The sequence below is a fragment of the Roseibium sp. QJM3NY_11 genome (genome assembly GCF_056173175.1).
The window spans coordinates 3,855,938-3,970,423 of the sequence record NZ_CM149660.1 but is presented as its reverse complement, the minus strand read 5'-3'; the positions used below and the strand labels follow the sequence as shown (position 1 = coordinate 3,970,423).

General features: G+C 61.8%; 101 protein-coding genes, 2 tRNA genes and 1 pseudogene (1 of these 104 running past the window's edge). 56 read left to right on the top strand and 48 right to left on the bottom strand.

The genetic code is table 11. The features are described 5' to 3' along the window. The first annotated feature begins 150 nt into the window (after nt 1–150). Together AC0VX3_RS18205 and AC0VX3_RS18200 are read left to right on the top strand one after the other, a co-directional pair. Nucleotides 151–339, top strand: coding sequence for a hypothetical protein (locus tag AC0VX3_RS18205; protein WP_348148363.1), 189 nt, complete (start codon nt 151–153; stop codon nt 337–339). 194 nt (nt 340–533) lie between these two features. Further along, entirely contained in the window at nt 534–707 is a 174-nt protein-coding gene (locus AC0VX3_RS18200; protein ID WP_475521693.1) for a hypothetical protein, read from the top strand. A gap of 163 nt (nt 708–870) precedes the next feature. Here AC0VX3_RS18200 and AC0VX3_RS18195 read toward each other — a convergent pair whose 3' ends face one another. Further along, entirely contained in the window at nt 871–1,713 is an 843-nt protein-coding gene (locus tag AC0VX3_RS18195; RefSeq protein ID WP_475521692.1) for a universal stress protein, read from the bottom strand. A gap of 288 nt (nt 1,714–2,001) precedes the next feature. On the opposite strand from AC0VX3_RS18195, the gene AC0VX3_RS18190 reads away from it, so the two are divergent. The 6 genes and pseudogenes from AC0VX3_RS18190 to AC0VX3_RS18165 all read left to right on the top strand — a co-directional run bounded on the left by AC0VX3_RS18190 (nt 2,002) and on the right by AC0VX3_RS18165 (nt 12,196). After that, entirely contained in the window at nt 2,002–4,722 is a 2,721-nt protein-coding gene (locus AC0VX3_RS18190; protein WP_475521691.1) for a cation-translocating P-type ATPase, read from the top strand. A 286-nt stretch (nt 4,723–5,008) separates the two neighbouring features. Beyond that, entirely contained in the window at nt 5,009–5,497 is a 489-nt protein-coding gene (locus AC0VX3_RS18185; protein ID WP_475521690.1) for a universal stress protein, read from the top strand. Between the two features lie 414 nt (nt 5,498–5,911). After that, nucleotides 5,912–6,766, top strand: a complete 855-nt coding sequence (locus AC0VX3_RS18180; protein ID WP_475525201.1) for an ABC transporter substrate-binding protein — start codon at nt 5,912–5,914, stop codon at nt 6,764–6,766. Nucleotides 6,767–6,846: 80 nt separating this feature from the next. Next, on the top strand, nt 6,847–8,448 hold the full coding sequence (locus AC0VX3_RS18175) for an amino acid ABC transporter permease/ATP-binding protein (RefSeq protein WP_475521689.1): 1,602 nt from the start codon (nt 6,847–6,849) through the stop codon (nt 8,446–8,448). Nucleotides 8,449–8,545: 97 nt separating this feature from the next. Continuing rightward, nucleotides 8,546–9,787 (top strand): acetamidase/formamidase family protein, encoded by a 1,242-nt coding sequence (locus AC0VX3_RS18170; protein WP_475521688.1) that lies wholly within the window; start codon nt 8,546–8,548, stop codon nt 9,785–9,787. An 86-nt stretch (nt 9,788–9,873) separates the two neighbouring features. Beyond that, nucleotides 9,874–12,196 (top strand): annotated as a pseudogene (locus tag AC0VX3_RS18165) (acetamidase/formamidase family protein). Nucleotides 12,197–12,697: 501 nt separating this feature from the next. On the opposite strand, the gene AC0VX3_RS18160 reads toward AC0VX3_RS18165, so the two are convergent. The 7 genes from AC0VX3_RS18160 to AC0VX3_RS18130 form a co-directional block, all read right to left on the bottom strand. After that, entirely contained in the window at nt 12,698–12,886 is a 189-nt protein-coding gene (locus AC0VX3_RS18160) for a hypothetical protein (protein ID WP_475521687.1), read from the bottom strand. 16 nt (nt 12,887–12,902) lie between these two features. Then, nucleotides 12,903–14,171 (bottom strand): hypothetical protein, encoded by a 1,269-nt coding sequence (locus tag AC0VX3_RS18155; RefSeq protein ID WP_475521686.1) that lies wholly within the window; start codon nt 14,169–14,171, stop codon nt 12,903–12,905. A 364-nt stretch (nt 14,172–14,535) separates the two neighbouring features. After that, nucleotides 14,536–14,612 (bottom strand) — tRNA-Pro (locus AC0VX3_RS18150). Between the two features lie 79 nt (nt 14,613–14,691). Then, on the bottom strand, nt 14,692–15,975 hold the full coding sequence (locus tag AC0VX3_RS18145; protein ID WP_475521685.1) for an O-antigen ligase family protein: 1,284 nt from the start codon (nt 15,973–15,975) through the stop codon (nt 14,692–14,694). After that, nucleotides 15,972–17,576 carry an undecaprenyl-phosphate glucose phosphotransferase gene (locus AC0VX3_RS18140; RefSeq protein ID WP_475521684.1) on the bottom strand — a complete coding sequence of 535 codons (1,605 nt, stop codon included), beginning with the start codon at nt 17,574–17,576 and terminating at the stop codon, nt 15,972–15,974. Before AC0VX3_RS18140 ends, AC0VX3_RS18145 begins: the two co-directional genes overlap by 4 nt. Further along, on the bottom strand, nt 17,576–18,805 hold the full coding sequence (locus tag AC0VX3_RS18135; protein ID WP_475521683.1) for a glycosyltransferase family 4 protein: 1,230 nt from the start codon (nt 18,803–18,805) through the stop codon (nt 17,576–17,578). Before AC0VX3_RS18135 ends, AC0VX3_RS18140 begins: the two co-directional genes overlap by 1 nt. Nucleotides 18,806–18,912: 107 nt before the next feature. Beyond that, nucleotides 18,913–19,470: a polysaccharide biosynthesis/export family protein gene (locus tag AC0VX3_RS18130; protein ID WP_342894104.1), complete on the bottom strand. Its 558-nt coding sequence runs from the start codon at nt 19,468–19,470 to the stop codon at nt 18,913–18,915. A gap of 197 nt (nt 19,471–19,667) precedes the next feature. Here AC0VX3_RS18130 and AC0VX3_RS18125 point away from each other — a divergent pair, with 197 nt between their 5' ends. Beyond that, entirely contained in the window at nt 19,668–22,025 is a 2,358-nt protein-coding gene (locus tag AC0VX3_RS18125) for an exopolysaccharide transport family protein (protein WP_475521682.1), read from the top strand. On the opposite strand, the gene AC0VX3_RS18120 is transcribed toward AC0VX3_RS18125, so the two are convergent. Then, nucleotides 22,022–23,281, bottom strand: coding sequence for a GNAT family N-acetyltransferase (locus tag AC0VX3_RS18120; RefSeq protein ID WP_475521681.1), 1,260 nt, complete (start codon nt 23,279–23,281; stop codon nt 22,022–22,024). The two genes, AC0VX3_RS18125 and AC0VX3_RS18120, sit on opposite strands and share 4 nt — an antisense overlap. Before the next feature lie 328 nt (nt 23,282–23,609). Between AC0VX3_RS18120 and AC0VX3_RS18115 the strand changes: the two genes are divergently transcribed. Then, nucleotides 23,610–24,608 carry a polysaccharide deacetylase family protein gene (locus AC0VX3_RS18115; protein WP_475521680.1) on the top strand — a complete coding sequence of 333 codons (999 nt, stop codon included), beginning with the start codon at nt 23,610–23,612 and terminating at the stop codon, nt 24,606–24,608. Here AC0VX3_RS18115 and AC0VX3_RS18110 read toward each other — a convergent pair. Continuing rightward, nucleotides 24,568–24,783, bottom strand: a complete 216-nt coding sequence (locus tag AC0VX3_RS18110; protein WP_348148324.1) for a DUF2842 domain-containing protein — start codon at nt 24,781–24,783, stop codon at nt 24,568–24,570. The genes AC0VX3_RS18115 and AC0VX3_RS18110 overlap by 41 nt on opposite strands. A gap of 53 nt (nt 24,784–24,836) precedes the next feature. Then, on the bottom strand, nt 24,837–25,127 hold the full coding sequence (locus AC0VX3_RS18105; RefSeq protein WP_475521679.1) for a hypothetical protein: 291 nt from the start codon (nt 25,125–25,127) through the stop codon (nt 24,837–24,839). Between the two features lie 46 nt (nt 25,128–25,173). Here AC0VX3_RS18105 and AC0VX3_RS18100 point away from each other — a divergent pair, with 46 nt between their 5' ends. Both AC0VX3_RS18100 and AC0VX3_RS18095 read left to right on the top strand, forming a co-directional pair. Continuing rightward, nucleotides 25,174–26,520, top strand: coding sequence for a peptidoglycan-binding domain-containing protein (locus AC0VX3_RS18100; protein WP_475521678.1), 1,347 nt, complete (start codon nt 25,174–25,176; stop codon nt 26,518–26,520). Between the two features lie 229 nt (nt 26,521–26,749). Then, nucleotides 26,750–27,847 carry a COX15/CtaA family protein gene (locus AC0VX3_RS18095; RefSeq protein ID WP_475521677.1) on the top strand — a complete coding sequence of 366 codons (1,098 nt, stop codon included), beginning with the start codon at nt 26,750–26,752 and terminating at the stop codon, nt 27,845–27,847. Between the two features lie 51 nt (nt 27,848–27,898). Here AC0VX3_RS18095 and AC0VX3_RS18090 read toward each other — a convergent pair whose 3' ends face one another. The 6 genes from AC0VX3_RS18090 to AC0VX3_RS18065 form a co-directional block, all read right to left on the bottom strand. Next, nucleotides 27,899–29,179 carry an O-acetylhomoserine aminocarboxypropyltransferase gene (locus tag AC0VX3_RS18090; RefSeq protein WP_342894111.1) on the bottom strand — a complete coding sequence of 427 codons (1,281 nt, stop codon included), beginning with the start codon at nt 29,177–29,179 and terminating at the stop codon, nt 27,899–27,901. A gap of 92 nt (nt 29,180–29,271) precedes the next feature. Beyond that, the gene (locus AC0VX3_RS18085) at nt 29,272–29,463 is read right to left on the bottom strand and encodes a hypothetical protein (RefSeq protein WP_475521676.1); all 192 of its coding nucleotides are present in this window, start codon (nt 29,461–29,463) and stop codon (nt 29,272–29,274) included. Nucleotides 29,464–29,598: 135 nt separating this feature from the next. After that, nucleotides 29,599–29,832: a hypothetical protein gene (locus tag AC0VX3_RS18080; RefSeq protein WP_475521675.1), complete on the bottom strand. Its 234-nt coding sequence runs from the start codon at nt 29,830–29,832 to the stop codon at nt 29,599–29,601. A gap of 102 nt (nt 29,833–29,934) precedes the next feature. Beyond that, nucleotides 29,935–30,456, bottom strand: coding sequence for a CoA-binding protein (locus AC0VX3_RS18075; RefSeq protein WP_475521674.1), 522 nt, complete (start codon nt 30,454–30,456; stop codon nt 29,935–29,937). A gap of 142 nt (nt 30,457–30,598) precedes the next feature. After that, entirely contained in the window at nt 30,599–31,042 is a 444-nt protein-coding gene (locus tag AC0VX3_RS18070; protein WP_475521673.1) for a hypothetical protein, read from the bottom strand. 58 nt (nt 31,043–31,100) lie between these two features. Then, nucleotides 31,101–31,922: an enoyl-CoA hydratase gene (locus tag AC0VX3_RS18065; protein ID WP_475521672.1), complete on the bottom strand. Its 822-nt coding sequence runs from the start codon at nt 31,920–31,922 to the stop codon at nt 31,101–31,103. Nucleotides 31,923–32,080: 158 nt separating this feature from the next. Here AC0VX3_RS18065 and AC0VX3_RS18060 point away from each other — a divergent pair, with 158 nt between their 5' ends. Next, complete coding sequence (locus tag AC0VX3_RS18060; RefSeq protein WP_475521671.1) at nt 32,081–32,908, top strand: DUF1194 domain-containing protein; 828 nt, start codon at nt 32,081–32,083, stop codon at nt 32,906–32,908. 13 nt (nt 32,909–32,921) lie between these two features. On the opposite strand, the gene AC0VX3_RS18055 is transcribed toward AC0VX3_RS18060, so the two are convergent. The 6 genes from AC0VX3_RS18055 to AC0VX3_RS18030 all read right to left on the bottom strand — a co-directional run bounded on the left by AC0VX3_RS18055 (nt 32,922) and on the right by AC0VX3_RS18030 (nt 38,849). Continuing rightward, nucleotides 32,922–34,952 carry an ASKHA domain-containing protein gene (locus tag AC0VX3_RS18055; protein WP_475521670.1) on the bottom strand — a complete coding sequence of 677 codons (2,031 nt, stop codon included), beginning with the start codon at nt 34,950–34,952 and terminating at the stop codon, nt 32,922–32,924. A gap of 236 nt (nt 34,953–35,188) precedes the next feature. Continuing rightward, nucleotides 35,189–36,142, bottom strand: coding sequence for a methyltetrahydrofolate cobalamin methyltransferase (locus tag AC0VX3_RS18050; protein WP_475521669.1), 954 nt, complete (start codon nt 36,140–36,142; stop codon nt 35,189–35,191). Further along, nucleotides 36,143–37,033 carry a methylenetetrahydrofolate reductase gene (locus AC0VX3_RS18045; protein WP_475521668.1) on the bottom strand — a complete coding sequence of 297 codons (891 nt, stop codon included), beginning with the start codon at nt 37,031–37,033 and terminating at the stop codon, nt 36,143–36,145. Then, nucleotides 37,026–37,328, bottom strand: a complete 303-nt coding sequence (locus AC0VX3_RS18040) for a virulence factor (protein ID WP_342894121.1) — start codon at nt 37,326–37,328, stop codon at nt 37,026–37,028. The genes AC0VX3_RS18045 and AC0VX3_RS18040 overlap by 8 nt, the downstream gene beginning before the upstream one ends. A 125-nt stretch (nt 37,329–37,453) precedes the next feature. After that, nucleotides 37,454–38,116: a DUF1638 domain-containing protein gene (locus tag AC0VX3_RS18035; protein ID WP_475521667.1), complete on the bottom strand. Its 663-nt coding sequence runs from the start codon at nt 38,114–38,116 to the stop codon at nt 37,454–37,456. 28 nt (nt 38,117–38,144) lie between these two features. Next, complete coding sequence (locus tag AC0VX3_RS18030) at nt 38,145–38,849, bottom strand: corrinoid protein (RefSeq protein WP_475521666.1); 705 nt, start codon at nt 38,847–38,849, stop codon at nt 38,145–38,147. A gap of 267 nt (nt 38,850–39,116) precedes the next feature. Between AC0VX3_RS18030 and AC0VX3_RS18025 the strand changes: the two genes are divergently transcribed. Further along, entirely contained in the window at nt 39,117–40,475 is a 1,359-nt protein-coding gene (locus AC0VX3_RS18025; RefSeq protein ID WP_475521665.1) for a hypothetical protein, read from the top strand. Between the two features lie 88 nt (nt 40,476–40,563). Here the strand turns inward: AC0VX3_RS18025 and AC0VX3_RS18020 are convergent, their stop codons facing one another. Continuing rightward, on the bottom strand, nt 40,564–42,234 hold the full coding sequence (locus AC0VX3_RS18020) for a formate--tetrahydrofolate ligase (protein WP_475521664.1): 1,671 nt from the start codon (nt 42,232–42,234) through the stop codon (nt 40,564–40,566). A gap of 301 nt (nt 42,235–42,535) precedes the next feature. Here AC0VX3_RS18020 and AC0VX3_RS18015 point away from each other — a divergent pair, with 301 nt between their 5' ends. From AC0VX3_RS18015 to tdh, 3 genes are all read left to right on the top strand, one after another. Next, on the top strand, nt 42,536–43,096 hold the full coding sequence (locus AC0VX3_RS18015) for a helix-turn-helix domain-containing protein (RefSeq protein ID WP_348148285.1): 561 nt from the start codon (nt 42,536–42,538) through the stop codon (nt 43,094–43,096). Between the two features lie 107 nt (nt 43,097–43,203). Beyond that, a complete protein-coding gene (locus AC0VX3_RS18010) occupies nt 43,204–44,391 on the top strand; it encodes a glycine C-acetyltransferase (protein ID WP_475521663.1) in 1,188 nt (395 codons plus the stop codon). After that, on the top strand, nt 44,388–45,428 hold the full coding sequence (gene tdh / locus AC0VX3_RS18005) for an L-threonine 3-dehydrogenase (RefSeq protein ID WP_475521662.1): 1,041 nt from the start codon (nt 44,388–44,390) through the stop codon (nt 45,426–45,428). The genes AC0VX3_RS18010 and tdh overlap by 4 nt, the downstream gene beginning before the upstream one ends. A 125-nt stretch (nt 45,429–45,553) precedes the next feature. Here the strand turns inward: tdh and AC0VX3_RS18000 are convergent, their stop codons facing one another. Both AC0VX3_RS18000 and AC0VX3_RS17995 read right to left on the bottom strand, forming a co-directional pair. Next, nucleotides 45,554–45,757, bottom strand: coding sequence for a YgaP family membrane protein (locus tag AC0VX3_RS18000; protein WP_342894128.1), 204 nt, complete (start codon nt 45,755–45,757; stop codon nt 45,554–45,556). 189 nt (nt 45,758–45,946) lie between these two features. After that, nucleotides 45,947–47,158, bottom strand: coding sequence for a winged helix-turn-helix domain-containing protein (locus tag AC0VX3_RS17995; RefSeq protein WP_475521661.1), 1,212 nt, complete (start codon nt 47,156–47,158; stop codon nt 45,947–45,949). Nucleotides 47,159–47,536: 378 nt separating this feature from the next. Here AC0VX3_RS17995 and AC0VX3_RS17990 point away from each other — a divergent pair, with 378 nt between their 5' ends. Together AC0VX3_RS17990 and AC0VX3_RS17985 are read left to right on the top strand one after the other, a co-directional pair. Then, complete coding sequence (locus AC0VX3_RS17990) at nt 47,537–48,205, top strand: substrate-binding periplasmic protein (protein ID WP_475521660.1); 669 nt, start codon at nt 47,537–47,539, stop codon at nt 48,203–48,205. Nucleotides 48,206–48,232: 27 nt separating this feature from the next. Continuing rightward, nucleotides 48,233–49,003: a sulfite exporter TauE/SafE family protein gene (locus AC0VX3_RS17985; protein WP_475521659.1), complete on the top strand. Its 771-nt coding sequence runs from the start codon at nt 48,233–48,235 to the stop codon at nt 49,001–49,003. Nucleotides 49,004–49,096: 93 nt separating this feature from the next. Here the strand turns inward: AC0VX3_RS17985 and AC0VX3_RS17980 are convergent, their stop codons facing one another. After that, entirely contained in the window at nt 49,097–50,131 is a 1,035-nt protein-coding gene (locus tag AC0VX3_RS17980) for a GlxA family transcriptional regulator (protein ID WP_342894131.1), read from the bottom strand. Between the two features lie 403 nt (nt 50,132–50,534). On the opposite strand from AC0VX3_RS17980, the gene AC0VX3_RS17975 reads away from it, so the two are divergent. From AC0VX3_RS17975 to AC0VX3_RS17950, 6 genes are all read left to right on the top strand, one after another. Next, a complete protein-coding gene (locus AC0VX3_RS17975; RefSeq protein ID WP_342894132.1) occupies nt 50,535–51,347 on the top strand; it encodes a ferredoxin--NADP reductase in 813 nt (270 codons plus the stop codon). Nucleotides 51,348–52,045: 698 nt separating this feature from the next. Further along, nucleotides 52,046–52,573 (top strand): hypothetical protein, encoded by a 528-nt coding sequence (locus tag AC0VX3_RS17970; RefSeq protein ID WP_475521658.1) that lies wholly within the window; start codon nt 52,046–52,048, stop codon nt 52,571–52,573. 492 nt (nt 52,574–53,065) lie between these two features. Beyond that, nucleotides 53,066–54,889, top strand: a complete 1,824-nt coding sequence (locus AC0VX3_RS17965) for an N-acetylneuraminate synthase family protein (RefSeq protein ID WP_475521657.1) — start codon at nt 53,066–53,068, stop codon at nt 54,887–54,889. Further along, entirely contained in the window at nt 54,882–55,913 is a 1,032-nt protein-coding gene (locus AC0VX3_RS17960; protein ID WP_475521656.1) for a GDP-mannose 4,6-dehydratase, read from the top strand. The genes AC0VX3_RS17965 and AC0VX3_RS17960 overlap by 8 nt, the downstream gene beginning before the upstream one ends. Before the next feature lies 1 nt (nt 55,914). Beyond that, nucleotides 55,915–56,610 carry an acylneuraminate cytidylyltransferase family protein gene (locus AC0VX3_RS17955; protein ID WP_475521655.1) on the top strand — a complete coding sequence of 232 codons (696 nt, stop codon included), beginning with the start codon at nt 55,915–55,917 and terminating at the stop codon, nt 56,608–56,610. Between the two features lie 35 nt (nt 56,611–56,645). Beyond that, entirely contained in the window at nt 56,646–57,524 is an 879-nt protein-coding gene (locus AC0VX3_RS17950) for a class I SAM-dependent methyltransferase (RefSeq protein WP_475521654.1), read from the top strand. Between the two features lie 193 nt (nt 57,525–57,717). On the opposite strand, the gene AC0VX3_RS17945 is transcribed toward AC0VX3_RS17950, so the two are convergent. After that, nucleotides 57,718–59,574 carry a tetratricopeptide repeat protein gene (locus AC0VX3_RS17945; RefSeq protein WP_475521653.1) on the bottom strand — a complete coding sequence of 619 codons (1,857 nt, stop codon included), beginning with the start codon at nt 59,572–59,574 and terminating at the stop codon, nt 57,718–57,720. 157 nt (nt 59,575–59,731) lie between these two features. On the opposite strand from AC0VX3_RS17945, the gene AC0VX3_RS17940 reads away from it, so the two are divergent. Next, nucleotides 59,732–60,040 carry a hypothetical protein gene (locus tag AC0VX3_RS17940; RefSeq protein WP_475521652.1) on the top strand — a complete coding sequence of 103 codons (309 nt, stop codon included), beginning with the start codon at nt 59,732–59,734 and terminating at the stop codon, nt 60,038–60,040. 344 nt (nt 60,041–60,384) lie between these two features. On the opposite strand, the gene AC0VX3_RS17935 is transcribed toward AC0VX3_RS17940, so the two are convergent. Beyond that, nucleotides 60,385–60,459 (bottom strand) — tRNA-Val (locus tag AC0VX3_RS17935). Between the two features lie 144 nt (nt 60,460–60,603). Between AC0VX3_RS17935 and AC0VX3_RS17930 the strand changes: the two genes are divergently transcribed. Beyond that, entirely contained in the window at nt 60,604–62,574 is a 1,971-nt protein-coding gene (locus AC0VX3_RS17930) for a DUF4139 domain-containing protein (RefSeq protein WP_475521651.1), read from the top strand. Here AC0VX3_RS17930 and gph read toward each other — a convergent pair. Continuing rightward, the gene (gene gph / locus AC0VX3_RS17925; protein ID WP_475521650.1) at nt 62,561–63,241 is read right to left on the bottom strand and encodes a phosphoglycolate phosphatase; all 681 of its coding nucleotides are present in this window, start codon (nt 63,239–63,241) and stop codon (nt 62,561–62,563) included. The genes AC0VX3_RS17930 and gph overlap by 14 nt on opposite strands. A gap of 140 nt (nt 63,242–63,381) precedes the next feature. After that, entirely contained in the window at nt 63,382–65,025 is a 1,644-nt protein-coding gene (locus AC0VX3_RS17920; RefSeq protein WP_475521649.1) for a methyl-accepting chemotaxis protein, read from the bottom strand. Nucleotides 65,026–65,376: 351 nt separating this feature from the next. Here AC0VX3_RS17920 and rpiA point away from each other — a divergent pair, with 351 nt between their 5' ends. The 3 genes from rpiA (at nt 65,377) to gor (ending at nt 68,297) form a co-directional block, all read left to right on the top strand. After that, the gene (gene rpiA, locus AC0VX3_RS17915; protein WP_475521648.1) at nt 65,377–66,069 is read left to right on the top strand and encodes a ribose-5-phosphate isomerase RpiA; all 693 of its coding nucleotides are present in this window, start codon (nt 65,377–65,379) and stop codon (nt 66,067–66,069) included. A 51-nt stretch (nt 66,070–66,120) separates the two neighbouring features. Next, the gene (locus AC0VX3_RS17910; RefSeq protein ID WP_342894144.1) at nt 66,121–66,639 is read left to right on the top strand and encodes a DUF2059 domain-containing protein; all 519 of its coding nucleotides are present in this window, start codon (nt 66,121–66,123) and stop codon (nt 66,637–66,639) included. A gap of 281 nt (nt 66,640–66,920) precedes the next feature. Next, on the top strand, nt 66,921–68,297 hold the full coding sequence (gor, locus tag AC0VX3_RS17905; protein WP_475521647.1) for a glutathione-disulfide reductase: 1,377 nt from the start codon (nt 66,921–66,923) through the stop codon (nt 68,295–68,297). Nucleotides 68,298–68,379: 82 nt separating this feature from the next. Here the strand turns inward: gor and AC0VX3_RS17900 are convergent, their stop codons facing one another. Together AC0VX3_RS17900 and AC0VX3_RS17895 are read right to left on the bottom strand one after the other, a co-directional pair. Then, nucleotides 68,380–69,906 carry a sensor domain-containing diguanylate cyclase gene (locus AC0VX3_RS17900; protein ID WP_475521646.1) on the bottom strand — a complete coding sequence of 509 codons (1,527 nt, stop codon included), beginning with the start codon at nt 69,904–69,906 and terminating at the stop codon, nt 68,380–68,382. Nucleotides 69,907–70,283: 377 nt separating this feature from the next. Beyond that, nucleotides 70,284–71,495 (bottom strand): aminotransferase class V-fold PLP-dependent enzyme, encoded by a 1,212-nt coding sequence (locus AC0VX3_RS17895; protein WP_475521645.1) that lies wholly within the window; start codon nt 71,493–71,495, stop codon nt 70,284–70,286. 53 nt (nt 71,496–71,548) lie between these two features. Here AC0VX3_RS17895 and AC0VX3_RS17890 point away from each other — a divergent pair, with 53 nt between their 5' ends. Continuing rightward, a complete protein-coding gene (locus AC0VX3_RS17890; RefSeq protein WP_475521644.1) occupies nt 71,549–72,148 on the top strand; it encodes a gamma-glutamylcyclotransferase family protein in 600 nt (199 codons plus the stop codon). Between the two features lie 21 nt (nt 72,149–72,169). Here the strand turns inward: AC0VX3_RS17890 and AC0VX3_RS17885 are convergent, their stop codons facing one another. Continuing rightward, nucleotides 72,170–72,901 carry a VIT1/CCC1 transporter family protein gene (locus AC0VX3_RS17885; RefSeq protein WP_348143533.1) on the bottom strand — a complete coding sequence of 244 codons (732 nt, stop codon included), beginning with the start codon at nt 72,899–72,901 and terminating at the stop codon, nt 72,170–72,172. Between the two features lie 288 nt (nt 72,902–73,189). Between AC0VX3_RS17885 and AC0VX3_RS17880 the strand changes: the two genes are divergently transcribed. From AC0VX3_RS17880 to gltX, 6 genes are all read left to right on the top strand, one after another. Beyond that, on the top strand, nt 73,190–74,572 hold the full coding sequence (locus AC0VX3_RS17880) for a class II 3-deoxy-7-phosphoheptulonate synthase (protein WP_475521643.1): 1,383 nt from the start codon (nt 73,190–73,192) through the stop codon (nt 74,570–74,572). Between the two features lie 177 nt (nt 74,573–74,749). After that, the gene (locus AC0VX3_RS17875) at nt 74,750–75,277 is read left to right on the top strand and encodes a response regulator (RefSeq protein ID WP_475521642.1); all 528 of its coding nucleotides are present in this window, start codon (nt 74,750–74,752) and stop codon (nt 75,275–75,277) included. Between the two features lie 111 nt (nt 75,278–75,388). Further along, complete coding sequence (locus AC0VX3_RS17870) at nt 75,389–77,056, top strand: NAD+ synthase (protein ID WP_475521641.1); 1,668 nt, start codon at nt 75,389–75,391, stop codon at nt 77,054–77,056. Nucleotides 77,057–77,430: 374 nt separating this feature from the next. After that, on the top strand, nt 77,431–78,426 hold the full coding sequence (locus AC0VX3_RS17865; protein WP_475521640.1) for an MFS transporter: 996 nt from the start codon (nt 77,431–77,433) through the stop codon (nt 78,424–78,426). Nucleotides 78,427–78,450: 24 nt separating this feature from the next. Then, nucleotides 78,451–78,645 (top strand): hypothetical protein, encoded by a 195-nt coding sequence (locus tag AC0VX3_RS17860; protein WP_475521639.1) that lies wholly within the window; start codon nt 78,451–78,453, stop codon nt 78,643–78,645. Nucleotides 78,646–78,700: 55 nt separating this feature from the next. Then, on the top strand, nt 78,701–80,062 hold the full coding sequence (gltX, locus tag AC0VX3_RS17855; RefSeq protein WP_475521638.1) for a glutamate--tRNA ligase: 1,362 nt from the start codon (nt 78,701–78,703) through the stop codon (nt 80,060–80,062). Here the strand turns inward: gltX and AC0VX3_RS17850 are convergent. Further along, complete coding sequence (locus AC0VX3_RS17850) at nt 80,025–81,344, bottom strand: DUF2865 domain-containing protein (protein WP_475521637.1); 1,320 nt, start codon at nt 81,342–81,344, stop codon at nt 80,025–80,027. The two genes, gltX and AC0VX3_RS17850, sit on opposite strands and share 38 nt — an antisense overlap. Before the next feature lie 253 nt (nt 81,345–81,597). After that, complete coding sequence (locus AC0VX3_RS17845) at nt 81,598–82,104, bottom strand: MarR family winged helix-turn-helix transcriptional regulator (RefSeq protein WP_475521636.1); 507 nt, start codon at nt 82,102–82,104, stop codon at nt 81,598–81,600. Between the two features lie 369 nt (nt 82,105–82,473). Here AC0VX3_RS17845 and AC0VX3_RS17840 point away from each other — a divergent pair, with 369 nt between their 5' ends. Together AC0VX3_RS17840 and AC0VX3_RS17835 are read left to right on the top strand one after the other, a co-directional pair. After that, nucleotides 82,474–83,760, top strand: a complete 1,287-nt coding sequence (locus AC0VX3_RS17840) for an MBL fold metallo-hydrolase (RefSeq protein ID WP_475521635.1) — start codon at nt 82,474–82,476, stop codon at nt 83,758–83,760. 97 nt (nt 83,761–83,857) lie between these two features. Beyond that, nucleotides 83,858–84,391: a CreA family protein gene (locus AC0VX3_RS17835; RefSeq protein ID WP_475521634.1), complete on the top strand. Its 534-nt coding sequence runs from the start codon at nt 83,858–83,860 to the stop codon at nt 84,389–84,391. 27 nt (nt 84,392–84,418) lie between these two features. On the opposite strand, the gene AC0VX3_RS17830 is transcribed toward AC0VX3_RS17835, so the two are convergent. The 3 genes from AC0VX3_RS17830 to AC0VX3_RS17820 all read right to left on the bottom strand — a co-directional run bounded on the left by AC0VX3_RS17830 (nt 84,419) and on the right by AC0VX3_RS17820 (nt 86,816). Next, nucleotides 84,419–84,760 (bottom strand): ArsR/SmtB family transcription factor, encoded by a 342-nt coding sequence (locus AC0VX3_RS17830; protein WP_342894159.1) that lies wholly within the window; start codon nt 84,758–84,760, stop codon nt 84,419–84,421. 68 nt (nt 84,761–84,828) lie between these two features. Next, nucleotides 84,829–85,017: a sugar transporter gene (locus tag AC0VX3_RS17825; RefSeq protein WP_342894160.1), complete on the bottom strand. Its 189-nt coding sequence runs from the start codon at nt 85,015–85,017 to the stop codon at nt 84,829–84,831. A gap of 137 nt (nt 85,018–85,154) precedes the next feature. Beyond that, nucleotides 85,155–86,816, bottom strand: a complete 1,662-nt coding sequence (locus AC0VX3_RS17820) for a L,D-transpeptidase family protein (protein WP_475521633.1) — start codon at nt 86,814–86,816, stop codon at nt 85,155–85,157. A gap of 303 nt (nt 86,817–87,119) precedes the next feature. On the opposite strand from AC0VX3_RS17820, the gene cysS reads away from it, so the two are divergent. The 5 genes from cysS (at nt 87,120) to rarD (ending at nt 92,334) form a co-directional block, all read left to right on the top strand. After that, nucleotides 87,120–88,535: a cysteine--tRNA ligase gene (gene cysS, locus AC0VX3_RS17815; RefSeq protein ID WP_475521632.1), complete on the top strand. Its 1,416-nt coding sequence runs from the start codon at nt 87,120–87,122 to the stop codon at nt 88,533–88,535. A gap of 296 nt (nt 88,536–88,831) precedes the next feature. Next, nucleotides 88,832–89,200 carry an endonuclease domain-containing protein gene (locus AC0VX3_RS17810; protein ID WP_475521631.1) on the top strand — a complete coding sequence of 123 codons (369 nt, stop codon included), beginning with the start codon at nt 88,832–88,834 and terminating at the stop codon, nt 89,198–89,200. Continuing rightward, entirely contained in the window at nt 89,200–89,706 is a 507-nt protein-coding gene (locus AC0VX3_RS17805) for a GFA family protein (protein ID WP_475521630.1), read from the top strand. Before AC0VX3_RS17810 ends, AC0VX3_RS17805 begins: the two co-directional genes overlap by 1 nt. A 32-nt stretch (nt 89,707–89,738) precedes the next feature. After that, on the top strand, nt 89,739–91,334 hold the full coding sequence (cimA, locus tag AC0VX3_RS17800) for a citramalate synthase (RefSeq protein ID WP_475521629.1): 1,596 nt from the start codon (nt 89,739–89,741) through the stop codon (nt 91,332–91,334). A 70-nt stretch (nt 91,335–91,404) separates the two neighbouring features. Beyond that, complete coding sequence (gene rarD / locus AC0VX3_RS17795) at nt 91,405–92,334, top strand: EamA family transporter RarD (RefSeq protein WP_348143498.1); 930 nt, start codon at nt 91,405–91,407, stop codon at nt 92,332–92,334. A gap of 105 nt (nt 92,335–92,439) precedes the next feature. On the opposite strand, the gene AC0VX3_RS17790 is transcribed toward rarD, so the two are convergent. Further along, the gene (locus AC0VX3_RS17790) at nt 92,440–93,075 is read right to left on the bottom strand and encodes an LOG family protein (protein ID WP_348143495.1); all 636 of its coding nucleotides are present in this window, start codon (nt 93,073–93,075) and stop codon (nt 92,440–92,442) included. Nucleotides 93,076–93,318: 243 nt separating this feature from the next. Here AC0VX3_RS17790 and AC0VX3_RS17785 point away from each other — a divergent pair, with 243 nt between their 5' ends. From AC0VX3_RS17785 to AC0VX3_RS17775, 3 genes are all read left to right on the top strand, one after another. Beyond that, nucleotides 93,319–95,034 carry a LysM peptidoglycan-binding domain-containing protein gene (locus tag AC0VX3_RS17785; RefSeq protein WP_475521628.1) on the top strand — a complete coding sequence of 572 codons (1,716 nt, stop codon included), beginning with the start codon at nt 93,319–93,321 and terminating at the stop codon, nt 95,032–95,034. Between the two features lie 136 nt (nt 95,035–95,170). Beyond that, nucleotides 95,171–95,563, top strand: coding sequence for an ArsR/SmtB family transcription factor (locus tag AC0VX3_RS17780; protein WP_475521627.1), 393 nt, complete (start codon nt 95,171–95,173; stop codon nt 95,561–95,563). A gap of 149 nt (nt 95,564–95,712) precedes the next feature. Beyond that, entirely contained in the window at nt 95,713–97,560 is a 1,848-nt protein-coding gene (locus tag AC0VX3_RS17775) for an ABCB family ABC transporter ATP-binding protein/permease (RefSeq protein WP_475525200.1), read from the top strand. A gap of 5 nt (nt 97,561–97,565) precedes the next feature. Here AC0VX3_RS17775 and AC0VX3_RS17770 read toward each other — a convergent pair whose 3' ends face one another. Further along, nucleotides 97,566–97,772, bottom strand: a complete 207-nt coding sequence (locus tag AC0VX3_RS17770) for a hypothetical protein (protein WP_475521626.1) — start codon at nt 97,770–97,772, stop codon at nt 97,566–97,568. A gap of 94 nt (nt 97,773–97,866) precedes the next feature. Here AC0VX3_RS17770 and AC0VX3_RS17765 point away from each other — a divergent pair, with 94 nt between their 5' ends. The 5 genes from AC0VX3_RS17765 (at nt 97,867) to AC0VX3_RS17745 (ending at nt 102,036) form a co-directional block, all read left to right on the top strand. Continuing rightward, entirely contained in the window at nt 97,867–98,805 is a 939-nt protein-coding gene (locus tag AC0VX3_RS17765; RefSeq protein WP_342894171.1) for a LysR family transcriptional regulator, read from the top strand. A gap of 155 nt (nt 98,806–98,960) precedes the next feature. Beyond that, nucleotides 98,961–99,665: a phosphatidylserine decarboxylase gene (locus AC0VX3_RS17760; protein ID WP_475521625.1), complete on the top strand. Its 705-nt coding sequence runs from the start codon at nt 98,961–98,963 to the stop codon at nt 99,663–99,665. A 94-nt stretch (nt 99,666–99,759) separates the two neighbouring features. Then, nucleotides 99,760–100,545 (top strand): CDP-alcohol phosphatidyltransferase family protein, encoded by a 786-nt coding sequence (locus AC0VX3_RS17755; protein ID WP_342894374.1) that lies wholly within the window; start codon nt 99,760–99,762, stop codon nt 100,543–100,545. A gap of 95 nt (nt 100,546–100,640) precedes the next feature. Then, nucleotides 100,641–101,390: an SDR family oxidoreductase gene (locus AC0VX3_RS17750; RefSeq protein WP_475521624.1), complete on the top strand. Its 750-nt coding sequence runs from the start codon at nt 100,641–100,643 to the stop codon at nt 101,388–101,390. 118 nt (nt 101,391–101,508) lie between these two features. Next, entirely contained in the window at nt 101,509–102,036 is a 528-nt protein-coding gene (locus tag AC0VX3_RS17745) for a GNAT family N-acetyltransferase (protein WP_475521623.1), read from the top strand. A gap of 15 nt (nt 102,037–102,051) precedes the next feature. Here the strand turns inward: AC0VX3_RS17745 and AC0VX3_RS17740 are convergent, their stop codons facing one another. From AC0VX3_RS17740 to AC0VX3_RS17725, 4 genes are all read right to left on the bottom strand, one after another. Then, the gene (locus tag AC0VX3_RS17740) at nt 102,052–103,038 is read right to left on the bottom strand and encodes a helix-turn-helix domain-containing GNAT family N-acetyltransferase (protein WP_475521622.1); all 987 of its coding nucleotides are present in this window, start codon (nt 103,036–103,038) and stop codon (nt 102,052–102,054) included. A 195-nt stretch (nt 103,039–103,233) separates the two neighbouring features. Then, a complete protein-coding gene (locus tag AC0VX3_RS17735) occupies nt 103,234–106,803 on the bottom strand; it encodes an efflux RND transporter permease subunit (protein ID WP_475521621.1) in 3,570 nt (1,189 codons plus the stop codon). Beyond that, nucleotides 106,800–107,903 (bottom strand): efflux RND transporter periplasmic adaptor subunit, encoded by a 1,104-nt coding sequence (locus AC0VX3_RS17730; protein WP_475521620.1) that lies wholly within the window; start codon nt 107,901–107,903, stop codon nt 106,800–106,802. Before AC0VX3_RS17730 ends, AC0VX3_RS17735 begins: the two co-directional genes overlap by 4 nt. Before the next feature lie 25 nt (nt 107,904–107,928). Continuing rightward, nucleotides 107,929–108,486, bottom strand: coding sequence for a PadR family transcriptional regulator (locus tag AC0VX3_RS17725; RefSeq protein WP_475521619.1), 558 nt, complete (start codon nt 108,484–108,486; stop codon nt 107,929–107,931). Here AC0VX3_RS17725 and AC0VX3_RS17720 point away from each other — a divergent pair. Beyond that, on the top strand, nt 108,485–109,174 hold the full coding sequence (locus AC0VX3_RS17720; protein WP_475521618.1) for a hypothetical protein: 690 nt from the start codon (nt 108,485–108,487) through the stop codon (nt 109,172–109,174). The genes AC0VX3_RS17725 and AC0VX3_RS17720 overlap by 2 nt on opposite strands. 12 nt (nt 109,175–109,186) lie before the next feature. On the opposite strand, the gene AC0VX3_RS17715 is transcribed toward AC0VX3_RS17720, so the two are convergent. After that, entirely contained in the window at nt 109,187–109,336 is a 150-nt protein-coding gene (locus tag AC0VX3_RS17715; protein WP_342894180.1) for a hypothetical protein, read from the bottom strand. Between the two features lie 269 nt (nt 109,337–109,605). Between AC0VX3_RS17715 and AC0VX3_RS17710 the strand changes: the two genes are divergently transcribed. Further along, nucleotides 109,606–110,022: a hypothetical protein gene (locus AC0VX3_RS17710; RefSeq protein ID WP_475521617.1), complete on the top strand. Its 417-nt coding sequence runs from the start codon at nt 109,606–109,608 to the stop codon at nt 110,020–110,022. Nucleotides 110,023–110,027: 5 nt separating this feature from the next. Here the strand turns inward: AC0VX3_RS17710 and pcaF are convergent, their stop codons facing one another. Next, nucleotides 110,028–111,233: a 3-oxoadipyl-CoA thiolase gene (gene pcaF, locus AC0VX3_RS17705; protein WP_475521616.1), complete on the bottom strand. Its 1,206-nt coding sequence runs from the start codon at nt 111,231–111,233 to the stop codon at nt 110,028–110,030. A 121-nt stretch (nt 111,234–111,354) separates the two neighbouring features. Next, on the bottom strand, nt 111,355–112,758 hold the full coding sequence (locus tag AC0VX3_RS17700; protein ID WP_475521615.1) for a mannose-1-phosphate guanylyltransferase/mannose-6-phosphate isomerase: 1,404 nt from the start codon (nt 112,756–112,758) through the stop codon (nt 111,355–111,357). Between the two features lie 169 nt (nt 112,759–112,927). Here AC0VX3_RS17700 and AC0VX3_RS17695 point away from each other — a divergent pair, with 169 nt between their 5' ends. Together AC0VX3_RS17695 and AC0VX3_RS17690 are read left to right on the top strand one after the other, a co-directional pair. Beyond that, nucleotides 112,928–113,767, top strand: coding sequence for an ATP-binding cassette domain-containing protein (locus AC0VX3_RS17695; RefSeq protein WP_475521614.1), 840 nt, complete (start codon nt 112,928–112,930; stop codon nt 113,765–113,767). Then, nucleotides 113,757–114,486, top strand: partial view of a metal ABC transporter permease gene (locus AC0VX3_RS17690; RefSeq protein WP_348143448.1) — the 5' portion only. 98 nt of this gene lie beyond the right edge of the window; only the first 730 of its 828 coding nucleotides appear in the window; it begins with the start codon at nt 113,757–113,759; the stop codon falls past the right edge of the window. Before AC0VX3_RS17695 ends, AC0VX3_RS17690 begins: the two co-directional genes overlap by 11 nt.

The window sequence follows — 114,486 nt, the reverse complement described above, 5'->3', positions numbered from 1 at the left end:
AAGGTTCCCCCGGCTTTGAGGACAGGGCCTGGGGATAGTGAGGAAATGGCAGAACTGACGATATCGCGCGGCGCGTGAAAACCTGACTGTTTCTGAAGGCGGTGCCGACTGTGCCCACTGGATGCGTGCCCCGAAGGACATGAGACCGCAATGCGTGTGCCGAAGGCATTTTCTGAAGAGTATCAGGTTTTTCTGCGCGAGACCGGATTCGACAATCCGGATCCGCAGGCGTTGCTGATGGAACTCGCCTCGCTCTCCATGGAAGTCTATCTGAAGGAGATCGCCTGGCTGTCGGATTTCGTCGGCCGGGTCCAGCGGGCGAAGCGCGAGGCAGCCTGAACGCCTCGGCGGACAGGGTGGCTGTCTCCGCAGCCCACTCTTCCACGCGGCTTTCTTCACCAGGCCCCTCGATGTCTCGACGATCCGGGTCACACAGGCGCGCTGGTATCTGCATGTTGACGCCGATCAATGCACCGGCGGTCTGGACGTGGTCCCATCTCCACAACGAGCGATCCGGTTTGTGGAGACGAGAAATGGCGCAAGATACGAAAGATACGGGAAAAAACCTGAAGAGCGACGACATGTCGAAGCAGGACCGGAAACATCGGGAAGACCTTCTCGACGAAGCCCTCGATGAATCGTTTCCAGCCAGCGATCCCCCGGCGATGGTGGAGCCGACACCACATGCAAAGCCGAATGACGGCTAGGGTTTTCCGGTTCCGGATTAGAAAACAGCCGCCTGCCTGTTCATCACGTCCTCCTTGCCGCCATCGGCGGTGAGGCCGCTAGAACAGCGGGGCCTTCCAAGGTATCGGCGGCCCCTCCAGCGCGGGGCGGCATGAAAACGCGGCATCCCGCACGCCCGGCCTGTCAGCGCGACAGCAGCAGGGGAACGTCGCTGTTCTCGAGCATTTCCGACGTCGTGCCCCCCAGGATGTTCTGGCGGAGCCTGGAATGCCCGTAGGCGCCCATGACGATCAGGTCGCTCTTGAGATCCCGGGCCGTCCCGAGCAAAACCTCCGAAACCGGCTTTCCTTCGGAGGCGACGGTTCTGACGGTGAGCTTCAGCCCATGCCGGGACAGGATCAGCGCCATGTCGCTGCCCGGTTCCTGGCCGTGATCCTCCTCGCCGACCACCGGATCCACGACAAGGAGATCGATCTCCTGTGCCTTTTTCAGAAACGGCAGGGCATCGCTCACCGCACGGGCGGCTTCCCGGCGGGCGTTCCAGGCGATCATGATTCGCTGGCCGGACGTCTCCGGGGCCGAAGCCTTGGGAACATAAAGGACGGGACGGCCGGAATCGAACAGGGCGCCATCGATGGCATTTTTCTCGATCGTGTTCAGGTCCTGCTCGGCGGTGCGCAGAACCACCGCCAGGTCGCAGTAGATCGCGTGGCGCGCCACCAGATTGTCCTCCCGTTCCGTCGAGGACAGAAAGGGCCGAAGGTCATAGGAAAGGCCTTCGCGCGCGAGCAGCTGGTCCATCCGCGTGTTGACCTCGGCGAGTTCCACCTTGCGCTGGTCGCACTCTTCGGACCAGATCTGGACAAAGCCGTGCCCGCCGTATCCGTAGAAGGGAAGGTTCGGCACCTCACCGATATTGAGGACGGTCAGGTGAGCATCGTGCGTGCGGGCCACGGCGGTGGCCAGCCTGATATTGTCCAGAGCTGTCTTGAATTCCGTGATCGCGAGGATTGTCTTGATGGACATGGCCTGTTTCTTTGCAAGGGAGGAAGTGCCGGCCGGCTGACCGGGAGAACGAGTATCACCGGCATGATGTGCCGGGCACAAGCCGGGATCAAATACTTACTCGCCGATGGGTGCGGCGGCGCATGTGACGCTGCGGTTTCCTGTGCCGCGGAAATGGGACCGGGCCGGAGCCCCGCGTGATGAGGTCCAACCCGCCCCGAGATACGGATTGCTACCTACTTGGCGAAATGGGGGCACCGCTCGAGACTGCCGCCCTTTGGCGGCGACGAACCGGAAGGCGTGACACGCGTGACAACTGAGGCAACCGGAAACCTGGAGACTGCGTTTGCTCTTGACGCGGCGGAGATCGCCGCGCGCTGCAGGACGCAGCCCTCGCTCGGGCTGACGGCGGCCGAAGCCGCGCGCCGGCGCCGGATCCATGGTGCCAACCGGTTGCGCGAGCACAAGACCCGGAGCACGGCACTCATCCTTGCCCACCAGTTCACCGGCATCATCGTCTGGCTGCTCGCCGGCGCGTCGGTCCTGTCGTTCATTCTGGGAGATCTCGCGGATGCGATCGCGATCGTGATCGTGCTGCTGCTCAATGGCGCGATCGGGTTCTTCACCGAGTTGCGCGCCGCCCGGTCGATGGAAGCGCTCATGCGCATCACCCACGTGCGCTCGCGCGTGCGCAGGGACGGGCAGGTCCGGGAGATCGATGCGCATGAACTGGTCCCGGGCGACGTTGTCGTCCTTGAAGCCGGTGACGTGATCACCGCGGACCTGCGGCTTGTGAAGGTATCGAGCCTCTTTTGCGATGAATCCCTTCTCACCGGCGAATCCGTGCCTGTTGCGAAACAGACCGACGCCATTGCACCCGGCACCCATGTGGCAGACCGCACCAACATGGCGTTCAGCGGAACGTCGGTCACCCAGGGGCTCGGGGAGGGGATTGTGGTTGCGATAGGGATGGCGACGCAACTGGGCCATATCAGCACGCTCACCGAGGCGGCGGACGCAGAAGCCTCTCCGCTGGAGCAGCGTCTCGACACGCTCGGCCACAAGCTGGTCTGGCTGACGCTGGCGCTGGCCGCGCTGACCAGCCTGGCGGGCATCATGTGGGGCAATTCCATTCCCGACATGATCAAGACCGGCGTGGCCCTGGCCGTGGCGGCGATCCCCGAAGGGCTTCCGGTCGTGGCAACGCTCTGCCTGGCGCGCGGCATGTTGCGGATGGCGGCCCGCAACGCGATCGTCACCCGGCTTTCCTCGGTGGAAACCCTCGGAGCGACGACCCTTGTCCTGACCGACAAGACCGGCACCTTGACGGAAAACAGGATGTCGGTGGTCAGCTATCTGCTTGACGGCGGCAACGTCGAGGTCGCCCGCGACAGATCGGGCGATCCGTTCCCTGCCGTGGCCAGCGGCGGCGATCCTGCCGGATCGGACAGCCTGACCTGGGCCCTGAGGATCGGCGTCCTTTGCAACACGGCCGAGCCGGTCGAGCACGACGGGGGAGCCCGGATCGGCGATCCCATGGAAATCGCCCTGCTGGCCGCAGCCGCCAAGGCGGACCTCACGCGGGCGTCGCTTGCCGGCGAGTTCCGGCAGGTCAGGCAACATGCATTCGATCCCGTTCGCAAGATGATGGCGACGGTGGTGTCCCGGGAGGACGACAGCGTTTACGCTGTGAAGGGCGCACCGGAATGCGTTCTGGAAGTGTCGCGGTCGGTTTTGACCGCCGATGGCGCTCGGGAAATGAGCGACGGGGATCTCGACGATTGGCGCGAACGCGCCGGACACGCGGCAAAATCCGGGTTGCGGGTTCTGGCCCTGGCCATGAAGACGGCGGCATCGCCATCCGAGGATCCCTACGAGGGACTGACGCTGGTCGGGCTGGTCTGCTTTCTCGATCCCTTGCGCGCGGATGTTCCGGCCGCCATCAGGGCCAGTCTGGACGCGGGCGTGCGCGTCGTCATGATGACCGGGGATCACGCGGACACCGCCGCCAAGATCGCACAGCAGGCCGGTCTCGGCACTGGTCTGGGCACCGGTCTGGGCACTGGGCCGCTGAAGGTGCTGACGGCGCGCGACCTTGCCGGCATCGACCCGGAAACGGCCGATGAGCAGACTCAGGAACGGCTGCTTCAGACGGATGTCTTTGCCCGGGTGGCGCCCGACACCAAGCTCAAGCTGGTGTCGTTTTTTCAGGACAAGGGCCATGTCGTTGCCATGACTGGCGACGGCGTCAATGACGCCCCGGCGCTGAAACAGGCCGATATCGGGATTGCCATGGGACTGCGCGGAACTGAGGTGGCGCGCGAGGCATCCGACATCGTTCTGAAGGACGATGCCTTCGCGACGATTATCGCGGCCATGCACCAGGGTCGCACCATCTTCGAGAACATCCGCAAATTCGTGATCTACCTGATGTCGTGCAATGTCAGCGAAGTCCTCATTGTCGGCATCGCCGTCGGTGTCGGTCTGCCGGTGCCGCTGCTGCCGCTGCAGATCCTGTTCCTGAATCTTGTCACCGATGTCTTCCCGGCCTTTGCGCTGGGTCTCGGGCAGGGAGACGACGCCACCATGCGGGAACCACCGCGCGATCCGGCCGAACCGATCGTCGACAGGTCGAGATGGATCCAGATAGGCCTGCTCGGCGGCGCGATCACCGGCGCGACTCTCGGTGCCTTCGTGTCGGCGCTTTTCTGGTTCGAACTGGGCACCGGGAAGGCGGTGACCGTCGCGTTCCTGACCTTGGCCCTGGCCCAACTCTGGAACGTCTTCAATGTCAGGCGGCCGTCCGCGGCCTTGCTGCGCAATGATGTCAGCACAAATGGTTTCGTCTGGGCCGCGCTGGCGCTCTGCATCGGCCTGCTGGCACTCGCATTGGGACATTCAGGTCTTGCCGGTGTCCTGGGCCTGCAATGGCCCGGAACCGAAGGGTTTGTTCTTGCGCTCTCGATGAGTTTCCTGCCGCTTGTCTTCGGCCAGATCCTGCTGGTTCTGTCTCATGCCAGGGAAGGGTGATCATGTTCCATCTGACCGCCTTTGGAGGCCCTTCGGCCAGACGCGTGAAGCAGGGTGACGCGGTGTATCGGACAGGACGCGCAGAGCCGCCCGAAGGACCTCCAGGCGGCGCTTCACCGGCAATCCTGGTCGACTGTCGGGCACAGCTCGGCGGATCGGGCGCTTGCTCAACCAGCGCCAACCGGCGTAAATTCCAGCCGGACTCACGTCGCCGCTGGATATCGGTCGGTGGCAGGTCAATTGTCCCTCGTGTTATCCGTCAATTTCCAAGGTCACTCGACACAACATGCAGAAAATCCTGTTGCCGGTGGACGGTTCCATCCACTCGATGAAGGCCCTCAAGATTGCTTCGGATCTGACCGCGAAGTATCAGGGACGCCTGTATATTCTCCACTCCTTGCTGCGGGGCAAGGATGCCAGTGGCCTGATGGCGCTGGATATTTCCAGTCAGTTTGAAAAACCGTTGCAACAAATCCTGAACAAGGCGATGTCCGCGAACATGGGTCCGGCTCCCGACAAGGTTCTGTACAAGATCGGCCAGATAATTCTCGATCACTTTGGAGAAAAGGCCAGAGCCCAGGGAGTGGCGTTTGAATTGTTGCCGATCGTGAGCGGGAAGCCTGCGGATGAGATTCTCAAGATGCAGGAAGAGATCGAAGCCGGCACCATTGTCATGGGTGCCCGCGGTGTCACCCCGTCCGACAGCTCCACTTTCGGCAGTATTTCCCAGGAGGTGTTCAGTCGTGCCCAATGTACCTGCATATCGGTAAAATAGGCCGGAGCCCTGTGGACCTGTCACGGATTGATTCCGCCCCGAGTTCTCATTTAAGCGGCCCTGGCTTCGAATGCCAATGGGCTTTGGACCTGTCACGGTTTGATGCTGTCCCAAGTTCTCAAAGTTAAAGTGAATATCGAGTAGAGCTAAAAAACAATCATATGGCCATTTATTATGCATAGAATGTGTAATATTTGATCATTTATAGTAATTTCCTAAGTTTTCCAACAATATATTACAATAAAAAGTGCGGCTGCCGACAACGCAGATATTCAGAACTGTCTTTAAGCTCCGGTTGTCAAATCCAGACAACAGCTTTTCACCCAGCTAACGGAGCGATAAATGAAGATTACCGGGACAACACGCACACATTCGCTGGCCAGATCGAGTGCAGGCGCCTTCTTCGCGGTGACCATGATCGCAACCGCTTTCGCCGGTTCGATTCTGACCGCAACGGCTTCGGCGCAGGCCGAAACCGCGATCCCTGCCGCCTGCGCGGATCTGCAGGCCAAATATCCGGACCTGAAGGGTAAGACCCTGGTCAATGCGATAAACCCGCATACACCAGGCTATGAGTCGATTGATCCGAACGATCCGACCAAATACATCGGTTTCGACATCGACCTGGGCGAAGCCATCGGCGATTGCCTCGGTTTCGATCTGACCTACAAGGCGGTCACCTTCGCGGCCCTGCTCACCACGCTGCAGGCCGGTCAGGCCGATATCGTGATCTCGGACATCTACGCCACGGTCGATCGGGCGAAGGCTGCCGACTTCATTACTTATCTGAAGGTCTTCGACGGCGTTCTGGTCGCCAAGGGCAACCCGAAGGGCATCGACGGCATCAACACCACCATGTGCGGCGCGATCGCAGCCGAAAACACCGGCTATGTGGAAGTGCCGCTCATCGAGGCGCTTGCGGCGGAATGCGAGAAACTCGGCAAGCCGGCTCCGGAAATCCAGCTTTACGAAAACAACGCCAACTGCATCCAGGCGATCCTGTCGGGACGCGCGGACACCTATGTGAACGACGTGAACACCGTCGACGGTGCCGTGAAGGCCTATCCGGACCAGCTTGAAAAGGCGACGGCGGTCACCCTGCCGTATTCCGTCGGCATCGCCGTTCCACGCAACGATGTCGAATTCCGCGATGCGGTGATGGCGGCCCTGACAGAAATCCAGAAATCCGGTCTCCAGGTCGAACTGATGAAGAAGTGGAACCTGCCGGAAGACCAGCTGGAAACGCCGAAGCTGGTGCTTGCCGAATAGGGTTCCAACTTCGCGAAAGAGCGGTCCGGGCGCAGCCTTTCCGGACCGCTCCGACAATCCGGAAACAGGCGCAGGCTTTTATGGATCTCTTCCTTCACTACCTCACCCAACCCTATCTGATGACCGGGATCGTCTACACGGTCCTGATCACTTTTTTCGGCTTGATCGGCGGCGGCTTCCTGGGGATCGCCCTGGCCGCGATGCAATTGAGCCGATTTCGGGCACTTTCCGTTTTCGCGCGTATTTATGCGGTGATCTTCCGGGGGACGCCGCTGATCCTTCAGATGATCTTCTGCTACAATGCGCTGCCGATGATTGGCATCAAGCTGACGGCTCTGGAGGCGGCAAGTCTTGCGCTGGCGCTCAACGAGGCGCCCTTCATTGCCGAGATCATCCGCGCGAACATCATTGCCGTGGAGCGCGGGCAGGCAAGCGCCGGCCAGGCTCTCGGCATGACGCCGATAGTTACCATGATCCGCATCGTCGCGCCCCAGGCGTTCCGCACCATGGTGCCCGCGCTCGGCAACGAGGCCGTCAGCGCGCTCAAGAACTCTTCACTCGCCTCGGTCGTCTCTGTTCAGGAACTGACCCTGCGCAGCACGCAGCTTGCTTCGGCGACCTTCGATTTCTTCTCGATCTTCTTCGCCTCCGGGCTGATGTATCTGGTTCTCGCCGGCAGCATCGCGGTCATCCAGATTATCGTGGAGATCATGCTGGATCTGGATCACCCGGACCCAAAGGCGCGGTTCGCGCGGCTTCTGCCCTGGTATCGCGCGCCGCTTCCAGTGGAGGCGGAGCCCGCCGGGGGCGAGGACACCGCGGCAGTGCCGCTGCCGCCCGCCTCGGGCAAGGCGATGGCGCCTCTCGACAGGCGCAAGCGTGCGCAGGCAATTTCGGCCAATCGGCCAGCTGTCGAAATCGAAAACCTGATCAAGAGCTACGACGGTCGCAAGGTGCTGGACGGTCTCGACCTGACCGTTCGCCTTGGCGAGGTCGTGGCGCTTCTCGGACCGAGCGGATCGGGCAAGAGCACGCTGCTGCGCTGCATCAACCGTCTGGAATCCTGGGACAGCGGGACGATCCGCGTGCTCGGGCGTCAGCTTGGCGTCGACGAAAACGGACTGAAGCTCACACCGGCGGCCATCGCCAACGCCCGTGCCGCCGTGGGTGTGGGCATGGTGTTCCAGAACTTCAATCTCTTCGGTCATCTCAGTGCCCGCGAGAACATCGCCGGTCCCTTGCGCTGGGTGCAGAAAGCTTCGCCCAGGGAAGCCGGCCGCAGGGCGGACGAGCTTCTGGAACGGGTCGGACTGACTTACCGGGCGGATGCGCTGCCGCGGCACATGTCCGGCGGCCAGCAGCAGCGGGTGGCAATCGCCCGGGCGCTCGCGCCCAATCCGGCGGTGCTGCTGCTCGACGAGCCGACGTCGGCGCTCGACCCGGAACTCGTCAGCGAAGTGCTGGAGGTCATCCGGCGGTTGGCTGTCGAGGACGGGCTCACAATGCTCATTTCGACACACCAGATCAGCTTTGCGAAGGACGTTGCCGACCGGGCCATCTTCCTCGCGGACGGGGCGATCGTCGAACAGGGCCCCGCCGAAAAGATGCTCAGCGCGCCTTCCAACAGCCGCACCCGCCAGTTCCTGCAGATCATGAAGGAAGACCCGGAACTCGTTGGCTGAGACCAGAGCCGCCTGGTCGGCGGCGTCGACAGCACACCAGTCAGGCCGCGTCCGCGAAGCCTGTAAGAAAAACATACCCTGACGATCGGAGACCCTGATGACCCATCATACTCTACCTGCTACCGCTGACACCGTTCACTGGGGCTATTTCAGCAAAACGCTCGAACCGCAACTGACCATCAAGTCCGGCGACCGGGTCACGATCGAAACGATCACCCATCATGCCAATGACGATCATGCCCGCATGATCGCAGGGGATACGGCGGCCGAAGAGATCTTTCTCTGGACTGCCGAGGAAAAGACGATCAAGCGCCGCGGGGCAGGCCCGGAAGACGGACCGTATCAGCATGGCTCCGGCGAAGGTCTCGGCGTCCATCTCCTCACCGGTCCTGTCGCGATCGAGGGCGCTGAACCCGGGGACGTGCTCGAGGTGCGCATCATAGATGCCTATCCACGTCCTAGCGCCAGCACGGCGTACAAGGGACGGTTCTTCGGTTCCAACCCGTCGGCCAACTGGGGGTTCCAGTACAACGACTACCTGGAGGAGCCAAAGCCGCGCGAGGTGGTGACGATCTATGAACTGGACATGAGCGAGCCGCCCACGGTCTCCGCGCTCTACTCCTATCTCTGGACGCCGCAGACGGATCCGGACGGTATCGTTCATCCGACCATCGATTATCCCGGCGTGAGGGTCGACCACGACACGATCACGAAGAAGGAAGGCATCCTTTCCGGTGTAAAAGTCCCGGCCAGGCTTCATTTCGGCACCATGGGTGTCGCCCCGGCGGAAGCCGATTTCGTCAGCACCATTCCACCGAGCTATACGGGCGGCAACATGGACGACTGGCGGATCGCGAAGGGCGCACGGATGTTCTATCCGGTTGCGGTGCAGGGCGCGCTCTTCTCGGTCGGCGATGCGCATGCCTCCCAGGGTGACAGCGAGCTCAGCGGCACGGCCATCGAGATTTCGTTGACCGGCGAATTCGAATTCATTCTTCACAAGAAGGCGGATCTGCCGGGTACCGTGATGGAAGGGCTCGATCACCCGCTTCTGGAAAATGACGACATTTGGTCCGTCTACGGTTTCAGCGTCACCAATTACCTTGCCGAACTCGGCCCTGATTCTCAGTCCGAAATTCTCAAGAGCTCGAGCCTGGATAATGCCATGCGCGATGCGTTCCGGAAATTGCGCCGGTTTCTGATGACGGTACATGGCCTTACCGAGGACGAGGCGATCTCTCTCATGTCGGTGGCGGCTGACTTCGGCATCACCCAAGTGGTCGATGCGAACTGGGGTGTCCACGGGAGCCTCCGGAAAAGCGTCTTTAAGTGCTATTGAGAAAGGGGCTGTTATTCCTTCCTTCGCAGGTGCAATATAAAATGGCCGGTTCCTCAGAGGTGCCGGCCGGCACCTTGGATCAGGGAATGAATATCAGGCAGTTCATCAGCGAATCCTATCCGCTCGATACGCGAGGCCATGCCTGGCAGGACGTGCTTGCCGCCCTCAGTCTTGGCTCGGACTCGCCAGAAGCGGACTTCGATCATTTCGCAGCTGCGCTCATTCTTGGGCAGGCGGACGGCGTGCTGCTGGGCAAGCTGACCGCAGCCGCGCAAATCCTGAAACCGATGTCGCGCAAGGGCCGGTTGCCTCTCGTCCTGATGTCGCTCGATGAAACTTTCGAAGTGACGGCGGAAACGGGCGGTTTTAGGGTCGGGCCGGGTGAGGGCGTGATGCTTCCGGCCGACAGGGCCTGGGAAGTTGTCCTTGATCAGAACACAAACCTTGCCGTCTTCTCTCTTTCGGAGGCCGCGTTGCACGGCCAGCGTTTCGGCCTGTCTCCGCTCGTCTCACCGATGCCGGTCACCGCAAGAGGGGTCGGCAACGTTTTTCTCCAGTCACTGCGGGCCGCGGCATCGGAACTCGAAAGGCTGAGTGACCTTGAATGGCAATCCGTTGAACAGGTGATTGCCGATCTGTACCTGACGGTTGTCATCTCGGCTTCCTCGTCGGCAGCCGATACAAGTGTGAATTCCAGCCAGGCCGCATTGTTCAGCAGGCTGACGCTCGCCATCGAACGCAGGTTCGCGGAGCCGGAACTCTCCGCCAGCAAGATCGCCCGGCAGGAAGGTATTTCCGAGCGCTATCTGCAGAAGCTCTTCGAGCAGAACGGCGAGAGCTTTACCCACTATCTCAGGGAGCGCCGGTTGCAGCATGCGCGCATGGCACTGGTCGCGCCGGACGAGTTGCGCATTCCCATTTCCGAGGTGGCCTACAATTGCGGCTTTACCGATCCAGCGAATTTCAACCGGCTGTTCAAGGAGCGTTTCGGCTTTCCGCCCGGTGCCTTCCGGACCAATCACCTGAAGAGCCTGTTGGAAATCTCCAATACAGAGCAGCGCGGCTGGCCGGTGAAGGCACTGACCGACCGCAAGACCAGGAAGCGCAGTGCCGTCGGCGGAGCACAGTTTGACGACATCGAGCTTGCCGAAATGCCGGACACAGACGGAACGCATCATGTCCTGCCGGCAAATTCGAAGACGGTGCACTGGGGTTATTTCGGCCGGTCGGTGCGCCCGGTCCTGGAAATCTCTTCCGGAGACACTGTCGAGGTGGAAACGCTGACCCAGCACTCCTCCGACGATCCAGAGCTCTTCATCAAGGGCGATGCTGCCGCTGAAGACGTTCTTTTTCTGGAATGCGGAAAAGAAGAACGTTGACCGGCGCGGCGCCGGGCCGATCGATGCCTCGGTCTACGGCCGCGGGGCAGGCGAGGGTTTCGGCGTGCATGTCTGCACTGGGCCGATCTATGTGAACGGGGCCGAGCCGGGCGACGTACTGGAAGTGCGTATCGACGACATGGTGCCGCGTCCGAGCGGCAATCCCGATTACGAGGGACGCTATTTCGGCAGTTCCGTCGCTGCCTGGTGGGGGTATCAGTACGGCGAATTGCTGCAGGAGCCGAAGCCCCGGGAAAACGTTTTTGTCTATGAAATCTTTCCCGATGGCGATGGCGGCGGTTTTGCGAGGGCACATTACGCCTATCGCTGGACACCGCAGAAGGATCCCTTCGGTGTCATCCACAAGACCTATGACTACCCGGGTGTGCCGGTAGATCCGGCTACGATCGAAAGGCTGTCGCCAGTGCTTTCCGGCATTCGCATTCCGCTTCGACCCCATTTCGGGGTCATTGCGGTCGCGCCGCGTGAGGCCGATCTGGTCGACAGCGTGCCGCCGGCCTATTTCGGCGGCAACATCGACAACTGGCGCCTCGGCAAGGGGGCGTCGGTCTATCTGCCGGTCTCCGTGCCGGGCGCCCTGCTTTCCATCGGCGATCCCCATGCCTCGCAAGGGGACGGGGAGGTTGCCGGCACGGCCATCGAATGCTCCATGACCGGTCGGCTGACGGTCGTCCTGCACAAGAAGGGCGGGATTTTTTCCGACCTCACCTATCCGTTGATCGAAACACCCGAAGAGTGGGTGCTGACCGGTTTTAGTCATCCGAACTATCTTGCCGAATTCGGCGTCAAGGGACAGGGCGAGGTCTATGCCAAGTCCTCGCTCGACCTTGCCATGAAGGATGCCTTCCGAAAGACCCGCCGGTTCCTGATGAGCACCCACGGACTTATGGAAGATGAGGCCATTATGGTGATGAGCGCGGGGGTCGACTTCGGCGTCACCCAGGTCGTCGACGGCAACTGGGGCGTTCACGCAATCATCCGCAAATCCATCTTTTTTGACCGGGGCTGAAGACCGAGGCCTGATTGTTCAGGCGCGGTTTCTAAAAGGTTACCAGGCATGAATTCAGCGTCAAATGCTCGTCCATGGACTCATCAACGCGTAGCGATGCGCCGAAAGCGCTTCATCCGATTGAAGAATCGCTCAATGTTATTTCGATGACGATGATATCTCCGCCGAAAGCGGTCACCTGAGCTCCCCCCCCCCCCCGAAATTCGGACACTGACGTAAGCAACGATTTGTTGTCTGCTGGTCTTCAAGCACAAGGAGATCAGAGATGTCGAAACGCAAGCAGCACTCGCTGGAACTCAAGGCGAAAGTCGCCCTGGATGCCCTGAAGGGCGAGAAAACGGTATCGGAACTGGGGAACTGCGTCGGGCGTCATCCGACGTCGTGAGACAGTGCAGGATTAAAGCGGGAGCTATGATTTGCTTTTTCGAATTGTTCTCAGATAAGTAGGCCGCAAAGAAAAAGAGCGGCTATGCGCCGCCCCGGTCACTTCGAGTAAAACACTCAGCGGCAGTTTAGCGTTTCTTCAATCTGACGATCGCTCGCGTCGTTGATAGCGTTCACGAACTTTTGGTAGATAGTGATGCTCTCGCCAGAACGTTCTATTTTTTCTTCTTTATTCTGAGACCCAGAAACATCACGTCCAGTTCGCGCGTCGATCGCTTTGCGAAGGGCGTTAGATGCGTTCGTCATGGTCTATCTCCCGACATTAGGAATGGAGTGACTTCTGTCTATGCATGAATCGAGGATTCAACTCCAGATTAAAATAGTGCTTCCGTTTAATCCAGACTAGGCCCTCATGTTTCGTGATGATTGCGACATCAATTGGGCCTCCCACCGTTTCTGAAGGTTTTGTAACCTTCTCCTTCAACGATTGAAGATTTATTAAGGTTTCGGCAAGCTCTGCCATTTCTTCCAACGGCAAGTGTCTGAGGACATTTCTCATTGGGATTGCATGGTCTCTCCAGGCTCTATCGAAGACATCGTCGGTGACCTGATCCTTGGCGTTCTCGACTAGTTGATCGATGTCCCCAATAGCGGTCAGGTCTCCGCCGGATTGCGAAGCTACTTCTTCCGCAAATTTCTTCAAGCTTTCAGAGAGTGCATTCATGACGGACACATAGACATCCTGGCTGAGACCGGTCGTGAAGGTGTCCGTCATGGACTTCTGTGCGAACCCTGATAACCAAGCAGGGTCCTCGTGATCGATGTCTTTGTTGCCGTCTTCCCGGTAAATGTGTCTGCCGCCCACTGTTCCAAAAGAAGTGTACGAAACCATTGAAGGAAACGTTTGGTGGTCTCCGTAGCCGGCGAACACGAGCCCAGTTGTGCCGAGATACCGATCCGGATCTTTTAGAACAAGACTGATCGCGGCTACGGCGGCGCGGTCAGCACTTTCTGGCGCTTCAATCTCCATCTGGTCGAGAAACTCTTGCAACCCTTCGAATACGTCAGCCTTGATGTCGCCAACGACCTTTTCTTTAAGCTCTTCGCCTACAAAATCAGGTACAGGTATTGCGTCAACTTTTGAGGCGTTGTCAGAAAAAATAGCGTCAACGGCTCCCCCGCGCTCTTCGACTTTTACATTATCGATTGCATTTGCGACCCAACTAATCAGGATCCCCATCGTGGAGGATTTTACTGATTTATTTTGAACTTCCTCGGGGAATAAGTGAGTCTGCGCGCCGCTTAGGTAATTGAATAATTCTTCTGCATATTCTTTGATTGTATTGAATGATTTAGAATCGAGTTCATTCCGAAATGATTTTATTATTATTTCCCATGGTACGTTCAACACTTCAGCTGAATCAAATATCATTAGCCCCACAGGATGGGCGTTCGAAAGTTGAAAAATCTTGTTCGCACCTTTGAAATAGCGCTCCTCTTGATGTCCATCATTCCAGCGGCGAACTGTTGAAGCCGAGTCCGCAGCCAGGACAACCGCCAGCCTGTTCATCATGCAAATTTCAGATGTCATTTTCGAATAACCTCTGGTGGGGGCAATTCTTGATTCTCGTCAAAAGTATATCAAATAAAGTGTGCAACCAAAATTTTGCTCTCAGCGCTGGCTCGCTTTTGGTTCCGAACCTAAGGGGCTTTCGCCTAACGAGCTGTGCCGGCCGTGGGACACACCCATTCTAACGCCTTGATTTCAAATAGGCGCGATCTCGGCAACATGGTACAGCTCAGGTCTGCTTTCTAAAGCAAAATCGAGATTTTCCTCGTCCCTCCGGGCCCATCAAATGCCCGCGTCATGAGGCTAAAAGCCGACAGCTACTGGCATTTCATTGCGGTTTCATTGCAAAGAAATCTGGTCAACTTCTATAAGTTATTGAAATGTTTGGTCGGGCAGGCCGGATTTGAACCGACGACCCCTTCACCCCCAGTGAAGTGCGCTACCAGGCTGCGCTACTGCCCGAACGGACCCTAACTAACTTGTTCGCAAGGCGAGTGCAAGCGACTTGTTGAGGGCCGGTCCGGCTATGAAGGGACTGCTTTCAGAGGCGGTTCGCTGGTGCCGGATTGCTCAAGCGCAAGGGTTCATTGTGCTGGCGGCCCCGGCCGAGCTTCTCCGCAGCGATCAGGCCCCAGGCAAGGCCATAGAGCATGTACATGTGCCGCCAGTGGTCCGTATCGATGACAACCGACAGGACCAGGTGCGCGGCGAAGACGGCAAAGATGCATTGCGTGAACCCGGTCCACGGGCGGGTGCGGAACAGAAGCGGTACCATCGCGCACAGGGTCCACACCGCCATCAGGATGTAGACGGTGCCGCCGAGCCAGCCATAGGTCGTGAACCCTTTCAGGTAGACATTGTGCTCGTCTTCGGGGAAAAACTTGTTGAATTCCAGCGGTCCGAGACCGAGAGGATACTCCATCACCAGTTCGAAGCCGAGCGCGTAACGCGCGAACCGGCCGAGCCGGGCGCCGTCATACTCCTGCACCAGCCTGGCGCGCTGCTCGAACATGTCGGCCACCGTGTCGATGGACAGGGCCGCGGCGACAAGTGCGAAGACGGCGAGAACGCCGAAAATTCCCAGAAACACCAGCCGTGCCTTGCGCGCGCCGCTGCGCTCGCCAACAAGCGCGAGGAAATAGACCAGCAGGACGGACGCGAACAGGGCCCCCCAGGCTCCCCTCGAAAAGCTCAGGAAGATCGCCAGGAGCAGAATGGCGAGCGGCACCAGCAGATGCAGGTTTCTGAGCACGCTGTCGGTCAGCAGTTTCCGGATCAACAGAACGGTCGGCAACACGAGAAACGGACCGAACACGTTCGGGTCCTGAAACGTGCCGCGGGCCCGGTCGTACAGGGTGAAATATTCCGCGCCCGGAAACAGCTTGAAATATCCGGCAATGCCGATGGCGGCCACCAGAACGGCACTGACGGTGTAGCCGTTCTGTATGACGCGGCACCTCGTCGGGTCGTCGGCGATGATTGCGGCGTAGAAGATGGCGGTGACCGCCAGAAAGCCGGAGATGGCGATATACATGATCGCATCGCCCATTTCCCTGGCCATCGGAACAGAGGCGACACCGCCGGCGACGTAGAGCATCAGGCAGATGATCAGGGGACCGAATTCGCGGCGCAGTCTCAGCCCGCAGGCAAGCCAGACAACCGTGAGCAGCGCCATGTAGAGTTCATAGGGGGCGGGTTCCTCGATCACGAACCCCGACAGAAAGACCGCAATCCACAGGCCGCTATTGCCCAGGCTTCTTGCCGGAAGGCCGAAGTGCGGGCGCGCGGCCGGCGCGCCGCCGAAAGGGGCGGCTGCGAGGCTCAATAGGCGTTCTCCGTGTTGAGCAGGCAGAGCGGCGTCAGCAGCAGGATCCTCAGGTCGAACAGGATCGACCAGTTCTCGATGTAGTAGACGTTGCACTCGACCCGTTTCTGGATCTTTTCAGGCGTGTCGACTTCGCCGCGCCAGCCGTTGATCTGGGCCCAGCCGGTCACGCCCGGCTTGACCTTGTGGCGCGCGAAATAGCCGTCGACCACATCGTCCCAGGTCTTGTCGTCGGTGTGGGCATTGACCGCATGCGGGCGCGGCCCGACCAGCGACAGGCTGCCCCCCAGAACGTTGAAGAGCTGTGGCAATTCGTCGATCGATGTCTTGCGGATGAACCGGCCGACCCGTGTGACACGGGAGTCGCCTTTGGTCACCACCTTGCGAGCATCCGGATCCGCCATCTCCGTGTACATCGAGCGGAACTTGAGGACCTCGATGATCTCGTTGTTGAAGCCGTACCGCTTCTGGCGGAACAGGACCGGGCCCTTGCTGTCCAGCCTGATCGCGGCAGCCGTCGCGATCATGACCGGGAACAGGGCGACGATCGCCGCCGATGCGAACACCAGATCGAAGATCCGCTTCGCGACCATGTCCCAGTCGGCGATCGGTTTTTCGACAACGTCAACAAACGGCACTGTTCCGATGAAGCTTGCGCCCCGGTTGCGGAACCGGACCTTGTCGGTATGGGCGGACAGACGGATGTCCACTGGCAGGATCCAGAGTTTCTGCAAGAGTTCCAGAACCCGCTTCTCGGCACGCAGCGGAATGCACACGATCAGCATGTCGATCCGCGCCAGGCGGGCGAATTCGACCAGAGCGCTGATGTTGCCCAGCTTCGGGTAGCCCGCGACAACCGGAGGCGACCGGTCGTTGGACCGGTCGTCGAAAATGCCGCAGATCCGGATGTCGTTGTCGGCCTGCGCTTCAAGGTCGTGGATCAGTTCCTGGGCGGCGGTGCCGCCGCCGACGATGATCGCGCGCCGCTCAAGCCGCCCGGAACTCATCCAGTGACGCACCCGCCGGTAGACGACGATCCGCGACAGGCAGAAGCCGGTCAGGGCGAGAGCGTACCACGCTCCGATCCAGGCATCGGACAGGGCAGACCCTATTCCGGTGGTCGAGCGGAGCACGGCGAACATGGCGAAAACCAGCGTCCAGCCGGCCGCGACCCGTCCGAGTTGTGAAATACCCTGACGCATGACAGGGACCTGATAAACGTCCGCTGCCTGAAAGAAGGCGAGTGCGAACAGGATGGCGGCTGCCGTCGCGAAAAGATTCGAGAGGCCTATCCCGGCCGCCTCGGGGCTGGTGAAGGCAGCCGCCAGCGCGGTGCCCGCAATCAGCACGATATCCGTCAGGCGGACCGCGCCGGCCAGAACGGGTATGGAGATGCCCTTGCCGCCGAGACCGCGTGCGATCTCGGTCGCTTCGGCGGTCAGGCCGGACCCGGCCGCTGACAGCAACTCGATATTCGCCGGTCCGGACACGCCGTGAACGGTGTGGCGGTAGTGTTTTTCCAGTCTATGGACCAGGCCGGACCCGCCTGCAGTGGGAGGCGGGTCAACCGGGTCGGTCGGCTTGAAAGCGGGATCGCTCATTATCGGTTGCTCGATCTTGCATAAACCGCCTGGGCGCGTGACGCCGCGGACGCGCTGTCCGTGGCTACAGGCACCGCGCCGTCGGCCGGCAGGATGCCCTTGATGTCCTGGTACAAGGTGGTGATCCGGTCGTTCATCAGATCGACGGAGAAGGTCTCGGCCAGGCAGCCGCGCAGTTCCCCGGCCTCCTTGGTCATTTTCGCCGGGTCTTCGATGGCCGCTTCCATGGCGGTGGTCAGCTTGCCGATATGCCCGGGGTCGACCAGCCTGTGGGCATAGCGGCCGAAGATCTCGGGGATGCCGCCGACGCGGGTCGCGATCAGCGGGCGCTCCGCGGCGACCGTCTCCAGAATGATGTAGGGCATGGCCTCCGCACGCGACGGGATAACCACCGTTTTCGCGAGCTTGAAGGCTTCACGGGCGGGCAGGGCGCCGTGAAAGGTCACCGCGCGCTCAAGGCCGAGCCTGGTGACCATGTTGCGGTAACGGTCCTCTTCCGGACCTTCGCCGACAATATGCGCCTTGGGTGCCTCGCCGTTTTTCAGGCGGATGTTGTAGAGGGCCTCGATGAAGAGATCGGGCCCCTTCAGGTCGCGGAGCATGCCGATATAGAGAAAATCGGCCGCATCGTCCGGGACCTCGACGGGGGCGAATTCCTCGGGAAGAAGTCCGTTGTAGACAATGCGCGATTTCGCCCGGGGCAGGCCGATCTTGCTTTCATAGGCGGACGCTTCGTAATCGGAGACGAACACCAGACCGTCCGTAAGGTGGCCCATCAGCCGCTCGAGCGCGTGGTAGATCCGTCCTTCGAGGCGATTGGGATCGTAATGCAGACTGCCGCCGTGCGGGCAGTAAACGCGGGCGATCTTCTGGCCGCGCATGGCAAGAAAGCTGCCGATCAGGCGGACATAGGCACCGCCCTTGGCGCCATGCCCATGCAGAACGTCGGCTTTCAGGTCCCGGATATGCCTGTAGAGGGACAGAGTCGCGGACATGTCCTTGATCGTCAGCTGACGTTGCATCGGGAACCGCGCGAGGCCGAGCGCGAGCTTCGGCCTGAGCTCTTCCAGAAGCTGGTTGTCAAAAGCACTGCCCGTGCTGCTGTCGCAAATCAGTCCGACATCATGTCCCGCTGCCGCCTGGCTGGTTGCCAGATCGCGGATATGGCGGAAAATTCCGCCGATAGGCGAGCGAACACAATGCACGATCCTCATGGGAGTCGTTGTCATGGCGCAGTATCCCTGTTACCGCCCCCGGGTTTCTTTTCGAACCGGTTGGGCCTTGATACTGCACCCTAGCAAAGGGAGGTGAGTCTGCGGTTAATCCGGCGCGCCTCTTAAAAGTAGCGTTCGCGGACGTAAATCGTGTCTCCCGGCCGCAGAGGGTCCGAAATGGGCACACGACCGTTTAGAACTTCACCGTTGAGCTGACGCGTGATGTCGACGTCCGTCTGCTGGGCGCGAGAGCTGAATCCGCCGGCGGTGGCGATGGCATTCTGGACAGTCATGCCGGCGACGTAACTGTACTGGCCTGCATTTTGCACTTCGCCCATCACGAACACCGGACGATAGGTGTCGACCTCCACGGAGACGTCCGGATCACGGATGTAGCCTTGGCGCAGCTTGGCGCCGATTTCCCCGGCCAGACCCTGTTGGGTCTTGCCGCGCGCGGCAACGCTTCCGACCAGAGGGAAGGAAATATATCCAGCCTGATCAATCACATAGGTGTTGGACAGGTCGTCCTGGCCAAACACGATAATGCGCAGTTTGTCGCTGGAATCCAGACGGTAAGGCTGCGTCAGCGTTTCGTGAAATGCTGTCGGCGGTTGTCTGTACCCACTGCAAGCAGCAAGGCCCAGGCAAAGGCCCAGAACAGCAAGCGCTCTCGTTCGCATCAATGACTCTCCTACAATTCCCGGACAGCATCGCGCCTTATGGTTAATCGACGGTGAAGAGTGTTTTTGACCGTTCGCGGGACCTGTCAAAACTGCGCATGAGTTAATTAACAGGTGCATCGGATCAATTGAATCCGGCTTAACTGATCGCTTACCATAATTGGACATAGTTTGCCGGTACCTTGGAGTTACAGACAATGAATGCTGCGCGGCAGACACATTCCGACGACGATATGGCACTGGACCTGGCGGGCCTGCTGCGGGCGATGGCCCGGGCGCTTGGCTGGCTGCTGCCCCTGACGCTGTTCGTCGCTGCCGCAGTGTTTCTGGGTCTGCAGCTGGTGGCGCCGAAGTACCAGGGCGAGTCCCGTGTCCTGATCGAGAGCACCGACAATTTCTCCGGCGCTTCCCGCGGCCAGGAAGAGGAGAGGGCACTTCTCGACAGCGAAGGCGTGGCCAGCCAGGTTCAGTTGCTGATGTCCGCGGATCTGGCCAGGCGCGTCGCCACCAAGCTCAATCTGGCGGCGATTCCCGAATTTGATGCCAGGGGCGGCGGCAATCCGGTCTCCTGGCTGTTTTCTGCCATCGGTCTGAAGGGCGATGAGGCCGGAAACAGCGAAGAGGAACGTGTTCTCAAGCATTTCTACAAGAACCTGAAGATCTTCCGTCTGGAAGGGTCCCGCGTGATTGCGGTGGATTACCTGTCGGAAAGCCCGGTTCTGGCCGCCAGGGTGGCCAACACGATTGTCGACGAGTATCTCGCGGTCCAGTCGAGCGCGAAACGGGAGACGACCGAACTTGCTTCCGCCGCGCTCGAGCCGCAGATCATTGAATTGCGCAAGGAAGTGCAGGCGGCCCGCAAGGCCGTGTCCGATTTCAGGGCCCGGGCGGATCTTCTGATCGGGGCGGGCAACATTCCGCTCAACCAGCAGCAACTGGCGGAAATCAGCACGGCCTATTCGGCGGCCGAGGCCGCCAAGGCCGAAGCGCAGGCCAAGGCGGACCTTATTCGGGAATTGCTCAATTCCGGCGCATCGCTCGACACCGCCAGCGACGTTCTGAGCTCAACGCTGATCCAGCGCCTCAGGGAGCGTCAGGTCGAACTCCAGTCGAACATTGCCGAACTGTCCATCACGCTGCTGCCCGGTCACCCGCAACTGAAATCCCTGCAATCGCAGCTTCGCGACTATGACAGGCAGATCCGGGCCGAGGCCCGCAAGGTGCTGCAGGGGCTGGAGAACGATGCCAAGGTCGCCGATCAGCGTGCCAGTGCAATGGGCGCGCGCCTGGAGGAACTGAAGACGGCCGCTGCCAAATCCAATGCCGACCAGGCAAGGCTTGCCGAACTGGAACGGGAGGCGAACGCCAAGGCGGCGCAGCTCGATCAGCTGCTGTTGAGCTTCCAGGAAGCCGATTCCAGGCTGCGGGCCCAGGTGCTGCCCGCCGATGCGCGGATCATCTCGCGCGCGAGTGTCCCCGCTGAACCGGCATCGCCGAAGATCATCGCCAGCACCGTTATCGCGGCGCTGGTCACACTCATCCTGGGCTGCGCCTTCGTGCTGATGCGTGAGTTTCTCAGCGGCAATGCCCTTTATGCGATGCGCGAATCGCCGGTGGAAAGCAGCCGGCCGGCCGCCGATGCGCCGCCTCGCCGTCAGGGGGCGACAACCGACGGCACAGGCGGTTGGGGGCAAGGCTATGGCCAGCCGGTGGCAAGCTACCGGATGGAACCCGGCAACTGGGCCGGTGCCCCGGCGTCATACACCCGGGCCGGCGAGACCGCCGGTGCCGGCGAAAACGATTCGGAGCCGAAAGGCGCACCCGTTGCCCGGTCGCGGCGAGGGGCGCGGGCACAGCCGCAGTCCGGGCTCGATGCCGATGCCGGACGCACCGCGAGCAGCAGGGGAGAGGCTGCCCGCCCGGAAAACGCCGGAACGGCCGGTGTCGTGCCGCCGCCGCGTGCAGGCGCCCGCGATGTGCCGCTGGAGCCGACCTCTGCCGACGATGTCGATGTCAGTGGCCGCGTTGTCGTTTTGAGCGTGGACGACGACGGGCTGTCCCACGATCTCGCCTTCGACCTGGTGCGCAGGGAAGCCCAGCGTGGCAAGTCGGCACTGATCATGGAAGTCTTTCCCGAAAAGTCCGACGCAAAAGCAGCCGAAGGGTTCTCCGATATTGTCGCCGGCAACGCTGCCTTCGCCAAGGTCGTCTATCGGGATGCCGGCTCGAAGGCGCACATTATCGAAGCAGGCCGTGTGGCGATAACGGATGCGATGGTCGATTCGGACAGGTTCAAACTCGCTCTGGAAGCGATCAGGTCGACGTATGACGTCGTTGTCGTCGATCTCGGTGCCATCGACGGCACGCTGGCGAGTGCCCGCATGCTGAGTTTCGCCGATCGTGTCCTGATCGCCGCCAGCGCGCCCGACCAGAGCCACGAACTCCAAAGCGCCGCCAACCTGCTTGCCCACAATACCGGAGCAAGGGTCGAAGTCGTCAGTTCAGCCGGCACGGGACCGGGGCCGCGCCGGAATGGCGACGGGCATGCGGCCTAGGAACGCTGTTGACCCGCGGGCCCGTCGTGAGCGGCTTTCCATTTTCGGAACCGGCGCACAAGTGACCACATCAGCCTGGAGCTGCGCACCGCGGTCCTGGCTCTTGTGAGGACCGACACCAGCCGTTCTTTCAAGGCCCCTTTCCAGGTGATTGCAAGCAGACTGTCGGCAAGGGCGACAGGCTCCGCCCACTCCTTCTTGTAGCGTTCTTCCCCCAGACCGAGATCCAGGACCTCCAGGTGCGGCGCTGAACAGGCATACCGGATGATTTCCTTGATCAGAACGATGCCGGGACTGTTCTGGAGCATGTCGTCATGGGCGATGCTGGTGCTGTAGGAATGGAGCGCGCCGGCGTGTTCCACGCACAGATAGGTTGACCGGATGGCACCGCCGGCTTCCAGATACCAAAGGTCCAGCATTCGGCTGTCGGGGTGCGTTTCGCCGGCGGACAGGCCGACAAGGCGCTCGATGAAATCCCGCCCTTCGGTCCCGGAGAAGACGTTTGGTACTCCGGCGGCCACCGTCCGCCTGGAACGTTGCTCCAGAAACGCGTGAACGCCACGCTCCAGCTCCTCCGGAGCCTCGGCCCTGACCACGCGGAAACCGTCGGCGGCTTCCAGGCGTCGTTGCTTGCGCAGCAGGTTCCGGCGCGAGGACTTGCTGTGGGTCTGTTCGAACAGCGTATTGAAGTCCGGCGGCAGGGAACATGTGAAAACGGGACTGGGACTGGGCAGGGCCTTTTCCAGTATCAGCGGGTGTTGCCGCCCGAGCCAGGTTTGCGGAACATTCTGCAGGGCCAGGAGATCGGTTCCGGTCTGGGTGCAGATCTCGGCGAGAATCGACCGGATCCCCTCCGGTGTGACCCGGTCGTAAAACGCGGCATCCCAGTACCCGGTGTTCTGGTTGCCGTTCTGATGGCCCAGGAACGAAAGTGTTTTCACACCCGTGCGCGACACGATCCCCATCGGTAGAACGAAGACGGTCTTTTGGCCGATCCGGCCGACGGCGATGGCGGGGACAATCTCATGGTCCCTGCCGAGCGTTGCGTGCCACGCCTCGAGCCAGCGAAGGGACTGGTAGGGATTGCTGTGCCGGGTGTCCTTCAACTGCTGCCACTCGGATCTGGCATCCTCGAAGCGATCAAACACCGTCACCTTCACGCCGGCGGCCTCCGCCGCGGCGCCGTCGCATTGAGCTGTATCGAGGTCGGGTTGATTGGCTTCTTGAAAACCGGTCGAACCTTTTTGAGCTTGCATTCGAAGGCGTTCCCGCACACTGGGTATTGTCAGAACTTGTCTTGGTCGATGTAGCAGGAATTGTTAAATAAACCGTGCCTTACTGTCATTTCAACCTAGATCATCGGAGGTTCAGCCGGAAACGGATGTGCGACCGGAAGTTGATAAATCCTGGAATGATGGAGCATCTCGTGTGCGGTCGCCCGACCGCACACGAGATGCTCTAGAGTGAGCGTCACGGCCTATGGGCAATCGGCAAAAAGCAATATCGAGAGCATTCGGCGTCCTGCGGAAATCGGGGCTGAGCTCGCTTCTGGCACCCGTTACACGCGGTTGCGGAGCCGTGTTCATGCTGCACCATGTCCGGCCTGCCTGTTCGGGACCCTTCCGGCCGAACTGTCATCTAGAAGTGACGCCGGAGTTCTTGCGCCAGGCGGTGGAGCGTATTCGCGCGAACGGCTACCACATCATTGCCCTCGACGAGGCGATCGATCTTCTGAAATCCGGATACGGCAAGCCCGAACGCTATGCCGTCCTGACCTTCGATGATGGATACCGGGACAATTTGGAGATTGCCTATCCGGTGCTGAAGGCCCTGTCGGCGCCATTCACGGTTTATGTCGCCAGCGGACTGGTCGACCGGACGAGTGAACTCTGGTGGCTTGCTCTGGAGCGGATCATAGCCCGGAACGACGAGGTCACCTTCCTGCAGAACGGCACGGCGAGCGGCGTTCCCTGCCGGAGCGTCGATGAGAAAAACGCGTGTTTTGACCACCTGGCACATTATTTGACGCATGACGTCAGCGAACAGGACCAGCGGGCCATCATCCGGTCGCTGTCAGAACAATACGGTCTGGACCTCAAGAAGCTGGCCGATGAACAGATGATGAACTGGGACGAGGTCAGGCAACTGGCCTCGGATCCGCTTGTGACCATCGGTGCCCACACTCACAATCACATGGCCCTGGCGCGCCTGCGGGCCGATGCGGCCCGGGCCGATGTCTTGAAGGGCATGGAACGCCTGGAAACGGAACTCGGCCGGCGGCCGAAGCACTTTGCCTATCCTTATGGCAAATCCAACGCGGCCGGCCCCCGTGATGCGGCCATTCTGCGTGAAATCGGATTTGCCTCGTCCGTCACGACCCAGCCGGGCGTGCTGCATTCGTCGAACGCGCGCGATACCATGATGCTGCCGCGCGTCTCCCTGAACGGCTGTTTTCAGGACCCGTCGGTGGTTGATCAGTATCTCACCGGCGCGCCATTCGCCCTCTACGGCATTGCCCGCTGGGCCGCAACGCGCTTTGGCGTCAGGACCGGGGTTTCCCGCTTTTCTCCATCCACCAGATGATGGCGCCGGCCGGTATGACCCACAGCAGTCCGGCGATCGCGAAGTAGGTGAAGCGCACCAGGGTGGAAGACTGCTGAAGGGTCAGGTCGCCGATCACCATGGCGGTGAGCGCATAGACGACCACAAAAACGACCAGCAGCACCATGCCGATGAATTTTCTGAAGGAAGGGACCATTGCAAGGGGGTTCCGTTGATCTCGTCGTGATGGCCGTGTCCTTGTGATCGCTATCACAGACAGTGCGCGGTGTTGCCTTTTATATGGCTCTCACGGTGCTGGCCATGCCCGGTGGCGGTTATAACCTGTTTCCTTTTCTCGCGGCAACCGAACAGACCCGCTGGTCTGCCGCAATTGATGAATGATCGCACGCGTCGGTTTTTTGATTTCGCAAGGCCGGCACGCCGGTCCGCCATGCCCAGCAGGCCAGGCAGATACGGGTCGCGCAGATATCGGGTTGCTTTGAGAACAGTCAGGCTGCGCCCGCTGGCGAACAAACCACCGGTACCAAGCACCCGTTTCATTGATTGAACGGGACCAACCGCGCTCATCGATATGCAAGGTGTCAAAATGATCAATTCTTCAATCGGAATAGTGGGATCCGTGGGCCGATGGGGCAAGAACGGCAAGCCCGATGTGGTCGCGATACAGACACGGCTCAACGAATTGATGGGGGCCTCGCGGCCGAACCTCGTGCCGGATGGAATCAGCGGCCGCAAGACCCGCGGCATGATTGCGGATTTCCAGGTCAGCGTCGTCGGCTTTCGGTCGCCCGATTCACGGGTTGACCCGGTCGGGCGCACCATCATTGCCCTGAACGATCCGGCTTCCGCGTCCGTCTGGCAGCGGATGAGCATCCCGGATGTTCCGGATGAGGATGACCCTCATGACAAACCGTCCGGCAAACCGGAGGACGATCCGAAACCGGCGAGACGCCCGACGATGGTTCCGCGCGCTCTGACCGACAAGGAAATCGCAGCGACCAGACCGGGCGGGTTCCTGCGATGGATCGATCCGCCTTCGCCGGGCGGGGTCGCCGTCGCCAAGGCCGGAGATGTCTGGCTGGCACCGGAAGGCAAGCGTCAGATCATCCATGCGCTGGAATATGAAACCCTGCAGGATGGCAAGTTGAGGCCCAGCGGGATCATCACCTACCAGCAGCTGACTTCGGACATCGCCACCGCGAAGGAAGGCGTGATCTACCGGCAAAACCGGGAGGGTTTCGTCACCGACATTCTCTATGCGGGCGTTGCACATGCGGGCAAGAACCTGCAGTCCACCAAGGTGCTGATCGAGGCGGAGATGGAGTTTCTCCTTGCCATCGCCTCCGCCAATCCCGTGGTCTTCGCGGCCGATGCCGGTTTGAAGGTGGCGGAGTGGACGGCGAAGAACAAGGACAGCTTTCCGAAGTGGGCCAACGCGATCAAACTTGTGCTGGCGGCACGGACGATTTTGAAAACCTACACGCCAACCTTGTGGGACAAGATTGTCGATGCGGCGCTTTTTGCCGCCTGGAAGGGGTCGAAGGCGGCAGTGGCCATGTTCGGCGCCGATGTTGCCCGCAACATTCCCGAAGGCATGGTCAGCGATCCCAAGAAAATCATCAAACTTGCCGGCTCGCTGCTGGGGGCTATCGGGAAATCAGGGTTCAATGCCCGGATGACGGCGCTGAGAATGGTCTGGGCGATTTTGTCGACAGTCGCGGTCAAGGCGCTGACCGCAGTGCCGGCGGCGATCAAGATCACTGCCGTGGAAAAGAAGAAGGCTGCACTCGATCTGGTGGCATCCCTCAAGGCTGCAGGTGTGGCACTGTCTGAAAAAGATGCCGAAACCATCGTGGAAGAAGTCGCCAGGAACGCGGACAAGGTCGAAGAGGCGCTGAAAAAACTCAAGGCGGGATATGAGGCGATCCGCTGAATTGAGTTTGGGTGTCATCGCCGGGTGAGCGACCCCGGCTGGTGCCCAAATGGTGAAGGGCGCGTTTCGCGATCGTCTTCGCTTCCCATGGTTCTGCCGGTGGCGACCGCCGGATGATGAGCGGATTGTCGCAAATGCGAAGCCTGCACTTGCCGTTTGGCATTTGTCTCTATATCTCCGCTTTCCGAACCTTGAAACAAGATGCGGGCAGTGCGGCCAGAGAGGGACGATGACGGCAGGGACAAGCGGATACGGCGGAGAGACCCATGTGTCGCCCGTCAGGCTGGCACGCATCAGGCAAAGCCGGGCATGGATCCGCTGGTGGCTCTACGCCGTCTGCCTGCTGATCCTGGCAATGGTTGTGGTCGGCGGCGCGACGCGGCTGACCGAATCCGGTCTGTCGATCACGGAGTGGAAGCCGATCCATGGTGCCATTCCGCCGCTCAGCGAGGCGGAGTGGGAGGAAGAGCTCGAGAAATACCGCCAAATCCCGGAATACCAGCTCCTCAACAAGGGCATGAGCCTTGAGGAATTCAAGTTCATCTTCTGGTGGGAATGGGGACATCGTCTTCTTGGCCGTTTCATCGGACTGGCCTTCTTCGTGCCGATGGTCGCTTTCTGGGCTGCCGGACGTATCGAACCCTGGCTGAAGCCGCGTCTTCTGGTTGCGCTGGCGCTTGGCGGGCTGCAGGGCTTCGTCGGCTGGTGGATGGTGGCGTCCGGCCTGGTCGACAGGGTCAACGTCAGCCAGTACCGGCTCGCCGTCCACCTGACGCTCGCGTTGATCATATTCGCCTACCTGTTCCGCATCGCCCGAAGGCTGGCGCCGTTGCCGGAGACCGATCCGTTCGAGCAGGACCGCCTGGAGGGGATCGGCAAGCTGGTCCTGGGGCTGGTGTTCGTGCAGATTTTCCTGGGCGGTCTGGTCGCCGGTCTCAATGCCGGAATGACCTTCAACACCTGGCCGCTCATGGACGGTCGGTTCGTCCCCAAGGGACTTCTGGTGATGGAACCGGTCTGGGCCAACTTTTTCGAAAACGTGATGACGGTGCAGTTCCAGCACCGCGTGACAGCGTACGGACTGATGATCGCCGGCTTTGTCCTGGCCTTCGGCACCTTCCGGGTCAGCCAGCGCAAGGAGTTGCGGCGCGCAGGGGGCCATATCGCCGGCTTCATCCTGCTGCAGGCCGTCCTCGGCATCCTGACGCTGATCTGGCAGGTGCCGCTGTCGGTCGCATTGCTTCATCAGGGCTTCGCGGTGATCGTGCTGGCCGCCGCGGTGGACTATCAGGCGGTATTGAAAGGCGCATACCCGATCCGGGCCTGACGTTCGAAAACCCGCCTTCCGGCGGGCTTTCGACGCTCATTTTACGGGATGTCAGCCGGACAGGGCCTGATCCAGATCGGCGATGATGTCGTCGACATCCTCCAGACCGACCGAGACACGGACCACTTCGGGACCGGCTCCGGCGGCTGTTTTCTGCTCGTCCGTCAACTGCCGATGGGTGGTGGAGGCCGGGTGGATGATCAGGCTGCGGGTGTCGCCGATATTGGCCAGATGCGAGAACAGGTCCACCTTGCTGACCAGCGAGACGCCGGCCTCATAACCACCTTCGAGGCCGAAGGTGAAGACACAGCCGGCTCCCTTCGGCATGTATTTCTGCTGAAGGGAATGGTGTTTGTCCTCTGGCAGCGCCGCATAGGACACCCAGCTGACCTTGTCATGGCCGGACAGATGCAGGGCGACCTTCTTGGCGTTGTCGGAATGCCGTTGCATGCGCAGCGGCAGGGTCTCGATGCCTGTCAGGATCATGAAGGAGTTGAAGGGGGAGATCGCGGGACCGAGATCGCGCAGGCCGAGCACCCGGCAGGCGATGGCGAAGGCGAAGTTGCCGAAGGTCTCGTGCAGCACGACGCCCTGGTATTCCGGGCGCGGCTCTGACAACAGCGGATAATTGCCGCTTGCGGACCAGTCGAAGCTGCCGCCGTCGACAATGATGCCCCCCATGGAGTTGCCGTGGCCGCCCATGAATTTGGTCAGCGAGTGCAGGACGATATCGGCGCCGTGTTCGAACGGCCGGCACAGGTAAGGCGTCGCCATGGTGTTGTCGACGACAAGCGGAATGCCCCTGGCCTTGGCGACGGCGGCAATGGCCTCGATGTCAACGACGATGCCGCCCGGGTTGGCAAGGCTCTCGATGAAGATTGCGCGGGTGTTGTCGTCGATCGCGGCTTCAAAACTGGAAATATCTGCAGGATCGGCCCATTTGACGCCCCAGCCGAAGCTCTTGAAGGAATGATTGAGCTGGTTGATCGAACCGCCGTAGAGCTTGTTCGCGGCGACGATATTGTCGCCAGGCTGCATCATGGAATGGAAGCACAACAGCTGCGCGGAATGCCCGGATGCCGTAGCCAGCGCGGCCGTGCCGCCTTCAAGCGCCGCGACACGCTCTTCCAGAACGGCTGTGGTCGGGTTGGTGATGCGGGTATAGATGTTGCCGAACGCCTGCAGGCCGAACAGGGACGCGGCGTGGTCAACGTCGTCGAAAACGAAGGACGTTGTCTGATAGATCGGCGTTGCGCGGGCACCGGTCGACGGATCGGGCGCTGCACCGGCATGAATGGCAAGAGTTGAAAAACCCGGAATGTTTTCGCTCATTTATGAGCCTCCCTGTTGAATTGGCGACCAGTTTGACCGATGGGGCAGGGCAGGTCAAAGAACGATTTTTCATATTCGGGCGGCTGGAGGGATTATGTCTTTTCCCGTGTCGGGACGGCATTCGCGCGGCCTGCGCGCCGGGTCTCGCAAGACACGCTGTGCTGTGCGGGCAAGCCGCTCGGCAAGCTGCTTCTGGCCCGCAAGTAGACGCCGAACAGAAGAGCTGTTGCCAGGAACAGGGGGCTCCAGGCGAGAAAGGCGGTGTCGCCAAGTGCTGTCAGCATGGGGTCTCCAACCGTGTCTTCAACGAATTCACGGGTCAAAGGTTAACGGCAGGCCATGGAGAAAATTCAAACAGGATCGATCGCATTCGGGGCGAATTGGAAACGAATTCTCATAAATTGAATTTAAAATTTTCATCAATCCGCCATGTCCTCAGCATTTGCGGGGCGGCAGCGGGTTTCAGCGCCCTTCGGGGGACCGGCCGGGCAGGTTCCGTTGGTCGCCTGTCCTGTCCAGCGCTCGTCGCGCTCGGCGAAGGGCGAGCCGGGCTCGGCGCGGTGAAAGAAGGCAAGCAGCATCAGGGAGACAAGACCGGCCATTGCCAGCAACACCCATTCGATGGCGGTAAACAGTGTCGGGTCCTGGGTCATTTCATCCACTTCGCACAGACAGTTTGGCTCGGCGTACCGGTCAGGAAAACGCGAGAGCCAATCTGCTGCGAGAGCATTGCGCGAAGCTGGCGCGGGGCCGGATCAGCTCTCCGACAGGCCGCGGCGCTGGAACCCTGTCTTCAGCTTGGGCCGCTTGGAGGAAAGCGTTCTGGAATTGACTCCCGCCCAGCCGATTTCACCGGAAAGCCGCCCGTATTCGATTTTTGGGCACCGGTCCATCACCACCTTGATGCCTGCGGCCTCCGCCCGCGCGGCCGCGGCGTCGTGGCGCACGGTCAGCTGCATCCAGATCACCCTGGGCAACTGGCCGCTTGCGATCACCTGATCGACAACCTGGCCGGCGGCCTCGGAATTGCGGAAGATGTCGATCATGTCCGGTGTGCCGGGAAGGTCCCCGAGCGACGGGTAAGCCATTTGCCCGAGGATCTCCTTGCCCGCCTGGCCCGGATTGACCGGCCAGACGTCGTAGCCCTTGGCCAGAAGGTACTTCAGCACGAAATAAGACGGCCGCACGGCGTTGGCGCTGGCGCCCACCATCGCGACGGTTTTGACCTCGTCCAGAATGCTCTTGATATAGGCGTCGGAATAGCTGTCGTGGTTCATGCGCAGGAGATCCTTCGATAAGCCGCGCTATCCAATGCGAATTCCCGCTGGTCCGCAAGGGGGCTCGAGGCAATAACGGGTCATCCAAACGAGACGGCACGTCCGGGTGGTCTGTCGGTTCGGCCGGTTCGCTTGGTCCGTCCTATCTGTCCGGCCCGAACCGGCTTGCCTGCGCCTCCCGCAGCTCCTTGCGGATCACCAGTTTCAGACCCGACCACACGGCATCGACGGCGCAGACCTTGACGTCCACCAGTCTCATCGGCAGGCAGATGTCCCTGACAACGTCTTCGGTGACGGTCGTCGGAACCTTGCTGGATTTTTTCGGCCAGGACACCCAGATCATGCCATCGGGTGCCAGCAGCTCCCGCAAGGTGGCAAGCAGGCTGGCAAGTTCCGGCCGGTCCGACACGAAGACATGGGCGCAGGTCAGGCCGGGCGATGGATTGGCGACGAGCTGGAGACCGGGTTGCTGCGCGTCCAGAAGATCCGCGATGTCTTCCGGCATCGCGTGCCGCCAGCAATCCATGCCGGGTTTCAGGCCGATCTTGGCCGCCAATGGACGTCCGGAATAGCCTGCCTGTGTCATCCAGCTGGTCCCGGGAACAACCGCCGGCAAACGGGAGACACCCCATTCCCGAAGGGTCTCAACTGTCCGTCCACTCCGGCTTGCGTTTCTGCAGGAACGCCGAAATACCTTCCTCCGCGTCCCGCGCCATCATGTTGTCGACCATGGTCTGGGCCGCGAAGTCATAGGCATCCGACAGCGGCATTTCCAGTTGGCGGTAGAAGGCTTCCTTGCCGGTCTTCAGAGTCAGGGCGGATTTGGAGGCGATGGCCTCGGCATATTTCTGGACAACCTGCTCCAGGTAGTCCCGCGGCACGATCCGGTTGATCAGCCCGAAGTCCTTGGCCGTCGAGGCGTCGATGCTTTCGCCGGTCAGCAGCATTTCCATCGCCTGCTTCGGCGCGACGTTTCGCGACAGCGCAACCATTGGCGTGGAACAGAACAGGCCGATATTGACCCCCGGCGTGCAGAAGGTCGCCGTGTCCGTGGCAATGGCAAGGTCGCACGAGGCGACAAGCTGGCAACCGGCGGCCGTTGCCACGCCGGTGACCACGGCGATTACCGGCTTGGGCAGGCGCACGATCTGCTGCATCAGGTCCGAGCACTGCCGCATGATTCGCTCATAGGTCGCGCGCCCGTCATCGGCCTCGGCCCGCGCTGCGGTCAGTTCCTTGAGGTCATGGCCCGCGCAGAACACCTTGCCTTCCGCCCCGATCAGAACGACGCGCACGTCCGGGTTTGCGGCTGCCTCTTCCAGTTCCCCGGAAAGTGCCGCCATCATCTGCGTGGACAGCGCATTCATCCGGTCCGGACGCTGCATCACGATCCGGTAGACCCCCTCGTGAAGAAGGGTGGCCAGCATCGGTTTCTGGATCTCGTCATTGGCGGCGGTGTCGGACATGGAGCACTCCCTGAACTGTCTGCTTTTGTGTCTTTATAGCGGATCGGCAAGCACCCGCGATAGGGAAAGCGGACACTGCGGCAACCGATCACAGATGGTTTACCGGGTGCTGCAAACAGGCCGATGGCAGTCCGGGAGGATTGGGTTATCCTCGCCTCATGTGGAGACACTCCTGGTTCCGGACCCTTATCGGCGCGGTTTCGTTGCTCCTGGCGCCCGTTCCGCCCGCCGTCGCGCAGGAGCAGGTGGATGTTGCCCTTGTGCTCGCCGTCGACGTCTCCCGGTCGATGTCGACGGAAGAATTGCAGATCCAGCGCCGAGGTTATGCGGCGGCGATTTCCAGTCCCGAGGTGATCCGCGCCATCGGAATGGGGGTCAACGGCCGTATCGCGCTGATGATGTTCGAATGGGCCAATGAAAACCACGCGCGGGAAATCGTGCCCTGGTCGATCATCGAGACGCAGCCCGATGCGCGCGCCTTTGCCGACAGGATTCTGGCGGACACGACCTTCGGCCAGCGCCGCACGTCCATTTCCGGGGCCATCCGGCATGCCTCCGCGTTGCTCGCGGATGTGCCCTACAAGGCGTCCCGCCTTGTCATAGATATCTCGGGGGACGGTCCCAACAACCAGGGATCTCCGGTCACGCTGGAGCGTGACGCGGCGGTCGCGCGCGGTCATGTCATCAACGGCCTGCCGCTCATGACCAGGGGCGGCGTCGGCTTCCAGTTCAACATTCCCGATCTTGACGACTATTACCGCCACTGTGTCACCGGCGGGCCAGCCAGCTTTGTCCTGCCGGTGGTCGAGTGGGCGCAGTTTCCCGACGCGGTGCGGCGCAAGCTGATCCTGGAAATCGGCGGGCGGATACCGGTCGAGCCCGCCCGGGTGATTCCGGCCCAGATCACTTTCGGGCCGCCTTACGACTGCATGGTCGGGGAAAAGATCTGGCAGCGCCTGCGCCGGCAGTATTTTTGGGATCCCTGACGGCCCCGAATGCCTATCCGCGCCTGCGGCGTCTCCGTCCGCCGCCGCCGGCATCGGCCGCCTCAACGGACTTGCGCTCCGGCAGCGCGACCGCGGCCCGGAGATTGGGGAACGGGTCGACCTTGTTGGGCAGGGCCATGGCGTTGACGAAATGCTCCTGGAACTTCGGCTCCAGCGCGGTCTCGATTTTCTCGATGTCCCGCACGGTCTGCTCGATCTCCCGCCGGAAACCCCGGTTGAGAAGCGCCATGCGGGCCCCGGTCCCGGCGGCATTGCCGACACCCGAGACGCCATCGAGCGGACAGTCGGGAATGAGGCCCAGGACCATCGCGTATTTCGGATCGATATAGCTTCCGAAAGCGCCTGCAAGACGGATCCGGTCGAGCTTGTCGGTGCCGAGCTTGTCCTGAAGCAGCCTGATGCCGGCATAAAGCGCGCCCTTGGCGAGCTGGATTGCCCGGATGTCCGTCTGCAGGATGGAGATTTCGACGGGATCGCTTGCGATCAGATAGGAAAACGTCCGGCCACTGGGCTGGACCCGAGCGGTTCTCGCGGCCATCGCACCGTCGATGACACCGTCCTCGGTGATCAGGTCGGCAAGAAACATCTCTGCCACGGCCTCGATGATGCCGGACCCGCAGATGCCGGTGACGCCGACGCTGTCGATCTTCTCCGCAAAGCCGTCCTCGTGCGACCATTCGTCGACACCGATCACCTTGAAGCGCGGCTCGAGCGTGTCCTTGTCGATGCGAAGGCGCTCGATGGCGCCCGGTGCGGCGCGCTGGCCGGAGGAAATCTCCGCGCCCTCGAAGGCAGGGCCCGTGGGGGAGGAGGCCGCCAGCAGCCGCTCCGAGCTGCCGAGCACGATTTCCGCGTTGGTGCCGACATCCACAAGCAAGGTGATCTCGTCCAGCTTGTAGGGGCTTTCGGCAAGGGTGGCGGCCGCCGCATCGGCGCCGACATGGCCGGCGATGCAGGGCAGCATGTAGACCCGGGCACCGGGATTGAGCTCCAGTTCGAGATCGCGCGCGTTGAGCACCATGGCGTCGGACGCGGCCAGCGCGAACGGCGCCCCGCCCAGTTCCACCGGGTCGATGCCCAGGAACAGGTGATGCATCACCGGATTGCCGACGAATGTCGCGTCGAGCACGTCGGCGCGTTCGGCACCGACATCGCCGACCAGCTTGCCGATCAGGGAATTGACGGCCTCGCGCACCGCTCTGGTGAGATCCGGCAGTCTGGACGGGTTCATCTGCACGTAGGACACCCGCGACATCAGGTCCTCGCCGAAACGGATCTGCGGGTTGGAGGTGCCGGCGGAAGACACGGTGCGGCCGTTCTCAAGGTCGCACAGGTGGGCGGCGATGGTGGTGGATCCGATATCGACGGCAATGCCGTAGACGGTTTCCTTGTTGCCGGGCCACAGCGCGACAAGGGTCGGCGGTGCCCCTTCGTCCTGATGGATGGCAGCGGTGACCGTCCAGTTTCCCTGACGAAGCAGTGCCTGAACGCGTGGCAGCAGCACCGGGTCGACATTCAGGCCGGCGTGGCCGGTCTTGTCGGCCAGGGCTTCGCGCAGACGGTCGATGTCGCCGCGCGGCGTTTCCATGTCCGGCTCGGCGATGGTGACGCTCACAAGCGTCACGGCGCTGTCGGGCTCGATATGTCTGGCCTCGGCGCGCTTGCGCACCACCTGCCGGTTGGTCTGGGCGTCCGTCGGGACGTCGACCACCAGGTCGCCCAGGACCTTCGCCTGGCAGGACAGCCTTCGTCCGGCGGCAAGATTGCGCAAGGTGGCATAGCGGGTTTCCGCCTCGGTTGCCGCCTCCAGATGGTCCGCCGAGCTGGTCAGGTTCTCCTTGGCGAAGCTGCCCTCGGAGACCGAAATCTGGCAGCGTCCGCAAATACCCCGTCCGCCGCACACCGATTCCACGTAGACACCGAGAGACCGCGCCGCGTCGAGCAGGGGCATTCCCACCGGAAAAGTTCCACGGCGGCCGCTGGGTTGAAAGACGACTTTGGCGAGTTTGGCGGTTTCTGTCATGTCTGCGTAGGTTCTGCTGGTTCAGAGTTGTGCTGTTTGTCTTCTCAGGGGTTACCCCCACCCCTAACCCCTCCCCACAAGGGGGAGGGGGATGCGGCCAATGTATATTTCAACCTCAACAGTCTTTCCGCGTATTCGGAATACAATGGAAGCACTGCCTTTCAACTCGCAAAACCCCTCCCTCCTGTGGGGTGGGGGGCACTTCCTTCACTGCGACAGCTCATTGAGCAGGCGGCCTATCCCGCAGCGCGCCTTGCCGCCCGGCCGCCCCGGCGGCGGCCGCCGGACGAGGCACCGCCATCGACGGGCGCGGCGGACGTTGGCGCGGAAGGCTGGTGATCCCGGTAGGTCATGATCCAGTTCGCGCAGTTCGGATCCGTGCCGTTGAGCACATTGGCGGCGCGCACGGCTTCCATTTCCTGCGGGCGGCACGGGTTCATGATCGCCGAGGTCATGCCGGCACCGATCACCATCGGGATGAAGCCGGCATTGATGCCGTGGCGGTGCGGCAGGCCGAAGGAGACGTTCGACAGTCCGCAGGTGGTGTTGACCTTGAGTTCCTCGCGCAGGCGCCGGAGCAGTCGGAACACCTGCTGACCGGCCGTGCCCATGGCACCGATCGGCATGACGAGAGGATCCACGACGATGTCATGGGCGGGAATGCCGTAGTCGGCGGCATGCCGGACGATCTTCCTGGCGACCTCGAAACGGACATCCGGGTCCTCGGATATGCCGGACTCGTCGTTGGAGATGGCAACCACGGGCACGTTGTATTTCTTGATGAGGGGCAGGATGGCTTCCAGCTTTTCCTCTTCACCGGTCACCGAATTGACCAGCGGGCGTCCCTTGGCGACCTCCAGACCGGCCTGGATGGCAGCGGTAACGGATGAATCGATGGACAAGGGAACGTCGACAAGCTCTTGAACCATCTCAAGAGTTTTCACCAGCAGCGGCGGTTCCGTCTCGTTCGGATTGACCGCGGTCACTCCTGCGTTGACATCCAGCATGGTGGCGCCGGCCGCAACCTGGGCGAGCGCGTCGGCCTTGACCGTGTCGAAATTGCCCGCTGCCATTTCCGCGGCGAGCTTCTTGCGTCCGGTCGGGTTGATCCGCTCGCCAATGACGCAGAACGGCTGATCGAAACCGATAACGATTTCCCGGGTGGCGGAAGCGACAATTGTGCGGGTCATTCAGGCGCTCTCATTGGCGGTCAGGGTGGACGGGGATTGAAAGGACCAGCTGCCGCGGCCGTGCAGCCAGGTCGCGGTCTTTTCGATCCCGCCGAACGGGTAGACATGGATCTGGGCGAGCTGGCTGGCCGGCTGGCTGACGACACGGGTTTCCAGTGGATCAACCATCGTGTCGGGGTCGTAGCCTGCCAGCATCGAAACCACGGCGCCGCCGCGTTTCTTCAGGAAGTTCAGTGAGTTCTCGACGCCGGCGAAGGCTGCGTATTTAAGAAGGGTCGTCATCTTGGCCGGACCGGCGACGCCGACATGGACCGGGAACAGGTTGCCCCAGTCGCGCAATTCGTCCAGCCACAGGCTGACCCGGTGCGGATCGAAGCCGAATTGCGTCACGATCCTGAACTCGGCGTCGCTTGCCGCCGCCAGCGCGTGCTTGCGCGACAGAAACGAACGGATCACGTCGGGCTTGATGTCGGGAGCCCCTTCCGGGTGCCCGGCCACGGCGATCCTGGCGATGCCGAGCCTGTCAAACAGTCCGGTTTCAAGGAGGGCGACCGACGAGGTGAGCGGGCCGGATTTTTCCGCTTCTCCGGCGATGGCCAGAACCTCGCTGACGCCGGCTTCACCGGTCAGGCGCTTGATGCGGCGCTCGAATGCCTGGAGGGATGGATAGCGGCGGGCGGCCATGTGCGGCACGGCGATGAGCTTGTTGTCCTGCAGGATGCGCGCGGCGTCGACGATCATGTCTTCCGGCGCGTTGCCGAGATCGGTGACATAGACCTGGGTTCCCGCCGGAATATGGGCGAGCAGCGCGGTCTTCTCGATGACCTGTTTCGGCGACATTTCCGTGGAGGCGGGGAGCCGTCCGGTATCCAGCAGTCGCTGTTCAGTCATGCTCCGTACCTCCACTGTCCAAAAGCAATTTCAGCCGGTCCTTCGGATAGGCGGAAACCAGATCGTCCAGACCCATGTCCGCCTCCATTTCCAGATCGTCGGAAACCTCGACCGGGTCGGTGCGGCGCCACTCGGCCATATAGGCGTCGCTGTCCCTGGCGCCGATGCGCATGGCGCAGGCGTCAATCGCTTCCATGAACATGGCGGGCAGTTCCCGGCGGGCGGACTTGCGTCCCTTCTTCACCAGCACCTGCGCCGGGATGTCTCGCCAGTAAACGAAGATTTTCTGAGCCATTTCATTCCCGATGATGAAGCCGTGACCGTTCATCCATCATTGCCGGAAGCCGGCCTTTTGCTTTCGCCTGATAGCGGCATCCCGACGTGAAAAACCGACTTCCGGCAGGCGAATGCCAGGGACTGTCAGGTCGCCGGTTCCTGTGCCAGGAACGGCGCCAGCAATCCGTAGCCGGTCTGCTTCATCTCGAAGGCGAGCCCGAGCCGGTCCGCGGCCTTCCGGGCGGCGTCCGCCAGGTCGGGGTCGTCGGTCTGGGCGATATAGAGCACGCGCGTGTAGTGGCCGAAATACATGTCCCTGAGATGGGGGTGCCAGTCGAGGCCGAGCGGTTCGATCACCATGGTCTGGAAGTGGCGTGCCAGAAAATCGGTGAGGTAGAAGGTGCCGAGCTGATCCTCCTCCATCCGGTCGAAGTCATCGATACCGGAAAAGAAGGCATAACAATGCGCCCCTTCGAGGCGCCGCGCGCCGGTTTCCTCCAGCACCCTGTCCAGCAGTCCACCGGTGCCGCAATCGCCATAGGCCACCAGGATGTCCGCATAGGCATCGCGGTTCATCTCGATGGTGCGGCGGACCTCGCCGGGGATCTTGTCGGGAGAGTTGTGCAACTGGGCGGGCAGGCAGGTCAGATCGATATGGTCGAGCCCGGATTGCCTGCGGATCGCGATGATTTCGCGCGCCAAGGCACCGCAGGCAATGACCAGCACGCGCCCGGTCTTGTCGTCTGCGCTCCGGTCTTGCGCGGTTCCCTCGGCCTCGACCGGAAAAAGAGGCTCACCAGCCAGCATGTCGGCCGCCTCCCGGAACATGTCCGGATCAGCTCCGGTTTGCCAGCTGGTTGTGCCGGCGGGCGATCAGGTCCTTCGCCATTTCGACCGCCACGGCCGCGTCGCGGCAATAGCCGTCGGCGCCGACAGCCTCGCCGAATTCCTCGTTCAGCGGCGCACCGCCGACGAGCACGATATAATCGTCCCGGATGCCCTTGGCCTTCATCTCGTCGATGACGACCTTCATGTAGGGCATGGTGGTGGTCAAAAGCGCGGACATGCCGAGGATGTCGGGCTGATGCTCCTCGATCGCGGCCAGATAGTTCTCGACCGGATTGTTGATGCCTATGTCGATCACTTCGAAGCCGGCGCCTTCCATCATCATGGACACCAGGTTCTTGCCGATGTCGTGGATGTCGCCCTTGACGGTACCGATGACCATCTTGCCGACCTTCGGCGCGCCGGTCTCCGCCAGCAGCGGCCGCAGGATGCTCATGCCGGCCTTCATCGCATTGGCCGACAGCAGCACTTCGGGAACGAACAGGATGCCGTCCCGGAAATCGACACCGACGATGCGCATGCCTTCGACGAGGGCTTTCGTCAGAACGTCATAGGGCACCCAGCCGCGTTCCAGAAGAATGTTGACGGCTTCCAGGATTTCATCCTGAAGGCCATCGTAAAGATCGTCGTGCATCTGTTCGACAAGTTCGTCGTCGGACAGGGAGGCGAGATCGATATCGTCTTCGTCGGACATGAGCGGCTCCAGATCGGTGCAAGGACCTTCAACTTGAGAAAAAACCTTATGCCTCAAGCCGCTTTGCCCGATATCTCCAAAGCGACACGGCCAGTCGTTCACGCGACAGCATCATTTCTCCTGGCATTGCTCCGGCTACGGGTTGAAGATCGCGCCCGAATATTCGTACCCTGAAAATCCTGTTTGCCGATATCGGTACCCTGCCACCCAACTCCCGGACCATCGATGACACGAGTTCTCCCTGCACGTTCAGGCGCTTTCCCGACTATGAGAAGAGCCTTTTCCGGACTGGTCTTTCTTGCATTTTTGATCAGTGCCGCGATGCTGCCTCTGGCAACCGGCGCCGTCGCCAAAGACACAGACACGTCCGGGGCTGCCGTAAATTGGTCCAATCCGGTCATCTCCTGGGTCTATGAAGACTATTCCGCGGACGAATTGAAAACGGTCTATCGGGCGCTTCACGACAGGGGCTTCTTCGTCAGCAACGTCGCGACAGCCGACCTGACGCGTCCGGACCTGGTCTCGTATATCATTCGGTATCAGGCTCATATTGCCGCAGACCGGACGGGTTACCTGAGCCGCCGCCAATTGGAGGATCTGCTTGCCGATCCGGAAGCGCCCCCGCTTCAAGAAACGCAGCAGGTACGCAGCAATCGGCTTCTGGACGGTAAAACGGCGGCAGAACAAGACCTTTGGAGGGCCGACTGGCAGAAACTCGGCTATTCGCTGGATCAGAAGAAACGGATCTACCGGGCACTCCACCATCTCGGCCTGGCCGACAGGGCGGAGATGGTCGCGGACTTCTCATTGCGGCTCGACCTGATCAAGGTCGTGCGCGCCTATCAGATGCAGGTTGGGTCTAATCCCACGGGTTTTCTGACCCGGGAGCAGGCGGAAACGCTGCTCGCCGTCAACGCGCCGCTTTTGCCCGGCGAACGGCAGGCAAAGCTGTTCGCAACGTACGGAAGCTTGCCGGTGCTTGGGTATTTCAGGGACCTTGGCCAGCAGGAATATGGAATCAGCAAGCCTGTTTCGACGGTCATCAAACGCTTTCAGGGCAAATTCGGTAGGCGCGTGGACGGCTATATCTCCACGGAACTGTTCGAAGCCGTGAAGACGATACCGCTGCGCGTGATGAGAGAGCAAGGCGCCGGGCATTTCCTCTTCGCCGATTTTGAGGAACTTCCCGTCTCCCGGGACTGGAAACTGTGGAAGGACGAGGCCGCGCACATCTGCGAGGCCTTTACGGCTTCAATTCACGAGGACGGTTTCACCGGCAGTGCGTCGCCGTCCAGCGTTTCGCTCTATCGTGGTCACGACTGGAACTACAATGAAGTCGCCACCAGCATTCATCTCGTGAACTGGAAGCCGGATACCATCGCGGAAATGCGCGTCAGCGGACGACGCTACTACGTCATGTCACCGCGGGGCTCAACGCGGTTCGTGGCGAAGGATGGTTCAAGACCCAATTCGCCACGGAAAAACTATGCAAACCTCTTCAATGGGATGCTGCGCGCGAACGGGTTCGAGATCAGCTATGAAACCGTGTTCGGGACCAGGGTCGTCGTGAGCTTTTCGGCGATGGGTTTGACCAAGCAGCTACGCGCCCTGATGAAAGTTTGTTGAGCCCGGACGGTTGCCGGCCAGTTGAATGAAAAGGGCGGATCATCTGATCCGCCCGGATCGCTGGATCGTTGAGTCCGGTCCACACAGATCAGAACAACCCCTCGATCTGCCCCTGGTCATCCAGCCGGATGTGATTGGCCGACGGCACGCGCGGCAGGCCGGGCATGGTCATGATCTCGCCGCAGATCACCACGATGAAACCGGCGCCGGCGGACAGGCGTACCTCGCGCACCGGCAGGCTGTGGCCGGTCGGCGCGCCACGCCGTTGCGGGTCAGTGGTGAAGGAATACTGGGTCTTGGCCATGCAGACCGGCAAATGGCCGAACCCGTCTTCTTCCCAGCGGTGGAGCTGGTCGCGCACGGACTTGTCGGCCAGCACCTCGTCGGCGCGGTAGATCCGCTTGGCGACCGCTTCGATCTTCGAAAACAGGGACAGGTTGTCGTCATAGAGCGGGGCGAACTGGGCCACGCCGCTGTCTGCAAGTTCGGCGACGTGGGCGGCAAGCTCCTCGGTGCCCGCCGAGCCGTCGGCCCAGTGAGTGGCGAGCACGGCCTCGACACCGAGTTCGGTGCAATAGGCTTTGACGGCCTGGACTTCGGCCTCGGTGTCGGCGGTGAAATGGTTGATGGCGACGACGGCGGGCACGCCGAACTGCTTGATGTTCTCGATGTGGCGGCCGAGATTGGCGCAGCCCTTGACGACGGCGTCCACATTTTCCGAGCCGAGATCGTCCTTCGCGACGCCGCCGTTCATCTTCAGCGCCTTGATGGTAGCGACAATGACGACCGCATCCGGATGCAGACCGGCCTTGCGGCACTTGATGTCGAAAAATTTCTCCGCCCCGAGATCCGCGCCGAAGCCGGCTTCGGTGACGACATAGTCGGCAAGATTCAATGCTGCCTGCGTTGCGACCACCGAGTTGCAGCCATGGGCGATATTGGCGAACGGGCCGCCATGGATGAAGGCCGGGTTGTTTTCCAGGGTCTGCACCAGGTTCGGCTGCATGGCCTCCTTCAACAGCACGGTCATGGCACCGTCGGCTTCCAGGTCGCGGGCGGTGATCGCCGTGCGGTCGCGCCGGTAGGCAACGATGATGCGGCCGAGCCGCTCCTGCAGGTCCTTCAGGTCGGTCGCCAGACACAGGATCGCCATGATCTCGGAGGCAACCGTGATGTCGAAGCCGCCTTCGCGCGGGAACCCGTTGGTGACGCCGCCGAGGGAGCAGACGATTTCACGCAAGGCCCGGTCGTTCATGTCGAGGACGCGGCGCCAGGTCACCCGGCGCAGGTCGATGCCGAGGTCGTTGCCCCAATAGATGTGGTTCTCGATCAGGGCCGCCAGCAGGTTGTGCGCCGAGGTGATTGCGTGGAAATCGCCGGTGAAGTGCAGGTTGATGTCTTCCATCGGCACGACCTGGGCATGGCCGCCGCCGGCCGCGCCGCCCTTCATGCCGAAGCAGGGGCCCAGCGACGGCTCCCGCAGGCAGATCATCGTGTTCTTGCCGATTCGGTTGAGGCCGTCGCCGAGACCGACCGTGGTCGTGGTCTTGCCTTCCCCGGCCGGGGTCGGATTGATCGCCGTCACCAGGATCAGCTTTCCGGTCTTGCGCCCGTTCAGGGCCTCGATGTAATCCGCGGAAATCTTCGCTTTGGTGCGGCCGTAGGGCAGCAGGGCGTCTTCGGGAATATCGAGCCGGGCGCCGATCTCCTGGATCGGTTTCATGCTGGCTGCGCGGGCAATTTCGATATCGCTGGCCATGGGGCGTCTCTCCGGGAGGGGTGGTTTTTAGGACGCGCTCTCATGGCGCGATGTACGTTCTCAGAACGCTAAGAGAGCGGGCGGTGCAGCAATTGTTCCGAATGCGACAGGATGCGCCCCGGAAGCGACGGTTTGGGCTTCACCCCATCAGATAGCATGAAACGCCTTGTGATGAAGTGCCACTTGTCGCCGGCTTCTTTCAGAAGGGGCTGTCTGTCCGCCGCGCAAGCATCATTGCGACACGATCCAGGGGATACAGATACCGATTGCATTGTCCGGCAGAACGGTTTTTGATTCTGTCATGACAGATTCCGATATTCTTTCCCGACTTCCCGAACGACTGAAAAAGGCCCGCCGCGCGCAGGGTCTCTCGCTGGAAGCCGTCGAAAAGCTCTCCGGTGTGTCCCGCTCCATGGTCAGCCAGATCGAGCGGGGGGAATCCAACCCGACCGTGGCGACCCTGCTGAACCTCACCCGCGCGCTGAATGTCGATTTTGCCGGGCTTCTGGGCGAAGAGGCCGCCGAAGACCGGGTCGAGATCCTGCACGAGCACCAGACGCCCGCGCTCGATCGCGCCGGTGACGGCTGCAGGATCCGGATCCTGTCACCGCCGCAGGACACCGGCCGTTTCGAGGTCTACGAGCTGATTTTCAGCGACGGCGGCAGACTGGAAAGCAAACCTCACGAACGCGGCACCCGCGAGCAGCTCATCGCCGAGGACGGCCGGCTGGAAGTCACCTCGGGTGTCGCCAAGGGGGTCATCAATCGGGGCGACACGGCGCGCTATGCTGCCGATGTGCCCCATGGCATCGAGGCGGTCGGCGGCCCCGCACGCGCAATCCTGATGGTGGTCAAATTCTGAATCCGTTCAGGTGCGTCAAAATTCCGTCATAGTGGAAGTCATGTCTTCTATTGCGAACGAAAATCCGGCATGGTGGACAGAACGTTCATTTCGCCGGAGAAGCCCCCGTGTCCAATGCCTTTCTGACCCACCTTTCAAAGACGCTCGAAGAGATCGAGGCCGAAGGGCTCACGAAGCACGAGCGGTTGATCACCTCGCCCCAGGGCGGACTGATCACGGTTGACGGGCGCGAGGTCATCAATCTGTGCGCCAACAATTATCTCGGCCTTGCCGATCATCCCGCCCTTGAGGAGGCGGCCGCAAAAGCGCTCGGAACGAAGGGCTACGGCATGGCCTCCGTGCGCTTCATCTGCGGCACCCAGGATATTCACCGGCAACTGGAACAACGTCTCGCGGATTTCCTCGGCAAGGACGACGCCATCCTGTTCGCCGCGTGTTTCGACGCCAACGGCGGTCTGTTCGAGCCGTTGCTCGGGCCGGAGGACGCGATCATATCGGACGCGCTCAATCATGCCTCGATCATTGACGGCATCCGCCTGTGCAAGGCCAGGCGCTTCCGCTACGCCAATTCCGACATGGCCGATCTTGAGGCGAAACTCAAGGAAGCCCGGGAAGCGGGCGCCCGGCACATCATGATCGCCACCGATGGCGTCTTTTCCATGGACGGCTATCTGGCCGATCTGCCCGGCATCACGGCGCTTGCCGCAAAATATGACGCCGTGGTGATGGTCGACGACTGCCACGCGACCGGCTTCATGGGGCCGAAGGGCGAGGGCATGCCCGCCCATTTCGGCGTTGACGTCGATATTCTGACCGGAACCCTCGGCAAGGCGCTGGGCGGTGGCATCGGCGGCTATATCGCCGGACCGCAGCCGGTGATCGATCTCCTGCGCCAGCGCGCGCGGCCCTATCTGTTTTCCAATTCCCTGCCGCCGGCGATCGTCATGAGCGCGCTTGAGGCCATCCGGCTGGTGGAGGAGGGCGACGATCTGCGCAAGGCCTTGTTCGACAATGCACGCTACTGGCGTGAAGGGCTGGAAAGCCTCGGCTTCACCCTGCTGCCCGGCGAGCATCCGATCATTCCGGTGATGCTGGGCGAGGCGAAACTGGCCCAGGCGATGGCCTCGAAGCTGTTCGAGGAAGGTGTCCATGTGTCCGGCTTTTTCTTCCCCGTGGTGCCGCGCGGCCAGGCCCGCATCCGCACCCAGATGAACGCGGCGTTGACCCGGGCCGATCTGGACCGGGCCCTTGGTGCCTTCGAAAAGGCCGGCAAGGCGACGGGTGTCCTGTCATGAGCAGCAACCAGATGAAGGCGCTCGCCAAGTCCGAGCCGCGGGAGGGCCTCTGGATGACGCGGGCGCCCGTGCCGGAAATCGGTCCGGACGATGTCCTGATCCGGATCAGAAAGACCGGGATCTGCGGCACGGACATCCACATCTGGAACTGGGACGACTGGGCGGCGCGGACCGTCCCGGTGCCGCTGATCACCGGGCACGAGTTCGCCGGGGAGATCGTCGAACTGGGCAGGAACGTCACGGATCTTGAAATCGGGCAACGCTGTTCGGGCGAAGGGCACCTGATCGGGCGGCATTCCCGCCAGTCCCGGGCGGGCAAGTTCCACCTGGATCCGGAAACCCGTGGCATCGGCGTCAACGAGCAGGGCGCCTTTGCCGAGTTCCTGCGCCTGCCGGCCTTCAACGTCGTGCCGCTGCCCGACGAAATCGACGACGAGATCGGTGCCATTCTCGATCCGCTCGGCAACGCGGTGCATACGGCGCTCAGCTTCGATCTGATCGGCGAGGACGTCCTGATCACCGGGGCCGGGCCGATCGGCATCATGGCGGCGGCCGTTGCCCGTCACGTCGGTGCCCGCAACGTGGTCATCACGGACATCAACCAGGTGCGCCTCGATCTGGCGGCAAGGGTCGCGGACGTCATGCCGGTCAACGTTGCCGAGCAGGATCTCAAGGGCATCGAAAAGAAACTCGGCATGAAGGAGGGATTCGATGTCGGCCTGGAAATGTCCGGCAGTCAGGCTGCGCTCGACCAGATGGTGGAGAACCTGGTGATGGGCGGCCGGATCGCGCTGCTCGGCATTCCGCCTGGCAAGTCCCCGGTGGACTGGTCGCGCATCGTCTTCAAGGCGATCACCCTCAAGGGGGTCTATGGCCGCGAGATCTTCGAGACCTGGTACAAGATGATCGCCATGCTCCAGAACGGTCTCGATGTGCGCAACGTCATCACCCACCGCTTTGGCGTCGACGACTTTCAGCAGGGCTTCGCCGCCATGAAGTCGGGTGAAGCCGGCAAGGTCGTCCTGACCTGGGCCTGAGGACCGGTTTTGGACGGCGTCCGGCCGCACAGAAGAACCTGTCGGCCCGATCCAGGGTCATCTCCGGTCTGGCCGGGGATCACCTCGGGTCGAGGGCCGTGCGGGCCTCGGCAAAGCCTTGAAGATTAGGAAAATCCGGCTTTTTGCGGCAGGCCGATCTTTTTCAAGATCATGACCACCGGGCACAGGCCGGTGAAGGAAGCCTGCACCAGATGGGCGCCAAGAATGCCCGTCAGCCAGAGCCAGTTGATATTCACATAGACGGCAAGTAGCACGGAAGCGACGATCAGCGCCCCGACAACGAGAAGAATACCTCTTTCCACGGTCATGATGGTCTCCTGGAGTTCATGAGGCCCTGTGGACGAATGCGTGAGGCTTTTCGTTCACAGACCATAGTTTCGCAAGGATGAAAGTATGCGCTCATTCCGTTGCGCGCACCAGCGGTTTCAAGCGCAAGTCTTCCGCGAACCCTGCGGCATTTTGCCAGCCGGTCTGAAACTGACGGGGACGTTCCCGGTCTATGCCGGCCTCAGCCAGCCGCTTTCGTAGGTGACACCCGAACAGCCTGAAAACCGGGCGGTGCGATCCAGCTCCGCCTCAAGTTTCGCAATCCGGCCTCTGGACGGCCTGATGCCCTGTTCTGGCCAATAGGCGCGCACGTGAAGCCGGTCGTCGCTTCGAAACGCCTTCATGTCGATCCGCCCGATCAGGCGGTCGCCCTCCAGAACGGGGAAGACGTAATAGCCGTATTTTCGTTTGGGTTCGGGAACGAATATCTCGATCCGGTAGCTGAAGCCGAACAGGCGCTCGGCGCGCTTGCGATCGCGCAGCGCGGGATCGAAGGGTGACAGAATGCGAACGCGGGATGGCGGATCCGGAAGATCGTCCAGGGTTCCGAGTGTTTCGGGAGAGGCGAAAACCTTCCGGTACGTGCCGTCGGCATTTTCGATCTCGATTTCGGCAAGGGTGCCGGCCTCCAGGCAGACCTGGCACCAGGTCCTGGCCTCCAGCGGCGTGATCAGGTCCCAGAACGCGGCGAGTTCGCCCGGCGTCGCGAAGCCGAGCCGGTCCAGTGCGGACCGTGCCGCCCAGTCGACCGTTTGGTCCACGTCGGGGGCAGGGCGCAGATGCGCGGACGGTATGACGCGCTCCGTCAGATCGTAGACTTTCTGAAAGCCGTCGCGGCGGCTCACGGAAAGTTCGCCGGTCCGCCAGAGGAACTCCAGTGCGGTCTTGGACGGATGCCAGTCCCACCAGCCGCCACTGCTGCGCGGCTCGTCGGCGCCGACCGATGCGGAGGTGACCGGCCCGTGGTCGCTGATCTGCTTGCGGATCTCCTCGAATTTCTCCTCGAAGCCGGATCTGCGCCAATCCCGCCAGCGTCCTTTCAGCTTTTTCCGGTCCCTGCGGAACCGAAGCTGCCAGTGGGGGAAAAACTCGGTCGGGATGACGGCCGCATCATGTGTCCAGTGTTCGAACACATGACGGTCGCGCTCCAGCAACGATTTCAGGTTCTTTTCCCTGTAGGCAGGCCGGCGCGCCGCCAGGATCATGTGATGTGCGCGGGCCACCGTGTTGATGCTGTCGACCTGGACGAACCCGAGCGTGTCGATAACCGCACGCAGATCATCGCCCTTGCCGCTTCCCTTGGGTGCGGTGGCAAGTCCGTGTCTGTCGAGGAAAAGGCGCCGGGCAAGGCCGTTCGGCATCCTGAGAAGAGCAGCAGGCATGAACGCACGGTATCATCTTGCCGCGACGGATGGAACGCACTGCAAGGAAGTCAGGCGTTCCAGGCGAATTATTGTAAATATTAACAATGCTTTGGGTCGCGGTACGACCATTCAGTACAAAAACACACCCGCAATACACGTTTACCGTGTCTATTCCGATTGACCGGGTGAGTGAAAACAGTTTCACTCAAATCGTGGGCATGCGAATTTTTGAGCTGGGCAGGTAAAAAAATGAGTAAATGCAATAGGTTAAAAAAATTAATTGCGAATTTCTGTGTTGCGGTTCTTTTCAATGTGGTTGCGGGTCAGGTACACGCAGCCTCTGAATCCTGTTCGACTGTCAAGCTGAACGGCTCAAGCGTCTGGTTTCCGGTTTCCATGCGGGAAGAGCCTGCCGGCGGCCTGCGGGGCGTTTTTCCGGATCTGGCGGGCAGGATCTTCGATATCCTTGACGTACGATTGAAATCCGGGCCGGATCTGCCCTGGAAAAGGCAGCTCACCTTGCTCGAGAACGGCCAGATCGATGTTCTCGCCGGAGCCTATGTGACCAACGAAAGGCTTCAGAAATTCGGTGTCAGTCGGCCCGTCATGAAAGAGGATGTCGCGGTTTTCATCCGCGCCGGTCTGCCATTTCGCCCGCAAGGCCCGGCGGAGCTGGCGGGGCTGCGCGGTGTTGCCCCGTTCGGGGCCTCCTTCGGGGAGGAGTTCGATACGTTCGCCGAAGTCAATCTTGCGATCGACCGGCATCCGGTCGATGATCTCAAGACACTCATCCGGCTTCTGATCGAGGACAAGGCCGACTACATGGTCAGCTCGCGTCTGGGCGGGGAGCGGTTGGTCGGACAGATGTCCGCCTACGGTGTGGTGGAAGTCCTGCCCTGGCCGGCGGCCGTGAACACGCTGCATTTTCTGTTCTCCAGGGCAACGCCCTGCATTGATTTGCTGCATTCGTTCAATGCGGAACTGGAGCGGCAAATCGATGCCGGCAAGCTCGAGGACGACATGAATATCTATGGCCATGGTGCGGACAGCCGGACACCGGGTTAGAAACACGGCGCCTTCGAGGCGGGCGGGATGACCGTCTGGTCAGGCACGGGGTTCGAATTGGCCGCGATCGCTGCCGGCGTGTTTCTCTGTGCAGGGTTCGTGAAGGGGTTGGTGGGCTTCGGCCTGCCGACAATCGCGCTGGGGCTGATGACGCTCTTGGTCGGTGTGGAAAAGGCCATGGTCCTGATCCTGTGGCCGGCAGTCGTCTCCAATGTCTGGCAAGGAGTGTTCGGCGGGCATCTGCGTTGTCTTCTGGCCCGGCTCTGGCCTTTTCTCGCCTGTGCGGTCCTGATGCTTGCGGCCGGAACGTTTTTGCTCACGCGGCTGCCGGAAGGGGCCGCGGATCTGCTTCTCGGCGTATTGATGATCGGCTACGCGGTTCCGTTGCTGGCGGGGGGCGCGCCTGGGATTCCCGAAAGGCTGATCGCCCCGGTTGGCGTGATCGCCGGTCTGGTGAACGGGGTTCTTGCCGGGATGACCGGGTCCTACACGGTCCCCGGCGTGATGTACCTACAGGCGGCAGGACTGCCGAGAGATCAGCTGATCCAGGCCATGGGCCTCCTGTTTCTGCTGTCGACGTTGGCACTGGGGGCGTCTCTCGGCGGCTTTGGACGGGTGGGCGGACACGACCTGCTGATGTCGCTTGCTCTTGTCGTGCCCGCGCTCGGCGGCGTGTGGGCGGGACGCGGATTGCGCCGGCAGGTCTCGGAGGCAGCCTTCCGCAAGCTGGTTCTGGCAGCCATCCTGTTGCTTGGCCTGTACCTCGTTCCGCTGGGAATGTGGCGTCTGTACGGCTGAGACGTATGCGAAAGGACGCTGTCAGATCCTGTGAACAAAAAACGCCGCGGCTCGACGCGGCGTTTTCCGGTCCGGTACCTTGTCGCCGCAAGCCTATTTGGCGACGAGGCGCATCGGCGTGGCGGTGCCGACACCGGATGTCGACTTGGTATTGGCCCACTGATAGGACTGGCGTTCCTCGGTCGGTGTGCACAGGAACCGCTCACGGTAGCATTTGGTAAAGTGAGACGTGGATGCGAATCCGCAGGCCAGGGCAACGTCCAGAACCGGACGGCTGGTCCGGCGCAGGAGGTCGCGGGCGGTCTCCAGCCGAAGCCGGAGGTAGTACTGGCCGGGGGTGCAGTTGAAATGCCGCCGGAACAGCCGTTCCAACTGGCGCGGTGACAGGTTGACGGTCATGGCCAGTTGCTGGCAGCTGAGCGGGTCCTCGATATGCAGGTCCATGATCCGGATGGCGTCGAGGATCTTGGCATTGGAAATGCCGGTCCGCGCCTCGATGTCGTGACGCTGCGCGGATTCGCCCGAACGCATGTTCTGATAGAGCGCGACTTCGGCAACCTCGTGGGCCAGATAGGCGCCGTGCTGGATCGCGATCAGACGCAGCATCATGTCGAGCGAGGCCATGCCGCCGGCGCAGGTGATGCAGTTGCGGTCGATCGCGAAAATGTCGGAGGTCACTTCCACATCCGGAAACTCTTCGCGCAGCGAGCGCAGGTTTTCCCAGTGAATGGTGCAGCGGCGCCCGTCAAGCAGATGGTAGCGCGCCAGGAGGTAGGCGCCCGTACAGATGGCGCCGAAGGTCCGGCCCATGGCGTTCAGACGGCGCAGCTTGTTGCCGAGATCCGCATTCAGCGGCAGCCGCTCGACATCGATCCCTGTACACAAAAGTGTAACATCGGCATCGTGAAGTTCGCGAATAGATTTTTTTACTGCGACTTCGCATCCGTTGCTTGCCAACACTGAATTCCCGTCAAGGGAATAAGTTGTCCAAGCGTAGTATTCCCGGCCAAGCAGCCGATTTGCTATGCGAAGGGGTTCGATCACGCTCGCGAAAGCGTTCATGGAAAAGCGGTCCAGGAGCACGAATGCTATGGTCTGGCCTGTTTCTTCGTGTGCGTGTCCAGACATTTACTTTGCCTCATAGGAAGGTATTATTGAAGCTAGTCTTTTGTTTGTAGTAAGCTTTGCAGCTTTTATTTATGTGTCAAATAAAAAAGACGAATTGCGCACTATTTCTACAGGTTGTCATAAATGGAGCAGAGGCGTGACCAGGCTGCTGCGCCCTGTGTCGGCCGGTTGCGGGAGCCTGTTGCGGGAGACGGCTGCCGGGGTGCGGTGCCTGTTTGCGAGGCACGGCTGCGCCTGCCAGACACCAAAATCATGGGTCCGTACCCTGAAACCTGACCGGCATTAGAATGTTTTTTTTGCGTCAAGCCGGTTTAGGGGTTCCGGGTTGCTTCAAGTCAATGCGTGAGTGGTGCTACATGGGTCATGATAGATTGTGTGCTATGACCCACGGACCCCGATTGATATGAATGTACTTGCCAAACCTGCCGATCTCGAAGACGCGGCTCCGGCCAACGTTTTCGTCGAAGAGGTGAAATCCGTCCAGCATTACACGGACCACCTGTTCCGGTTCCGGATGACCCGCCCTGCGAGCTTCCGGTTCCGCTCCGGCGAATTCGTCATGATCGGCCTGATGATCGACGGCAAGCCGCTTTACCGCGCCTATTCGATCGCCAGCCCCGCCTGGGACGAAGAGCTTGAATTCTTTTCCATCAAGGTGCCGGACGGTCCGCTGACCTCGCACCTGCAGAAAATCCAGCCCGGCGACGCCGTGCTGATGAAGAAAAAGCCGACCGGCACGCTGGTGAACGATGCGCTCGTTCCCGGAAAGCGGGTCTACATGTTCTCCACCGGGACCGGCATTGCGCCTTTCGCCAGCCTGATCCGGGATCCCGACACCTATGAAAAATTCGACCAGGTCATTCTCACGCATACCTGCCGGGAAGTTGCCGAACTGAAATACGGCGAAGACCTCGTGAACGAGACCATCAACGATCCCCTGATCGGGGAATTCGCAAAGGACAAGCTGGTCCACTACACCTCCGTGACCCGCGAGGATTTTCCGCGCAAGGGCCGCATCACCGATCTGATCAAGTCCGGCAAACTGTTCGAGGATCTCGGCGTGCCGCCGCTCGATCCAGCCATCGACCGGGGCATGATCTGCGGCTCCATGGACATGCTGCGCGATACCAAGGCATTGCTTGAGGAAGCGGGCCTTAATGAGGGCGCCAACAACAAGCCGGCCGAATTCGTGGTTGAACGGGCGTTTGTCGGCTAGACTTCGGACTGATTTCCAGTATCAGGCGGTTGCAGCGGGGCAGAGTGCCGCAAGAACGTTCCTGATGTTGCGGTCTTGGCAGGTCGCTATCAATTGCGGTTGGTATGCGCCTGCCTTTTCCACCATGTGCGACCCGGCGGGCTCTTGCCGCCGTGCGATTGGTCATGATCACGAGAGCCGGCCGCCATTTCGCGGACGGGTGTCCAAAACCGTTGTCCAGACAGCCTTCTCAGCCCATCGAACGAACCGATTGTAGAGGGTTTTCCCCGGGCCGCAGGCTTCCGGGGGATCGATCCTGCGACCGCCAGTCTTTGAAGCCAATCTTTGAACGTGCCGGTCTTTGAACTTGCCAGTCTTTGAAAATGAATTCTGCCGCTGATCACCTGCCGGTCATCAACACGCGGCTTGCCACGCGGTTCGGCTGGCAGAAATGGCGGCAGCTTTGAAAACTGTCCTTCTTTGAGCCAGAAACCCCCTCAGACATCGCCAAACTCCCATTCAGGAGTTTGAATAAGACTCTATCTGAATTGCAAATCCATATTAAGGTTCCCAGATGTACTATGCGGCGGCCTGTGCGAGCAGAAGAGGCCATCAGGCGTCGCGACCGCTTTGGGTACTGATCAATTGCCGAAAGGTGAACCAGCACGGGAACGCCGGTTTATGAAACGAAAAATTTGGATACAGGAGATTTTCCAAACATGCAGCTCTCTAAAATAACTGCAACGATGATGGCTCTGAGCCTCTTCGGCGCGGGGATAGGACAATCCGCGGCGGTGACTGCAGTTCCTCTTGCCGCTTCCTCGATAAATGCCGCTGCGCCAGATACGACTTCGGTTCATTCCGGGTTTGTGCAAATCGCTGAAAGAAAACGTGAAGTCCACAAACACAATAATCACAACAATAAAATCAAGAACAACAATGTCAACAACACGAAGATTGACCGCAATATAAACAATAAGAATGTCAACCGGAACGTGAATAACAAAACCGTCAACCGGAATGTGAACAATAACACGGTCAATCGGAATGTGAACGTGAATGTTGTTAACCGTCCGCGTGGGTGGCATGGCCAATACTGGGGCGCAGCCGTATTCGGCGTAACCCTCGGAACGCTTATCGTCGTTGCGGCGAACACACCACCGCCGGCACCTGATCCGACACTTTGCTGGACGTGGAGCAACAGCGCCATGACCGAAGGTTACTGGTATTATTGCACAGGGGGCTGAACTCGGTTGCGCTTGCCGTTTCAAAAGTGGGAACGACCTGAAAGCGTGATTGTATGGGGCCGTGCCCTAAGTCCAAACTCAACTTAAAGAACCCCTTGGAGGGCTTGTTCCGGTCCGCCGGCAAAAAGCATCGCGGGTCCTGGCCGATGCTCCGCATCGAGCTGGGACACGCTCCTCGTGGATGGCTCTCGGATCACGGTCGATCAGGGTCTTGTTTGATGAGCTTCGGAAGACTTTGTTTTTACCAGAATCAGAAAGGCCGGATCCTTCCGGCCTTTTTTGCATTTCACGGTCAATTCGGGGCAATGACTGCTTCAGGGGGGCATTCGCGCCGAAGAAACGCTGTCAGGACCTGCTAATCTGTGGAAGGTGAGGTCCAAGGAGGCGGTATCAATATCAACTGCTTAGTGCTTGCCATACTGTTTTGGCCAATGCACGTCGCAAGGCATGGCCTCTTTTACGAAGGCTTGGGTCCGGTTTGGGTTTCTCGACATGAAAGTTATCGCTGAACTCGGCATCAACCACCGCGGATCTTCAGGTGTCGCAGAACAGCTGATCGATATCGCCGCGGACGCCGGAGCCTGGGCCGCGAAGTTTCAGTACCGCGCCCGGCACGGCTTCTATCAGGCCACCGACGAAATCGGCGACGAAATCCTCAGCCGCGAAATCGATGACAGCTACATTTCCCCGGACACCGTGCTGCAGCTCGCGGACCGGATTCGGCGGAAGGGCATGGCTGCGGGGATCAGTTTCTTCAAGTTCGAGGACAGCGCCGATTTCGGCGACCGCATCCGGGAATTCGACTTTTTCAAGGTGCCGTCCGCGGAACTTCTCAACGAAGACCTGATCTTTTCCATGGCCGGGCTCGGCAAGCCCCTGATCCTGAGCACGGGCGGTCACGGCGAAGAAGACATATTCAGGGCGATCGAGGCGACGGCGTCGATCGCAGATGTCACTTACCTGCACTGCATCTCGAATTATCCGGTCCTGCTCGGCAACCAGCAGATGCGGTTCCTGCGGACCTTGCGGGCAAAAACAGGATCGGCCATCGGCTATTCAAGCCACGATCAGGACTGGGAGGTCTGTCTGGTCGCCGCCGCCAACGGGGCGACGGTGTTCGAACGGCATCTGACCATGGACAAGCTCGGCCAGGGGATCGACGACAGCTCGAGTTCCGATCCGCAGGAATTCCGCCGCATGTGCAAGCTCCTCAACGCCTATGACGATGTTCAGGGCAACGGCCGGCGCGAGGTCAACCAGGGCGAGCGCATCAACATGCAGAACCTGGGCTCGTCCCTTTATGCAAGCCGGGACATAGCTCCCGGCGAAACGCTGTCCGCCGACAACACGGTGGTCAAGGCCCCGCGCAAGGGGCTGACCTGGTCCGACGTCAAACGGCGCGGGACGCCCGCGGTCAGGCGGCCCGTTGCGGCGGGTGCGGCTGTATCCGGGCTTCATTTCAGCGAAGCGAAAGCGCCGCTCGAAGACGCGCTGGTGGCCTTCTGCGATGACAGGCAGCTGTCGATCCCGCTCCGTCTGCATGATGCGGAAGTCCTGCAAAAGCGGTTTCCGATCCGCAACAACGAGCTGCATCTTTCCTGTCAGGAAGTCCGCAGCTTCGGTGAGGACATGGCGGCCGGCCTCTCGCAGCTTGACCTCAGCCGCCATTATTCCATTCACATCCCCGACTATATCGACAGCAAGACCCTGATCGATCCGCTCGCCGGCGATGACCGCATCCGCACGGGAAGTCTCAGGATCATCGAGACCTGCGTGGATCTGGCGCTGGAGCTTCAGGCGAAGACCGGCGCCACTGTGCCGATCGTCGGCAGTTTCTCCCGATTGCGGCCGGAAGGAAAAAAAGACACCTATCTGCGCCTGCGCGACTGTCTGGAGGAAACCGGCAGCGCGCGCGGCAGTCCGATCTATCCGCAATGGCTGCCGCGCATCGCCTGGTATTTCGGCGGCGCCGATGTGCTCGACATGTTCTGCGGTGCCGACGACATCGATGTTGTCGTCGAGATCGGCATGGAACTCTGTCTTGACCTGTCGCATCTGATCCTGTCCGCCAATTATGCCAAGGACGACTGGCGGCAGTGGTGCGACCGGCTGATGCCGCTGGCCAGGCACATTCATATCGCCGATGCCACCGGCATCGACGGCGAGGGCATCGAGTTCGGCCGGGGAGACCTCGGCGACCCCGGCGTTTATCTCGACGGACCGCAGCGCAAGGTTCTGGAAGTCTGGCAAGGTCACCTGTCCGAAGGCGACGGGTTCGACAACGCCATCCGGCAATTGGGAGAAAAACATGGCTAAGGTGCTGATCACCGGTATTTCCGGGCAGGACGGGGCATTTCTGGCGCGGGCGCTATTGGAACGCGGCGACGAGGTCTGGGGTGCGATGCGGCGCGGAAGCACGTCCAAGACCGGCCGGCTCAAGGAGCTCGGCATTCGCGAGAAGGTCAAGTTCTGCACACTTGAGGTGACCGAATTTGCCAATGTGCAGAGCGTGCTGAACGAGATCCGTCCGGAGCTGATCTTCAACCTCGCGGCCCAGAGTTTCGTCGCCGACAGTTTCCAGTTCCCGCATTATACGTCCGACGTGAACTACATGGGGGTCCTGAATATCCTGGAAGCCATGCGTCTGCTCAAGCTGGATGCGAAGCTCTACCAGGCTTCGACGTCGGAAATGTATGGCGATGTTCTGGAAAAACCCCAGACGGAAAAGACGCCGTTCAATCCGCTGAGCCCTTATGCGGTGTCGAAACTGGCCGCGCATTCCCTGGTCGTGAATTACCGGCAGGCCTACGACATGTTCGCCACCTCGGGCATCCTGTTCAATCACGAGTCCGAGCTCAGGGGCTATGAATTCGTCACCCGCAAGATCACCAGCTGGCTGGCGCGCATCAAGCTGCAGAACGCGGAAGCCATGCCGCTCGGCAACCTGAGCAGCGTGCGCGACTGGGGCTATGCGCCGGAATACACCGACATGATGATCAAGATGCTGGATCATGACCGGCCCGACGATTTCGTGATCTCGACCAACACCGAATACACGGTCCGCGAGTTCCTGTTCATGGCGGCGCAGGAAGTCGGCTTCGATCTCCATTCCGAAGGCGAGGGCGCTGAAGAGAAGTGCTACGACCGAAAGACCGGCCGTCTGATCGCCTTTGTCGATCCCCGCTATTTCCGGGCGTCCGATGTCGTCTACCTGCGCGGCGACAACACCAAGGCCCAGGAAGTCCTCGGCTGGAAACCCGAAGTGCTGGCGCCCGATATCGCGCGACGCATGGCCATCTACGATCTGAAGAAGGCCGCCGTCGACATGCCGGGGCTGTAGCATGAGCGAACGCGTCGTTGCGGTGATCCCGGCCCGGGGCGGCTCGAAGGGCATTCCCGGCAAGAATATCAAGCCGTTTCTGGGTCTGCCCCTGGTGGCCCATTCGATCCGGGCGGCGCTGGCCGCCGGAACGGTTTCGGAAGTCGTCGTCTCGAGCGACGATGACGGGATCCTGAAGACCGCGGAAGACCATGGCGCGACGGGCCTGAAACGGCCGCCGGAGATCGCCGGGGACGAAGCCTCGTCGGAATCGGCGCTGCTGCACGCGATTGCCGCCCATCAGGGGTGCGCGGACGCGGACACGCTCGTGATGTTGCAATGCACTTCGCCGTTGACCACGGCCGGGGAAATCGATCTGGTGGTGCGCGCTCGCGCCGCCCTGGCAGCAGATACGGCGTTTTCGGTGGTCGATGTGCATGCGTTCTTGTGGGAGATCGCGCCGGACGGCAGCGGCATCGGTGTCAATCACGATGCTTCCAGGCCGCGTCAGCGCCGCCAGGACCGCCCAAAGCAGTTCCGCGAGACCGGCGCGATCTATGCATTGCGCAAGGCCGGTTTCGGAGAGGCTGGCCAGCGGTTTTTCGGCTGGAGCGTTCCCGTGGTCCTGCCGGACGCGCCGGAAATCGACCTGGACACGCCGCGCGACTGGATTGCGCTGGAAGCCTACGCGAAGGCGGCCTGCAGGACGCCGGACTGAAGTCCGCCGCAAATGGCTGAAAAAGGCAAGTTGTGATGACGAGCATCTTTGAAACACTGTCGCGGATCGGCGTTGCCGCCGAGGACAGCCGTGAAGTCTATTCCGCCGGGACACGCGACCGGGACGATGTCACCGTGTACCGGGACAGCCGGTCCGGTGTCATCTACATAGACGGCTTTTTCGGCGGCGACGAGGTTTACCGGGAGGGCGGTTACCGGGAAATCAATCTGGCGAATACCGGTGCCCGCGACTATGAAATCTCGCGGGACGCCGGGCGCCGCGCCGCTGCTTGCATGCCGTTCGTGTGCGGACGGGATATCGTCGATTTCGGCTGTGGCGACGGTGCCTTTCTGCGCGCGGTTCAAGGCACGACCGGCTCGTGTTGCGGCATCGAACTGCAGCGCGATTATGTCGACGCGCTGAACCGAGAAGGTATCGCGTGTCACACTTCACTTGACGTGCTGATGGACGACAGCATCGACACCGCCCTCAGTTTTCATGTCCTGGAGCATCTGCCGGAGCCTCTTGAGGTGCTGCGCGATCTGCGCCGGGTCCTGAAGCCAGGCGGAACCGCTGTGCTGGAAGTGCCGCACGCCAATGATTTTCTTCTCAAGGACCTCGATTGCGAAGCCTTCCGGTCCTTCACCCTGTGGAGCCAGCACCTCGTGCTGCACACGCGCGACAGCCTCAAGCGCCTGCTCGGCGAGGCCGGTTTCGAACAGGTCGTGGTGGAAGGCGTGCAGCGTTATCCGCTGTCCAACCATCTGACGTGGCTCTCGGCCGGCAAGCCCGGCGGCCACAAGTCCGCGCTTTCGGCTCTGGACACGCCCGAGTTGAGCGGGGCCTATGAGGCCGCGCTCAACAGGATCGACGCGACCGACACGCTGGTCGCAATCGCCCGCAATCCTGGTTGATCGGCATGGTGCGGGGCGTGTCCCGCAAGGCCGGGATGAACATGCCTCTCCTCCGGTGGGGACGGGGCTGAACATGCTTCAGAGGTCGCCCCGGCTCAGGTCCAAGTTCAGGTCCAAGTCTAGGTTCAGGTCGGGACGGCGTCAGGTGATGTGGTCCGCGCCACGCTTGGGCAGGGCTTCCCGAACCCGGTCCTCACAGGCCCAGGCGCTCGTTCCGCCGGTCCGGTGACCAGCTCTCCAGTTGACGGTCCATTTCCTTGATGATCTCGGGCACGAACTCGGCGCAGGCACGATCCGTGTAGGGCCGCATGTAGGTCATGGACGGGTACCACGGCGGGTTCGCCTGTCCCAGGTTAAGCGCCGCTTCCTGCTGTCCGAAGCGGATGGAGGGTACATTCAGGAGACCTGCCATGTCGGCCACGCTGGTGTTGGCTGATACGACAAAATCGCAGCAGGCCGTCAGTGCGGCCGCGCCCAGAAGATCGTCGAACAGATCGACATCCTCGAAACAGTTGAATGTTTCGGGGAAGCTGTTTTGGAAATAGGCGATTTCCTTGTCGATAGCCTTGTATTGCAGATTGACGAAAATGGCGTCCCGCGACGCCACCACAGGGGCAATGTCCGGTGCTGACAGGTAAAACCGGGCGCGGTTGGCAGCGAGGTTCTTCGAGCGCCAGGAGATGCCGATGACCGGTTTGTTTTCGTGGCCCGGCAGGCGCTTGAGATAGTCCCTTGCCCGCTCCTTCTCGAAGGAAAAGACCGGGCAGGGGGCGCGCCGGAACGATTCCAGATCGGGGCGGAAGAAATCCACGAGATCGGTGATGTTGGCATGCAGGTCATAGTCGGACAGGGTGGACCGCAGGTCCTTGTCCATGGCCGAGCGCCGGCACAGGGTTTGCGGGAACGAATACTGAAAGAACTGCGCACCCTTGTCGGAGAGTTCGACAATCACCTTGCCCGCCCGTGAAATCAGTTCCGGGAGCATCGTCCCGGCCCGCAAGGCATCGCCCAGTCCCTGATCGGACCAGACCAGAACGGTCTTGTCGGAGATGTCCTCGCCCTCCCAGGCGGGCACGTCGAACTTGCGGTCGTGTACCTTGGTGGACTTGTCCTCGAAACGGGCCTTGTGCAGCGCCCATCCGTTTGTCAGGTCGCCGTTTGCCAGATAGGCGAGCGACAGGTTCCAGTCGACCGTCCGGTTGTCCTCCGGAGCGTATTTCCTGGCCAGCTTCATCGTTTCCAGAGATTCCGCAGCCTGCCCGTTCATGAGGTAGGATACGCCGAGCGTGATCGCCTTGTGGTAATTGCGCGGATCGGAACTGAACGCCATTTCGGCATATTTCACGCTCTTGCGCGACTCGTTCATGGTGAACAGCAGGCGCGCGGCCTCGTGTTCCACGTCACTGTTTCCCGGAAACCGTTCCAGCGCCTCGGTGAGTTCGTATTGCGAAGGCTCGAATTGTTTCATTTTCAGGCGCGCACGGGCGCGCTGAATGAAGTTGTTCGCGTTGTCGGGTTGCAGCATCACCGCCTTGGTGAAAAAATTGACCGCGTGTTCTGCCTGGTCGGCTTCCATCAGAAGCAATCCGAAATTCTGATAGGCATCGACATAGTCGGGAAAATCGACGATGAGGCCCTGGAAAATATATTCGGCTTCCTGGTGTTCGCCCTTCCGGGTGAGCGCGATGCCCTTGATGTTCCTGGCCTCGCGTTCCTTTGGATTGAGCGACAGCGCCTTGTTGCTGAGCGCCAGCAGCGTTTCGGCTTCCGCGCCGACATCAATCATTGCCCGGGCGAGGTTGGCGTAAAAGGACGATTCCTTCGGATTGCTGGCAACCGCGCGCTGAATGTAGTCGATGGCGCGCTTCGGATAGCCGAGCTGCCGGTAGGTCACCCCCAGGAGGTTCAGGGCGTCGGGATGGTTCGGAATCTTCTTCAGCACCTGCTGATAGCAACGCTGGGCTTTTTCCAGCTCGCCGGCTTTTTGATAGTTCAAGCCTTTCAGCAGCTTCTCGAGAACCTTTTTCTGGGGAGCGGTCTGGACAGTCATCACGTCTCTGCTTCAGCGGGAATCACTTCGCGAGGATAGCAGGTGGGCGTCCGAAAGGCAGGGGAGGAGGTTTTACCGGGGCAATCCCCTGGGGATTGCCTTGGAACGGTGCCGCCGGACAGGGGCCACACGCCCCCTATTGCCGACGGAACTGCTGTTGCCGGAACTGTTGCCGCTGATGGCGTTGCGGCTGGTTGCGCTGCCGCCCGTAGGTCTGGCCACGATGCTGCTGGCGCTGGTAGCTTTCCCTGTTCGATGGCAGGGACGGCTGTCGAATTTGTCTCTGCCGCTGTTGCTGCTGCCGAATTTGCCGGCGTATCCGGTAGGCGTCCAGATCCTGCCGGCGGCGCATGTCGTCCAGTTCGCGCCGCATCTGTTCCAGGCGCTGCCGTTCCAGTTCGAGGATACGTCTTTGCTGCTCCATATTCGCCTGGGCGAGTTGCTGAGCATCCGCGGCGAGCGCTGAAACGGGCGTGAGGCCCGCCGGGACGCACAGCGCAAGCATCACGATGAAGGCCGGCGGGATGAGTGTCCGGCACCAGACCGACCGGAAGATGACTGTCTGAAACATCGAAGCGCTTGCTCGTGAGCCGTTGCTGAACCGGTTCCCGGTCCGGGAACCACTGCCGAAACGCTACCCCCGATTGCTTTCGCCGGGCATTCCATCTGGGAGATATGCCCAGTTATCCCGCTGAGGGCCGATCATGATTCATCTGATGGTCCGTTTCCGTCGGCCGGTAAGACGCCGGCTGCCCATCAGGGGCGCCGGAATGCGGCAACACTACTGAAAACACATCTGAAACTGGAAAATGGTGGGCGATACTGGGATTGAACCAGTGACCTTTCCGGTGTGAACGGAATGCTCTCCCGCTGAGCTAATCGCCCCAAGATCCGTGTGGATGGCGGGTGTCTAAGGGATGCCGCGGGGCTTGGCAAGTCCTTTTTGGCAGATGTCCGGGAGCCGGTTCCCGAAAAGGCCGCAATTAGAGCCGACGATCCGCGCGGGTTTGCATTTCCGGAGAAATTTTTATGATTTTGCGTGTTTCATCCGCCGTTTTCCTGCTGGTTGCCCCGCTCGCTTCGGCAACAACGGTCCTTGGGGCGGACAATGGTCCGATCACCTCCATCACCCTGTCCTCCGGCGGCCTGGCCGAGGTGGTGCGCCGCGCCGACATCGACAGCACCGGCCTGATCGAAATGACCGTGCCGCTCGACCAGGTCAACGACGTTCTCAAGAGCATCGTCGTCTTCGACGCCGCCGGTGCGGTCGAGGGCATTACCTTGCCGGGTCCCGACCCGCTTGCCGAGACCTTCAAGAATCTGCCGTTTTCGGTGGACGACCTTCAGTCCCCGGCGCGTTTGCTGTCGGCGCTGCAGGGCACGCGCGTGCGTCTCGATCGGGCCGGCGCCACTGTCGAGGGGCTGGTGCTCGGGGTCTCTGCCCGCGATGAGGGCGACCGGGGCCAGTCCTTCGTGGTCTCTGTTCTGAGTGACGGCCGCATCAAGGCGGTCGGGCTGTCCGCGGACACGGAAGTGACCTTCCTGGACGAGGATGTCCGGGTGAAGGTGGCCAGGGCGCTTTCGGCGGTCGGGCGCGGCAAGTCGGATGGCGCCCGCACGGTCGCCCTGAAGGTGGCCGGCGAGGGAGCCCGGCAGGTTGCCGTGTCCTACGTGGTGCCGGCGCCGATCTGGAAAACCGCCTACCGGGTGGTGACGCTGGCCGGCGACAAGGCACGGCTGCAGGCCTGGGCGGTTCTGGAAAACGCCAGCGGCGAGGACTGGGACAATGTCGAGGTGACCCTGTCATCGGGTGCGCCGGTGACCCTGAAGCAGCGTCTTCACGATCTTTACTGGAAGCAGCGCCGGGAAATTCCGGTCGATGTCTCGGCGGGATACGTGCCCCCGACCGATCCGGGCGCGGAACCGCAGTTCGACATGGCTGAAAGCGAGGCATTCCTGGAGACCCGGTCCCGGATCACCGGGCTGGCGGCACCTGCCGCAGCCCCGTCGCCCATGGCGCGCGACATCGCCAGAGCGTCCGTGGGGGAGGCGGTCGAGGGAGCCGTGACCGCGTCCTTCACCTTGCCCTGGCGCGTCAGCCTGGAGAGCGGCGACACGCTGTCGGCGCCGATCGTCGACAAGGTGGTGAACGCGGAGACCGTTTCGGTGTTTCAGCCGGAAAGCGGACTGGCCCACCCGGTCGCCGCCATCCTGATCGAAAACGAGACCGACACCAGTCTGCCCAGAGGAATTCTGACCGTCTACGACGAAACCGAAGGGTATGTCGGCGATGCGCAAATCAGCGGAATGCCTGCAGGCGAAAGCCGCATGGCCAGCTTTGCAACGGACAAGAAGGTGCGGATCGCTCAGGAAACTTCCGGCGACAACAGGATCGTCTCGATCAGGGTCACCGACGGAGTGTTGACTGCGGCTGTACGCGAATTGTCCGAGACGCACTATGCGGTCAAGGGCGCACCGGACGGGGACCGCACCATCATCATCGAACACGCCAAACGGCCCGGCTGGACGTTTTCCGCCGACAGGCAGATGGACAGCACTGCCACCCATCACCGGTTGAGGCTTGAGGTGGCTGCCGGCAAGACCGGAAAGGTGTCCGCGCTGCACGAGCGCACGCTTTCACAGACCTACGCATTGATCTCGACGGATGCGAACCGGCTGTTGCACCTGTCCCGGCAGGCTCCCGATGAGGAGACCGCCGCCAAACTGCGGGAGCTGGCCGGACTGCAGGCCGAAATCTCGCGCATCGAGCGGCGGATCCAGGAACTGCACCGGGACAAGGACGGCGAGACCGCCGATCAGGAGCGGCACCGGGCCAATCTGACGGCCGCCGGGCCGGGCGCGGATCTCTACAAGCGTGCGGCGCGCAAGCTTGAGGACTCCGAAACCCGCATCGAGGCCATCGACACCCAAATCGTCGCGCTGACGGATCGCCGGACAGAGATCCGCAAAACGCTGGGAGACGCGATCAGGACGTTTTGACGTCCGGAACAGCGAGGTCGGCGACGGCCCGGGAGAGGTCGTTGAAATGCGAGATCACCCGGTCGGGGCCAAGTTCGCTGACCGGGACGGGCGTATAGCCGAAATCGACCGCGATGACCGGTATGCCGGCGTTGCGGGCGGCGTTGATATCGGCGGCGCTGTCACCGATCATGATCGAGCCTTGCGTCCGGCCACCGGCGCGTGCGATCGCCCCGTGCACAGGCTCCGCATGCGGCTTGGCCCGGGCGTAGGTGTCGCCGCCCACCACGGCATCGAAATGCCTGGCAAGGTCGAGTTCGGCCAGCAGCGGCAGCGTCAGCCGTTCCGCCTTGTTGGTGCAGACAGCCAGTTTCCAGCCTTCCTCGCGGAACGCCTCCAGCGCTGTGACGACGCCGTCGAAGGGGCGTGTGTGAACCGCGATGTTCGCGGCGTAATGTTCCAGAAAATGGCCGAACAACACGTCGACATCGTCCTCGGTCCAGGCGATGCCGTTGAAGTCCAGGCCGCGCTGGATCAGCACTCTTGCGCCGAGACCGACCATGTTTGCCACGTCCTTCTGCGGCACCGCGGTATGGCCGGCGCCGGTCAGCACCACGTTCAGCGAGGCAACGAGATCTTCCATGGAGGACACGAGCGTGCCATCCAGATCGAATACCAGTACGGACATGAAGCTCCTCCGGGGGATTGTTTCCGGTGACTGACTAGCCGGAACGGCGGTGCTTCGCAAGGAAGGTTCCGGGGAACTCCGGCCGCCTGGCGTCGTTTCACGGGACCCACGGCGGAACGCCTTGTGTCAGCAGGAAGCGCCTACAGCTTGTAGGCCGTCCGGAACCCGCCCCAGTGGCGCCCCTGAACGATGATCGGGGCATCTATTTCCTTCATCCAGACGATGTTGCCGCCGCCCATGTCGCGCGCGTAGGACTGGATCAGGAACGGTCGTGTGTTGCGTGCGGCGCTGAGACCGGCCCGGTCGTCGAAGATCCGCTTGTTGCGGCAATTGGCGGTGTTCCAGGCCGGATCGTCGGGTCTTTGCGGTTTGGAATAGATCAGGTTGTGCACCGGCAAGTAGGCGTTGCGGTCAATGGCGACGCAGAACGCCATGTTTCGACCCGACCCGAGAATGTCCTGTTGGATGTCGGGCAGCGCCTTTTCCAGCTGGTGCAGGGCGCGGTTGGACACCTGAAGCGGATTGGTGCCGGAGATCGGCTGATAGTCGGTGTCGAACAGGTCGTCCAGGCTCAATTTCCGTTGCGCAACGAGATCCTCCATGGCGGCCGCGATGCGCGCGGCGCCGGACTGGACGAGGCGGACTTCCTCGGCGTGGCTGGCTTGAACCGCGGCGATCTTGCGCTCCAGCGCTTCCTGGAAACGGGCGTCCGGTTCGACGAAACAGGCGTGGCAGCCATGTTCCGAAATCGCGGCAATCCGGACACCGACGCGGCCAATTCCTTCCAGGTCTACCTGCACCTTGCTGCCCGGCTGCAACTTTTCGGCAATCTCCGACCTGAACAGGACGCCACCCTTCGAAATGTCCTGGGTCTCGAGCTTCGCGATTTCCGGGCCGCTGGTCACGGTGCCGGACAGCTTGACCGGAAGCCGGTCGTGGCTGCGCCGGTCACCGATTTCGGTTTGCCGGATCATCATGGTGAACCGCGACTGCAGCGCGCCCGAGGCAACGCTCATCTCGGCACCGGTCGCGCGCGCCTGTCTGCCACCTTCCTCGGCAGCAAGCGCTGCTTCGGAAATTTTCTGTACGGTCCGCACGACGTCATGGACGAACTCGGCGGTCTGCTGGGCCTGGTCCCCGATCAGGTTGGTGGTTTCCACCTGGGTCTGGACGGCTTCGTCCACGGCGGCAAAACTCGGCCGGATCTTGCCGATCACCTCGATGATCTGATTGACCGAACCAAGGCTCATCTCGGCGGAGTGGTTGAGCCGGTCGATATTGGAGACAATCTGTTCGGTGGCGGACTGGGTCTCGACCGAAAGGGCCTTGACTTCGCTGGCCACGACGGAAAAGCCACGGCCTGCTTCTCCCGCCCGCGCGGCCTCGATGGTCGCGTTCAGGGCAAGAAGATTGGTCTGTTTGGCGATGTCCGAAATCAGGCTGACAACATTCGAAATGTCGTCAATGGCGCTTTTCAGTTCCAGCACGCCCTGATTGACCTGTTCGGCAACGTCGCGGGCGTCCTGGGCGAGCTGATTGGAGACACCGACCTGCGAGCCGATCTCGGAGCTGGACGCGCTCAGTTCCTGAATGGATGAAGCCAGGCTGGTGGCGTTTTCGTCCGCGGCTGCGGACTGGTCGGCCAGCGACTGGCTGTCGCCGCGGATGGCTTCAAGCATTTCAGTCTGACTGACAAGCCGGTCCTGAACCTTTTCGGCTGCCCCGTTGATGGTCTTTGCGGCGACCTGCAGGTCGTCCTCGAGGCTGTCGAGAACAAAATTCATCTGCGTTGCGGCGGGCGCGGGTCCGGTGCTCGCCCCCGACTTCCTGTCATTTTCCTCAAGGTTAGGCAAGTCTTTGATGGTATTGTTATTTTTATCATGCTGTCTTGATTTAAGTCGAAGGATGTTCATTTGGCTATGTGCTTTCCGGTCCCTGGACATTTCGAAGCATTATTGAACTTCTATCTAAAGTGAGTGTTAATAAACTCCACAATTCGACATGGGGTGCGGGTTTCCCCGGCGAAGTGGGGAATGCCACTGGACCGGCGGATACCGGCCATGTTAAGCACCCGGCGGCCTGATGAAGATCAGCGGCGGCTACCTGTCAGCCAGCCGGGGCCCAAGGGATCGTGAATGAGCGAACAGTACAAGAAACAGGCAGCGGAGCGTGCCGCCGAAGACGTCACCTCCGGAATGCGGATCGGGATCGGCACAGGCTCGACGGCGGAGTTTTTCGTTCATGCGCTCGCGCACCGCGTGGCCGGCGGCCTGGACGTGATCGGTGTGCCGACATCGGAGCGCACACATGCGCTGGCCTCCAGCCTCGGCATCCGCCTCACGACCCTCGACGAATTGCCGGAACTGGATCTGACCGTGGACGGCGCCGACGAACTGGATCCGCGTCTTGCCCTGATCAAGGGCGGCGGCGGTGCGTTGCTGCGCGAGAAGATCGTCGCCAGCGCATCGGCTCGAATGATCGTGATTGCAGACGAAAGCAAGCAGGTCGAGACGCTTGGGCAGTTTCCGCTCCCCATAGAAGTCGTGCCTTTCGGACTGGAAGTGACCCGGCGTGCCATCTTGAAGGTCCTGGCGGATCTTGCGCTGCCGGGCGAGCTGGATCTGCGGGGAGGGCCCGACGATCCGTTCAGGACAGATGGCGGGCACTTCATTCTCGACGCCCGTCTTCGTGAGATCGCGGATGTGCGGACGCTGGCGGACCGGCTGGTCGCGATACCGGGCGTTGTCGATCATGGCCTTTTCATCGATCTTGCAACAAAGGCTTACGTGGCCGGCTCGGATGGGGTAAAGACCGTTCTGCCCATCTGAACAATGTGTTCGGCTTTTTGACCGTTTTGAAAGCCGCCTAGGAGTAGAAAAATGAATCTTATCAAATCTTTCCCGCGGGCAGCTGTTTTGGGCGCAGCCATGATGGCCGCAGGTTTCCTGACAGGCAGCGTCACAGCGCAGGAAGATGAACTGTCGGAAAGCCATATGGCCGCGGCCAAGAAAGTGGCGCTGGCAACCAAGATCCTCGAGCCGTTCGACGATATTCTGCCGATCCTTGCAGAACAGACCCGGACCGCCTTCATCCAGTCCGATCCGGCCCGCGCCGAAGAGGTCATCGAGGTGACACAGGACGTCGCCCTCAAGCTGGCCGGAAACAGGTCCGAGCTGAACGACCAGGTCTACAGGGTCTGGGCGCACAGCTTCACGGAAGAAGAGCTCAATCAGCTGGCTGAGTTCTACAACACCGAACTGGGCCAGAAACTGACGACGACGGTTCCCAGCATCACCCAGTTTTCCGTTGCTGTCGCGCGCGAATGGCAGGACAAGATCTCCACCGAAATGGTGACCATGGTCCAGGAAGAACTCGCCAAACGGAACGCGGCTGAGTGAAACCGGCCGTCAGCGGGGTCATCGCCTGCGCGGATGACCCGCGCGGGCACCGCACGAACAGGTGATGCCCGGTGTGAATCCGGCGTTGTGGGCCGCGCAAGCGGCCCAATTCTTTTTGTCGGGCGGAAGACCCGCCTGTGTACCGGGAGATCCCGGCCCGTGGCATTCGGGCGTCGGGGCTTGCAAGACGGATCCGGCTGCCTATGTGGGACGGACGCCTTGCGGCCCCGCACTGGCGACCGGGCCGGCCGGCAGATGCCGTCAAGACTGAAGAGGCGTTCATGAGCGACTACGATTACGACCTATTTGTTATTGGCGGTGGTTCCGGCGGTGTCCGCGCCGCACGGATCGCAGCTACCCATGGCGCCCGGGTCGGGATTGCCGAAGAGTACCGCTACGGCGGCACCTGCGTGATCCGCGGCTGTGTGCCCAAGAAGCTTTTCGTCTACGCATCCAAGTTCTCCGAGGAATTCGAGGATGCCGAAGGGTTTGGCTGGACCGTCGGCGAGCGGGGTTTTTCCTGGCAGAAACTGATTGCCGCGAAGGACCAGGAGATCACGCGTCTTGAAGGTATCTACCGGCGCAATCTGGAAAAGACCGATGTCGAAGTTCATGACAGCCGCGCTGTCATCGAGGACGCCCATACGGTGCGCCTGCTGACGACCGGCCAGAAGATCACGGCGAAACACATTCTGGTCGCGGTCGGCGCATCGCCGAATGTCGATACGGACCTGCCGGGTGCCGAACATGTGATCACGTCAAATGAAGCGTTTCATCTGGCTGAATTGCCGGACCGGATCGTGGTCGCCGGCGGTGGCTATATCGCCGTGGAGTTTGCCGGCATCTTCAACGGTCTCGGTGTCGAGACGACCCTGATCTATCGCGGTGAGGAAATCCTGCGCGGCTTCGATCAGGACCTGAGAACCACCGTTCGTCAGGAAATGGAGAAGAAGGGCATCCGGGTCATCCGGGAGGACACGTTTTCCCGGATCGAAAAACAGTCTGACGGTTCCCTGGTTGGGCACACCAAGGGCGGACAGGAGTTGAAAGCCGATCAGATCATGTTCGCGATCGGCCGGAACCCGCATACCCGCGAACTGGGGCTGGAAAAAGCGGGTGTGGACATGGACGCTTCCGGGGCCATCAAGGTCAGCGCGGATTCACGCACGAACGTCGCATCCATCTATGCGGTCGGCGATGTGACCAATCGGGCGAACCTGACACCGGTCGCAATCCGCGAAGGCCATGCCTTCGCCGACACGGTCTTCGGCGACAATCCCTGGACCGTCGATCACAGCCTGATCGCAACGGCGGTTTTCTCGCAGCCGGAAATGGGCACCGTGGGACTGACGCAGGACCAGGCACTGGAGCGCACACCGAACCTCGACATCTACAAGTCGAGTTTCCGGCCGATGAAGCACACCCTGTCGGGCCGTGACGAAAAGATGCTCATGAAGATGATTGTCGACGCCGACAGCCAGAAGGTGCTCGGCGTTCACATCGTCGGACCGGACGCGGGCGAACTGGCCCAGATCCTCGGCGTCACGCTGCAGATGGGAGCCACCAAGGCCGATTTCGACAAGACAATCGCAGTCCACCCGACAGCGGCCGAGGAACTGGTCACCATGCGCGAGCCGACGGAACGCCTGCGCGGGTAAGCGGTCCGGCCGGCGGCGCTTGGCGGTGCCCAGACCAGCCTCGACTGTCAGGACCCTGATTGATGGGGTGTTGAGGCTGGAATTATCCGGCAGGGCGTCCTGAGGCCGAGCGTAGCGGCGCTGCCTCGGGATCGTCGGCCTGATGCGGTATGTCCGAATAGAATGAAAACCGGTTGCGGCCCATTTTCTTGGAATGATAAAGGGCCGCATCCGACTGTATGATCATTTCTTCGGAAGTGGAGCCGTCCACAGGGGCGATCGCCACTCCGGCGCTCAGACCGACACGCGCTATCGTCCCGTCCGCCAGCGGCACGGGTTTGCTTCCCGCAGCGACCAGGGCCTCGCACAGTGGCACCAGAGAGTCCCTGGCGACCGGCCCCCTGTAAATCACCATGAATTCATCGCCGCCGACGCGGCAGACCAGTCCGGGTTTGCCGACGGCCGCGGTCAGCCGTTCGGCCATGGCCTGGATGACCGCATCACCGGCCGCGTGGCCGAACGTGTCATTCACCGCCTTGAACTTGTCGAGGTCGCAGTGGATGACCGTGAACGGTTTATCGGGCAGCAATTTGATCGCGTTTTCCAGCACGCGGTTGAATTGCAGTCTGTTGGCGAGACCCGACAAGGTGTCGTGCAATGCGAGATGGCGGTTCTGGCGCTCGCTTGACTGGAGCGACGAGGTCAGCTGACCGATCCGCCATGCAATTCCGAAGGCAAGCGCTCCAAGTGCGACGCTGAGCAGCACGATCACCGGAATGATCGTCGGCCAGATTGAATCGCCGACGCTCTGGCTTGTCCACGTAAAGGCCCCGAACGGTGTTCCATTCAGGTCGGATACCATGTGACGCGGGCCGTCAATTTGCAGGTTTTCTGTTTCGACGAAATCGAAATTCACGAATTCGAGCTGACTGTTCAACTGTTTGAGCAGAAGGTCATCGATGTAAAGCGCCGACAGGAGCATGGTCGGGGAGCCATTCGGAAGCGTGCTCTTGTAGGCATCCGGCATAATCGGCATCGCACCGAAAATGGCCGGTTTGCCGTCAATTCTGACAAAGCCCATAACGGAGTAATTGCTCGGATCGACCCCTTGCAGGGAACTGTGGCCGAACCCGCTGGGCACCCGCACGAGATTGCTCTGAAACAGTTCTTTCTGTTTCTCGAAGATGACTTCCAGTTCGGGCGTCTCGGCGATGGGGCGCTCGATGATGTGGGTGTAGTCTTCAAAGGATTCGGCGAGCACTTTGCCGCTGCCCGATATCAGCATGACCTTGCTGTGCCGGTATGTCGCCCAGAGCGTGTGAAAGCTGGCGCGCGCGTAGTTCTGATCCAGCGTGCGGACCAGTTTTCTGACGGATTCGTCCGACGCGGCAATGGTGATCTGTTCGCGGACGATCGCGCGCATGTGATGTGCAAGGGTGCTGTGGAACAGGCTTTCTTCGTTGGCCACGGTCTGCTGGCGCGAGGCATGCGAGGCGACCACTCCGACAAAAAGCAGCGAGACAGAGGTGACGGCAATCAGCAAGGCTGCCAGGATAAACGCGAGCCTTGAGATTTGTTGCCGTGGAACATTGACGGGCTGATCACTGTATCTGCGCCGAAATTCCGTCAAGCTGTGACCTTTATAGTTAAAAGTGACATTGTCGAAGTCTGAAGTTGAAGCAGCTAAGTGATTGTAGGCGTGAATACATTAACAAGTCGTGGGAATATTAAAAAAGATGGCCGGGAAAACTGGACTGTAACTTCCTGATCATCAATCAGGGGATGTGCTACGGAGAAGGACTTGAAAACGGCCCAGGTGTGATTTCCGAGAAAGTTGGCACTTTCTGTTGAAGGTTCGGGCCCGGTTGGTGACCGGGCAGACGCAGTGTCGGGAGCGAAGGCATCACCAAACCGCGCCGGCAATCCCGGACGTGTTCTTGCTGTCGGCTGCACGCCGTTCAGCGATACCATCAGGCGTCCTCCTGCCGGATCGGCTAGGGTCCGCGTTCAGAGGGGCACCGGCCCCTGGGCGGATTGTCCGAGCGCCTTGATGAAGTGTTCGATCTCATCCTCGGTATTGAAGGCATGGAGGGAGGCACGGATCACCGCGTCGAGGCCGCGATGGGGAAGATCTATCCGTGAGGAACTCGCCTTGCTGACCGAGACGTTGATCCCGGCTTCGGACAGGCGCGCCTTGGTGTCGTCGGGGTCCTCTCCGTCCAGTGTGAAAGTGACGATGCCACCCTTGCGGCGCCCCTTGTCGTGCAGGGCGACCCCTTTGATCGCGGAGAGTTCGGACCGCAATTGCGCACCCAGGGCGCAGATCCGGTTGCCGATGCGCTCCATGCCGAACCCGATCGCGTAGGTGGCGGCCACGCCCAGGCCGATCTGGCCGGCAACATAACGTTCCCACGTCTCGAAGCGGCGCGCATGTGGGACCAGTTCATAGGTCTCGTCATTGACCCAGACCGCGGACTGAAGGTCCACGAAGGGCGGTTCCAGCTGGTCGAGCACTTCGTCGCCGACATAAAGGAACCCGGTGCCGCGCGGGCCCCGCAGATATTTTCGTCCGGTTCCCGAAAGCATGTGACAGCCGATGCTGTCGACCGTGAGCGGGATCTGCCCGACGGACTGACACGCATCCAGCAGGTACAGGACACCGGCCGCGCGGGCAATCTCGCCAACGTCTTCGGCCGGATTGATCAGCCCGGAAAACGTGGGAACATGGGTCAGGGCAATCAGGCGGGTCCGGGGCGTGAGAGACGCCTTGAGGGCGGCGAGATCGATCTGGCCGAACTCGTCGTCTTCGATAACGTCGATCTCGATGCCCTTGCGCCGTTTCATCTGCAGCAGGGCGACGAAATTGGACACATATTCGGAGCGGCCGGTGACCACCCGGTCGCCTTCGCGGAAATCGATGCCGTAAAAGGCCATGTCCCAGGCGCGGGTGGCATTCTCGATATAGGCGATTTCATGGGGTTTGCAGCCGATCAGAGCGGCGATCCCTGTGTAGAAAGTGTCCAGTGCCAGGGTTGCTGCCGCTGCCGCTTCATAGCCGCCCAGACTGGCTTCCAGATCGAGATGCTGCTTGACGGCGCTCAGGACCGGCTCGGGAGCCAGTCCCGTGCCTGCGTTGTTAAAATGGATCCGCTGCCGTACACCGGGAGTGTCCTGCCTCAGGCTCTCGATGTCCTGGAGGGAAAGGGAAGGAACAATCATGAAAACTCCCGATACTGGAATGGGACAATGTACAGACACCGGACAAGCGCCAGATGACGATCACATATTTCGGTTATGGCTCCCTGGTCAATACTGACACGCTGGCCGCCGACGCAGAGGTCACGCCGGGACGCTTGGCGGGGTGGCGGCGTGAATGGAAGATTTGCGGCGAGGGGCCGGACGGGCAGGGGCGCTGTGCACTGTCGGTCCGGGAAGTGCCGGATGGCGCGATCCGGGGCGTGATGGCACGCGAGCCGCGCGCGCGCCTTGCCGACCTGGAGCGGCGGGAAAAGCGCTACGTCAAGGTTGACGCCGTCGGTCATGCCTTCCGCTGCGATGTCAAATCGAACAGGGGGCCGGACGACCTGTTTCTTTTCAGGGCGGCGCCGGAGCAGTGCCGGTGGGGCTCGGCAACCCACCCCATCCTGCAAAGCTATCTGGATTGTGTGCTGGCGGGATTTTTCCGGTTCTGGGGCGAGGCGGGTGTCGACCATTTTCTCGACACCACCGACGGCTGGCACGTGCCGGTCCTGAAGGATCGCGACCGGCCGCATTATCCAAGACGGATCACCCTTGCTCCGGATCTCGCCGATCTCATCGACAGCAAACTGTGCGCCCATGGCGTGTCATATCTAACGCCGGGCAACGGCTAGGGCGCGCGTGAAGACCCGCGACTAGCCGAGCCATGTCTGCAGGCCGTGGCCCGCGAGAAAGGCAATGGCCGCGGCCACCGTGCCGATGGCGGTGGTTTCCAGACCGCAGGAGATCCAGTGCCGTTGCGACCATCTGGCCCGGAGCGAGCCGATCGCGAAAAAGGCCATCACGGTCAGTCCGGTTGCTGTCGAAGCGCTCGCCGGTACCGGCAGGATGAAGGGCAGCAGCGGAATGGATCCGAACAGGACAAAGGCAGCGAAAGTGTACAAGGCCGCTTTCAGCGGATTTCTAGACGTGTCCGACAGCCCGTATTCGCCCTGCATCATTGTCTCTATCCAGGTCGTCTTGTTCGACGAGACCAGGGAGACCAGGGCTTCCAGTTCGTCGCCCTGAAACCCCTTCTGGTGGAAAATCTGGCGGATTTCTTCCCGTTCGCCATCCGGCGCCACAGCGATGTGCTTTTCCTCGATGGCCCTGAGGCGCGCATAATCCTCGTTTTCGGATTTGGAGCCGCTGTAGTTGGCCGCGGCCATGGAAAAGCCGTCAGCGAGCAGGTTGGCGATGCCCAGAATGAGGATCACCTTGGCGGACAGACTGGCGCCCACCGATCCGGCCACGATGGCGAAGGTCGTGACCGCGCCGTCGATGCCGCCATAGACCCAGTCCCTCAGATAACTGGCATCCGGTCCCGAGGACAGGCGGTTGGCAATGTCGGCGGGCCGGTGGCTGTGCTCCAGGCGTGGAGTTGGCATATGGCATCCTTTCTCTGGTGCGCCAAGTTGCTACCATTCTCGACCTGTTCGCAATGATCCGTCTCAATGCGCTCTTCCGGGCACTCTTCCGGAGCCTCTTTGAAACGGGTAAAATTTCACCCCGTTTTGCCGTATGATTTGGGAGATTGCCCTGTGGCCTTGGCGACGCATGGCGTGTATAAGGCCGCACGTTTGCTTCGATGAGGCAGATCAGAATGGAAGACTAATTCGCGGACGCCGTGCCTGGGAATTGGAATGACCCCGCGGGTCCAGTGAGGAGTGACGAAAATGGCGGACAAGTGGAGCCCGGACAGCTGGAGATCCAAACCGATCCTGCAGGTGCCGGAGTACCCGGATCAACAGGCCGTGGCGGATGTTGAACAGCGTCTGTCGACGTATCCACCGCTCGTTTTTGCAGGTGAAGCGCGGGCGCTGAAGGCCCAGCTTGCCGACGTTGCACGCGGCAAGGGTTTCCTGCTTCAGGGCGGCGATTGCGCCGAGAGCTTCGCCGAGCACCATCCCGATCATATCCGTGATTTTTTCCGGGTGTTCCTGCAGATGGCGGTTGTCCTGACCTATGCGGCGAGCCAGCCGGTGGTCAAGGTCGGCCGCATCGCCGGACAGTTCGCGAAACCGCGTTCGTCCAATTTCGAGAAAAAGGGCGATGTGGAGCTGCCCAGCTACCGCGGCGACATCATCAACGACATCAATTTCGCTCCCGAAAACCGCATTCCGGATCCGGGCCGCATGGCCATGGCCTATCGCCAGTCGGCCGCGACGCTCAATCTGCTTCGCGCATTCGCCCAGGGCGGTTTCGCCGATCTCGATCAGGTCCACCAGTGGATGCTCGGCTTTATCACCGACAGTCCCCAGGGGCACCGTTACAAGGAGCTTGCCGACCGCATCTCCGAGGCCCTGGCGTTCATGCGGGCCTGCGGCATCGATAGCGGCAGGGTGCCTCAACTGCGCTCGACCGATTTCTTCACCAGCCACGAAGCGCTGCTTCTGGGCTATGAAGAAGCGCTGACCCGGGTCGATTCCACCTCCGGCGACTGGTACGCGACCTCCGGCCACATGATCTGGATCGGCGACCGGACCCGGCAGCCCGATCACGCCCATGTGGAGTTCTTCCGCGGCATCAAGAACCCGATCGGGCTCAAATGCGGTCCTTCGTTGACGCCTGACGGCCTGCTTGAGCTGACCGATCTGCTGAACCCGGAAAACGAGCCGGGCCGGCTGACCCTGATCGCGCGTTTCGGCGCCGACAAGGTCTTCGACCACCTGCCGCAACTGGTGCGGGCGATCGAGCGTGAAGGCAAGTCCGTCGTCTGGTCCTGTGATCCGATGCACGGCAACACCATCACAGCCGGCGGCTACAAGACCCGTCCGTTCGACCGCATCCTGAAAGAGGTCGAGGCCTTTTTCGAGGTTCACCGGGCCGAGGGAACCCATGCAGGCGGTGTTCACGTCGAAATGACGGGCCGCAATGTCACCGAATGCACCGGGGGGGCGCGTGCGCTCACCGCGGAACAGCTCGGCGACCGCTACCACACCCATTGCGACCCGCGCCTGAACGCGGACCAGGCTCTGGAGCTTGCTTTCCTGATTGCCGAGAATTTGAAAAAGGAACGCGACGGCCGGCAGGCGGAACCGATGATGGCGAGTGCATAGCACCGGCCTGCACTTACGACACGTTAACTATAGGGCGGCATTTGCCGCCCTTTTTGTTGCTTTTCGCCTGTTTTTCAAGCGTGAGACGGCCGCGGGTAAGTCTCGCTTAACGCGCCGCGCGATATCTGGTTGTAGGGAAAATCGACGACCGGGATGCGACGAAGGGGAGACGGGGGTTTGCGTGACAAATGGGAATTGTCGGCTGTTTCCTGCATGATTGCGGAAGACAACCCGCATATGCGCACGATCCTGCGCTCCGTCCTGACCGGATTTGGCATCCGGACCATCTGCGAGGCGAGCGATGGTGCCGATGCACTGGAACTGGTCGTCGACCGCAGGCCGGACATCGTTCTGTGCGACTGGGTCATGAGGCCGTTCGGAGGCAACGAGTTCCTGCAAATTCTGCGCAAAGACCGTGATCCGGACGTGAGCACGACGCCGGTTCTTGTGGTAACGGCGCATGCCAACCGCAAGACTATTCTGGAGGCCATCGAAATCGGCATCCACGGATTTGTCGCCAAGCCGATCGCTCCCGCCATTCTCTATCGTCACATCGGAGAGATTCTCGACCGCCAGCTCGTTCATGGCCGCACAAAGGGTGTGAGCGAGGCGGGGCAGCAGCCACCGTCGCGCGTCTCCGGTTCGGAAGCCCTGTCCGGTCTTGCCGCGCGCGCGCCCGCCGACGACGGCCTCGCACTGCTGTAGGGAACGGACCCCTATCCGCTTGCGGACAGGCAGTTCTGCCGACAGGGCGATTGCATGCCTTCCAGCTTGCCGCTACACCAGAAAGCCATGTCACTTTCTGGTACACCTCCGATGATTTCAGACCGTTTCAGACTGGCTGTCGCGCAGCTCAACCCGACTGTCGGCGATGTTGCCGGCAATGCCGGCCTCATCCGCGAGGCGCGCCGCGAGGCCGCCGCGCAGGGCGCCGACCTTGTCCTGACCTCCGAGCTGGTGCTGGCCGGCTACCTGCCGGAAGACCTCGTCCTGAAACCGGCATTCGTCACGGCCTGCATGGACGCCGCAAGGGCGCTGGCGCTGGAAACCGCGGATGGCGGCCCGGGTCTGATCGTCGGCTCTCCCTGGAGAAGCGAGGAGGGCAAGACCTACAACGCCGTTTTGCTTCTGGACCAGGGCGAGGTGAAGGCGGTCCGCTTCAAGTACGACCTGCCGAATTACAGCGTCTTTGACGAAAAACGTGTCTTCGCCGCAGGACCGCTTCCCGGGCCCGTCGATTTTCGCGGTGTGCGCATCGGCCTGCCGATCTGCGAGGACATCTGGAACGACGAGGTCTGCGAGTGCCTGGAGGAAACCGGCGCCGAGCTGCTGCTGGTGCCGAACGGATCGCCCTACTGGGAGAACCGGGCCGAGGAACGGCTCCAGGTCGTGGTTTCCCGCGTCGTGCAGACCGGATTGCCCCTCATCTACTGCAACCAGCTCGGCGGCCAGGACGAGCTGGTGTTCGATGGCGGCTCCTTTGCCCTGCATGGCGACAGGTCGCTGGCATTCCAGATGCCGCAGTTTCAGCCGGCGATGGCCATCACCGACTGGACGCGCGCGGGCGACACCTGGATCTGCGCCAATGGCCCGGTCGCCAGTCTGCCCGATCTGAACGAGGCCAACTGGCGGGCCTGTGTTCTGGGTCTCGGCGACTATGTGATCAAGAACGGGTTCCCCGGCGTGGTCCTCGGGCTTTCGGGCGGGATCGATTCCGCCGTGTGCGCGGCCATGGCGGTCGATGCCCTGGGCGCCGACAAGGTCCACGCGATCATGCTGCCCTACCAGTATACCTCAAAGGAGAGCATCGCGGACGCGGACGCCTGTGCATCGGCTCTGGGAATCCGCTACGACACGATCCCGATTGCCGAGCCGGTCGCGGGCTTCCGGAATGTTCTGAGCGATCTTTTCGCCGGCACCGATGAGGACACGACAGAGGAAAACCTGCAGTCGCGCACGCGCGGCGTCATCCTGATGGCGGTCTCCAACAAGTTCGGCTGGATGGTGGTGACCACCGGCAACAAGTCGGAAATGTCGGTCGGCTACGCGACGCTCTACGGTGACATGAACGGCGGCTACAATCCGATCAAGGATCTCTACAAGACACAGGTCTATGACCTGGCGGCCTGGCGCAACACCGCGCGCCCGGACGGGCTGTCGGGCCCGGCAGGGGAAGTGATCCCGGCCAACATCATCACCAAGGTCCCGAGCGCGGAATTGCGCGAGAACCAGACCGACCAGGATTCGCTGCCGCCCTACGATGACCTCGATGATATCCTGGAGTGCCTGGTCGAGAAGGAAATGTCGGTTGGAGAAATCGAACGGCGCGGTCACGAGCGGGCTCTGATCCACCGGATCGAACACCTGCTTTATATCGCCGAATACAAACGCCGGCAGGCGCCTCCGGGCGTGAAGATCACCGAGCGGAATTTCGGCAAGGATCGCCGCTATCCGATCACCAACCGGTTCCGGGACCGCTCGTAAGGGCAAGGCGTCACTGCTGTCCGGCGCGAACGTGTCGATGCGCGTTCGCGCGCAGCAAGCGGCGATCCTTTGCGACAGACCTTCGGCCTTTCTCAGGAGGAGGGTGAAGAGAGTTGACGGTCTCAAAATAGAAACCGCATGACCCTCATCCTGAGGAGGGGCTCGATTTCCGGAAGCCCCGGGACATCAACACATTGACCCTCATCCTGAGGTAGGCCGGAGGCCTGCCACGGAGAATGGGCCGTCCACCGCACAAGAACTCGCCAGTCTTTCGGGACGAACCTTGCGTCTCTCCTCAGCACGAAACCGTTTCCGCGATCAATCCTTCTGGCCCACACTTTCCAGACGTTTTTCAAAAGGCGTTTTCAGACCCGATGACCTATTTCACGTTCCTGAGAGACAATGCGCGCTGGCTGTCCGCCAGCTATCTGCTCGCGGTGTTTTCCGGTTTTGGACAGACATTCTTCATTTCCCTGTCGGGCGGGGACATCCGGGCCGAGTTCGGCCTCAGCCATGGCGACCTGGGCCTGATCTACATGCTGGCAACGCTCGGCAGTGCCCTGACGCTGCCTTATGCGGGCAAGAGCCTGGACCATTTCCCGGTCCGCTGGATTGCGGCTGTCGTCATGATCGGCCTGGCGCTTTTCTGCCTGATGCTGGCCGGAGCGACGTCCGTCTGGATGATCGCAATCGCGTTTTTCGGCCTGCGCCTATGCGGGCAGGGGATGATGACACACACCTCCATCACGGCGGCGGGGCGCTGGTTTTCCGCGCAGCGGGGCCGGGCGGTGTCCATCGCGGTGCTTGGATTCCCGACCGCCGAGGCGCTGTTTCCGATCTGCTTCGTGGTGCTCGACAATGCCTTCGACTGGCGCGGGGCCTGGGTGGTCTCCGCACTGGCCGTTGCCGTGATCGCCATGCCGGTGATCCTGACGCTGCTGGCCCGAGACCGCGTCCCAAGCGCCACCGAAGTGGCCGCCGCCAGGCCCGAGGGGCGGCAATGGACGCGCAAGGAGGTCTTGCGCGACCCGCGTTTCTGGCTGGTCTCCTGCGGCGTCAATGCGCCGGCCTTCATCGGCACGTCGATCTTCTTCCACCAGATCTATCTGGTCGAGTTGCGGGGCTGGACACTGGAACTGTTCGCGACGTCGTTTCTGTTCATGGCATCCGGCGTTGTCGCCGCGTCGCTGGTGATCGGCCAGTTGATCGACCGGTTTTCCGCCCGTCAGTTGTTGCCGTTCACGCTGCTGCCGTTGACGACCGCCTGTTTCGTTCTGGCGCTCTTCCACGCGCCGCTGTCCGCGTTCATTTTCATGACGCTGGTCGGATTGTCCAACGGCTTCAATGGGACCCTGGTCGGTGCCCTGTGACCCGAGGTCTACGGCACCCGGCACATGGGGGCAATCCGCGCGGTCGCGTTCTCCTGCATGGTGTTCGCTTCCGCGGCGGGGCCGGGGCTGACCGGCTGGCTGATCGACCTGGGCATCCCGTTCGATCTGCAGGTTCTGGGAATGGGCCTCTACTGCCTCGTCTTCTGCGTTGTCCTGGCACTGACGGCGCGGGCGTATCGGATTGGCGAACAATCTTGATTGCAAAGCTCGTTTTCGGTTGATGGCGCCCGCCTCTCGGGCTAACTCAAACGCCATGACCGTCACAGTTCGCTTCGCGCCGTCGCCGACCGGCCACATTCATATCGGCAACAGCCGTCCGGCCCTCTACAACTGGCTCTTCGCCAGAAAGATGGGCGGGCAGTTCATCCTGCGTTTCGACGATACGGACGTTGCCCGATCCCGGCAGGAATTTGCCGAGTCGATCGAAAACGACCTGCGCTGGCTCGGCATCGATCCGGACCGGATCGAACGCCAGTCCGACCGGCTGGCCGGCTACGACGTGGCCGCGCAGAAGCTGAAGGACGCGGGGCTTCTGTATCCGTGCTTTGAAACTCCGGACGAACTGGAGCGGCGCCGGTCGCGCCAGCGTGCGCTCGGCCGTCCGCCGGTCTATGACCGCGCCGGCCTGAAGCTTGACGACGACGACCGGGCCGCGTTGGAAGCCGAGGGCCGCAAGCCGCACTGGCGGTTCCTGCTGCCAAATCACAACGGCGATCCCTTTGAGACGCGCCGCACGGATGTCGCCTGGAGCGATCTGTGCCGCGGCGATCAGGCGATCGATCTCTCATCCATGTCCGACCCGGTGCTCATCCGCGCCGACGGCTCCTACCTGTATACCTTCACCTCGATCGTCGATGACATCGAGATGGCCGTGAGCCATATCATCCGTGGCGAGGATCACATCTCCAACACGGCTGTCCAGATCGCCATCTTCGAGGCGATGGGGGCGGCAGCGCCGGTCTTCGGCCATCATAACCTTTTGACGACGCCGGACGGCGAAGGCCTGTCCAAGCGCAAGGGCGCATTGTCGATCGGCTCCCTGCGCGAAGCCGGCGTTGAGCCCATGGCCGTGGCATCGCTGGCGGTGCTGACCGGCACCAGCCAGGCGGTCGAGCCGGTGCAGACCATGGACCTGCTGGTGGAAAAGTTCGACCTGACCAGCGTGTCACGTTCGTCCGCGAAATTCGATCCCGAGGAACTCAAGGGGCTGAATGCCCGGCTGGTACATGGCCTGCCGTTCGCGGCGGTTTCAGAACGGCTGGCGGGCCTGGGTATCCGTCCGAGCGCGGAATTCTGGGAAACGGTGCGCGGCAACTGCGAGATTGTCGCCGATGCCCGCCAATTCTGGCAGGTGGTGGTCGGGCCGGTGGAAAGCCGCGTCGAGGACGAAGACCGGGATTTCATCGCCTCCGCAAGGGCCTTGCTGCCCGAGGGCGAGATCACCCCTGAAACCTGGGGCGCCTGGACATCGGCTCTGAAGGCACAGACCGGACGCAAGGGCAAGGGCCTGTTCATGCCGCTGCGCAGGGTGCTGACCGGAATGGATCACGGTCCGGACATGAAGGCGATGCTGCCGCTTATTGGGCGACAAAATATTCTGGACCGACTACCCTGACCGGCATCTGACTGCCGGAAGCGTCCCGGAAGCCGTCATCTTCCTTTGCGAACACTGGAGAAAAGACGGCGACCTCGGCATCGCCGGTTTTCTGCCTGCGTTCCATCGACAGCACCGGAAGCCCGTCGCGCAGACCTGTTCCCGCAAGCGTCTCGCGCGCAGGGCCGATCCGCGCCGCAGCACGGCTCAGGCTGACGGTCACGTCGAAACCCTTTTCCAGGTTGAACAGGGTGTCGGGATCCTCGTAATGCGGCAACTGGGCGCGCCGCAAGGGCGTGCGCGCGAGCGGCGAGGGCGCCCCGCCGTCATCCGTATCGAAGGTGCTGCCGCGGCTCGGCTGCAGGGTCCGTCGCGGCAGTCCGGCGCTGATGTCTGAAAAGAACACCCGGTCGCCGGAGCTGGTGCCGAGTTCCGTCCACGTCGATTTCGGTTCCGACCGGCTTGCCGCACGGCAACTGCACCCCTCCACGAATTCGCTCTTGTAGCGGTGGGCAAACGGCTGTTCCGAATAAAGGTCACCCGCGAGCGACATCATCTGTGCCTGATCGCCGCCCGGATTCCGGTAGACATAAAGTTCAGTCCGCGCGGCCGGGCAGATTTCCGAGCACCGTGCCTCATCGTTGGCGAACTGGGTCTTGCCGGTGGAAAAACTGACCGGAAAGAAATAGCCGTCACAGGTCCTTACGCACAGGGTTCTGAAGGTGCCGCCAGTCGGCAGGCGGCGGCTTCCCGACGTGTTGCGTGACTGTCGCCGGACGGTTTCGATCTCCCGGTCTCCGGGTTTCGCGGCAACAAGATCCGCGCGCGACTGGGGATTGAACAGCCGGGCGAGCAGAGACCGGGGCTTGTCAGCGTCCGGTTTTTGCTCTTTCCCGGCCTTGCGTGGTTTCGATGCGGCATTGCAGTTCTGCCGGGCAATCGCGGCGCGCACCTGGCGGAGACGCTTGGCGCTGCCCGAGGCGCCGCCGCCGGCCTTGGCCAACTGGCGGTCGATCGCCGCCAGGTTTTTGCGCATGCGCTTGATCTTGCTGTTGAGGCCGGTGCACCTGGAGGACGCTGCCGTGGCACAACCGAAATAGCCGGCGTCCCGTTCGGCGGCGGACAGTGCTTTCTGCTGCTGGCGTTTTGCCGTCGTCCACTTGCGGGCGTCTGCCGATTGAGACCCCGACCCGCTTTCGAGACGGCGCAATTCGCTCTTCAGGCCGGAACAGGTCGCTGCCCCGGCCGATTGCGCGCACAGCACAACAATCGCGCCGGCCGCGAAAGCGCGCGCAAACAACACAGACCTGGCAGTCCCGCGAAGTCCCATACCCGTTCCCTGCGGCTCGTGTCCCCGCGCCGTATCGTGCGAATGCCTATTCGTTAGAGCGTGTCTCAATCCTATGGTTTCAGTCCACGAAACACGCCCCGAGTATCTCCGCTCACCCTATCAATAGCAACGAAAGCTCTCACGATAGGTTAATCCAGGCCGCGATCGGCGGCCCTTCGTCTGCGGCTTTCGGTGGCGCGCGCACCGGTGCCCGGTTCCCGGCGTGTCAGGAGCCCCGGCGTCCGCCGGCGGCGCGGTGGAGCCGATCGAACAGGTCGGGCAGGAGCGCCCTCTGATCTTCGGTGAGCGCATTTTCCAGTGCCGCGGAGTAGGCGAGCGCCCTCGGCACGATTTCCTCGTAAAGGGCCTGCCCCGCCGCGGTCAGCCGAAGGACCTGCTCGCGCTGGTCCGCGGGATTGGTCTCGCGCAGGATCAGATCACGCTTCTTGAGGGCGGCGACCGCGCGGCTGACCTTGGTCTTGTGCATCGACGTCGCCTGGCCGACATCGCGGGCAGTCATGGCGCTGATCTCGCCAAGTGTGGCAAGCACCCGCCATTCGGGAATGCCGATCCCGAATTCCTCGGCGTAAATGCCGGAAAGGGAGCGGCTGACCGTCTCGGCGAGGTCACTGAGCTGGTAGGGCAGAAAATGCCGCAGCTTCAGAACGGGTTTGGCGCCCGGAGCCGGGCCGGATGTGTCTTTGCGGGAACCTGTGTCGTCGCGCTTTGGCATGCTGCCGCCTTGGAGCTGTGTGAGGTCGGTTCGAAGGGCAGATGAATGCCGCCGCGTTCCGGCCATTTTCTGTGATTAGCAAGTATAGCCAATTAAAATGATCGGCAAGATCAACCCGGCCTTCAGGAAAAAATCGCCAGTCTGTGAAGCAAGGCAGGCGGAGAGCTTTGGTGGATACAGTCAAAATGCGGCATTAGGCTCAACCTATCTGTTGATAAGCAGGGAATAGTTAAGGATTTCAGAGGCGGGAAATTGCGAATCGGCCCCGGAAGCTGAGACGCTACAGTCAACAGCAAATGCGCGGCATCCACCGTGCGCAATGCTTCAGGCAGCCGCCGGCCACGCAGCAGGCGGGAAAGCGAGACCGTTATGGTAGAGATGACAAACAGGTCCGATGCAGTGCCGGGCGCCAACGGGCGTATCGAGCAACTCGGTCGCGGCTGTTACGCCTATTGCGCGGACGGCTGCGCGAACACCGGCATCGTCGTCGGCGAGCGTGGTGTTCTGGTCATCGACACACCGGCAACTCCGGCACTGGCTGAACATGTGCTGGAGAAAATTCGAGAACTCACCGACAAACCGGTCAAGTCGGTGGTGCTGACCCACTTTCACGCCGACAGCTCGCTCGGCACCCCGGCGTTTGAACCCGGTGAGGTGATCGCCTCCGATCTGACACGGCGCATGATTGAAACGCGCGGCATCGAAGACATCCGGGTCTCGCGTCAGCGCAACCCCGACCTGTTCTCCGGACTTCCCGAGGGGACCGGCGTGACGGCGCCGACCATGACGATCGCCTCCTCCATGACCATGGACCTCGGCGGGCTCGAGGTTCGGCTGATGCATCTTGGCCGCGGTCACACCATGGGAGATCTCGTGGTCTGGGTTCCCGAGACCGGTGTGATCTACGCAGGCGACCTGGTCCAGAAATCCGCCGTGCCCTATTGCGGCGATGCGCATCTTTCCGATTGGCCCCGTGCGCTCGACCGCATCACCGCCTTCCGTCCGGCCGTGCTCGTGCCCGGCCGTGGCCGGATCGCAACCGGTGTCCAGGCGGTCGCGACCGCGATCGAGACCACGAGAGATTACGTCACGACGCTGCGCGACGCGGCTGCGGCTTGTGTCGAGCAGAGCTTTGGTCTCGGGGACACGTTTCTCGCCGTTTCCGACACATTGTCACCGCGCTTCGCTTCACGGGACGATTTCGAGTTTCATCTGCCCATCAATGTTGCCCGTGCCTATGACGAGGCGCTCGGTCTCGACCTGCCGCAGGTCTGGACCCGCGAACGGCTCGCCGATCTTCACGACGCGCTGGAGGGGATCGTTCCTGCGGCACAGCCGGACGGGGAAAGCGGTCCCGCCGGAGAAGGAGAGACTGCAGTAGGCGAGGCCGCCGAGGCGGCGCCGGATGCCGAAGACATGATCCAGACGGACGAGGACACGGCGACCGCGGCAGAGGGGGCCTCCCAGGGCCTTGTTTCCGACAGCGCGTTTGCCGCCTCTCTCGCCCAGGAAGACGGCGCCCAGGAAGACGGCGACCCGGAGGAAGAAGCTTCCATGGATCTGTCCACCGAGGACATTGTCGAGGTTGGCGACAATGAAACGCCGGCACCGGACAACGTCGCGGACGACGGAAAGGTGCTGGAGACCGCCCGCTGATCCGGGGACAGGACACGCATCCGCGCGCCTCGGGCATGCAATTGTTTCTTCAGGGCGCTTGACCGCGGCATCGTGAACCCCACATGAAGGGCGTTTCATGCACCGGAGGGTTTTCATGCGTTTTCTGACCGCCGCCGTTCTGGGTTTTTGCCTGCTTCTGCAGGGCGCGGGCGCCGCGTTCGCGGCCGATGAACCCGACCTGATCTTCAAGAAATCGACGGTCTGGAAGTTTCTGACACCCGACCACAAGCTGGCGACCTACGCGATCGACGATCCGATCATCGACGGCGTTTCCTGCCACTTTACCGTACCGGAAAAGGGCGGCGTATCGGGCTGGCTTGGCGTGGCCGAGGAGGTCTCCGACGTTTCGCTGGCCTGCCGGCAGGTTGGTCCGGTCACGATCAAGGAGAACTTCGAGCAGGGCGAGGAAATGTTCCGTCAGCGGCGCTCCTTCATGTTCAAGAAGATGCGGATCGTGCGGGGCTGTGACGCCGACCGGAACGTGCTGGTCTATCTCGTCTATTCCGACAAGTTGATCGAGGGCAGCCCGAAAAATTCGACCTCGACCGTGCCGCTGATGCCCTGGGGCGACCAGACGCCGCCGCGATGCGGTGATTTTCTGCAGGGATAGAAACGTCCGAAACGTCCCTGACGGCGCTCACTCCGCGTCGAGCGTCTCCAGGTGCTTGGCCACGGGCAGATCGGTGCCGGCGCAGAAGTGCTTGTAGAGCATCGCCATGATGTCCTTGACCGGTTCGCTGGCCAGCCGGTAATAGATCGTGGTGCCTTCGCGGCGGGTCGTCACCAGACCCTGCGCGCGCAGCAGCGCCAGCTGCTGGGAAACCGTCGGCATGCGCATGCCGGTTTTCTCGGCCAGTTCACTGACGCAGCGCTCATCTTCCAGAACAAGGCACATGAGCAGCAGTCGCGGCGCGGATGCCATCATTTTCAGGAATTCTGCTGCGGATTCTGCTTTATCTTCAAGTGCTTTGTAGTCCATGCGCAGACTTTGCCAAACATCGGTTTAAACTGCAAGTCAACATTCGATCCGGCGCAGGGAGCGCCGCATCACAGTCGGCTTGCGACAGTCACGATGATGTTTCCGTTGCCGCATCCCGTCCCGGTTGTCAGGCACATGCCTTTCTGTTGCGCTTCCTGCCCGAAAGCCCGGGTGCCGTCCGTGATGGCGATGATGGCGGCAAACGGGCCGCCGAGGATCAGGGTCAGGAAGATCAGGACGAAAATGCGGTTCAACATGGTGCTCTCCAGAAGACGGTCCGTATTGGTTGACCGGACAATAGGAGAGGTCGCTTGAACCCGTTCTGAGCGCGCTATTCAGCTGCCGTTCAGATATGTGAACGGAAATAAATCACGTTATTACAATGGGTTGTTGATTACAGATTTTTCGTCATGGCCGTTCTGAGAGCTTCGAGAAGCACCTTGTCGCGCCCGTAGATATCTTTCCTGAAGTGCGTGGAGCCATCCTTGTTCATCCAGGCGGTCAGATAGGTGAGATGAACTTCGATCGGGACCTTCGGCTTGACGACGGTTCGCTCGCGGCCGTCTCGGACGTTCAGCCAGTGACCCGGCGCGGCATCGCTATCGGCAAGAAGGACATCCGCCAGAGCGAACGGATCGGACACGCGGATGCAGCCGTGACTGAAGGCGCGTTCCGAGCGCGAGAACAGGGTCTTGGACGGGGTGTCGTGAATGTAGATGTTGAACCTGTTGGGAAACATGAACTTGATCCGGCCGAGCGCGTTGCCTTCACCCGGGTCCTGGCGCAGCCGGAACGGAAAATTGCCGCCGGAATAGCTGTTCCATGCCACTTGGGTGGCCGCGACCTCGTTTCCCTCCTGAAAGACGCGGATGTTCTTGGCACTCAGGGCCGCAGGGTTCTGCTTCAGCTTGGGAAGGTATTCCTTGGTCGCAATGGAATAGGGCACATTCCAGAAGGGATTGATCTCGACATATTCCAGCCTGTCGGAAAACACCGGGGTCGCGTGATACGGCTTGCCGACAACAACCCGGGCCGTGTGAATGGTCTTGCCGTCGCGCACGACCTTCAGGTTCTGGTCGGCCAGGTTGGAGAAAATGTAAAACGCGCCCAGATCGTCGCGCATCCAGCGCCGTCGCTCCATGTTCAGCTCCATCTGGATGAGCTTGTCCTGAAGCGGAATGTTGAGGCGGGCGAGCGTGTTCTTGCCGATGACCCCGTCGGTTTCGAGGCCGTGATACTCCTGGAAGGTCTTCATGGCCTCGACCAGCGCACCGTCGTAGATGTCACCGGCGTGATCGCCCGCGCCCGGAATGTCCTCCTGCACCAGACGCTCGCGCAGGGTGGCGACACGCGGATCGCTCATGCCGGGCTTGAGCACCTCGCCGTCCGGAATTGGCGTGAAGGTGCCGCCATTGGCGGCTTTTTCCCTGAACTGGGACAGGCGGCGCTTGAGCCTTGCGTAATTGTCGGACCTCGGTGCCAGACCTTCCAGGAAGGCGCTGAAATCGACAGCCTCTTCAGCGGTTTCGAGCAGCGTCTGCGCGTCCGGCCGGTCCGGAAACAGGTTCAACGCCTTGTTGATCGCGTTCGGCTGGACCCGCCCGGAGGACAGATGGGTCGCATAGCGCAGAAACTGGTGCGAGAGGTCGATGTCGAACCGGGCCCAGTCCTCTTCAGAGCGGGCCGTCTCCGAACGCTTGATGAAGCCCAGCGGATCATAGTTGCTGGGATTGAGCGCGTGTTCGTTTGCGGCGGCCATGGCCGCGATCACCAGATGGGCGTTTTCACTCAGGCCGTTCCGATCGAACCAGAGGGGGGCAAAGGCCCGCGTACCGTAGGAATTCACCAGTCCTTCCGGCAGATCCGGCATCATGGCGGCCTGGATCGCGCGTGCGATCGGTGTCTGCGGTTCCAGGACATCAGCCGCCGGGGCGGCCGGGGCCGGATCTGGCGCCGGACTTGGCGCCGGACCTGGCGTCTGTGCGGAAGCAGGCGTCAGCATGCCGGCCGTCGGCAGCAGCAGGACCAGCGCCAGGGTAAGTGTTGCGCGCGTCAAGCCACCGGACCTGAAATATCTCACCGGAAAGTCCCCCAATTGATTCCCAATCGGCGAAGTTTAGAGGAAGTCGCGCAAGGCGCCAACTTCACAAGGCGCGGCTTGCGGCGTTTCCGGGCAATTGCAGTCTTGACCGGCTTCCGTCTTCCGGTCCATAAAGCTGCCCATGATGACGGCCACATGGAACATCATTTCGAACACCATTATTTGCAGCTAGCGACACCGCTGGCTGTGGCCGTTCCCTCTTGGCGAAAACCTATCTGAGACGGACCGCCCGGCCAGCCGGCCAGGAGACCGTTTGACATGAGCGCCGCTGAGACAGCGATATCCGGCACTTTCAAGGGCTTGAAGCTCACCAACACGCTCACCCGCGTGAAGGAGGATTTCCGTGCGATCGACGACGGCAACGTGCGCCTGTATGTCTGCGGTCCGACGGTTTACGATTTCGCCCATATCGGCAATGCCCGCCCGGTGATCGTCTTCGACGTGCTGTTCCGCCTGTTGCGCCATCTCTACGGCGCCGACCATGTCACCTATGCGCGCAACATCACCGACGTCGACGACAAGATCAACGCGCGCGCGCTCAGGGACTTTCCGGATCTGCCGCTCAACGAGGCGATCGCGAAGGTGACCGGCAAGACGGCGGACCAGTTTCACAAGGACATCGGCGCGCTGGGTGTGCTTGCGCCGACCTTCGAGCCGCGGGCCACAGGCCACATCGGCGGAATGATCGACATGATCGCCACGCTGATCGACAAGGGCCACGCCTATCAAGCTGGCGGCGAGGTGCTGTTCGACACGGCGTCCATGCCGGACTACGGCGGGCTGTCCCACCGCAACCTGGACGAACAGAGAGCCGGCGCCCGCGTCGCGGTGGACAAGCACAAGAAAAACCCGGGCGATTTCGTGCTCTGGAAACTGTCTTCCGGGGACGAGCCCGGCTGGGACAGTCCCTGGGGACGCGGGCGTCCCGGCTGGCACATCGAATGCTCGGTCATGAGCGCGTATCACCTCGGCAAGGTGTTCGACATCCACGGCGGCGGCCTGGATCTGATCTTCCCGCATCATGAGAACGAGATCGCCCAGTCCCGCTGCGCGCACGGCACCAGTGTGATGGCCAACTACTGGCTCCACAACGGCTTCCTGCAGGTGGAAGGACGGAAGATGTCCAAGTCCGAGGGCAATTTCTTCACCCTTCAGGAGCTCCTGGAAACGGACAGCTTCGGCGGCCGCAAGTGGCCGGGCGAAGTGCTGCGCCTGGCCATGCTGATGACAAATTACCGCGAACCGATCGATTTCTCGGTGCGCAAGCTGGAGGAAGCGGAGAACCTTCTGGCCAAATGGCCGCAGCCGGTGGCAACCCAAGCCGCGCCGGCGCCGGACGTTGTCGAGGCGCTTTGCGACGACCTCAATACGGCCGGAGCCATCCAGGCGCTGCACGCTCTGGCGGTCGAGGCGGCAAAGGATCCGGACCTGCTGGCGCTCTACTCCGCGTCGGCGGCCCTGCTCGGTGTCGGGCCGGTCAAGGCCGACCTGTCCGGTATCGACACGGTCTCAGTTGACGCGGCCGTGTCCGCGCGCCTGGAGGCGCTGAAGCAAAAGGATTGGGGGAAGGCAGACCGGATCCGGGATGATCTCACGTCTCAGGGAATCTCGCTAAAGGATTCAAAAGACTCGGCAACCGGCGAACGGGTGACAACCTGGGAGGTCAAGCGGTGAGGGGAGCGTTGGCGGACAGGCCTGATACCCCCCTCTGTCCCTTTCAGGGACATCTCCCCCGCAAGGGGGGAGAGGGGCATCTGTCGCAAGTCCTTGCCTCACCAACTGTGGTCGCCGATTGCTCATATCCGGCCGGTGGATCTTATTTCACAGTTCACGCTCAAGGTAGATTGAGCGACCTGAGGCTTGCTCCGGTCTCCCCCCTTGCGGGGGAGATGTCCGCTCTTGCAGACAGAGGGGGGTCTGCAGCCTCTGTTCCACATGCTGTCGTCGGCTTTCCGAAGGGAGTCCGATCCATGCCCCACGAAGACGTCTCCAGACGCCTGCGATCCAACGCCAGGCGCCTCCGCTCGCAGATGACCGAGGCGGAAAGGAAGCTCTGGCAGGTGATCCGGGCACATCGTCTGGAAGGCATTTCGTTTCGCCGCCAGATGCCGATCGAAGGCCACATCGTCGACTTCGCGGCGCCCGCCCATCGCCTGATCGTCGAACTGGACGGATCGCAGCATGGGGCGGCCGCGGGCCGGGAACGCGATGAAATACGAGACCGACCCCTGCACTCCCGCGGCTGGACGGTGCTGCGTTTCTGGAACTCCGACGTTCTGACAGATCTCGACGGTGTCTGCCGGAAGATCCTGGATGCCTGCGGCAAGGAGCATTTCTGATGGTGGACAAGAGCGACGGTTTCACAGGCGGCTGCCAATGCGGTGCTGTCCGGTTCCGGGTTTCGGGACAACTCGGCAAGGCATCGATCTGCCATTGCCGCATGTGCCAGAAGGCCGTCGGCGGCTTTTACGCGCCCCTGGTCAGTGTGCGGAACGAGACGGACCTCACGTGGACGCGGTCCGAGCCGACGCGGTTCCGGAGCTCCAATGTGGTTTCTCGCGGATTTTGCCGGGAGTGCGGGACACCGCTGACTTATGAAGCGCCGGACGGGATCGCGATCGCGATTGGCGCGTTTGACGAACCGAGCGCGATTGCGCCCGTCATCCAGTACGGCGTGGAAGGCAAGCTTCCCTATGCCGACCACATGGCCGACATCCCGGCGCGCACCACGGCAGACGACTTCGAGGCGCTGGCCTTTCTGGCTTCGATCGTCTCGAACCAGCATCCCGACCATGACACCGACACCTGGCCACCGGTCCAGTCCGGCGAAACCAGATCCCTATAAGACATGGCGAACACGCCGGGCAGGAAACACTGATGACCAAGGACCGCCTTTATATCTTTGACACAACGCTGCGCGACGGCGCGCAGACCAGCGGCGTCGATTTTTCGGTCAACGAGAAAATCGTCGTCACGGAGCTTCTGGAACGTCTGGGCGTCGATTACATCGAGGGCGGTTATCCCGGCGCCAACCCGACCGACACGGAATTCTTCAGTGCCAGGCGCACGGACAAGGCGCAGTTCACGGCCTTCGGGATGACCAAGCGCGCCGGGCGCTCCGCGGCCAACGATCCCGGCCTTCAGGACATCCTGTCCAGCAGCTCCGATGCCTGCTGTTTCGTCGCCAAGGCGTGGGACTACCATGTCCGGGTCGCGCTCGGATGCACCAACGAGGAAAATCTCGATTCGATCTACGAGACGGTTGTTGCCGCTGTTGCTGTCGGCAAGGAAGCGATGATCGACTGCGAGCACTTTTTCGACGGCTACAAGGCCAATCCGGACTACGCGCTGGACTGCGCCCGCACCGCCTATCAGGCCGGTGCCCGCTGGATCGTGCTGTGCGACACCAATGGCGGCACGCTGCCGGACGAGATCTTCGACATCGTTACCAAGGTGCAGGCGGTTGTTCCCGGATCGCACCTGGGCATCCACACCCACGACGACACCGGCCATGCGGTCGCCAATTCCCTGGCCGCGGTCGATGCCGGTGTCCGGCAGATCCAGGGAACTCTGAACGGGCTCGGCGAACGGTGCGGCAATGCCAACCTGATCACCCTGATCCCGACCCTCAAGCTGAAACCGGTCTTCGCCGACCGGTTCCAGATCGGTGTCGGCGACAACCAGCTCAGGGACATCACAGCGATATCCCACGCCTTCGACGAGGTCCTGAACCGCTCTCCGGACCGGCAGGCACCTTATGTGGGCGAGACCGCCTTTGCCACCAAGGCCGGCATTCATGCGTCCGCGATCCTGAAGGATCCGCGGACCTATGAGCATGTCACGCCGGAGAGCGTCGGCAATCAGCGTCGGGTGCTCGTCTCCGATCAGGCCGGCAAGAGCAACCTTCTGGGGGAGCTGACCCGGGTGGGGATCGCGGTCGACAAGACGGACCCGCGTCTCGACCGCCTTTTGACGCTCGTCAAGGACCGCGAGGCCGAAGGCTATGCCTATGAAGCGGCCGATGCCTCGTTCGAGCTGCTCGCGCGCCGGGAGCTGGGGGAGGTGCCACGCTATTTCGAGGTCAGTTCCTTCCGCGTGATGGTCGAGCGCCGCTTCAATGCCATTGGCGATCTGGTGTCTGTGTCCGAAGCGGTGGTCAAGGTCGACATCGACGGCGAGACCCGGATGTCGGTCGCGGAAGGAAACGGCCCCGTAAACGCGCTCGACAGGGCATTGCGCAAGGATCTCGGCAAATACCAGTCCGCAATCGAAGGCCTTGAGCTGATTGACTACAAGGTGCGAATCCTCAACGGTGGCACCGGCGCCGTCACGCGCGTCCTGATCGAAAGCCACGACACCCGGTCCCACCGCCGCTGGTTCACGATCGGGGTCTCCTCCAATATCGTCGACGCGTCGTTCCAGGCACTGGTCGACTCCATCACATTTGCGCTGTTGAAGGCCGAAGCCGCCTGATCGACCCGGAAGTGGTCGAGCATCTCTTCGGCGTTCGGGCGAATGCGCGATGCTTCAGAAAGGCCAAATCATGTCGCAGCCAGTGACCCCGTCGCAGGCGCAGGCCGAATTCCGCCAGGGGATCCTGTTCGGCCTGACGGCCTATGGCATGTGGGGCTTTTTCCCCGCCTACTACAAATTGACGGATACGGTCCCCGCCGACCTCGTCGTCTCGCACAGGATCCTGTGGTCGGTGCTGTTTGTCGGCCTGTTCCTGTGGGCGCGCGGCCGCTGGCCGGAGGTGCGCGAGGTCTTCCGTCAGCCGAAGGTTCTCATGAGCCTGATGGCCTCCGCCTCGTTTATCTCGGTGAACTGGCTCGTGTTTGTCTGGGCGATTGGCAACAATCAGGTCCTTGACGTCTCACTCGGCTATTTCATCAATCCTCTGGTGAGCATCCTGGTCGGTCTTGTCGTTCTGCACGAGCGGTTGTCGATCGGACAGGGAGGTGCGGTCGCGCTGGCAGTCCTTGCTGTGGTGCTGCAGGCCGTTCTCGCCGGCGGGCTGCCCTGGGTATCGCTGGTGCTGGCGTTTTCATTCGCCGGATACGGCTATGTCCGCAAGATCACCCCGGTCAAGCCGACGCCGGGCCTGTTCGTGGAAACGCTGCTGCTGTTTCCTTTCGCCGCCGGCTACATACTGCTGGGCCTGGGCCGCGGCGTCGACGCCCTTGTCCTGAACGACCTGCCGGTTCTGGCCGCACTCGCCGGAACCGGTATCGTGACCGCGCTTCCCCTGATCTGCTTTTCGGCAGCGGCGCGCAGGCTTCCGCTCTTCATGACAGGGCTGATGCAGTATATCGCGCCCTCGATCCATTTCCTGATGGCGGTCTATATCTGGGGGGAGCCGCTTGACCGAACCAGGCTGCTGACATTCGCAATCATCTGGGTGGCGCTGGCGATCTTCACCTATGACAGCTGGCGCCGGTACCGTGTCAAATCCAGACTGGCGGCCAGGTCATAGCCTTGCAGTCGTCCTCCCTACCAGCCGGCGTGCGCGCCGGTGCCGGGGTGTCGCATTGCTGCGTCCGGGAGGACGAATTTGAGGATTGTCAGCAGCCCTCAGACCCTAAAGGTCTTTCACCGTTGCGACGTGCTCGGGCGAGGTCCGGGCTTCGCCCGAAACGGCCTGGCGAAGCATGGGCAGGATGTCGTCGGTGTTGCGGGCGACAAGATAGGGAACCTCGGTATCGGGCCGGATATACCCTTGCGCGCGCATGTGGTCGAGCAACTCGAGCAGGGGCGACCAGAAGCCGTTGATATTGGCCAGAACTACCGGTTTGCGGTGCTGGCCGAGCTGGGCCCAGGTCATCATCTCGACAGCTTCTTCCAGCGTCCCGATGCCGCCCGGCAGTGCGATGAAGGCATCGGACCTTTGAAACATCAGGTGTTTGCGTTCATGCATGTCGCGGGTAACGACCAGGTCCTCAAGCGTTTCCAGCATCACTTCCCGTTTCTCCAGGAAATGCGGGATGATGCCGGTGACCTTGCCACCTGATTCGAGAGCCGCGTTGGCGACCGTGCCCATGAGGCCGACCGAGCCGCCGCCATAGACCAGGCGCAGGCCGGCCTCGGCGATGAGCTGGCCAATCCGCGTCGCTGCGGCTTCGTGGGCCGGGTCCGATCCGAAGCTCGAACCACAATAGACACAGACGCTTGCAAGCTGATTTTGAGATACCGTATTCATGACGCAAAGGTGTGACATTCAGATTGCCATGAGGTCAAGCATTCTGTTCGCGGAGCCCAGGCCGTCAGGCGGGTATTCTTGCCGCGCCTGAAAAAGAGGGCTATGCATGGGCAGGATCGGAATTTGTGTCAGCGGCAATTGAGTCACCACCTTCACCCGCGCCATGGACCGGCCTGAAGGTGCCGGATCAGCAGGCCGGATGCAGGGGAACAGGTACATAAAAGCGCCGGGCCGACCGGGCGCTTCCTGACAGGAAGAACAATGAACAAGACCACACTCGTCTGGACTTTGATCGCGGCAGTGCCGGTTGGCCTTGCTGCCCTGGCGACGGCCTATGTCTATCGCGATACCGGAAAATTGCCGTTTCAGGAGGCCGTTGGCGCCTTGTCGACACCGGAAGTGGCCGGCACGGAAACGCAGCCGCAGGCCGGCGCGGATCCTGCGCCCTCCGCTCAAAACGAGCAGGCCGCCACATCCGCCGCCGATGACGCTGCACCCGCAAGCGCGGACGGTCCGAGCTTCGACGTGGTCGGTGTGGAACCCACCGGTGAAACCGTCGTGGCCGGCCGTTCCGATGCCGGTGCCATTGTCGCCCTGACCGCGAACGGCAAGGTGGTCGGCAAGAGCATCGCAAACGATAAGGGCGAATGGACGATCATTCTCGATGAACCGCTCAAGCCGGGTGACTATGACGTTGGCGTCGAGGTGCATGACGAGGCCGGCACGCCCGTTGTGACCTCCCGGGAACGTCTGGCCGTCTCCTTGCCGGAAGGCGGCAAGGAGCAGCCGCTGATCGTTCTGAACACGCCGGACGGCCCGTCCGATATTCTGCAGAAACCGGCACCCGCGCAGCAGGTTGCCGAAGCTGTGGCAGACCCGGCCGGCGCGGATGAAGAGGTGGCCGCCGATGCCGGCCCGGCCAGCGAAACCGGACAGGCGGAAGCCGAGCTTCCGGGAACGGCGCCTTCGGACACCGAAGCCCGGACCGAGGTCGCCGCGTTGCAGCCTGCGGCTGAAACGCCGGCGGAGCCGACGCCGGACGCGCAGACCGCAGCACAGCCGGACCCGCAGACACCGGCCCCCGAGAGCGAACAGGCCGCGGCACCCGAGAGCCCGGACACGGACCAGCCGGAGACCGCTGCGGTGGCTCCTGAGCCCGCCGGTACAGGCACAGCCGCCGCCGGGAATCCCTCACAGCAAGAACAATCCGGCGACGTGAGTGTCGCCGCGGCACCGGACGACAGCGGTTCGGTTGATACCGGTCCGGCAGATACGGCGGGCACGGACACCGCTGCGGCTTCGCAAGAGACCGCCCCGGACAGCTCTGAGGCCGGCGACCCGATTGTGCAGCAGGCTGCCAGGGAGACTGCGCCCGAAGTGACCGCAAGTGCCGCACCTGCCGCACAGGCGGAAGGGCAAGCGGCCCCGGATGCGCCGACGGTGACCGTGGAAGCGGTGGAATCGGAAACGGACAAGGTGTTCGTCGCCGGCACCGGTGAACCCGGTTCGTCGATCCGCGTCTATGTGGGAGACGATTTTCAGGGCGAGGTCCAGGTCAATGCCGACGGCAAGTGGCTGGTCCAGGGCGACAAGAATATTGCCGAAGGCAATGTCGAGGTGCGCGCAGACCTGATCGGCAAGGACGGCAATGCGGTGGATGCGCGCGCGGCCGTCACCTTCGAGAAGGAGCGGGACCGGCAGATCGTGCTCACCAAGGTGGTGGCAACCGGCGCCAGCGGCAATCCGGAAGGACAGGGTGCGGAAGTCCGCAAGTCCCTGCCGGTCGTGATCATCCGCAAGGGCGACAATCTGTGGCGGATCTCGCGCCGCCTTTATGGCGAGGGGCTTCGCTACACCACGATCTATCAGGCCAACCAGGAGCAGATCCGCAATCCGGACCTGATTTATCCGGGGCAGGTGTTCCTGACGCCGGAAGGCGACCTGAACTGGGAAGAAACTCCGGAAAACAACGGCTGATCCGGATTTGACCCGGACAGAGTGAAGGGGCGGGGGCCGGTCAGGCTTCCCGCCCTGCGCATGCGGGGCTTGTTTTTTCGTTCATTCATCGCATATCAACGATGAAACAAACTGTCGTGAACGAGGAAACCGCCCCATGAGCGGGACGGATCTGCCACCGAATAAAACCTGCCCTGAAACCGCGGACGCATTTGCGGGCTGTGAAGAGCTCGCCGCCGTGTTCCGCGCTCTCGGCCATCCGGCGCGCCTGGCGATCGTCAAACAGCTCGCGTCTCAAAACGAAGCCTGCTGCGGCGAAATCGTCCGTCATCTGCCTCTGGCCCAGTCGACCGTTTCGCAACACTTGCAGGTGCTCAAGGACGCGGGCCTGCTGACGTGTGATTCGCGTGGCCGAAACTGCCATTACCTGCTGAACCGGCAGAAACTCGATCTGGCGGAGCGGCGTTCGAAGGAATTCTGGGAGCGCCTCAATTCCATGACACCGGCCCGGCCCGGCGACGCCTGTTCCCCGCCGGATAATCAAGAATAAGACCCAACCGGCTGCCCCGGCTGCCTGGAGAGTTAAGTGTGACTGATCAATCAGCGACCTCGCCGCGAAAGCCCTCCGCCGCGGCTTCCGGCAGCCAATCCGAAGATCCGCAGGTCCGCAAGCCGGTCAGCGCCGACGAGGGCAGCACGATGGCGACGCTCGCCAATCTGTGGCCTTACATCTGGCCTTCGGAACGACCGGATCTCAAGAAGCGGGTTCTGCTCGCGGTCCTCGCCCTGATCGTCGCCAAGTTCGTCACGGTGCTGTCGCCCTATTTCTTTGCCTGGGCAACGGACGCGCTGACCGGCGAGACTTCGGGCCTGCCGGCCTTCCTCGTGGCGCCGGTCATGCTGGTGCTGGCCTATAATGCCGCCCGCGTCTTTGCCATGGGGTTCAACCAGTTGCGCGATGCCCTGTTTGCGCGGGTGGGCCAGCATGCGGTCCGCCAACTGGCGATCCTGACGTTCCGCCACCTGCACAAGCTGTCCCTCAGGTTCCATCTGGCCCGCCGCACCGGCGGTCTCAGCCGGGTGATCGAGCGCGGCGTCAAGGGCATTGAGGCGATCGTCCGCTTCACGATCCTCAACGGCATTCCGACCATCCTGGAATTCGCCATCATGGCGGCCGTGATCTGGTACCAGTTCGGCTTTTCCTATGTGATCATCGTCGCGGTGATGATCGTGGCCTATGTCTGGTTCACCATCAAATGCTCCAACTGGCGCATCGAGATCCGCCGGGAGATGAATGACAGCGACACGGATGCCAATTCCAAGGCCATCGACAGCCTGCTGAATTTCGAAACGGTCAAGTATTTCGGCAACGAGGACATGGAGGCGGAACGCTTTGATGTCTCCATGGCGAAATATGAGAGCGCCGCAACCAAGACCTGGACGTTGCTGGCCTGGCTGAACCTGGGACAGTCGGTCATCCTGGGCATCGGCATGGCGCTGTGCATGGCACTGTCCGCAAGAGCCGTGCTGGCGGGTGAGCAGAATATCGGTGACTTCGTGCTGATCAACGCGCTGCTGATGCAGATCTCCATTCCGCTCAATTTCATCGGCTTTCTCTACCGGGAGATCCGTCAGGGGCTGGCGGATATCGAATCCATGTTCGATCTTCTGCTGGTGCCCGCCGAGATCGAGGACAAGCCGGGCGCCGGAGCGCTGCAGGCGGTCGAAGGCAAGATCGCGTTCAAGCAGGTCCGCTTTCATTATGATCCCGAAAGGCCGATCCTGAAGGGGATCGATTTCGAGGTGCCCGCGGGCAGGACCGTGGCCATTGTCGGCCCGTCCGGCGCAGGCAAATCGACCATTTCCCGCCTCCTGTTCCGCTTTTACGACGTCACCGACGGGGCGGTCGAAATCGACGGGCAGGATGTGCGCGACGTCACCCAGGAAAGCGTGCGCGACGCGATCGGGATGGTGCCGCAGGACACGGTGCTGTTCAACGACACGATTGCCTACAACATCCGTTACGGACGCCCGGACGCATCGGAGGAAGAGGTCAGGGAAGCGGCCCGCATGGCCCAGATCCACGACTTCATCGAGAATCTGCCGCAAGGTTATCAGTCGGAAGTCGGCGAGCGCGGCCTGAAACTGTCGGGCGGCGAGAAGCAGCGCGTGGCGATTGCCCGGACGATCCTGAAGTCTCCGCCGATCCTGATCCTGGACGAGGCAACCTCCGCGCTGGACACCCATACGGAACGGGAAATCCAGTCTGCACTGGACGAAGTCTCGCAGAACCGCACGACACTCGTCATCGCCCACCGTCTGTCGACGGTGGTCAATGCCGACCAGATCATCGTTCTGGAGGCCGGCGGTATCGCCGAGCGCGGCACGCACCTGGAGTTGCTCGACAAGGGCGGTCTTTATGCCTCCATGTGGGCGCGCCAGCGCGAAGCCGACGAAGCCGAAGAACGGCTTCGGGCAGCCCGGGAGAACGACGATCTCGGCATCATCACGCGCGGTCAGCCGGCCGACTACGTTCCGGCAAAATGATGCCGCTACGCCGCACGGTCGTTTCTGTCGGGGCGGTCGTTCCTGGCGGGACGGTCGTTGGCGCAGCCGAGATCGGCCGGGCGGCTGGCCGGGCCCGGTCCGGGTTTCGCGATCCGGCTGAAAAACCCGAACAGGGCACCGGCCAGCCGGCGCAATTCCTTGTGCCGTTCGGCGCGGGCGCGGACTTCGTAGTTATCTCCGGAATGATACATGGCGGGCTCCTGTTGCTGCCACACCTTTGTCTCACGTTGCCTTTCCTCGAAGAATGAGGCTAAATTCGAAGACATCTTTCGAAAGTATCGAATAATGCGTGTCGACGATCTCAAGTTTTTCAAACGCGTGGCCGAGGTTGGCAGCCTGTCGGCGGCGGGCAGGGAATTCGGCCTGTCTCCGTCGGCGGCGAGCAGCCGTTTGAGCAATCTGGAAAAGGAACTGGGCACGCAACTCGTTGCCCGGACCACGCGGCGCACCGGTCTCACGGAGGCGGGAAAGGTGTTTCTGCGCCATGCCGGCGCTGCGATCGAAGAGCTGGCCGAGGCACGCAGGCTGATCGATGCGGCACAGGACACGCCCCGTGGCACCTTGAAGATTTCGTCCAACGTCTTTTTCGGCCGCAAGCATATCCTGCCCTATGTGGCGGAATACCGGCAGCTCTATCCGGATGTGCGGCTGGAAGTCGACATGACCGACCGCATTGTCGACCTGGTCGAGGAAGGTTATGATCTGGCAATCCGCGGCGGGCTGTTGCCCGATTCCAGCCTGCTCGCCCGCAGGCTCGGCGGCAATCCGCGGGTCCTGTGCGCCAGTCCGGACTATCTGGCGCGGCGGGGAGCGCCGCAGAGCCCAGGAGATCTTCGCAATCACGACTGTATCGGCTTCGAGCCCATGCCGGTCTGGTATTTCAACGGGCCGGACCACGAGATTTCCCATGTGCTGGAAGATCCGGTGATTTCGGGTGACAGCGGTGACTTCGCCTACGATGCCGCCATTTACGGGCTGGGTCTGACCGTCAAGTCGATCGCCCATGTCTGGGAGGACCTGAGGGATGGCCGGCTTGTCGAATTGATGGAGGATTATCCGGTCGGGCGCACGGGCAATATCTATGCGGTCTATCCGCCCGCCAGGTACATACCTCCGAAGATCACCAGTTTCACGGACTTCCTGATATCCAAATACGGTCGGCCGGCCTACTGGGAAACGGACTACCGTCTGGCGAGAGAGAAAATTGCCGGTGGGACATCCTGAACCGCTGTGGTTTTTGAGAGAATCCGGTTCTCTTGGGCGCCAAAAGCCTCTAGAAGCGGGGACAACACAAGTGCAACAGGTGCGTGTCCGTTTGCCGGACAGCCCGTCTCCCGGAGCCGGGGCACGAATCGCCTGTTCTGAAAGCGGATGAAAAGATGTCGATTGTAGACTCCGTCACCAAGGCCATGGTCCCGATCCACCGTGAAGGCTGGCCCTTCATCGCGATTGCTCTCGTGGCAACACTGGTGGTGGGATATTTCATCAGCCCGCTGTTCTGGATCGGGCTCTTCTTCACCGGGTGGGTCTGTTATTTCTTTCGCGATCCCAGCCGGGTGACCCCGGTCGGCGACGGCCTTGTGGTGTCTCCGGCCGACGGCGTCGTCAGCCAGGTCGGACTGGCCCGCCCCCCCGTGGAACTGGAACTGGGCACGGAACCGCTGATGCGCGTGTCGATTTTCATGAACGTGTTCAACTGCCATGTGAACCGGGCGCCGATCGGCGGCAGGATCGTGCGCGTGGCCTACCGCGCCGGCAAGTTCCTGAATGCGGAACTCGACAAGGCAAGCGATGACAATGAACGCAACGGCCTGGTGATCGAAGCGGGTGACACAAGGATCGGCGTGGTCCAGATCGCGGGCCTTGTTGCCCGGCGCATCGTCTGCTTCGTGCGCGAAGGGGAATCGCTTTCCGCCGGCGAGCGCTTCGGCCTGATCCGGTTCGGCTCGCGGCTGGATGTCTATTTTCCCGTCGGCACCCAGCCGAAGGTGGCCCTCGGCCAGACCATGATCGCCGGAGAAACGCTTCTGGCCGATCTGGCGCAGCCGCAGGGCGCGGCACAGACACTGACCCGCGTGAGCTGAGGCCGCCGTGATCGACACTCCCGAAGACACATCGTCAAAGGACCGCAAGACACCGCGATTCCGCCGGGTCCCGTTGCGTCTGATCGTGCCCAACATGGTGACGCTGCTGGCGCTCTGTTCCGGCCTGACAGCGGTTCGGATGGCCTTCGAGGAGCGTTGGGAATTCGCGGTTGGGGCGGTTCTGCTGGCGGCTGTGCTCGACGGTCTGGACGGCCGCGTGGCCCGTCTGATGAAAGGCACGTCCCGGTTTGGCGCGGAACTGGACTCCCTGTCCGATTTTGTCAATTTCGGGGTCACGCCGGCGTTGATGCTGTATCTCTGGATCCTGAAGGATGCGGGCAACATGGGCTGGATCGCGGCGCTGGTTTTCGCGATCTCGGCGGCCCTGCGGCTGGCGCGGTTCAACGTGGCGCTGGACGATCCGGACAAGCCTGTCTGGGCATCCCGATTCTTCACCGGTGTCCCGGCCCCGGCGGGCGCGCTGACGGTGCTGTTGCCGCTTTATCTGGATTTCCTGGGCCTGTTTCCGCACTGGTTCGCCGACGCGGCCTTTGTGGCGGCCTATACGATCGGCATCGCCTTTCTGCTGATCAGCCGACTGCCGACCTATTCGGGCAAGACGCTCGGCACGCGGGTGCGACGCGATTTTGTGCTGCCGTTGTTTGTTTTTGCCGTGCTGGTCGTGGCCCTGACCGTCAGCTATCCGTTCCGCATGCTGGCCGGCGGCGCGGTGCTTTACCTTCTGACGATCCCCGTCTCCTGGCGGGCCCACCGCTTGCTCGTCCTGGCGGACGCCACCCTTGCGCTGGACGATGACGGTGACGAATGCGACACCGATCTCGACAACATCGCCGACCGCGACAAGGACCACGGCGGATAGATCCGGGCGGTCTTTCGGCGCGTCTCGCATATCGGGTTTCCGGCAGCTGAAAACAGGTCCAGACAGGCCTCCTCGACATTTTGAGGAGCCAGTAGATGATGCATGGAAAGACGATACTGATCACCGGTGCCAGCAGTGGCATCGGCGCGGCTGCGGCGCGCCTGTTTGCCGGAGCCGGGGCCAGCCTGATGCTTGCGGCCCGGCGCGAACACCATCTTCAAGAGGTGAGGGCGTCCCTCCCGGATGCGTCCGACCGGATCGCCCTTTTTGTCGGCGATGTATGTGACAGCGGTTTTTCCGAAGCAGCGGTCAACGCGACAGTGGATGCCTTCGGCGGGCTGGACGGAGCGTTCAACAATGCCGGAACGCTCGGCGACCTGGGACCGGTGCCGGACATGAGTCTGGAAACCTGGAACCAGGTGATCATGACCAATCTCGACAGCGCGTTCCTGGCGGCCAAACATCAGATCCCGGCAATGAAAACGCGCGGTGGGGGCTCAATCGTGTTCACCTCGTCCTTCGTCGGCCATACAATCGGTCTGCCGGGCATGGCCGCCTATGCGGCGGCGAAGGCCGGCCTGATCGGTCTGACCCAGGTTCTCGCCGTGGAACACGGACCGGACAACATCCGTGTGAACGCGTTGCTGCCGGGCGGCACCAAAACCGAAATGGCCGGTGACGATCCCGCGTTTCACGAATATGTCGCCGGACTTCACGCCCTCAAGCGCATGGCCGAGCCGGAAGAAATCGCCAGGGCGGCGCAGTTCCTGTTGTCCGATGCCGCCTCCTTCGTCACCGGATCGGCCATGCTGTGCGATGGCGGCAACTCCATCTCGAAGGGGTAAGGCTCTGCCGGAAGGGCGGCGGACGGCTGCCGCCGTCCCCCGGTGGTCGGAAATGCCGTTGCCTTGTCGGCCGGACGTGGCAATACAGAGGGGAGTTTTTGTTGAAGGAGCGTCATCCGTGACCGAAAAAACCCATCTGCGCGCCGGCACCGAAACGGATCTTCATGCGCTCGAAACGCTCTACAGCGCGGCATTTCCGGACGAGGATCTTGTTCCCCTGGTCCGCCGTCTGCTGCAGGTGCAGGATGGGGTCCTGTCCCTGGTGGCGGTCTCGGGCGAAGACATTGCCGGTCACGTGATTTTCACAAGGTGTCGCGTTGAGCCGGGTGGTCACGCGGTCGCGCTGCTTGGACCGCTCTGCGCCGCGCTGACCGCGCAGAAGCGAGGCATCGGCAGCCGCCTGGTCCGTGCGGGCCTGGACCGCATGGACGCCTGGCAGGCGGTAAAGGTGCTGGTTCTGGGAGATCCCGGTTATTACGGCCGCTTCGGTTTCTTGCCCCTTTGCCCGATATTGCCTCCTTACACAATCCCGGAAGAATGGGCCGCAGCTTGGCAATACCTGGATCTGGACGGGAGCAAGGCGCCCAGAACCGGCCGACTGACAGTCCCGCCGCCGTGGCAGGACACGACGCTCTGGTCAGAATAGAGCAGGGCCTGTTCGTCAGGGCCGTTTGCGGACAAACATCTGCTCGGTCACTTCCTTGCCCCACTGGTCACCGGCATATTCGTCGGCAAGCACAAAACCGTTTCGCTCATAGAGCGCCCGCGCCGCGTCAAGTCCCTTCAGGGTCCACAAGTGGATCTCACCGAACCCGTGCCGGTCGCAGTGTTCCAGCGCCCGTGCGAGCAATACCTTGCCGAGCCCCTTGCCGCGCAGCCGTTCCGACAGGATGAACCAGCGCAGATGGGCGATGTTGGCGCCGAGGTCCTCGCCGTCAATGCTGATCGAGCCGATGACTTCGCCGCGCTCGACAACACTCCAGCTGTTGTTTGCCGGATTGCCGATCCGGGGCATGAATTCCGCCATGGCCCTTGATACCACGCTCTCGAAAGTCGGCCCCGTGCCGACGATCGGCCCGTGCGTGCGGGCATGCAGGGCGGCGATGTCGCCGATCATGCCGGTCTGGTAGCCTTCGACGATTGGCAAGTCAGCCGGCAGGTCTGGCGACAAGTCTGGCAGCAAGTCGGGCGCGGACGCGGGGGCGGTGTCTTGCGAAGTGCCAAGGGCCTCGGCATAGGCTGTCATGGACCTTGCGACGACTTCGGCCTGACGGCCTTCGATCCGGGACAGCGCGCGCAGCGCCTGGTCATTGCCGAACTTGTCAATCCTGGCAAAGGTTTCCTGACCGGCCGGCGTCAGGTTCAGCCCGAAACTGCGGCCGTCGGTCTGGGACTGCGTCTGGACGATGTCGCCGCGGGTCTGAAGGGACTTGAGCAGACGGCTGACGGTCGACTTCTCCAGTTTCAGCCTGTTGCAGAGGTCCTTGGCCGTGATGCCCGGGCAAAGGCCGATTTCCATGATGGCGTGCACGCCCGAACCTGAAAGGTCGGTTCCGGCGATGGTCTTGTCCAGAAAACCGAATTCCCGGACCAACTGGCGCGAGGCGGACCGGATGTCGTTGACGAGATCGGGCGAGGGGGCGGTCATGAGAGTCATCCATATAGTTGTATTAAGCAACAATATGGATGACCGGATGTTCATGCAAGACCAGATCCGTAGGGCCCCTCGGATCGTTTTCCCGGACTTGCGCTCCGGTGTGTTCTGGATGACTGCCGTCAGGCACCCTTCAGGCAAACCAAAAGGCCGCCGAAAACGGCGGCCTTTTGTTGGAGAAGCTGAAACTCATTCCGCTGCGTGCGGAAGCTCTTCCTGCGGGGGGACTTTCGGAGCAGCCGGCTTTGGCATGGCGACGACCTTGGCCGCCGGACGCTCCTGTTCCTGTTGCGGGTCCGTCCACTCAACGTCCTGTTCCGGTACTGCCGCCGGAACGAGGGTGGGCGTGCGGCGGTAATGTCCGACGATTTTGGAGAAGGACTTCATCCACACGCTCGGCAGCGCGATCATGACCGGGATCATCAGCAGCGTCAGAAGGGTCGAGAAGGCGAGGCCCGAAATGACCGCCGTCGCCAGTTGCACCCACCAGACCGCCGTGATGCCGCCGTAGGTGATCACCTGATTGAAGAAATCGAAGTTGATCATGGTGGCCATGGGAATTAGCCCGGCGATGGTCGTGATCGTGGTCAGCAGGATCGGACGGATACGCTGGGCCGAGGTTTTCAGGATCGCGTCCAGCGGTTCCAGTCCGTCATGGAGGAACCGGTTATAGGTGTCTATCAGGACGATCGCGTTGTTGACCACGATCCCGGCAAGCGCCACCACCCCCGTTCCGGTCATGATGATCGAGAACGGCTGATTGGTCAGCAGCATGCCGAGCAGCACCCCGAAGGCCGACAGAATGACCGTCGAGAGCGTCAGGAAGGTCTGGTAGAACGAGTTGAACTGCGTCAGCAGGATCAGGAACATCAGGAACAGCGAAGCTGCGGCGGCCTTGATCAGGAAAACGCCGGATTCCTGCTGATCCTCGTCAGCACCGCGGAACTTCAGGAACACGTTGGACGGCCATTCCTGGGTATCCAGCCATGTCTGCAGCCCGGCCACCTGTTCGGTCGGGTTGGAGCCGCTTTCCGGGTTGACGGTTGCCTTAACATACATGGAATAGAGCCCATCCCGCCGGACGATCTCGGACACTTTCTGTGCGGGCTGCCGGCTGACGAAATTGGCCATCGGCACCAGACCCAGTTCGGTCTGCAGGCGGAGCTGGTCGAACCGGTCTATGCTGCGTTCATGCTGCGGCAGCCGGACGCGGATATCGACCTCGTCCTCGCTGTCGCCGGGCCGGTAGGTGCCGATCAGGACACCGTTGGTGACCAGCTGGACCATGTTGCCGACGGAGGCGATATGGGCCTTGTAGCGGCCGGCCTGTTCCCGGTCGATGGAGATCTGCCATTCGATGCCGGGCAGGGGACGGTCGTCCTCCTGGTCCATCAGGGTGTCCTGTCCGTCGATTTGCGTGCGCACGCGGGCCACGGCCGCGACCATGTCGTCATAGTCGGTCGACCTGATCTCGAGCTGGACGTCCTTGCCGGTGGGCGGACCGCCCTCGATCTTGCGGGTCTCCACCTTGATGCCGGGAATGTCGGCGGTTGCCGTGCGGATATCGGCGAAGATTTCCTTGGCCACGCGCCGGCAGCAGAAATCGGCCAGCTCGATGTTGATCTCGCCCATGACATCAGCCGGCTTGTCCTGAACGTCGCCAACGGAAGGTCCGCCGGACGAGCCGCCCGGTGTGAACGCGTTGGTGATGACGTTGTCGACGCCCGGAATGGTCATGATCCTGTCTTCGACCTGGACCACCAGGTCCCGGGCTTCCGCAGCGGACATGTTGCCCCGGCCGGAGACCAGCACGACGGCCTGTTCCGGTTCTTCCTCGATGAAGAATTCCACGCCGGTGGGATTCGACGCGAAGCTGACGAAGATGGCCGCGCAAGTCCCGAACAGCAAAAGAATGGCGGCGATGTTGCCGATCGGATTGCCGGCGAACAGCTTCAGGATCCGGATGTATACTCCGGTGAAGCCACGGACATTCCGGACATCGAAAGCCTCGTTGCCGGACAACGCGGCGGCCTCCGCCCGATCCATTTCAGCCCGCCTGGCTGCGCGGGCCTGGGACCAGCGCACGAAGGGGCGCAGGATCCGGTAGGACACGTAACCGAGCGCCAGGAAGGCAATGACGGCCAGCAACAGCGTCAGGGGCTGGATCATCTGGGCCGGGACCGCGCCTGCCAGTGCCAGCGGCACGGCCGGACCCGTGGCGACGGCGAGAGCCGACAGGATCGCGATCATCGCGGCGAGCAGCACCGCGGCGTAGCGGTTCAGCCAGTGCGAGACCTGCGCGAGTATGCCTCCGGTGACCGGCAGGAAGATCATCGCCGTGAACAGCGATGCGGTCAGGACGATGATGACCATGATCGGCAGGTAGCTCATGAATTCGCCGGCAACGCCCGGCCACAGGAGCATCGGCAGGAACGCCACCAGGGTCGTCGCCGTGGAGGACACGATCGGCCAGAACATCAGCTTGGCGGCGCGGATATAGGCTTCCCGGTCCTCCATGCCTTCATGGATCTTCCGGTCGGCATATTCGGTCATCACGATGGCGCCGTCGACAAGCAGGCCCACCGTCAGCACCAGGCCGAACATGACCATGTTGTTGACTGTCTGGCCGATGCCGCCGAGGATCAGAAAGCCGACCATGAAGGAGGTCGGGATCGCCAGCCCCACCAGCAGAGCCGAGCGCAGGCCGAGCGCGGCCAGCACCAGGATCATCACCAGGAAGATCGCGGTCAGGATCGAGGATTGCAGTGAGCCGAGCACTTCGAAGATGTTGTTGGACTGGTCCAGCATCATGTCGACACGGATCGTATTGGGCCAATCCTTGGAAGCGTTTTCGACGACCTCGCGCACGGCTGCGTTGTTCTCGATGATGTTGGTGCCGATGCGTTTGACCACCTGAAGCGAGATCGCCGGATTGCCGTTCACGCGGGTGTAGGCGCTGGCGTCCTTGAACGTGCGCCGGATGTCCGCGACGTCTGCCAGGGTCACGACGCCTTCGCCGCTCTGTTTCAGGGGCAGCGAGTAGACGTCCTCGACGGTCTCCACGAGGCCCGGCACCTTGACGTTGAAACGGCCCTTGCCGCCGTCGATGAAGCCGGCCGGCACGAGCTGGTTGTTGAGCTGCAGCGTGTTGAGCAACTCCTGCTGGGTGATGGCATAGGATTCCAGCTTCTGGGTGTCGATCAGGACCTCCAGCAGCTCTTCCCGGTGTCCGGTCAGATCCGCCGAACGCACCGTGTCGATGGCCTCGACCTCGTCCTTCAGGCGCCGCGCATGCTGGTAGAGCGTGCGTTCCGGCACATTGCCCGACAGGGCGATGATCATGGTCGGCGCCAGCGCGAAGTTCATTTCCGTGATGGTCGGCTCTTCGGCCTCGTCGGGAAGATTGCTCTTGGCCTGGTCGACCTTGTCGCGGACATCGGCGAGCGCCTCGTCCTTGTTGAACGAAATGTCGAATTCCAGCACGATCCCGGCATGGCTTTCCGAGGCGATCGCGGTGATCTCCTTCAACCCGTCCAGACCGCGCAGCTCCGTTTCCATCGGCCGCACGAGCAACCGCTCGGAATCTTCGGGCGAAATGCCCTGCTGCACGATCGAGATATAGAAGATCGGCAGGTCGATGTCCGGGCTGGCTTCCTTCGGGATCGAGATATAGGTGGCGACACCGGCGACGATCAGCGCCAGCATCATCACGAAAACCGTTTTCGGACGCCGCAGGACGCCTTCGAGCATGTCTATCATTGGCTTGCCTCTGCGGTTTCAAAGACGGGGTCCACACGTTCGCCGTCCGTCACGTATTCCTGCCCGACAGTGATCGCGACCACTTCTTCCGGCAGGCCGCCGATCCACATGCCGTCCTGTTCGCCGCCGAGCACCCGGATCGGATGGAAGACGGTCATGTTCTTGTCGTCCACGGCGCGAATGCCGACCTGTCCGGCATCGTTCAGGGTCAGGATGGCGGGCGAGATCTTGTGCGCCCTTTCCGCCGGCAGCGGCAGCATGGTCACGGCCGTGACACCGTCCCGCGCCTTGCCGTCCGGATTGGGCAGTTCCACCTCGATGCGGAATGTGCGTGTGTCCGGGTTGGCGGACGGTGAGATGTAACGCACCTTGCCGTCCAGGGATTCACCGGTGACCAGATTGACCTTGGCGGGCATGCCCAGGGAAATGGCTCCGATGCTCAGTTCCGAAACCTGACCGATGGCGATCATGGGATCGGAATTGACGACGGTGGCGCAGATGCTGCCGCTTTCGAGCTGGGCGCCGATTTCCGCCATGGGGCTTTCGAGGACCCCGCCAATGGGTGCTCGGATGATCGTGCGGTCCAGTTCCAGTTCGGCTTCCTGCAGCCGGGCGCTGGCGGCATCGAGCTGAGCCTGTACGGCGGCAACACGGGTCTGGGCCGTGAAGCCCTTGCTGTTGAGCTGCGTGGCCGCCGCATGATCGAGTTCGGCCTGGGCCAGCCCGGCCTTGGCTTCAAGCACGCGTGCCTTGCGCGTTCCCGCGTCCAGCACGCAGAGGATCTCGCCCGCCGTCACACGGGCACCTTCCCGGGCCGGCCGTTCAATGACGTTGTCCGTGGTTTCTGACCGCACCGCCACCTTGGCTTCCGCCTCGGTCCGACCGCGCACCTCCAGCACCGCACGGCGGTCCTGGGCGACGAGGCGCTGAACCTGCACGCGGAAGACGTCCTCGATTGCCTGGCTGGCGCGCAGCGCGGGCGGCGGCGTTGCGTGTTCGCTGTCGCCGACGCCGCCGATCACCATCGTGCCGCTGTACATCCAGAAGCCGATGCCCGCTGCAAGGCCGGCGGCAAGGACGTAGGAAAACTTCACTCGCATTGTTTCAATCTCCGAAACGTCGCACCTACTCGGCGGCCGCCGCCAAGGGGCGGGCCGCGTCTTCGGCAATCTTGATAAGGGCTTCGCCATGCTCTTCGAGATGGGCGAGGGTGAAATTCATGCAGGCGATGCCGTACTCCCGGGTCCAGTTTGAACCGGGATGGGCACACTCCTGATCGTGGTCCGGGCCTGTCAGCAGGCGCAATTCCTCCAGCACCTGGGCCTTGCGCCGCTCCAGCGCCCGCCGGACGATTTCGGGAGGCAGTTTTGCGGCATTGAGCGCTATCAGCAGGAAGGGGGACTTGAAGGTATCCGGGGCCTGTGGTTCGCACAGGGACGTGATGAACTCCGTGCGTCCGGCCTCGGTGATGGAATACACCTTCCGGGCCGGTTTGCCCGCTTGCGGTTCTTCGCGCACGGTCACCATGCCTTCGGCCTCGAGGCGGGCGAGCGCGGGGTAGATCGACCCGAAGCTTGCGTCCTCGAAATAGCTGAAGCGGCCTTCGGTGGACTCTTTGCGGATTTCGTAACCGGTGGCGTCTCCGAATGACAGGATCGCCAGGCACAGGCTTCTGACACTCATGGCAATCTCCGTGGCCGAAAACCTCTGCCCGGACGATGATCCGGGCGGTCGTTTCGGGCCGGTTGAAACCGGGCTGGGACTTTTGTTTCAGGCATCGTCAAAATTGCCATATGCTGGAACGATATATCGAACAAATATATGTCTTGCCCGCCAGGATCAAGAGTGCGGCGCACAAATTTTACCGATGGCGGTCAACTTCCGGGTCAGGGAACCGGAGTGCGATGACTGTTTTGACAGGTGTCGGCCGTGCCGCAATACAGTTAGGATAAAGCGGTTTCGCGAAAGCTTTATGAAGAGGGGACCGATGACCGGATCAAACCGCATATCTCGTCGCATCGCACTGCAGAGGGATCCCCTGTTCCGGCTGCTGGCGGTCAACCTTCTGGCGGGGATCTGCATTGCCGCTCTGGTGCTTGGCGGTATCTTCGCGGGCAATATCGGCAATCTGCGCGTTTTGGTGCAAGGGGCCGAAGACCCGGTTCTACCCGTGCTCATGCTCGCTTTCGGCCTTGTGATCACACTTGGCTCGGTTGTCATCGGGTCTGCGATCATGCTGCTTGGCCAGACCGGCCGCAGCGGCGGGCCTCCGCGGAGGGAACGGCCTGATGCCGATGGGGCCGTCCTGCAACCGGTTCCGGTGAGAGCTGGCTCGCACCGGTCGCGCGGGCGGCAATTTCCGGCCGGTTAACTCGCTGAAAAATCAGTATGAAATGATCTGATTGGCTTCCCGCGCATGGGCGGGACTGTCCGGCAATGGCCCGAAATCCGCGAACAGCGTCATGGCCGCTGCGGTGAGCAGAAGCAACAGTCCGACAGATGAGAGAGACATCTCTTCGCTTCGTTTGTTCATGACGTCCTCCTTGTTCGGACGCTGTTTCTACGCCTCCAGGCTCTAAGGGGCCGGTAACACATATTGTAAAATTTTACGGACCGGCAGTTTTGACAGGTCCGGTGTCTGCCATGGAGCCGCAAGACACGGCCCGCAGGCCGGCGCGTCCTGTGTTAACCACCTTCCTCGAAATACCGTTTCGAAACCATACCACCCGGTTGCGGCGATTCTGCCGATCGGGTACGACCTAGGGTGGGTTAACGATTTGTTAAGCAAATCCTGGGGTTGCAATGGGGTATTTCGTTCGAAACATTCATGTCTTTGTTTTTGCGCTGGTTAGTGTCCTGGCGGCGGTCTGGGTCGCCAACAACCCGCACCGGACAGTCCGTCTCATTCGCCCTCTGGTGGAAGACGCGGTTGAGCTTCAGGACCTTGCGCAAGGCGCTTACGATGAAGTGCGCCAGGTCAGCTGGAATAGGGCAGCCGGCGAGGTCGTGACGCTTTACTTGTCCACGCTGCGCATGCCGACCATGCTGTTTGAACGGCTGGCCGACAGAATTGGAGATGTCGAGAGACAGATGAAGCGTCGCCAGCGCGTGGACGCCGCCTCCGATCCGGGTATGCCGAGACCGGCACTCGTCGTGTCCGGGACGCGGTTCAAAGGGCGCTGGCAGACCGGCACGTCATTCCGCCCGCCGAAGACCTGAGCGCGTCAGACAGCGGCAAGGGCGATGGCGATGCCCTGGCCGACGCCGATGCACATCGTGGCGAGCGCGAGCCTGCCCCCGCGGACCTTCAACTCCAGGGCCGCCGAACCGGTTATCCTGGCGCCGGACATGCCAAGCGGATGACCGAGCGCGATGGCGCCACCGTTCGGATTGACGAAGTCGGCATCTTCCGGCAGTCCCAGATCCCGCATCACCGCGATGGCCTGCGCCGCGAAGGCCTCGTTGAGTTCGATGACATCGAATTCGGACACTGACAGACGGTTGCGGGCGCACAGTTTCCGGGTTGCGGGAGCGGGGCCGATCCCCATGATGCGTGGCGGAACGCCCGCAGTCGCCCCTCCGACGATACGCGCGATGGGGGTCAGATTGTGCTTTTCGATCGCCGCTTCGGAAGCGATCAGAAGCGCGGCCGCACCGTCGTTCACACCCGATGCATTGCCTGCAGTGACCGATCCATTGTCGCGGAACGGGGTCTTGAGCGCGCCAAGCTGGTCAAGCGTGGTGCCGGCTCTGGGATGTTCGTCCTTGTCGACCAGCACCGGATCTCCCTTGCGCTGGGGGATCAGCACCGGGATGATTTCCTGATCGAACCTGCCGGAAGCCTGCGCTTTGGCGGCCCTTTGCTGGCTTCGAAACGCGAAGGCATCCTGATCCTGCCGGGAGATGGCAAACTCGGCTGCCACGTTTTCGGCCGTTTCCGGCATCGAATCGATGCCGTACTGGCTTTTCAGAAGCGGGTTCACGAAGCGCCAGCCGATCGTGGTGTCGTGGATTTCCGCATTGCGCGAGAAGCCGGCCTCCGCTTTCGGCATCACGAACGGAGCCCGGGACATGCTTTCCACGCCGCCGGCGATCGCAAGATCGATTTCACCGCTCTTGATCGCGCGTGTGGCCGCAATGACGGCGTCCATGCCCGATCCGCACAGGCGGTTCAGCGTGAGACCCGGCACCGTTTCCGGAAGACCGGCGAGCAGGGACGACATGCGCGCCACGTTGCGGTTGTCCTCGCCAGCCTGGTTGGCGCAACCGTAAAAGACATCGTCCAGCTCCATCCAGTCGGTATCCGGATTGCGTTCCATCAGCGCGCTGATCGGAATGGCGCCGAGGTCGTCGGCGCGGACCGAGGCCAGCTTGCCGCCGTAGCGGCCGATCGGTGTACGGACATAATCGCAGATGAAAACGTGGTGCATGGCTCTTTCCAGTCCCTCGCGCGGGTCCGGCCCCAGAGGGCGTGGGGACCCCGGATCCCGGGCAAGTCTTGCCGGATTTCAGGATACAAGGCAAGGACGTGTCACAGATAAATGGTTCAGTTCAGGATTCTTGTGATGCAATCGGGTGCCGGACGATGTCGTCTTCCTGCAGGTAGGTTCCCGACTGGACTTCGATCATGCGCACGGCAATCTTGCCGGGATTGTGAAGGGTGTGCTGCGCCCCAAGAGGCACATACGCCGATTCGTTTTCGCTGAGCAGCGAAGTCCGGCCGTTGATCGTGATTTCCACGGTGCCGGACACAACGATCCAGTGCTCCGCCCGGTGAAGATGGCTCTGCAGGCTGAGACGTTTTCCCGGCTTGATCAGCATCGACTGCACCGCGAACCGGTCGCCGGAATTGATCCGCTCGGTGTAGCCCCAGGGCCTGTAGGAGCGCGGGTGGCGGTCGACTTCGTCGCGGCCTTCCGCCTTCAGTTGCTCGACAACGGTTTTCACATCCTGGGCGCTGTCCTTGTGCGCGACCAGAACGCTGTCGGCGGTGGCGATGACCATCACATCCCTGAGCCCGATCACCGAGACCAGGCCGCGGTCCGCGTAGGCAAGGCAATCGTGACTGTCCAGAAACCGGGCGTCGCCGAGGCCGCTGTTGCCGTCCTTGTCCTTGTCGAGCACGGCCCAGATGGCCGACCACGATCCGAGGTCGTCCCAATCGGGCGCGACGGGCGCGCAAACAACGTTTTCCGCCTTTTCCATGACGGCGTAGTCGATCGAGATATTGTCCAGTTTCGCGAAGGCATCCTCGTCGAGCCGGATGAAATCCAGATCGCCGTGCCGCGTCTTCATGACGGCGACAATATCCTTGTAGAGCTTCGGTTGATGCTGTTTGAAGGCCTCGATCATGGTGCTGGCGGCATAAAGGAAGATGCCGGCGTTCCAGACGTAGCCGCCCTCCCGCAAAAAAGCTTCCGCCGTGTCCTGATCCGGTTTCTCGACGAACGCCTCGACCGGACGGACAGCCTGGCTGCCTGCTGCAACGCGGATGTATCCATAGCCTGTGTTGGGGTCGGTCGGCTGGATGCCGAATGTCACGATCTGTCCGTTTTTCGCGGCCGTCTCCGCTTCGCGGACCGCTGCGAGAAAAACATCCTCCTTGCCGATCAGATGATCGGACGGCAACAGCAGAATCAGGGCATCGGGGTCTTTTTCCGCGGCGATCAACGCCGCCATAAGGGCAGGAGGGGCGGTATTGCGGCCGACCGGTTCCAGCAGGATCGGCTGGGCCTCCATGCCGAGCTCGGACAATTGTTCGCCGACCAGAAACCGGTGGGCGTTGCTGCCGATCACGATCGGGTCGGCAAAATCAGGCTGGTCGATTCGCCGGCAAGTTTTCTGAAACAGGCTCTCGCCACCGAAAAGAGGCAGAAACTGCTTCGGCCGGTCCGTTCGGGACAGCGGCCAGAGGCGTGATCCGACCCCGCCTGACAAGATACACGGAAAAATCATGATTTCGTTCCTGTGCTGCCGCTTTGCAGCATGCTCGGGTCATGCTGCGGTGCGGTCAGTGTGAAACACCAGCGGAGTGGTTGCAAGTCAGGCACTTGAGGGTTATCTATGTAATAATATAACGCCACGTGGCGTCGCGTGATGTGAGCTGAGCAGGCTTTTTGATACGATGGCAAATCCCAAATCCGGACTGGTGCGGCTGGAGCGAGCAGGCATGCGCATGGGCAGCAACTGGCTGGTCCGCGGCGTGGATCTGACCGTCTCCCCCGGCGAAATAGTAACGCTGATCGGGCCGAATGGTTCCGGCAAATCGACCACGGCGAAAATGGCTCTGGGCATCCTCAATCCCTCCGAGGGCCGTGCCGAGCGGCGACCGGGCCTGAAGGTCGGGTATGTCCCGCAGAAACTTGCGATCGACTGGACCCTGCCATTGACGGTTGCCCGGTTTCTGCGGCTGACCAATCCGCTGTCCGATGCCGATTGCCGCGCCGCCCTGGAGCGCACCGGCGCCGAGCGCTTGCTGACATCCGAAATGCGCGCCTTGTCCGGCGGAGAAATGCAGCGTGTCATGCTGGCGCGGGCGATTGCGCGCGATCCGGACCTGCTCGTTCTCGACGAGCCGGTCCAGGGTGTGGATTATGTCGGCGAGATCGCGATCTACGATCTGATCTGCAGCATCCGGGACACGCTCGGCTGCGGAATTCTGATGATTTCGCATGATCTTCATATCGTCATGGCGGCCGCGGACCAGGTGATCTGTCTCAACGGGCATGTCTGTTGCCGGGGCACGCCGTCCGAACTCAGCAAGGACGACAATTATCACGCCTTGTTCGGCGCGCGTGGCAATCCGGCGCTGGCCGTCTACCAGCATGATCACGATCATGTCCATCTGCCCGGCGGCGAAGTGCGCCACGCGGACGGGTCGATCTGCTCGTCCTGCTCCGGCGAGCATCACGACCCTGACATCGACGACACTCCGGACAGGATCGGACTGCGCGATGCTGGATGATTTTTTTGTCAGGGCCCTGGTTGCCGGCATCGGGGTCGCACTGGTCGCCGGACCGCTCGGCTGCTTCATAGTCTGGCGCCGCATGGCCTATTTCGGTGACACGCTGTCCCATGCCGCGCTGCTGGGCGTGGCGCTGTCGTTGCTTCTGCAAATCAACACCACCCTTGCGGTGGGAGGCGTGTCCGTGATTCTCGCCGGGCTGCTGGTGTTCCTACGCCGCCGCGAAACGCTGTCCTCGGATGCCATTCTCGGACTGCTGTCTCATTCGGCGCTGGCGCTGGGACTGGTCTGCCTGGCGTTCATGACCTGGGTCCGTGTTGATCTTCTGGGGCTTCTGTTCGGTGACATCCTGTCCGTGACACGGCTGGATATTGCCATGATCTATGGCGGCGGCGCCCTGGTTCTGGTGCTGCTCGTGCTGATCTGGCGGCGGCTGTTCGCGGCCACGGTCAGTCCGGACCTGGCGGCCAGCGAGGGCTTGCGTCCGGAACGGACCGAACTTGTCTTCATTCTGCTCACCGCCATCGTGATCGCAATTTCGCTCAAGGTGATCGGCGCATTGCTGATCACGGCACTCCTGATCATTCCTGCCGCCGCCGCACGGCGGATGTCCGCTTCACCGGAGCAAATGGCCGTCATTGCCGCATTTGCCGGTGCCGCAGCGGTTGTTGCGGGGCTGTACGGATCGCTTCACTACGACACGCCATCGGGCCCCTCGA

Coding starts and splice junctions, on each gene's coding strand:
- AC0VX3_RS18120 (WP_475521681.1), bottom strand. CDS start 23,281: ATGCAAGCTCAAAAAGGTTCGACCGGTTTTCAAGAAGCCAATCAACCC.
- AC0VX3_RS18020 (WP_475521664.1), bottom strand. CDS start 42,234: ATGGCCAGCGATATCGAAATTGCCCGCGCAGCCAGCATGAAACCGATC.
- AC0VX3_RS18045 (WP_475521668.1), bottom strand. CDS start 37,033: ATGACTGAACAGCGACTGCTGGATACCGGACGGCTCCCCGCCTCCACG.
- AC0VX3_RS17735 (WP_475521621.1), bottom strand. CDS start 106,803: ATGATAGACATGCTCGAAGGCGTCCTGCGGCGTCCGAAAACGGTTTTC.
- AC0VX3_RS18125 (WP_475521682.1), top strand. CDS start 19,668: ATGAATGCTGCGCGGCAGACACATTCCGACGACGATATGGCACTGGAC.
- AC0VX3_RS17930 (WP_475521651.1), top strand. CDS start 60,604: ATGATTTTGCGTGTTTCATCCGCCGTTTTCCTGCTGGTTGCCCCGCTC.
- AC0VX3_RS17965 (WP_475521657.1), top strand. CDS start 53,066: ATGAAAGTTATCGCTGAACTCGGCATCAACCACCGCGGATCTTCAGGT.
- AC0VX3_RS18105 (WP_475521679.1), bottom strand. CDS start 25,127: ATGAAACGGGTGCTTGGTACCGGTGGTTTGTTCGCCAGCGGGCGCAGC.
- AC0VX3_RS17760 (WP_475521625.1), top strand. CDS start 98,961: ATGTCGATTGTAGACTCCGTCACCAAGGCCATGGTCCCGATCCACCGT.
- AC0VX3_RS17865 (WP_475521640.1), top strand. CDS start 77,431: ATGACCTATTTCACGTTCCTGAGAGACAATGCGCGCTGGCTGTCCGCC.
- AC0VX3_RS18155 (WP_475521686.1), bottom strand. CDS start 14,171: ATGACATCTGAAATTTGCATGATGAACAGGCTGGCGGTTGTCCTGGCT.
- AC0VX3_RS18000 (WP_342894128.1), bottom strand. CDS start 45,757: ATGACCGTGGAAAGAGGTATTCTTCTCGTTGTCGGGGCGCTGATCGTC.
- AC0VX3_RS18160 (WP_475521687.1), bottom strand. CDS start 12,886: ATGACGAACGCATCTAACGCCCTTCGCAAAGCGATCGACGCGCGAACT.
- AC0VX3_RS17740 (WP_475521622.1), bottom strand. CDS start 103,038: ATGACCGCCCCCTCGCCCGATCTCGTCAACGACATCCGGTCCGCCTCG.
- AC0VX3_RS17730 (WP_475521620.1), bottom strand. CDS start 107,903: ATGCGAGTGAAGTTTTCCTACGTCCTTGCCGCCGGCCTTGCAGCGGGC.
- AC0VX3_RS18205 (WP_348148363.1), top strand. CDS start 151: ATGCGTGTGCCGAAGGCATTTTCTGAAGAGTATCAGGTTTTTCTGCGC.
- AC0VX3_RS18135 (WP_475521683.1), bottom strand. CDS start 18,805: ATGACAACGACTCCCATGAGGATCGTGCATTGTGTTCGCTCGCCTATC.
- AC0VX3_RS18090 (WP_342894111.1), bottom strand. CDS start 29,179: ATGAGCGAAAACATTCCGGGTTTTTCAACTCTTGCCATTCATGCCGGT.
- AC0VX3_RS17790 (WP_348143495.1), bottom strand. CDS start 93,075: ATGTCACACCTTTGCGTCATGAATACGGTATCTCAAAATCAGCTTGCA.
- cimA (WP_475521629.1), top strand. CDS start 89,739: ATGACCAAGGACCGCCTTTATATCTTTGACACAACGCTGCGCGACGGC.
- AC0VX3_RS17985 (WP_475521659.1), top strand. CDS start 48,233: ATGACCGTCTGGTCAGGCACGGGGTTCGAATTGGCCGCGATCGCTGCC.
- AC0VX3_RS18130 (WP_342894104.1), bottom strand. CDS start 19,470: ATGCGAACGAGAGCGCTTGCTGTTCTGGGCCTTTGCCTGGGCCTTGCT.
- AC0VX3_RS18025 (WP_475521665.1), top strand. CDS start 39,117: ATGAGAAGAGCCTTTTCCGGACTGGTCTTTCTTGCATTTTTGATCAGT.
- AC0VX3_RS17780 (WP_475521627.1), top strand. CDS start 95,171: ATGAGCGGGACGGATCTGCCACCGAATAAAACCTGCCCTGAAACCGCG.
- AC0VX3_RS17750 (WP_475521624.1), top strand. CDS start 100,641: ATGATGCATGGAAAGACGATACTGATCACCGGTGCCAGCAGTGGCATC.
- gph (WP_475521650.1), bottom strand. CDS start 63,241: ATGTCCGTACTGGTATTCGATCTGGATGGCACGCTCGTGTCCTCCATG.
- tdh (WP_475521662.1), top strand. CDS start 44,388: ATGAGCAGCAACCAGATGAAGGCGCTCGCCAAGTCCGAGCCGCGGGAG.
- AC0VX3_RS17720 (WP_475521618.1), top strand. CDS start 108,485: ATGGCAATCTCCGTGGCCGAAAACCTCTGCCCGGACGATGATCCGGGC.
- AC0VX3_RS18050 (WP_475521669.1), bottom strand. CDS start 36,142: ATGACCCGCACAATTGTCGCTTCCGCCACCCGGGAAATCGTTATCGGT.
- AC0VX3_RS17830 (WP_342894159.1), bottom strand. CDS start 84,760: ATGGACTACAAAGCACTTGAAGATAAAGCAGAATCCGCAGCAGAATTC.
- AC0VX3_RS17945 (WP_475521653.1), bottom strand. CDS start 59,574: ATGACTGTCCAGACCGCTCCCCAGAAAAAGGTTCTCGAGAAGCTGCTG.
- pcaF (WP_475521616.1), bottom strand. CDS start 111,233: ATGCACCACGTTTTCATCTGCGATTATGTCCGTACACCGATCGGCCGC.
- AC0VX3_RS17890 (WP_475521644.1), top strand. CDS start 71,549: ATGACGATCACATATTTCGGTTATGGCTCCCTGGTCAATACTGACACG.
- AC0VX3_RS18075 (WP_475521674.1), bottom strand. CDS start 30,456: ATGAACCACGACAGCTATTCCGACGCCTATATCAAGAGCATTCTGGAC.
- AC0VX3_RS17980 (WP_342894131.1), bottom strand. CDS start 50,131: ATGTCTGGACACGCACACGAAGAAACAGGCCAGACCATAGCATTCGTG.
- AC0VX3_RS18040 (WP_342894121.1), bottom strand. CDS start 37,328: ATGGCTCAGAAAATCTTCGTTTACTGGCGAGACATCCCGGCGCAGGTG.
- AC0VX3_RS18070 (WP_475521673.1), bottom strand. CDS start 31,042: ATGACACAGGCAGGCTATTCCGGACGTCCATTGGCGGCCAAGATCGGC.
- AC0VX3_RS17810 (WP_475521631.1), top strand. CDS start 88,832: ATGCCCCACGAAGACGTCTCCAGACGCCTGCGATCCAACGCCAGGCGC.
- AC0VX3_RS17950 (WP_475521654.1), top strand. CDS start 56,646: ATGACGAGCATCTTTGAAACACTGTCGCGGATCGGCGTTGCCGCCGAG.
- AC0VX3_RS17860 (WP_475521639.1), top strand. CDS start 78,451: ATGGGGGCAATCCGCGCGGTCGCGTTCTCCTGCATGGTGTTCGCTTCC.
- AC0VX3_RS17990 (WP_475521660.1), top strand. CDS start 47,537: ATGCGGGAAGAGCCTGCCGGCGGCCTGCGGGGCGTTTTTCCGGATCTG.
- rarD (WP_348143498.1), top strand. CDS start 91,405: ATGTCGCAGCCAGTGACCCCGTCGCAGGCGCAGGCCGAATTCCGCCAG.
- AC0VX3_RS17785 (WP_475521628.1), top strand. CDS start 93,319: ATGAACAAGACCACACTCGTCTGGACTTTGATCGCGGCAGTGCCGGTT.
- AC0VX3_RS17775 (WP_475525200.1), top strand. CDS start 95,713: ATGGCGACGCTCGCCAATCTGTGGCCTTACATCTGGCCTTCGGAACGA.
- AC0VX3_RS18185 (WP_475521690.1), top strand. CDS start 5,009: ATGCAGAAAATCCTGTTGCCGGTGGACGGTTCCATCCACTCGATGAAG.
- AC0VX3_RS18065 (WP_475521672.1), bottom strand. CDS start 31,922: ATGTCCGACACCGCCGCCAATGACGAGATCCAGAAACCGATGCTGGCC.
- AC0VX3_RS18085 (WP_475521676.1), bottom strand. CDS start 29,463: ATGCTGACAGCACTTGGCGACACCGCCTTTCTCGCCTGGAGCCCCCTG.
- cysS (WP_475521632.1), top strand. CDS start 87,120: ATGAGCGCCGCTGAGACAGCGATATCCGGCACTTTCAAGGGCTTGAAG.
- AC0VX3_RS17880 (WP_475521643.1), top strand. CDS start 73,190: ATGGCGGACAAGTGGAGCCCGGACAGCTGGAGATCCAAACCGATCCTG.
- AC0VX3_RS18110 (WP_348148324.1), bottom strand. CDS start 24,783: ATGGTCCCTTCCTTCAGAAAATTCATCGGCATGGTGCTGCTGGTCGTT.
- AC0VX3_RS18180 (WP_475525201.1), top strand. CDS start 5,912: ATGATCGCAACCGCTTTCGCCGGTTCGATTCTGACCGCAACGGCTTCG.
- AC0VX3_RS17970 (WP_475521658.1), top strand. CDS start 52,046: ATGCAGCTCTCTAAAATAACTGCAACGATGATGGCTCTGAGCCTCTTC.
- AC0VX3_RS18100 (WP_475521678.1), top strand. CDS start 25,174: ATGATCAATTCTTCAATCGGAATAGTGGGATCCGTGGGCCGATGGGGC.
- AC0VX3_RS17955 (WP_475521655.1), top strand. CDS start 55,915: ATGAGCGAACGCGTCGTTGCGGTGATCCCGGCCCGGGGCGGCTCGAAG.
- AC0VX3_RS17700 (WP_475521615.1), bottom strand. CDS start 112,758: ATGATTTTTCCGTGTATCTTGTCAGGCGGGGTCGGATCACGCCTCTGG.
- AC0VX3_RS17715 (WP_342894180.1), bottom strand. CDS start 109,336: ATGAACAAACGAAGCGAAGAGATGTCTCTCTCATCTGTCGGACTGTTG.
- AC0VX3_RS18200 (WP_475521693.1), top strand. CDS start 534: ATGGCGCAAGATACGAAAGATACGGGAAAAAACCTGAAGAGCGACGAC.
- AC0VX3_RS18115 (WP_475521680.1), top strand. CDS start 23,610: ATGCTGCACCATGTCCGGCCTGCCTGTTCGGGACCCTTCCGGCCGAAC.
- AC0VX3_RS17920 (WP_475521649.1), bottom strand. CDS start 65,025: ATGAATTTTGTTCTCGACAGCCTCGAGGACGACCTGCAGGTCGCCGCA.
- AC0VX3_RS18080 (WP_475521675.1), bottom strand. CDS start 29,832: ATGACCCAGGACCCGACACTGTTTACCGCCATCGAATGGGTGTTGCTG.
- AC0VX3_RS17695 (WP_475521614.1), top strand. CDS start 112,928: ATGGCAAATCCCAAATCCGGACTGGTGCGGCTGGAGCGAGCAGGCATG.
- AC0VX3_RS17960 (WP_475521656.1), top strand. CDS start 54,882: ATGGCTAAGGTGCTGATCACCGGTATTTCCGGGCAGGACGGGGCATTT.
- gltX (WP_475521638.1), top strand. CDS start 78,701: ATGACCGTCACAGTTCGCTTCGCGCCGTCGCCGACCGGCCACATTCAT.
- gor (WP_475521647.1), top strand. CDS start 66,921: ATGAGCGACTACGATTACGACCTATTTGTTATTGGCGGTGGTTCCGGC.
- AC0VX3_RS17995 (WP_475521661.1), bottom strand. CDS start 47,158: ATGCCTGCTGCTCTTCTCAGGATGCCGAACGGCCTTGCCCGGCGCCTT.
- AC0VX3_RS17805 (WP_475521630.1), top strand. CDS start 89,200: ATGGTGGACAAGAGCGACGGTTTCACAGGCGGCTGCCAATGCGGTGCT.
- AC0VX3_RS17825 (WP_342894160.1), bottom strand. CDS start 85,017: ATGTTGAACCGCATTTTCGTCCTGATCTTCCTGACCCTGATCCTCGGC.
- AC0VX3_RS18095 (WP_475521677.1), top strand. CDS start 26,750: ATGACGGCAGGGACAAGCGGATACGGCGGAGAGACCCATGTGTCGCCC.
- AC0VX3_RS17845 (WP_475521636.1), bottom strand. CDS start 82,104: ATGCCAAAGCGCGACGACACAGGTTCCCGCAAAGACACATCCGGCCCG.
- AC0VX3_RS17870 (WP_475521641.1), top strand. CDS start 75,389: ATGATTTCAGACCGTTTCAGACTGGCTGTCGCGCAGCTCAACCCGACT.
- AC0VX3_RS17770 (WP_475521626.1), bottom strand. CDS start 97,772: ATGTATCATTCCGGAGATAACTACGAAGTCCGCGCCCGCGCCGAACGG.
- AC0VX3_RS17895 (WP_475521645.1), bottom strand. CDS start 71,495: ATGATTGTTCCTTCCCTTTCCCTCCAGGACATCGAGAGCCTGAGGCAG.
- AC0VX3_RS18030 (WP_475521666.1), bottom strand. CDS start 38,849: ATGTCCGACGAAGACGATATCGATCTCGCCTCCCTGTCCGACGACGAA.
- AC0VX3_RS17910 (WP_342894144.1), top strand. CDS start 66,121: ATGAATCTTATCAAATCTTTCCCGCGGGCAGCTGTTTTGGGCGCAGCC.
- AC0VX3_RS17835 (WP_475521634.1), top strand. CDS start 83,858: ATGCACCGGAGGGTTTTCATGCGTTTTCTGACCGCCGCCGTTCTGGGT.
- rpiA (WP_475521648.1), top strand. CDS start 65,377: ATGAGCGAACAGTACAAGAAACAGGCAGCGGAGCGTGCCGCCGAAGAC.
- AC0VX3_RS17725 (WP_475521619.1), bottom strand. CDS start 108,486: ATGAGTGTCAGAAGCCTGTGCCTGGCGATCCTGTCATTCGGAGACGCC.
- AC0VX3_RS17755 (WP_342894374.1), top strand. CDS start 99,760: ATGGTGACGCTGCTGGCGCTCTGTTCCGGCCTGACAGCGGTTCGGATG.
- AC0VX3_RS18035 (WP_475521667.1), bottom strand. CDS start 38,116: ATGCTGGCTGGTGAGCCTCTTTTTCCGGTCGAGGCCGAGGGAACCGCG.
- AC0VX3_RS18175 (WP_475521689.1), top strand. CDS start 6,847: ATGGATCTCTTCCTTCACTACCTCACCCAACCCTATCTGATGACCGGG.
- AC0VX3_RS17885 (WP_348143533.1), bottom strand. CDS start 72,901: ATGCCAACTCCACGCCTGGAGCACAGCCACCGGCCCGCCGACATTGCC.
- AC0VX3_RS18015 (WP_348148285.1), top strand. CDS start 42,536: ATGACAGATTCCGATATTCTTTCCCGACTTCCCGAACGACTGAAAAAG.
- AC0VX3_RS17765 (WP_342894171.1), top strand. CDS start 97,867: ATGCGTGTCGACGATCTCAAGTTTTTCAAACGCGTGGCCGAGGTTGGC.
- AC0VX3_RS17975 (WP_342894132.1), top strand. CDS start 50,535: ATGAATGTACTTGCCAAACCTGCCGATCTCGAAGACGCGGCTCCGGCC.
- AC0VX3_RS18195 (WP_475521692.1), bottom strand. CDS start 1,713: ATGTCCATCAAGACAATCCTCGCGATCACGGAATTCAAGACAGCTCTG.
- AC0VX3_RS18140 (WP_475521684.1), bottom strand. CDS start 17,576: ATGAGCGATCCCGCTTTCAAGCCGACCGACCCGGTTGACCCGCCTCCC.
- AC0VX3_RS18170 (WP_475521688.1), top strand. CDS start 8,546: ATGACCCATCATACTCTACCTGCTACCGCTGACACCGTTCACTGGGGC.
- AC0VX3_RS17710 (WP_475521617.1), top strand. CDS start 109,606: ATGGGGTATTTCGTTCGAAACATTCATGTCTTTGTTTTTGCGCTGGTT.
- AC0VX3_RS18055 (WP_475521670.1), bottom strand. CDS start 34,952: ATGACAGAAACCGCCAAACTCGCCAAAGTCGTCTTTCAACCCAGCGGC.
- AC0VX3_RS17840 (WP_475521635.1), top strand. CDS start 82,474: ATGGTAGAGATGACAAACAGGTCCGATGCAGTGCCGGGCGCCAACGGG.
- AC0VX3_RS18060 (WP_475521671.1), top strand. CDS start 32,081: ATGTGGAGACACTCCTGGTTCCGGACCCTTATCGGCGCGGTTTCGTTG.